Below are 115,343 nucleotides of genomic sequence, written 5' to 3'. Positions count from 1 at the left end.
TTGCTTCATGTTAGCCTCCATCTGCCACTGGACTTTCGTATCTGTCTGACTGGCATAAACAAACGATTTTCTGTGAGTATGAATCTGGCGCCATTTAACTGCTCCACGAAATTCCTTTACGCCAATAGGATATGGTATCTCCTCTGTTTGCAAGCGGATCATCCATCAACCATGATATAATCTGAAAATTCTTCTGTGCCTTATTCTAACATTTCTTGTCTGTCTGTAATAGATATTACTGTTGCTGGTGCCAAAGGCTGTTGCGCATTCATTGAGTTTAAAAAACCCAAGGCGTATACTGAGGCTATATCAATTGTATTTAAACATCAGGAGGTAATGGAGTGGCGATTAACCCTAAAGCCGTCTTTTTGGATATGGACGGGACGATTTTGAATCATACCAACGAAGTAAGCATGGACACGAAAGAAATCATAGATAGACTGCGAAGTGAAGGGATTTTCGTATTTGTAGCGACAGGCAGATCCGCTGAAGAGCTGGCAGAAATGCTTCCGGAAGGCTTTGCTGTAGATGGCATCATCACCTCAAACGGCATGGCCGGTTACATCGGGGAAGAAGTGGTGTTCGAGCATGCACTGCCGCTGGATTTGGTGGAAACGATCATTACCAAGGCGCAGGAACGCCAAATCTATTACGAGCTTTTCCCGCATGGCAAAGCTCGGCTGGTGTTGAAACAGGACCAGGCATTTGTCGAAGCGGCTGTCCGTGACCCCAAGCCCGATTCAGTCCAGATCAACGAATGGATCTCACGCCAAAAAGCGATTGAAGAGGAAATCGAGTGGACAGACGAAATTACTGGAAGTCATTTTTCCAAATTTTATTTCTTCGCAAGAACGAAAGATGAAATCGATGATTGGAAAATTGAACTCAAGCAACTTCAAAAAGAGATGGATTTCACGATGACTCCGTCTTCACCGCATAATGCCGAAGTGATGGTTGCAGACATCAACAAAGCATCAGGTATCAAACAGATGCTGGAGCGGTTCGGTTTAACGGGCTGTGAGACCCTGGCCATCGGAGACAGCGACAACGATGTCAAGATGTTCGAGTATGTCAGCCATGCCGTCGCGATGAAAAATGCGGCGGACCATATCCAGGCCATGGTCGATGAGGTGACGGAATTCACCTGTGATGAAAATGGCGTTTATCATTACCTGAAATCGAAGGTATGGGAACAACTGGAAGCAAGAACCTCAAAAGCGTGAATTGAATAACGGCAAAACAACAGAATCCCCCAAAACGCTCACTGTTAAAGTGTTCGTTTTGGGGGATTTTATTTTTTGTGAATAATTGTTGTCAGCATACCGAATCATTGGATTTAGGTACCGACAGTCCGAATAATGGACGGAGATACAATGCGACAAACGTTCCAGCCAATGCCAGAATGCCCCAGATGTAGCCGTGGAGGCTGAACGACGCAATACCGCCGAAGTAAGCGCCGATGTTACAGCCGAATGCCAAGCGGGCGCCATAGCCCATCAGCAAGCCACCGATGACAGAAGCGAAGAAATTGCCCACTTTCACTTTCGTGAACTTGAACAAGCCGCCAGCCGCTGAAGCAAGGAACGCCCCGATGATGACGCCGAAGTTCAATACCGTTGTGGAATCGGCAAAGATTGAAGACTCAAGCATAGCGGCATTGGCACCTTGCCAATAACCCCAGCTTGCTACGTCAACACCGAACAATGCGGCGATTTTCGAGCCCCAAAGTGCAAACGCCGATGTAATGCCCCAAGGTGTACCGCGGACCATCAACGTCAATGCGTTCAACAACGCCAGGATGATGGCTGCAGCGAACAAAGGCCATGAACCGCGGAAAATTCGTCTCCATCCAGAAGCGGATGGCAGAGGCGCCATTTTTGGAGCGCGTCTTTTTTTCTCGATAGCCAAACTAATCAAAGCAATCAAACCGAAAATGACAATCGACACAAGCCAAGCGCCGCCGTAGCCAAGGCCAGTTGATGTGGCTAACGAAATCGGTTCGAACGCCGGCATTTCCTCTGTCCAGAACGGCAGATGGTAAGCGCCGATCGTTGTTCCGATGATGAAGAACAGCAAGGTCACAAACATCACCGTGCGTCCGCCGCCGATTGCATACAAGGTACCGGAAGCACAGCCGCCGCCGAGTTGCATGCCGATTCCGAAGATGAATGCTCCGACAACCAAGCTGACGCCTACAGGCGAAACATAGCCGGCAACTTCAGTTCCGAAAAATGAATAGCCATATGCCAAAATCGGCGCAAACAAAGTCACCGCAACCGCAAGCATCAGCATATGTGATCGCATGGCTTGGCCGTTGCCGACAGATGCCAGGCGACGGAAAGCAGAAGTAAATCCGAAACGTGCGTGGAATAAGGTATAGCCAAGCAATAGCCCGATGACCAGCAAAATAGGTTGTGCTATGTGTTGAGTAGCCAATAGATAAATCATCAATAGAGCCGCAACCACCAGGCCGCCGACAATCAGTGAAACCTGAGGTTTGTTTAAAGCTGTATCTTTCCGTAAAACCGGATCTTTTGCATCGTTGACCGGTTGAACATGTGTAAGTGAAGTCATGAAACCATCCTTTTCTTAGTGAGTTAGTCGGGAATACTTGGTTATCATATAGCTTGAACTCCGGGGTGTCAACGGAAAATGCTTTGGATTAAGCATTTAAAAAGAATATAAATTATGTGGATAACACGGAATATGTGATGGGAAAACGTATATTCCACTGGGGGTTTTAAAAAATCCAGGAAATCCATGCGCGTTAAAATAAGCAATCAGGAACGAAAACTGATCCTGATGGGTGTATACTGATAAAATAAGTAAAACAAGTGCGTGTTTGGAGGAAAAAGAATGTTCAGCGATATTGCAGTGGAAGAACTGATCCCGTTAAGTGAACAGAAAAAAATGGTGCTTATCGATGTGAGATCGCCATCCGAATATAAGAATTTTTCGATACCTGGAAGCATCAATATCCCTTTTTTCGATGATGCGGAACGGGCAGAAATTGGCACGCTCTATAAGCAAAAGAGTGTAGCTGCGGCAAAAGAGCGCGGCCTTGAAATCATCTCGGCCAAGCTGCCGGAATTTGTGAAGCAATTTAAACAGCTGGAAGGCAATAAGACAGTATTTTGCTGGCGAGGCGGCATGCGCAGCCGAACAACTGCTACGCTTTTGACGTTGATGGATGTCCATGTCAGTCGGTTGGAAGGCGGAATTCGCGAATACCGGAGATGGGTCATCAACCAGCTTGAGCAGCCTGAAGCACCTTTTAAGGCATATGTATTGAACGGCTTGACTGGAACTGGCAAAACAAGAATCCTGAAAGCGTTGGAAAAACAAGGCTATCCCGTCATCGATCTGGAAGGGCTGGCCAATCATAAAGGCTCGATTTTCGGCCATATCGGCGTTGAGCCGAATAACCAAAAAAAATTCGACTCGCTGCTGGTCCAGCAATTCCGGGAACTCGAAAAGTCGCCTTTCGTGCTTTTTGAAGCTGAAAGTTCACGGATCGGCAAAGTTGTCATCCCGAGCTGGGTGATGGATCTGAAAAACAATAGCGTCCAGCTCATCATCGACATGCCGATGGAAGAAAGAATCAAAGAGATCATTGAAGATTACCGACCTGTTCAGTACCAGCAGGAATGTATAGCAGCCTTCCAACGGATCAAAACACGGATGCCGCAGGATGTTTCGAAACAGATCGAAGCGGATTTGGAAACAGGGGAATTTTCCTCTGCGGTACGTCTGCTGCTGGAGTATTATTACGATTCCCGCTACAAGCATACCGGTCTTCAATACCCGGACCAGCAAAAGAAGGTATTGCAGGTGCAAAACCTGGAAGAAGCCATCGAAGCGATCAAACAGCAGATTCCGGATATCGAGAAGTCGTCGGCAAGCTAACTCAGTCTTTATAAGTGAAACAATCCCCTCAACTCTTTGTTGCAGGGGATTTTCTGTAGCCATTAACGATAAAGAAGTAGCTCAGTTGATTCGCTGCATGCAGTTAGCGATAATGGAGAGAGCTTCGAATTCTTCGCAACGGTTTCCGGTATTCAGGCATCTCAGGAAGGAACTGGCCTCATGAACTTTTCACTTAATGAAACAAAAATAAAAAAATTATGCGGACAGACCGCTTATAGAAAAGGGCGGTCCTACATTTTGGGCGGCAAAATCCGGCTCTCGCCGGATCTGAATGACGACCGGCTGATCAAAGGCATCGTCACCGGCCGCAACGAATTTCACGTCAGTGTCAGACAGGAACAGGACGGGGAGATCCTGGCCTCCTGCAGTTGTCCGCCAGTCGGTTTTGTAACGACTTATTGCCATCATATTGCAGGTGTTCTGCTGGCGATTGACGAGATGCAGCAACGCGAAAACCCAACGATGAGAATGCTGGATTTATTCGCGCGGCAAAAAAGCGGAACAAAAGGCAGGCGGCAGTACTTCGATAAGCGGCAAACCCTTCAAGTCGAATTCAGTTTGCTTCCGGTTCTAGTGGAAGGAACAGGCTATGTACTCGGTCTGCGGCTCGCTATCGGAACAGCCGGACTGGAACCTGTAGGGAACATTGGTGATTTCCTTGAAGCGGTGAGGACCGAGGAACCGTACAGTGAATCACCTGGCTTCCATTACTCGCCAGAAGATCACCGCTTACAGGAGGAGACTGAAAAAGTACTCGATTACTTGGCGAAAACACGGCTTACAGGTGCTGGAAGTGCAGAAAAAACGGATCTGGTGGTCTTGGCGGCTTCGGACTGGGAGCGGCTTTTGCCTTTAATGCAGACTGTGCCTTTCGTTAAACTGATGGGCGCTGGACGGATTACCGAAGGCATCCGCATCGAAAAAGAATTGCCGCTGTCTTTCCACTTTGATGAAAACCGCTCCGGTGGCTTTCGGCTGGACGTTGAAGGTTTGGAGGAAGTGCTGATCCTCAAGGCTTACGAACTGGTGATTGCTGACGGCGCCTTGATCCATTTGGTTGGGGAAGATGCCAGGCGTCTGGCGGAATTGAAGGAATTGCTGCCTGGCTCGATTGACCAACTGCTGATTCCGGCAGAGGAAATGGACCATTTCATGGCGACGGTCGTGCCGGGGCTGGAGCGTTTAGGGAAAGTCCATATCGCTGATGCAGTAGCGGAACGGCTGGTGGAAACACCTCTCCACGCCAAGCTGTATCTCGACCGCATCAAGCATCGGTTGCTGGCAGGAGTGGAATTCCACTACGGCCATTTGGTCATCAATCCATGTGAAGAGGCGGACGATGAATTCCGCCATTATCCAGGAATCCGCAGGCAGCGCGAGCAGGAGCAGGAAATTGTGAAAGTAATGAAAGACAGCGCATTTACGCAGACGGACGGCGGTTTCTATATGCAGGATGAGGAATCGGAGTACCATTTCCTCTACCATGTCATTCCTGTGCTTGAAGAATTGATGCAGATTTATGCGACGACAGCCGTCAAGCTTCGGGTTCAGAAAAATTATGGCGGTCCGAAAGTGAAAGTTGAAATCAGTGAGCGCACCGATTGGCTGGAATTCCGCTTTGATCTGCAGGACATTCCGGAAGCGGAGATCAAGAAAATCTTGAAGGCGTTGGAAGAAAAACGGCACTATTACCGAATCCCTAACGGTACGTTAATGTCTTTGGAAACAGCGGAATTCATGGAATTGAGTGATTTTCTGCGCGAACTGGACGTCAATTCTGCTAATTTCGGCAGGGAAGAGATTCGCATCCCTTTAATTCATGGCCTGCATTTGTTGGCTTCTTTGGATGAGGGGCAGCTGCTCGATCCAAGCACCAATTTTGCCCACTTGCTGCAAAACCTGAATCGACCGGATGAGCTGGATACTGATATACCGGAAAGTTTGGATGGCGTACTGCGCGATTACCAGGAAGCCGGTTTCCGCTGGCTTAAACTGTTGGCGAAATATAAATTCGGCGGCATTCTGGCGGATGACATGGGGCTTGGCAAAACTTTGCAAAGCATCGCCTTTATCGTCTCGGTACTGCCGGAAATCCGCAAACAGCAACAGCCTGTCCTCGTGGTCGCCCCTTCGTCGCTCGTCTATAATTGGCTCAACGAACTCAGGAAGTTTGCACCAGAACTCAAAGTTGGGATCATTGATGGCACTAAAACACAAAGGGCTTCTTTGATCCAAAAAACACAGGGGCTGGATGTCGTCATCACATCCTATCCTTCCTTGCGTATGGATCAAGTACTGTACCGCAGCCAAAGCTTCCATACCTTGTTTTTGGATGAAGCACAGGCCTTTAAGAACCCGGTCACCCAAACGGCGAAGGCCGTCAGGGAAATACAGGCGGATCACCGGTTTGCACTTACCGGAACCCCGATTGAAAACTCGCTGGATGAATTATGGTCGATTTTCAATGTGGTGTTTCCGGAGCTGCTGCCGAATCGGAGGCTGTTCAGTGAGATGAGGCGTGACAATATCAAGAAGCGGGTGCGCCCTTTCATCCTGCGCCGCATCAAGACGGAGGTTTTGACGGAGCTTCCGGACAAAGTGGAAACCATCCATTATTCGGAACTGCAGAAAGAGCAGAAGAAATTATATGCGGCTTACTTGGCCGAATTGAAACAGGATGCGCTGAAGCATCTGAACAAAGACAGTTTCCAGAAGAACCGGATCCGGATTTTGGCCGGACTGACACGATTGCGCCAGCTGTGCTGCCATCCTGCATTATTCGTGGAAGGCTACGATGGCGGGTCAGGCAAATTCGATCAATTGATGGAGCTGGTGGAGGAATGCCGGCTATCCGGACGGCGTGTGCTGGTTTTTTCGCAATTCACCCAAATGCTCGGCATCGTCGGCCATCAATTGGCGAAAGAAGGAGTTCCTTATTTTTATTTGGACGGCCAGACTCCGCCCGCAGAACGGGTGGACCTATGCAACCGATTCAATGAAGGACAAGGTGATTTGTTTTTGATTTCCCTGAAAGCCGGCGGTACCGGCCTGAATTTGACAGGGGCCGACACAGTCATCCTTTATGATCTTTGGTGGAATCCCGCTGTCGAACAGCAAGCTGCTGACCGGGCGCACCGCATGGGACAGAAAAAGGAAGTGCAGGTGATCCGGCTGGTCGCCAAAGGCACCATCGAAGAGAAAATCAATGAGCTGCAGATGAAAAAGAAAAACCTGATCGATGAGGTGATCCAATCAGGGGAAGAACCGCTGAAGGCGATGTCGGCAGAGGATATCCGGGAAATCCTGACGATATAGCCCATCCTTCTGGCAAGTGTCTTTTTTATCCGGAGCACCGCATAAAAATCATCGTCGAAAAGGAATTATGGCGCTCGGTTTGGTAAAATGGTTGAAAGAGAGCTGAGGTGTTGATATGGATCCGAAAAGCATGCTGGAAAAAGTGAAAAACCGTACTCCTGACGTATTAGGAAATAAGGATTTCTCAAAATATGCAATTCTTTTACCCCTTATCGAAAAAGATGGAGAAATTCATGTCCTCTTTGAAGTTCGCTCCTATGACTTAAGAAACCAGCCGGGGGAAATCTGTTTTCCCGGGGGAAGAATTGATTTTCAGGACCAGACGGAAGAAGACACGGCCGTCCGGGAAACAATCGAAGAGCTTGGAATAGAAAGAGCCGAAATCTCGGATATCTTTCCACTAGACTATATTGTTTCGCCTTTTGGGATGATTGTGTATTCGTTTGCCGGCATCATTGATCCGGAAGCTGTATTCGAGCCGAACCCGCCCGAAGTCGACAGCATCTTTACGGTGCCGCTGTCGTTCTTCCTGGAAAAAGAGCCGAAAGTATACAGCATCAATTTTGACATTCAACCGGAGGAGAGCTTTCCCTACGATTTGATTGCCGGAGGGGAAAATTATAATTGGCGGACGCGCCAGGTTGATGAATACTTTTATATTTATGGAGACAAGGTCATTTGGGGGCTTACCGCCAAAATCCTTGCGCACTTTATCGAGATCATTCGCTGAATGGTCTTTTTGTTTTGGGAAGGAACGGGTCTTTTATCGCAATTTTTGAATTGTAGCCAGCGAAGCTTTTAAAGGGCGGAAAGAACGTGTATAATTATTCATATTACTGATAATTAAAATTATTTTTACAAAGGAGTCCTGACGATGACTACATATCAGCTTGAAGTTATTGAAAATACCAACAAAAAAGAAAAACCGGTGAAAGACCAGGTGCCATTCGGGACTACGTTTACAGATCATATGTATATCCTGGAGTATGAAACAGAAAAAGGCTGGTATGATCCGAAAATTGTCCCCTACGGGCCGATCAGTTTAGACCCTGCGGCGATGATCTTCCATTACGGGCAAACGGTTTTTGAAGGCATGAAAGCCTATCATACAGAGGATGGCCGCATTTTATTGTTCCGTCCCGAAAAGAACTTTGAGCGTCTGAACCTTTCAAGTGAACGCCTGAGCATCCCTGCAATCGATGAAGAACAGGCTTTGGAGCATTTGACGCAATTGATCAAACTTGAAAAAGACTGGGTTCCGAAAACGCCTGGAACTTCCCTGTATATTCGTCCCTACATCATTTCAACAGACGCCAATCTTGCAGTCGGACCGTCTCAAACCTATAAATACATGGTCATCCTGTCACCGGTTGGCTCATATTTCCCAGGCGGCCTTCACCCGGTTGTCATCCATGTAGAAGATAAATTCACCCGCGCAGTAAAAGGCGGAACCGGTATGGCTAAAACGGCAGGAAATTATTCGTCAGGCTACCAGGCGCAGGCCAATGCCAAGAAAGAAGGCAACGCGGATGTCCTATGGCTGGATGGCGTCGAAAAGAAATACATCGAAGAAGTCGGCAGCATGAACATCTTCTTCAAAATCAACGGTGAAGTGGTTACGCCTGAGTTGAACGGCAGTATCCTAAAAGGTATCACGCGCATGTCCATCATCGAATTGCTCGGCACATGGGGAATCACCGTGACCGAAAAACGTGTTTCCATCGATGAACTGTACGAAGCCTATGAAGCCGGCCAAGTCGAAGAGGTCTTCGGCACTGGGACGGCAGCCGTTATTTCTCCAGTCGGGGAACTGAACTGGAAAGGCAAGAAGATGATCGTCAACAACCACGAAATCGGTGAATTATCACAAAAGCTATACGATACAATCACAGGAATCCAGACAGGCAAGATTGAAGATACACTGGGCTGGACTGTGGAAGTAAAATAATCGGGAAGTTTCTCTTTAGCCATTAGCATTTCTGAAACCCGTCGCTGTCTGGTTATCCGTTGGGATAGCTTGGCAGTGATGGGTTTTTAGCTGTCTTATTTAATTGAGGGTTTAAAAAGTTGGTTAAGAGAGAACATAGTTAAAGAAAGACAGGAGCTTTTATGTTATGTTAGAAAACGGTAATTTTCATGCGTGGAGCGATTCTTCAACAACTTGAGAAAATGATTTATATAGTTTTTTACTGATAGAAAAGAAGGTGTAAGCATTGGAAAGTTTGACTGGCTTAAAACGCGTCCATTTTATTTTGTTGATGGGTGCACTGACTTCGTTGATTCCATTCACAATCGATATGTACTTACCGGCTTTCCCAATTCTTGCGGATGTCTATGAAACCAATGCCACCTCTGTTCAATTGAGCTTGACCGCGTGTCTGCTTGGACTCGCGTTAGGCCAATTGATCACAGGAGCGCTTAGTGATGTGCAGGGAAGGAGAAAGCCACTCCTAATTTCGCTGATTGCTTACATAGTAGCTTCAGTGGCTTGCATATTTGCTCCGAACATCTACATATTTGTTCTATTGCGTTTCGTACAGGGCTTCGCAGCTTCCGGTGGCTTGGTTATTTCCCGGGCAATAGTGCGGGACGTCAGCAATGGGGCGGAATTGACAAGGTTGTTCGCTCTATTGATGGTCGTCAACAACTTGGTGCCGTTGCTGGCACCTTCTGTCGGCAGTGGAGTCCTGCTGTTTGCAGACTGGAGAGGGATTTTCCTGGTACTGACGGTTCTGGGAATTATCCTTTTGCTCGTTTCAGTCCTCCGTCTGAAGGAAAGCTTGCCGCCTGAAAAAAGGGTTCCAAGCAACCTGGGAACGACCTTCAGCAATTTTGCAGGAATTTTAAAGAATCGGCAGTTCACAGGCTATGCGTTGGCACAAGGTTTTCTGATCGGTGGTGTTTTTGCCTATGTGTCGGGTACTCCCTTCATCTATCAGAATGTGTACGGAGTATCGCCGCAAACGTTCAGCTTGCTGTTCGGTATGAATGGCATCGGACTGATTATCGGCAGTTATGCTGTTGGCCGCTTCTCGTATATTTGGTCTGAAAAACGGTTTTTGGAAACCGCGCTCTATACTGCCACGACTGCGGGTGCTGTTTTATTGGCCGTCGTGTTGCTTGATGGCCCTTTATGGGCGGTCGTCATTCCTATCTTCTTTTTCATCACGTCGATTGGCGTAGTGGGGACAGCCGCTTTCACTCTGGCCATGGAAAGCCAAGGCCATGTAGCAGGAAGTGCTTCGGCATTGCTTGGCTTGCTGCCGTTTATTCTTGGAGCAGCGACTGCGCCGTTAGTAGGGATTGCAGGAGAAGATACGGCAGTTCCAATGGGACTGGTCATTTTCATCATGTGCTTGATTGCCTTGTTGGCCTATATATTCTTTGCAAAAAATGCAACCGCATCAACTGCCAAATAATCTGAAGCCCGGAAATTCTTCCGGGCTTTTTATATTGCGTAAAAATACCTGTTTTTCACCGTTTACAAATACTAAACAATTTTCCCGTCAGCGCTTAACAATCAAATCCTATACTGAAATTGTTCATCAAATGACTGGAGGGAAACAAATGATACATAGAAACTTGAAATTGAAAGTACTTCCGATTGCTTTAGCTTCAGCAGTGGCGCTGACGGGGGCAAGTTCGTTTACTTTGTCAGCCGAAGCGAAGGCTCCTGGAAATAATCAGGGAAAAGCACCTGAGCACAGCCAGGGCAAAGGCAAAGGCGGCAATAAAGACGAAGTGAAGAACGTTATTTTCCTGATCGGTGACGGAGTCGGAACATCCTATACATCTGCCTACCGTTATCTGCAGGACGATGCTTCCACCAAGCTGGTCGAAGACATGTCATTCGATTCTTATTTGGTTGGACAGCAATCGACATATCCGGAAGATCCTGCACAAAACATCACGGATTCCGCTTCATCCGCCACAGCGATGGCTGCCGGCATAAAAACCTACAACAATGCGATTGCGGTCGACAACGATGAGAGTGAAGTGAAGACAGTCCTTGAGGCTGCCAAAGAAAAAGGGAAAGCGACAGGATTGGTCGCAACTTCCGAAATTACACACGCCACCCCCGCATCGTTCGGCGCTCATGACATCGCTCGGAAAAACATGAATGCCATTGCAGATGATTACTATGACGAGTTGATCGATGGAGAGCACAAAGTCGATGTACTTCTGGGTGGAGGCATCGATTTGTTTGAACGGACAGATCGTGATCTTACGGAAGAGTTCCAGAAAGACGGCTACAGCTATATTACAGGCCGGGAACAGCTGTTGAGCAACGATGACGAGCAAGTACTCGGCTTGTTTGCGCCGGCGGGCCTTCCGAAAATGATTGACCGTGACGACAGCATCCCTTCATTGGCCGACATGACAGAATCGGCCATCGATCGGTTATCGGAAGAGGAAGACGGATTCTTCCTGATGGTGGAAGGCAGCCAGGTCGATTGGGCAGGACATGATAACGACATTGTCGGTGCGATGAGCGAGATGGAAGATTACGACCAAGCGTTCCAGGCGGCCATCAAGTTTGCTGAAGAAGATGGCAATACCTTGGTCGTCGCAACGGCGGACCATTCAACTGGCGGCTTTTCCATTGGTTCGGATGGAATCTACAACTGGTTTGGAGAGCCGATCAAAGCGGCAAAACGCACACCTGATTTCATGGCTGAAAAAATCATTGGCGGGGCCGGCGTAGAAGAAACGTTAAGCAAGTATATCGACCTTGACCTGACAGCTGAAGAAATCGACGCAGTTAAAAAAGCGGCAGCGGGCGGAAACTTCACAGCGATCGATAATTCGATTGAAAAGATTTTCGATAAGCGTTCACACACGGGGTGGACAACCGGCGGGCACACTGGGGAAGATGTTCCAGTTTATGCATACGGACCTGCAAGTGAAAAGTTTGCCGGACAGCTCGACAATACCGACCATGCAAAAATCATCTTTGACCTATTGAAAGCAAAAGTGGAGATCGATGATAAGTAAACCAGTAAAAACAGCAGTGAAATGAGGAACTGACATGAAAAAGACCGTTTATTTAATAGGCCTCTCCGCGCTATTGCTCGGAGGGTGTTCGGAACAGGCAGATTCAACAATGGCCGTTTCAGCAGCCGGCCAGCAAAACGAAATCCCCGGCTATTACGAAGACTATGTCCTTAGCCCCCAGGTGACGGATGACCGCATGCTGCAGGAAGCCGGCCAACACAAGCGGGATGCCAAAGGGGAAGCAACTGTTGAAGCGGTGAATATGGACAGTGAGACAGCTGAAGTCGGTCCGGTGGAACTGACCTTGGCGGAATCGAAAATTCTACAGCTCAAACCGGATTACAGCCTGATTGATTTTTTTCACTCCTATACGCATGATCAGGAGTTCAAAGTCCTGAAAATGTTTGTGGAGGTCACCAATACATCCGACGAACCGGTTTATTTTGCGCCTGTGGCTTTGATGGAAACGGCCAAAGGAGAAACAAAACTTTGGGAAGATGATATTTACTTGGAAGAGTTGAACGGTGAACTCGCAGCAGGTGAAACCAAGCGAGGCAATATCGGCTTTATTGTTGAAGACGGCAGTTTTGATTCAGCATCGATCACCACAAGTGATGTCTTTGACAGTCAGGACAATAAAATCGCAGAAGCGTTGGAATTCAGTACGCAGTTTGAATGATGGCACAGTTCAATCCAGTAACGAATTTCTGCATCGGCCACTGCTGTTGAAGTGAGGGATAAAGCATTGCAGAAACGGGGCAGGCTCATTGACATGGGTCTGCTTTTTGCTGTATTCACTTATTATCGGAGTTGACGGAATATATTGAAAAAAGAAGGCGGAACTATTTTTTAAAAGAAAATAAGGGTGTATGATAGAACAAAATGGGAGCATCGGTAGAGCTTGTATAAAGGGGAGGTTTGCCATGAAATTGATTGAACTGTATATCGGGGAAGTAACGAAGAGGATTCCGGAAAAAAAACGGACCGAAGTTGCAGAGGTGCTGCGGTCGACAATTGAAAAGATGCTGCCGGATCCTTATACGGAACAGGATGTCAAAAATGCCCTTTCCGAGCTGGGCCATCCGGCTGTTCTGGCCAGCCGCTATGCAGAGCGGCCCATGTATTTGATCGGGCCCCGTTATTATGACCTCTACCTCCAGCTGCTGAAGCTCGTCCTGCCGATTGCCATTACGGTGACCACCATTGTCATCATTATCGTTACAATCGTTTCAGGAGCAGGAGAAGAGCCGGTCTTGACGATCATCGGAAATTTAATTGGAGGAATCATTTCAGGAATCGTCAATGCGGTAATTCAGGCAGTATTCTGGTTGACCCTGGTGCTGGTGATTGTTGAACGCGCGGAACATTCCAAATCACAAAGGCCGCTCGCCTTGAATTTTGAAGAATGGACACCGGATGATCTCAAGGAATTTCCGGAGCGGCCGCTTATCTTAAAAGAAAAAAAGATTCCAAGAAGCCAAATATTCGGCAGCCTGATTTGGACGGCAATCTGGACAACGGTTTATTTCAATGCGGATAAACTGCTTGGGATATACCAGCAGGGGCAGCAGGGAGGTCTGGAATTCACCACGCCGATCTTCAATCAGGATATCCTGATTTCCTATTGGCCATTGATCATACTCGTCGTCGTCCTCGAAATTGCATTGGCAGTCTATCAATGGCGCGCGTTGCAATGGACAAATAAATTGGCACTTTTCAACGCTTTTGTTCAGACAACGTCGGTACTTGTGTTTATCCTGATCTTCACCAATTCCAATCTGATCAACGCAGCGTTCCAGCAATGGCTTACGGACCTTTTCGGCGGTACGGCTGGCCTCAATTGGCTGATTGGCAGTGTTTTAGTGGCTGTCATTATTTTCTCAGCCATAGATGTCATTCAAGGGATCCGAAGAGCAAGAATCCGGACAAAATAAATAAGGGAAAGAGCGTACAGAAGAATCTTTCTGTACGTTTTTTTGTTGGAAAATTAATTGAGTATAATATTTTTATATTTTTTTAATGTTTAATACTATTCAATTCAAACGAAAAATTCTTAGATAGGTCTATAAAATCAGTTAAAAAAGTTTAGTTTGTCTTTTATAGTTATTTTACAGTGAATTTGTTTTTTTCTAAATATTATGTTTATATATTTAAAAAACATGTTATCATGATTTATGCTTATACAACAACATCAGGAGGAACCGCCACATGATTACTTTTTTTGCAGCCTTGGCCTTACTTATTTTAGGTTATGTATTCTATTCGAAATTCATCGAGCGTGTGTTTGGCGTTGATGACAAGACACCGACTCCCGCCTATTCCAAAACAGACACATTGGACTTTGTTCCAATGAGCTGGTGGAAAGGGAATTTGATTCAATTACTGAATATCGCCGGCCTTGGCCCCATATATGGAGCGGTTGCCGGGGCGTTATATGGTCCAGTAGCATTTGTCTGGATCGTTGTCGGCTGTATTTTCGCTGGAGGGGTGCATGATTACTTTTCAGGTGTCATGTCCATGCGCCATGGAGGTGCACAGTTCCCGACATTAGTAGGGAAGTACCTGGGCAAGAATGCTAAAGTCTTCATCAACGGACTCTCACTGGTCTTGATGCTGCTGGTGACTGCAGCTTTTACCGCAGGGCCTGCGCAATTGATTGCACAAATTACGCCGATTAACTTTATGACTGCTTTAGTGATCATTTTCTTCTACTTTATCCTGGCGACAATTTTGCCGATCAATAAAGTGATTGGCCGCATCTATCCGCTGTTGGGAGCAATCCTGCTGTTCATGGCGGTGGCGGTTGCGATTGCGCTGGTTTTCTCCGGAAAACCGATGCCGAACCTTACATTCGCTAACCTGCACCCGGGAGATCTGCCGATATGGCCATTATTGATGGTGACCATTTCATGTGGTGCAATATCAGGATTCCATTGCACGCAAAGCCCGATCATTGCACGTACGATGAAAAAAGAAACAGACGGCCGCAAGATCTTTTACGGAGCTATGATCATCGAAGGCATCATCGCTTTGATCTGGGCAGCTGCCGGCATGACTTTCTTCAATGGTACTGAAGGTTTGGGAGCAGCACTTGCTGCTGGTGGCCCATCAGGCGTAGTCAATGAGATTTCGATTTCCTTGCTGGGTACGATGGGTGGATTGCTCGCTATTTTCGGTGTCATCATCTTGCCGATTACTACTGGGGATACCGCGCTTCGTTCTTCACGAATGATTTTGACGGATATCCTGGCAAAGTTTGTGAATATGGAAGGCAAAGTGAAGATTCTATTGGTGACCATTCCACTGGCCATTCCAACCTTCTACATGGCGACGATCGACTACACATTCCTATGGAGATATGTCGGCTGGACCAACCAGCTGGTGGCCACATTCATGCTATGGACAGCTGCCGTCTACCTGATGAAAAACTTCAAATTCCATTGGGTGGCAGGAGTCCCTGCGATTTTCATGACAGCCGTCGTATCCATGTATATCTTCTATGCACCGGAAGGCTTGAACATGGATTATCAGGTTTCCGCAATTATCGGGGCCTGTATCACTCTGGTTGTGCTGTTATGGTATGTGGCACAAATCATCAAGTACAGAAACTTAAAGCAATTGCAGCCTGATTACCGTCCGCTGTAAAAAATAGCAAACTCCCGCAGGGCTGTGTCCTTGCGGGAGTTTTTTCGGTCACAAGAATATCGTTGAGTGAAAATAGAATATAGTTGCAGTATAGTTGAATCAGATAGAGGTTTATTGAGGAGGAAAATGAATGGTGACATTGATCAAAGGACAAAAAGTGGACCTAACCAAGGCGCATCCTGGCTTAAAGCAATTGAAAATCGGATTGGGCTGGGACGTCAGCCAAACAGCTGCGTCCATCGATTTAGATGCGGTGGCTTTGCTGGTGGATGCTGAAGGGAAAATTGTCGGGAAAGAAAATATCGTTTTTTACAATAATCTGACTGGCGGCGGAAACGCAGTGCAGCTGACGAAGGACGATCGGACCGGTGCCGGTGCTGGAGACGACGAACAGATTACTGTTGATCTGGAGAAAGTCCCTGCAGGAATCAGAAGAATTGTGGTGGCGATCAGCATCTATGAAGGGGCAGCTAAAAAGCAGGACTTCGGACAAGTTTCAAACGCTTACGTACGGATTGAAGATAACCAAAACAAAAAACAAGTATGCCGCTACGATTTGGGCAAAGAGTTCAGCAAGGACCTTACCCTTTTGGCAGGGGAAGTCTATCTGCACAATGGGGAATGGAAGTTTTCCGCAATCGGCCAAAGCGTTTCCGGAGACCTTGGGGAACTGTGCCGGCAATTTCATCTTGAACTGCCCGCAGATGCATTAGCTAAAACCATGCAACCTGTAAAAACAGGAGCTGCAAGTCCGAAACCCGCTTCGATCAACTTGAAAAAGGTGGAACTGAAAAAAGCAGGAGACAAGATCAATCTGAACAAAACCGATTCGCCATTAGGTGAAATCGTCGTGAATTTGAATTGGACGCAAAAAACGGCAGGCGGCTTTTTGTCATCGATCCTCAATGCCAGCAATTCAGTGGATTTGGATCTGGGCTGTCTGTTTGAGTTGGAGGATGGCTCTAAAGGCGTGGTCCAAGCGCTCGGCAACACCTTCGGAAATTTGAAGCAGCTGCCTTATATTGCACTTGACCACGATGACCGCACTGGAACGTCCAAAGGTGGAGAAAATCTTCGGATCAATGGCGATCAGCTCATGAAATTCAAACGGATTTTGGTCTATGCTTTTATCTACGAAGGTGCAGCGAATTGGGCAGAAGTGGATGGAGTTGTCACATTGAAGCAAAAAAACGGCCCGGATGTAGAAGTCCGTCTGGATGAACACCGCAAAGGCAAGCGGATGTGCGCCATCGCCTTGGTTGAAAATGAAAAAAATCAAACCTTGAGCGTCAAAAAAGTGGTGGAGTATTTCTCAGGCCACCGGGAAATGGATAAAGCCTTCAAATGGGGCATGACATGGAGCACGGGTTCCAAATAAACCAAGAAAGAAAGTGTGGAATTAAATTTCCGCACTTTTTTTTATATGTGATCAATCTATTTTTCTCAACAAAAATGAATTTTTTTAATTGATCTCAAAATAAAAAACTTCTATATATACATATTTTTAAAAGAAGAGGAGAAGCATTTGTATAACGATTAATAGAGTTGCTGATGACCACCGTAATCGGCTCTTGTATCCGGAACCCGGTTTCAATGAAGGATAAACTATGTTAAGCTATTACTTCAATCAAAATTCGAATTTTCATTTTAAATTGAAAAATTGGAATTAACTATCTTAATCTCATGAATCCTGAGTACAGATTTTTCGGGAGAACAGTATAAGACACTTTCAATATAATGCATAAATATTCATTTATGGTGTATGTGAAAGTTTGTTAAATCCATTTATGCTGGAAAAAATAATTTATCGGATTGACTTAAAATGCAAAACAGTGCATAATAACTCTATTAAACAGATTCGATGAAAACAGTTGAAGAGAACATAGACACGGAGGCATGGTTCTTCCGCTTTTGAATGAAATGGAAGAATTTTTTTTATTTATCAAAATCGGGTGGTGATTGCACGTGGAGAAGAAGAGAATTGTTGTGAAAATAGGCAGTAGTTCATTGACAGATGAGCGTGGTAAACTGTCGATCGATAAGTTGCGCGAGCATGTGGATGCACTGGCTCGCTTAAAAGAAGACGGGCATGAAGTAATATTGATATCGTCTGGAGCAGTCGCTGCAGGGTGTACAAGCATGGGCTATTTATCACGTCCAGATACAGTAGTCGATAAGCAGTCGGCGGCAGCAGTGGGCCAAAGCCTTTTGTTGCAGGCGTATGCAGATGAATGCAAAAAACACAGCATTGTGGCTGCACAGCTGCTATTGACGAAAGATCTCTATAAAAATGCCAATGACACGATTTCAAAACTATTGGAACGAAACGTTATGCCGATCATCAATGAAAACGATTCGGTGTCAGTGAAAGAGCTGACGTTTGGAGACAATGATATGCTGTCGGCATTGGTAAGCGGGCTCGTCCACGCAGATTTCCTTATGATTTTAACAGACATCAACGGCATTTATCAGGACAATCCAAGAACCAATCCTCAAGCTCATAAATACCTTCATCTTGATACAATCCCTAATGAATTAATAGAAGCCACATCTTCTGTGGGTTCTGATGTCGGAACAGGCGGCATGAAGTCAAAACTCGAAGCAGCACGTACGGCCTTGGCTTTAGGTGTTCAAGTGTTCATCGGTTCTGGAACAGGCAGTGAAAAACTGGTCGATATTTTCCGGGGCAAAGGTGATGGGACCTATATTGGCGTAAAAACAAAAATGGGTGTTTGATTAACGCAAAACCGAAAGGGGTATCATGAATGACCGAACTTCTTCAAGAACAGCAAATCGAGAAAAGTGAACTAGTCCAGAAAGCGAAACAGGCGAAACAGGCTTCCGCAGTATTGGCGAAGTCGACGACCAAGCAAAAAAATAACGCGCTTCGTTTAATTTCAGCTCAACTACTTGAAGAGCAGGCTTATATTCTGGAAGAAAACAAGAAAGACATTGAAGCGGGACGCCAAAATGGAATGAGTGACTCTTTGGTGGACCGTTTGAAACTGGATCAAGTGCGGTTAGCAGATATAGCCGATGCTTTGATTCAATTGACGAAACTCACGGATCCTGTCGGTGAGGTGCTCGAGAAATGGGAGCGGCCCAACGGTTTAACGATGTCGAAAATCCGTGTGCCATTAGGTGTTGTCGGCATGATCTACGAAGCGCGTCCCAATGTCACGGTTGACGCCTCCAGTTTATGCCTGAAAACCGGGAATGCGGTGGTCCTGCGCGGCAGTTCTACAGCAATCCATTCCAATAAAGCCATTGTTTCTGTTATCCACCGTGCGCTTGAAAAAAGTGATTTGCCGGTTGAGTCCGTTCAATTGCTGGAGGATACAAGCAGGGAAGCGGCTTCCCATATGTTCAAGTTGAACCAATACCTGGATGTGCTGATTCCTCGCGGAGGCGCTAAGCTGATTCAAACAGTGGTCCAAAACTCTACGGTCCCAGTATTGGAAACTGGTGCAGGCAATTGCCATATCTATATCGATGAGACAGCAGATGTCAAAATGGCCATCGAAATTGCGCTGAATGCCAAAACACAGCGGCCTTCAGTCTGTAATTCCTGTGAAAGCATTCTGGTCCATAAAAACTGGGCGGAACAGCATTTGCCGGAATTGATGGCAGCATTGCAGGAAAATCAGGTGGAAATCCATGGAGATGAGGTCGCGCAAAAACTCTCTCCTAATGTCATACCTGCAGAAGAAGCGGATTGGGGAACAGAATACCTGGGACTGGAAGTGTCTATGAAAATTGTTGATGATGTAACTGAAGCGGTTCAGCATATCAACACTTACGGAACCAAACATTCGGAAGCCATCATTTCGTCCAATTCCGCAAATGTCGATCAATTCTTTATGGAAATTGATGCAGCCGCGGTTTACCATAACGCCTCTACCCGTTTTACGGACGGTTTTGAATTTGGTTTTGGTGCCGAGATCGGCATCAGTACACAGAAGCTCCACGCGCGCGGACCTATGGGACTGCCTGCTTTAACTTCGACAAAATACATCGTCCGCGGCAATGGCCAAGTAAAATAAGAAATTTATGATAGACAAAAAAGACCGGAAGCTCATCGCTTCCGGTCTTTTTCTTATGCTGTTCGATTGTGCTTCCACATCATATATCCAAGGCAATAGATAGTTCATGAGCGCGACTCCCTCATTCCGGAAGCATTTTAGCTTGCGGACAGTATTGTGCCGAGTTTGGACAGTATTTCACTCAACTTGGACAGTAAGCTCTATTAATGGAATAAAACAATTTTTCTTTTCAAAAAAAATCCAAAAGACTTTTCACAATCTCCTAAAAGTCGCTGTTACCTAGGGGGAATCACATACAAAGCAAAACCGCTGGAGAAAAATCATTGATTTTTCTCCAGCGGTTTTATTTTAGGTTTCGTTTTATACCTGTGCTTTTGTTCGATTGTGTTTCCACATCATATAGCGATAGCGGATGGTGCAGCCGATGCAATACCCCATGAGCGCCACGCCTGCTGCGACAATGACCATGATGGCGAAAGCATAGGCGGCCAGTGGAATGCCCACAGAGAAGAAAAGAAGTGACAGCCCTAAGCAGATCGTTGCTATCCATTGATTGAAAAGCTGCTGATCTTTATCTTCCTGCTGATAGCTCGCCATCGGTTTTTTCAAAAAGCGGCGGCTGAATTGAATCACCGGGTTTTTCTTGGTGATCAGTGTATAAACGCCGACAGCAAACGGCAATAGCAGAATGGCCGGGTGGAGCAGAAGTGCCGTTAATACGGTAATGACGATAAAAGCCTGATTGGTCTGTACAAGGGGTTTCGGAATAGTCACGGGCTCGCCTCCTTCAATTAAGACTTATTATACCTAGTAACTTACTTAGGATAAAGATAATTGCTTGAGAAAAGGAACTTTAAGCACGTGAGGAGGAGCGATGCCCTTTAAAGCAGTTGAGAAATGAATAAAGTAGCCATACCAAAATAAATCAGCAAAGACAGGATATCGTTGATTGTCGTGATTAAAGGACCGGATGCCACAGCCGGATCGATATTGAATCTGTACAGGACAAGAGGAATGATGGTTCCAGCCAAAGTTCCGATGATTAAGGTCATCAACAGCGAGCCGCCGACCACAATGCCCAATACGAAATTACCCTGCCACACATAAGCAATCAGCAAAATAAGCACGGAGCAGATAGCGCCGATGATGATGCCGACCCATAATTCCCTAAAGATCAGGTTGATGGTCTGCTTGGTATTCAACTTTTGTGAAGCCAGTCCACGGACCACTACAGACAGGGATTGCGTTCCCGTATTCCCTGTCATGCCGGCAATCATCGGCATAAAGAAAGTTAAAGCGACAACCGTCTGCAGCGTTTCTTCAAAACGGCTGATGATACCGCCGGAAAATAGCCCGATAAACAATAGAAGGATCAGCCAGGGCAGGCGGCGATAGGCAGCAACCAAAGCTGGCGTATTGAAGTCGATCGACTTTCCTGAAGCTGATAGTTTTTCAATATCTTCATTCGCTTCCTGCATAACGACATCGATAATGTCATCAACAGTGATGACACCAACCAGCTTGTCATCCTTTTCAACAATCGGCAGCGTGACAAAATCATAACGGCTGATCAATTGTGCGGCATCTTCCTGGTCGGTCAAGACATCGGCTTTGACGACGCGATTGTACATGACTTCTTCAATTTTATCGTCAAGGTTTCCGAGGATCAGGTCCTTATAGGAAACGACGCCGACCAGCTTCTTATCCTCATCTACGACATAAAGATAGTTTAGGTATTCCGCCAAATCGGCAAACAGCTTAATCTTATCGACCGCTTCACGGATCGTGTAATGGCGTGGAATCCAAACATATCGGTTATTCATCAAGCGGCCTGCCGTTTCAGGTGGGTAAGTCATCGTGCTTTTAACAAATTGTGAATCGTCCTGATTGATCTGCGATAATAGTTCTTCAATGCGTTCCGGTTCCAAATCGGCCAATAGCAGGGCCAAATCGTCGTTGTCCATGCGATCAAGGACCTGGGACGACTTTTCGAGACCCAATTTATGAAGAATATCGATTTGTTCATTTTTGGAAAGTTCCTGCATCAATTCCGTCAATTGGCGGATCGTCAAATAAAGCAGGAATTTATTGCGGTGCTTGTCCGGCAGGTGCCGGTATTGGATCGCCATATCGTAGGGCTGGAGCTCATCCAGAATGTCCTGGAACTCCATTATTTTTCCCTCTTTCATGGTCTTGATCAGCGCCAGGGTGATTTCATCTTCGAATAATGCTGTAGACATGGGGTTCACTCCTTCTGTACAGGAAATTCAGAAATCCTATTGTTGATTATTGCGCTAAATCGTCATTTTGGAAAGAGTTAAAAAAAGATGGCGCATTTGAATTATTTGACATATAATAATGAAAATCTGGAAAAGGCAAACTTCACTGAAAGGGAAGGACGCAAAGCCATGAGCCTACCCGTTGAAAAACGCAGGGTTGTCAGGTTGCCTCGGCCTCGTTCTGTGAGCCACGGCTATCAGAACGAGAGGATATGGGAAAATGAAAAAACTGATGATAGCAGGTGTATGGCTGTTGTTTATGCTGACGCAACATGGGATTGAAGCACAGGCGACTGAGGTGGAAACCAAAGCGACTTGGTTATGGAATCCTTGGATGATCTACAATGATGAAGCGGGAACACTGGCTTTTCTGGAGAGTAAAGATGTAAACAAAGTCTATGTGCAGATCGATGCCGATATTCCGGCCAGTAGTTATCAGAGCTTTATTGAAAAAGCGCGATCAGCAGGAATGGCTATTTACGCATTGGATGGGGCACCTGACTGGGTGGCACCGAAAGGTTTTGTACAGCAGGATCAGTTGATGTCCTGGTTATCGCTTTATCAGCGGGATTCTGGGCCGGCCCAAAGATTTTCGGGCGTTCACTTGGATGTTGAACCGTATCTTTACAGCGGCTGGAATACAAACCGTGCAGCAACCGTTAAGTCTTATCAAGCTTTGCTGACAAAAGCAAAATCCAGCACAGCTGCGCTGAACTTGCCGATTGAAGTGGATCTGCCTTTCTGGTTCGATGAAATTTCCTATAAAAATACCTACGGCAAAGGTGTGCTCGCTGAATGGGTGATTGCCAACACGCACAGCGTTACCCTCATGGCTTATCGGGATTCAGCAGCCATGATTACAGAACTGGTGAAAAACGAAATTGCTTATGGAGTAAAGTACGGGAAACCCGTAGTGGTGGGAGTTGAAACCGACAAGACTGATGAAGGAGATTCCATCTCTTTCTATGAAGAAGGAGAAACTTTCATGAAAGTCGAGTTGGCCAAAGTATCCGCCCATTATACTGGGGTAAAAGGGTTTGGCGGTATTGCGATCCATCACGTGGACAGTTGGAAGGCGATGGCTCCATAAAGGGATGAAAAGCAGCAAGGTTGGCCGATTCGGCTGAACCAGGCTGCTTTTTCTTATAGTTAAATAGTATGGATGTGTTACAATATCCATAAATTATCAATTATGAATATTATTTAGAAATTTTTATATAAAAACTGCTGAAAGCACTTCAAAAAGGAGATTTGATGAATGATAGAGGTATTTATATCGGTTGTTTTCAGCTTATTGGGGATTCAACTCCTGATTTTGGCTTTGCTGATCGCCTGGAAAATGAAAAACTTGGCTGTTGAACACAGCATAAAAGAAACAATGGAGACGTTAAAGCCTCAATTCCGGCAGTATATAGAAGGTTCGCATGAAACTGAGCCTGGTTTGCCTGCTGCGAAGAAAAACCGGTTCAAATTGATGGAAACCATGCTTGATGAATTTGCATCCGAAGGTTTTCAGGGCGAACAGAAAGCACGTATCCATAGATTGGCAGAAAAGCATTTAACGGAATATTATCGTCATATGCTGAAAAAAGGCCAATGGGCAGAGCGCATCAATGCGTTGTATTTCATCGAAGATTTCCGGCTTTTTTCCTTAAAGGAAGACATTTATCAGCATTTCAAGAAAATCAGCAAAAGGGATGAAGAATTTCGCCAATGCATCCGTGCTTGTGCCACTTTGCAGGAAGTGCGGTTGATGGATGCCGCGATTGAAAGTAAAGACCTGTCGTTCGGGATGATCAAGGAATTGCTCTACCGTCTGGATAAGGATTTACTCGAAATGACGCTGGAGCGGATGCAGTTAAAAGAGGATATCTCAGAAAATATGCTTTACGCCTTCATCAGTTTCAGCGGAGAGCATCAGATTGACATGCTCTTCCCGTTTGTCGAAAAAAAATTACAGGATGAGCGTAAAGAAGTCCGCTTGAAGGCGATGAGCAGCTTGTGCCATTACAAAAAAATGGTGAATCCTGCTATTCTTTCCGACTTCTTCGATTCAGCACACTGGCAAGAGCGGATGTACGCGGCTAAGCTGACAGGAGCCTGCCATTTTGATCAGTACAAACCCAATTTGGTTTACTTGCTGGCGGACAATATATGGTGGGTCCGTTTTGCAGGAGCTGAAAACCTCAAATTCTTTGAAGGCGGCAATAAGGTGCTTGAACAGGTAGCGGCTGATCATGCGGATGCATACGCCAGAGATATTGCCAGACATATGCTGACACGTGAAGGAGGAATCTCCGTATGAGTGGAACTGGCATCACAGTAATCATCGAAATTATTTCCTGGGCAATAATCGCTTATATGCTGGCGGCCGGTGCGACTTATTTGATCTTGTTTCTGGTCGCCAGCCCGAAAATCAGCAAAGAGAAAAAATTGAACCGCCAGGAGCAAATTGAGGAAATGTCGATCAATAAAGACACATATCCTATTTCCATTCTGGTTCCCGCCTATAACGAAGAAGCTGGCGTGGTCAGCACAGTTCGTTCCTTACTGAATTTGAATTATCCCCAATATGAAATCATTGTGGTCAACGATGGGTCAACGGATAGGACCAGTGAAAAAGTACTTGCCCAATTTGGGATGGAACCGATTGAACTGGCGATCCGGACCTACTTTAAAACCGGAGAGATCAAACGTGCTTATCGCTCAACTCTCCATCCCCATTTGTTCTTGATTGAAAAAGAAAATGGCGGAAAAGCGGATGCATTGAATGCTGGAGTCAATTTCTCAAGATACCCCTATTTTGCAGCAATCGACGGCGATTCGATCCTCGAACAGGATGCCTTGCTGAAGACGATGAAACCGATTGTGGATTCGAGCGGGATGGTGACTGCCACAGGAGGGACTGTGAGGATTGCCAATGGCTGCAAGATCAACCGCGGTGTCATCGAACAGGTGGCATTGCCGAAAAAACCATTGGAAGTCATGCAGATTATCGAATACTTCCGCGCATTTCTGATTGGCCGTCTTGGGTTCAGCCGGGTAAATATCCTGCTGATCATTTCAGGGGCATTCGGTGTCTTCGAGAAAAGCCGGGTCATCAAAGTGGGCGGTTATAAAACCGATACCGTCGGTGAAGACATGGAACTGATTGTCCGCTTGCACCGGTCCATCAAAGATGAAAAATCAAAGCAGCGGATCGAATATATCCAGGATCCGGTTTGCTGGACAGAAGCACCGAGCACAGTGGCCTCCTTGCGGGCACAGCGCATTCGCTGGCAAAGAGGTCTGGCAGAAACTTTGTGGACGCATCGCGGGATGATGTTCAATCCGAAATATAGAGGAATCGGTTTATTTTCAATGCCTTATTATGTCTTTATTGAACTATTGAGCGCCGTCTTTGAAGTGATGGGCTACTTCATCATCATCGGCGGGTTTGCCTTCTCCTTCATTGAGACGGACATAGCCGTTATCATGCTGCTGGTGATGGTGCTGTACGGTTCTCTCTTGTCTGCGCTTGCTGTGCTGCTGGAGGAATGGACCTACCATAAGTATCCTACTGTCAGAAGTATCCTCGTCCTTTATGTCTATGCACTGACTGAGACGTTCTGGTATCGGATCCTGATGAATTTCTGGCGTGTGCAAGGTTTGTTCTATGCATTCAAGAAAAAATCAGTATGGGGAGACATGGAGCGCAAAGGTGTGTTCTCGGATGACGAACAAAAAGAAGGAAGCCTGTAAAGGGCTTCCTTCTTTTTCAGACTGTAGACAAAGTTTGACCAAAATGTATGGCGGTGCATAATCTCCAAGCGGTCCGGCCACTTCGCGTTCCGTGGGCTCAGCTTCAGCCTCCTCATCACTGCGTTCCTGCGGGGTCTTCAGCTCTCGCTGTCCCACAGGAGTCTTCGTGGCCAGCCCGCTTGGAAGCGTGTTGCTTCAATCAAAGAGAGAAGCTTGCTAATCAATATCAGGAAATGTAGTCTCTACAAACCTGATAAATCCTTCACTCAAGGATCCGGAGCACCAGGCGGCGACTCCTGCGGGAACAGCGAAGTGCCGAAATCCACTCGGGCGCCAGTCCGAGTTAGTTCGGCGCGAGCCCGTGGAAAGCGTCCGCCTGAAGCGCAGGATCCGGTATAAACAGGATGAAATGTGTATTCATGCTTTAAATGACATCAATATTCTTTTGTCTATAAGCTCCAAAAAGAAGGAAGCCTGTAAAGGGCTTCCTTCTTTTTTAGTTGGTTTACGTCACTCTGTCTCGTCAAAAGTCTCTTGTAAAATATAATACGATTGCTTCAACCGTTCATCAGTTTTCGGCAAGCCCCAAGGTTCCCAGGAGTACCGGGCAGCTTTATCGGCCTCAAAAGTTTCAACTGCTTTTCCATCTGGTCCGGTTAAACTGGCAATGACATCCAATCCATCGATCGTTTCGGAAGAATCGATCCCTTCTTTCCAGAGATCGCCGATAAATTCGTGTTTGGCCGGGTCTTTGGCATTCAGCAACATCCATGGAATTCGGATTTCCATGATTCCCGTCTCTTTATCATAATAATAATCATTCAGGGAATCATAATTTTTATGTTCCGGGTTGGCGATGCCGAATCGAAGGACCCCAGTTTCATAGGCATCGAATGGATAAATTTCACCTGTATCCGGACGAACAAATTCTTTGTTCAAAGCCAATCGGATCGGATGGAAGGTCGATTCGATCTTTTCTTCCGCGGGAATCATTTGAAGGCGTTCATGATAATCATAATAGAAGCTGTCGTAATCGCCGGCTACCTGCAAACTGGCCTGCTCCAGTTCTTTCACTTTCAACTGGAAGTCCGCCAGAAACTCTGTTTTCTTCAAGGCATCAACCGCGATGCCCTGGTCTTCACGGATGCTGAAGTAAAGGGTGAAATCCTGTTTGTCCCACCAGTTTTTATTGGCTGGATCGAATTGGGCTTTAATGTAGACATACCGCTCATCCGAATCCATCTCCAGTGCTCTAAGAGCTCCGCTGTCTTTTTCGTAAAGGGTTTGGCCACCTGACCAGTCATCCTCGCCATCGACTTTCACTTTATGGCGATCAAAGCTCAACAGGCCGAATTGCTGCTCGTTGGTTTGGGCATTCGACCAGAAAGGCCGTTCGTTCGGATTGTCATAATCCATCGTATTCCACGTGCGTTTGAACCACTCATCCTGCCAGGTGAAAACCATACCGCCAAGCATGCCTTCTTCAAGAATATCTTCATATAGACGGCTGACGATTTCACCTTGCTGCTGTTCGGAAATGAATCCCTGGTTCCAGCCGAACGGATTTTCATGGGTCATGCCGCGTGAAGCTGGAACACCGAACTCGGCGATGACAATCGGCATGTCGTGTGAATCGTTTAAATCCTTCAAGTAACCGGCGTAGTTATTAGCTTCGCCACGGTGATCAACATATTCGGTGTAGCGCTCTTCTAAATTCAGGAAATCCGGATAGTACGGATAAACATGGTAGGAAGCAAACATCCCGACTGTATCCGTCACCCCTTTTGTTTTAATGTGGTTTGGATCAACAGTGGCTAAGTCTTCCAAGTAGCTTGGCTCCGCTGGGTGTTCGATATTGTCAGTCGTCACCCAGTTGGTGAAGCTGAGGGGGCGCATGCTTTGGTATTCGTCCAGCTCATATTCCGCAAGGCGATCCAATTGCTGCGCCAGCCAATGCTCCATGGGGGTGGCACCTTCTGTGTATACGTGGGTTCCCTGATAATCACCCAAGTCAGGGTAATCGAGTTTCATCTGATGGACAGCTCCAGGATACCATTCGATGCCGATCATCCAGCCGATGACATAGGAAGAGATATCCGTCTGGTAAGTTCCATGGGCATGGCCAGGCTCCTGTTCGACCACTGCTTCGCCATGGATGACATCAACAATTTTCTCAACTTCATTCTGGAAGCGGTCTGTGATTTCGGGAGTAAAAGCGTCCAATGTCTCCACTAACGGATCTTCATCGATCCATACACCGTGATACAGGTAAAGCGGCTCTTTTGCGCTGGCATTATAAGCAGCGAATGCTTCGTAGAAAGCTGGTGGATGAAGTGTATAAATGCGGATTGCATTGGCATTCATTTCACCGATTGCATGGAACCACCGGTCGTATTCCTCCCGCGTAATCGCGGCTTCTCCAGGGAACGTTCCGGGTTTGGCCATCCCCATATTGACGCCTTTGATGGTGAACGGCTGCCATTCACCATCCTGGTATACCTCAAATGCCTGACCGTTTACACGGGAAGGGTAGGCGATGCCATCCTTCTCGGCTGTAGTTGCTTTGGCTGCTTCGATCTCAGTATTCTCATCTTCGGTCTTTTCACTTTCAGTCTTCTTATCTTCTGTATTCGCCAAAATGGTCTCCATCATTGGTAGGTAAGTCTGCCAGTAAAAACTCTTTTCGGCATCCAATGATTCTGTTGAGATAAATGAACGAAGTGTTGAAAATCCGGCATAGCGGTAAAAACTCGGGGTATCATCAATATCAACAAAATCCCCGGCAAAATAGTAAAGGTCTGCTCCGTTCTTGGATTGATGGAACACGGCTGGAAAGTTTTCAGGAATGCCGGCAGCTTTCAACTTCCCGCTGCCCGTGCTTGCGAGATCCCATTGATAGTCTGCCAGTACCTCTGTACCGGCAGCCGCCTCGTTGATATCAAACCAATAACCGAAAGAAGGACTATCCGCTAAAGTGAATTGATCAACGCCTTTTTCAGTAAAGGCAAGGTGAATCCCGTTGGCGCCGACTTCTCCGGATTCTTCGGAAAGAACCACGATTTCTCCTTTAGCATCGTTGACCAGGACAAAGCCACCACCTTCAAAATTCCATTTCATATCGTTTTTTTCATAATTATCTACAATCCACTGAGGCACTTCGCCTTCAGGTGCCTGAAGGTTTACAAAATGGCGGCCACTCCAGCCGCTCCATTTGAGTCCCAGAAACTCGTTCATATCTTGCGCCACTTCTTTTGGCGTCGGGGAGGCGAAGGTATTGAACTCAACAACTAAATCCGTACCTTGAGATTGAACCTGCTTTTTAATGGTCTGCCATTCATCCATTTGAATTCCGCCCAAAATCATAGATGAACTGCCTGGAGTTTTTTCCGATGATTGCCATGGAAGATCTTCTTCATAAACACCATAGGAATCCGCCAGATAGATAAGGTCGGTTCCAGATAGATTTTCGGGTAAATCCCGGGTTGTATAGCTGTTCTCTTTTTCATCAGGGACAAATCCATAATAATCGCTGTCTGCCTGATACGTCTTATTGTCTTCTGACACGTAGCGGTGGTGATTCAACAGCCAGGTCAGTCCTTTATGTTCCCGGTAACTTTCAGTCGGAACCGTTTTATCAAGTATCGCCACATTTACTATTTTTTCTTCCTTAAAGAACCAGATGATAATAGGCAATAGAAGTATAGCAATGATTGCTGTTATAGACAGCAGAGTCTTCTTCATCAATACCACTCTTTTCTATTTACAAAATATAACTCAAAAGACATTATAGCTTAATAGTCATAAAAAAATAGAAAAAATTTACCTATTTTTTCAAAATAAAAAAGACCCGGATTTTTCGGGTCTTTTACATGATCTTTAGTTTTGAACGCTGCTTTCTTCCTGATAAACCGGTACCCATCCTTCAGTTGTTACAAAGATCCGAACCGCTACAACTTTGCGGTCATCAGCGAGTGTGAAGTAATGGGTGATGTTTTCAGGAACCGAGATCAAATCGCCTGGCGTCAGGTGAACTTCGAAAAAGCGCTCGTCTTTTCCTTGGATGATGAAGACGCCATGGCCGCTGACGATATAACGCACTTCGTCGTCTGTATGGATATGTTTGCGCTGGAAGTTCTTCAAGAGCTCGTCCAGTTTCGGGTTGGAGTCTGACAGGGAAATGATATCCGCCGCCTGGTAGCCGCGGCGCTCTGAGATGTCATCGATTTCTGTTTTGAATGCCTGAAGGATCTCTTCTTTGTCTTCATCGCTCAAGTCGAATTTTTCACGAAGATGCTCCGGCAATTTATTGTTGTCCCAATGTTCATAAACGACTTCCTGCTGCTCGAGAAATGCTGCAACCTCGTTTTGTGCTTCAATTGTTTTGTCTGTTCCTTGAATTTTGATGATAGCCATTAGAATCTTCCTCTCTTATTTTAAATGTAGTTGCAACGCTAATTGGTATTGAAATAAAAACTCGCTGGCCTCAAGCAGCTTCTTCGCTTCAAAGCCGTCTTTTCCCCAAACGGTGATGCCATGGTTGCGGATCAGGACCGCACCTTTGTCGGCGGCAATATAAGGTTCGAAGGCTGCGGCGAGCGTTGGAATATCGGCGTGATTGGGAATGATGGGGATGGTCAGTATGGCATCCTCTTCCCATAATCCGAATGCCTTGATCAATTCCTGTCCCTGGAAATCGATTTTTCCGGCATTGCCGTATAACTCGGAAATGACATTATTGGCGACTGTATGAATGTGAAGACTGCAGCCTGCATTTGTCTTTCCGTAAATCGCACAATGCAGCAAAGTCTCAGCCGAGGGTTTCAGCGCTGTTTCTGCAGCAGGTTGTCCGTTGGCATCGACGAGCAAAAAGTCTTCATCGGTCCGTTTTTTCTTATCTTTGCCGCTGGCGGTGACAAGAAATTCGAGCGGTTCATCTGCCACCTTAATGGCTAGATTGCCGCTGGTTCCCATAAACCAGTCGCGAACTGCCAATTCATCTTTGACATCCGCCAATTCCAGCCATTTTTCCCGCAATGCTGTCATGACTTCACTCCTATATATTCATCGACGATCGCAATGACTTCATAAAAAGTTTCAAATGGTTCGTAAGCGATGCCAGCCTCTTGGCATTTCTCCGCCAATAAATCCCGGGCGATGACGAAATCAGCTTCTTTGGCGGCTTCCCAGTCACTGATGGAATCACCAATGACGATACTTTTCGTGCCGGTATCCAAAAGATCCCGAATGACAGATGGCTTACAGCATCCACAGCCCTGGCTGCTGCACTTTTCATCGCAGCCATGCGGGAATTCCAGTTTGATGGCATCTTTTGAAAAGTCGGCACCGTTGCAATAGATGCCGTCAAAAGGTCCAAAAGGTTCAAGGAGCGGATAGACGAAAAAGTCGATTCCGCCACTGACAATGTATAAAGGCAACTCCTGTTTTTTCGTATAGGCGACAAAGTCGCTAAAACCTTCCCGTATTTCTGCCTGTTCCAGAACATATGAAATAATTTCGTCTTTTGCCGAAACAGGGAGCAGGGAAAACATTTTCGCCACACCCTCACGTATCGAGATGGATTGGTCAAGGATTTGGTCTTTGACTGGTTCCCAGCCGGTTGGATCAAACTGTTTCATAATAGCGATGATGTTATCGTTGGCCGTTACAGTACCGTCAAAATCGCAAAAAATAATCGGTTTGTTCAATCTCTTCACCCCCATAGCTCAAGAGCAGTTTGTAGTTCTTCGTGTTGTACAGCAGCATCCTGTAAGGATTCTCCCTGCAGCACCGCATCTATTGCTTGTCTGAAGGCACGGCCGCCTCCAGCTGCGCCAGCCGGATGTCCATGAATTCCACCACCGGCATTGATGACACTATCAATCTCGTAATCAGCCAACAGTAAAGGCACAAGCCCTGGATGGATTCCGGCAGAAGGCACCGGAAAGCTTCGTTTCAATGGGCTATCCCTGGTCAGTTCCTTGCCGAGTGCAAGAGCAGCTGTTTTCTCCAAAGCAACACTGCCGTAAGGAGAAGGGAAGAGGGAGAAGTCTGCACCGGCATAGCGGATCAGTTTCCCGAGTGCGAGCGGCGCAGCTAGGCCATAAAATGCGGATGAAGTGAAGGCACCACTGAATGCAGGATGCGCCATCAGCGGCAAACCGATCTCATCATCTTCCGCCAATTCCTGCAGCACATCGAGGCCGTATGCGTGGACGTTGAACAGTAAGGCATCCGCTCCCAGCTCCCGTGCTTTTCGTGCCTTTCCTTTCAGGTCGGAAGTTCTGCCCGACAGGTTCACCGCATAATGTGTGCGGTGGCCCGTTTCTTCATAGACATTTTCCAGTACTCTTTTACCCGTTGTGATGCGGCTTTCGAATGGAGTCAGCGGATTGTCGAACAAAATTTCGTCGTCTTTGACAAGGTCTACGCCGCCTAAAGCTTGCTCGCGCAATTGAGCAGACAGAAAATCCAGGTCGCGGCCGATGACGCCTTTGAATATGCTCATCAGAAGCGGCCTTCCGGCTACGCCAAGTGTATTGCGAATTTCTTCTATTCCGAAGCGCGGACCAGGAAAGTGGCTGAGCAGATCATGGCTGAAATCCAAATCCAATAGCTTCACTTCACCATCCAGGGATAGTTTGCCGAAAACCGTGGTCAGGATGGCAGGAAAGTCAGCTGAGAAATTGATGCTCGGGTAGGCAATCTCGAGTTCTGCCTTTATCAGCTCCGGCTTCAATGGATGGCTGTCTTCCGTAAACTCTTCGATGGAAACAACATGTCCCTTATGGTGTTTCAGTTGTGCCTGTTCAAGCAGCGGCAAGTCTGTCCAGGAGCCGATCGTCAGTCCCAAAGCAATGCCTTCCGCTTTTTTTTCGAAGGAACCGGGCTTTCCGTATACTTGATAAGTAGCAGTCAATACGCTCATCTATTCCACACTCCCATGCAATTTAAAAAATAAAAAACCTCTTCAAATAAGAAGAGGTTAAGGGCGTTAACAACTTCTTATTTCTCAGCCATCGGTTCTGGCTGCAAGAATTAGCACCGTGTCCATCATTGGACCGGTTGCCGGGTATCATAGGGCTTGTCCCTCCACCTGCTCTGAATAAGAAAGATATGAAATTGAGTAAAATAATTTTATAATTTAATCCAAAATAACTAAGTCGATTTAATACAGTAAAGTAATTCTGATTATTTCATGTGAGCAGAAGTCTGTCAACTCTGTTATCAAAAAATTGTTTTTATTGGAAAAATGCGTTGACAGTCAATTCTGAATCGTGATAGGATTCTCTTCATAAACTTAATAGTAATACATGTAGTACTCTTATCAAGAGCTGGCAGAGGGATTTTGGCCCGATGACGCCCAGCAACCGACCGTAATACCGTTGTGAGACGGGGCGCTTTGGCGCCAGGATGAACATCCTGTAAGGCACGGTGCTAATTCCATCAGAAATTTATTTTCTGAAAGATAAGAGGCATGGAATCTCTTATTCTGGCCTCTTTCTTTTGAAAGAGGCTTTTTATATTGCAGAAGAAAGGAAGAAAAATCATGACTCTTACTGTTCCCACTACTTATAAAGCATTAACTGAATCGACGGCGATCGCATTGGCAAAGGCTGTCCATCCATTCGATGGCAATGCCCGATTGACTTGCCGGGAAATCGGCGATGGCAACTTGAATTATGTTTTTCAGATTGAAGATCCGCAAACCGGCAAGCGGCTGATCATTAAACAGGCATTGCCATATGCGAAAGTAATCGGTGAAAGCTGGCCGCTGACTTTGAAGCGGGCAACCATTGAAGCCAATGTCCTGAGAAAACACGGAGAGTTCGTTCCTTCATTGGTACCTGCAGTCTATGCTACGGATGAAGAGTTGGCCATTACGGTGATGGAAGACTTGTCCCATCTTGAGATTGCAAGGGAAGGCTTGGTCAACGGAGAAAATTTCCCGAGACTGTCGCAGGATATCGGTGAATATTTGGCGCAGACTTTATTCCATACATCGGATTACGGCTTGCATCCTTTTGAGAAAAAGGGTTTGGCTGCTGAGTTCTCCAACCCGGAGCTCTGCAAGATCACGGAAGATCTCATCTTTACAGATCCCTTTTTCGACGTTGAGACCAATGATTACGAACCGCAGCTCCAATCAGCGGTAGAAGCGATCTGGAGCGATCGTAAGCTGCAGCTGGAAGTGGCGAAATTGAAGAAGAGCTTTTTGACTGAATCGGAAGCGCTTCTGCACGGCGACCTTCACACGGGCAGCATCTTTGCGAGCCAAACGGAAACCAAGGTGATTGATCCGGAATTCGGCTTCTACGGTCCGATTGGATTTGATGTCGGCCTGTTCTTGGCAAACCTCATTTTTCAGGCCATCACACGTGAAGGCGAGGATCGCCAAGTGATTGTGGGCCATATAGAAAAGACATGGGATGTTTTCGATTCCCGGTTCACTGAGCTATGGAAAACGGAGAGCGTCGAATCATTTAAAGAGACAGAAGGCTACTTGGAGTTCGTACTTGAGAAAGTGCTGACAGATGCAACGGGTTTTGCGGGATGTGAATTGATCCGCCGTACGATTGGCTTGGCGCATGTCAAAGACTTGGACAGCATCGAAGATACCGAAAAAAGAATCCATTCTAAGAAACAGGCGCTGCAGACAGGGAGAGCATTGATCCTGAAGCGCCAGCAGACAGCATCGATCGGAGATATACTGCAAATTCTGGAGGAGGCGCACACATGAGCATTCCTTTATCCATCAAATGGGACGGCCAACAGCTGACTATTCTGGATCAGCAGAAATTACCGCATATTATAGAATACTTGACGCTTGAAACGGTGGAAGACGTGTACGAGGCTATTTTTTCATTGAAAGTCCGTGGCGCACCTGCGATCGGCATCACCGCCGCATACGGCTTGGCCATCGGAGCTCAGCGGCACGAGACGGATTCACTGGAAGCTTTCCAGCAATATGTCGAAAAAGACGCCGCATATTTGAACGCTTCAAGACCGACTGCGGTCAATCTCGGTTGGGCGCTCAGCCGTCTGAAAGATAAATTAAGCGAAGCGGAGAACGTGCCGCAAGCGAAGCTTCTGCTGTTGGCGGAAGCTGTGAAAATCCACAGGGAAGATGAAGAATCCTGCCGCAGCATCGGTGAACATGCACTGGTACTGCTGCAGGGGCAAACGAAAGTCATGACCATCTGCAACGCCGGTTCGATCGCCACCGCCAAATATGGCACAGCCTTAGCGCCGTTCCATCTGGGGAGTGAGCGCGGCCGGCAGTTTGAAGTGTTCGCCTGTGAAACCCGTCCGGTTTATCAGGGTGCACGCTTGACGGTGTGGGAGCTACAGCAGTCGGGAGTCGATGTCACGCTGATCACCGACAGCATGGCAGCACACACCATCGGAGCGAAAGGAGTGGAAGCCATTATTGTCGGTGCGGACCGCATCGCTGCAAATGGCGACACGGCCAATAAAATCGGAACGTATAATCTGGCTTTGTTGGCGAATGCATTCGATATTCCATTTTACGTAGCGGCGCCGGCATCGACTTTCGATCTGTCGATTGAAGATGGCACTGCGATTCCGATCGAAGAGCGCGACCCGGAAGAAATCACCCACATGAATGGACAGCCGGTGGCGCCACTCGGCACAAAAGTATTTAATCCGGCATTTGATGTAACACCGGCGCATCTCATTACAGCAATCATCACTGAAAAAGGCATCATTCAATCCGATTATCAAAAAAACATCCCTGATTTGCTTGGTGCATCTGCAGGAAAAGGAGAAAGAATATGAAAAAACAATCCATTTGGCTGCTTGCCGCACTTTTATTTATCAGTATTTTATTGGCTGCCTGCCAACCACAAGGAAATGTCGACGAAGAAACGACTTCTTCAGATACCGAGGCTGAAGCTTCAGATCATCCGCTTGCAGGCAAGGAAATCGCTTTGATCATGCAAATTAACCTGGGGACATTTTCTGCCCAGTATATTGCAGGTGTAGAAGAACAAGTTGAAAAGTTTGGTGGAAAAGCGACAGTTTTCACTTCTGAAGGTGATTTGGCGAAAATGGCGTCTAATCTGGATGCAGCGATCAACCAGGGCGTCGATGGCATCTTAATCGACCATGGAACAAAAGAAGCATTGAACCAAGGTGTTGAAAAAGCACTTGAAGCAGGGATTCCGGTAGTGGCGTTTGATGCAGGAATCGATGTAGAAGGCGTTGTCTCTTTGGAACAGGGTGATCAGCAGATGGCTGAAATGACTTTGGAAAAACTGGCGGAAGATACCAATGGCGAAGCCAATATCGTGAAAATCTGGACAGCCGGATTTGCACCAATGGAAAGACGCCAAGTAGCATATGAAAAATTCCTAACTGACAACCCGGGCATTAAGGAAGTTACATCATTCGGTGCGGCAACCAACAATACAGCGTTGGATACACAGTCACAGATGGAAGCTGTGTTGAAGCAATACCCGAACGAAGGGGAGATTACAGCGGTCTGGGCAGCTTGGGACGAATTTGCAAAAGGTGCAGTCCGTGCCATTGAACAAGCAGGGCGTACAGATATCAAAGTCTACGGCATCGACATGAGTGATGAGGACCTGCAATTGATGCAAAAAGAAAATAGCCCGTGGCTGGCTTCAGCAGCTGTTGATCCAACGGACATCGGACGCATTCAAGTGCGTTACCTGTACCAGCTGTTGAACGGTGAACAACCGGAAGAAAAAGTGATTTTGGAACCGGTTTTCGTGGAGGCGGAAAGCTTGCCGGAAGAAACGGTGACAACCGAAGAATTAAGCGAATATGTAGAAGGCTGGGGCGCAAGTGAGCAAGGGTATACGGATGAGCTGCGCGAACTGGAAGGCCAATAATCTTCACCATCTCAAGCTGTCCTGAAAGATGGGGCAGCTTTTTTATCAGAAAGGGGGCATCTCAATGGCAGGACCTTTACTATCGATGGCCGGCATCGGAAAAAATTTCGGACCGGTAACAGCATTGCAAGGAGCGGAATTCCATTTGGAAAAAGGCGAAGTGCATGCCATTCTCGGCGTCAACGGGGCAGGGAAAAGCACCTTGATCAAAATTCTGTCGGGCGTCTATCAACAGGATGAAGGAACAATCCATCTGGACGGCTCAGCAATTCGGCTGGAGTCGCCGAAAGCAGCGAAAGAACAGGGAATCTACTGCGTTTATCAGGAAGTGGATACGGCCATAGTGCCTGAATTGACTGTAGCAGAAAATATCCTGCTCGACACATTCTCCGGCAAGGGGAATCTATTCGTCTCCAAGCAGAAAATCAATAAGCGGGCCTATTCAGCATTGCTTGAACTTCAAGCGGAAAACATTGACGTTCAGCAAAAAGCGGCAAGACTGACATTGGCGGAAAAGCAGATGGTGCTGATTGCCAGAGCATTGGTGCATTCAGCGAAAATCATCATTTTCGATGAACCGACGGCTCCGTTATCGATTCATGAATCGGAAAAACTGTATGCCGTCATTTCAAAATTAAAAGCGCAGGGGGTTGGATGTGTCTTTATTTCCCATCGCTTGCCGGAAGTGTTTGAAATCAGCGATCGGATCACGGTTATGCGGGAAGGGACGCTTGTCAAAACCTATGATACGGCAGAAGCCGATCAAGATGGTGTGATTGAAGCGATGCTCGGTGCAGCACTCAGCCACGAATTGGAGCCGCGGGCGCATGACATCGGAACCGCTTTGTTGGAAGTCGATCATTTGTCCGATGGGCAAAAGCTCAAAGATTTGTCGCTGACGGTCGCAGCAGGTGAAGTAGTGGGTGTCGTCGGACTGGTGGGGGCAGGCAAAACGGAACTCGCCAAAGCATTGTTCGGCGGAACCCCTTTAACAGCCGGAACAATTAAACTGGCGGGGAGCGCAGCTAAAATCAAACATCCGGCAGATGCCATCAAAGCAGGGATGGCGTTGATTCCGGAAGAGCGGCGAAAAGAAGGTTTGTTTGTCCAGGAATCGCTGGAAGCCAATGCTTCATTCCCCAATCTGAAAAAGTTCTCCAAGCGCCTGTTGATGGATCGGAAAGCAGAAAAACGCTTTGCCGATGAGATTATTGAACGGTTGCGCATCAAGACCAGCAGTACAGAAACACCGCTTGTCCATTTGAGCGGCGGAAATCAGCAGAAAGTGGCGATCGGCAAATGGATTTCCCTCGATTCCGCCCTGTACTTGTTTGATGAACCGACAAAAGGCGTCGATATCGGTGCCAAAGTCGATATCTTTAAATTGATCCGCCAATTGGCCGAAAGCGGCAAAGGATGTTTGTATTTTTCAAGTGAGATTCATGAAGCCATTGGAATTTCCGATCGGATTCTCGTAATGTACAACGGTCAAATCGTGAAGGAGTTATCACGACAAGAAGCGACCCAAGAAAGGATTTTATTGTATGCAAGTGGCGGAAAAGAAGAACTTGGGGAAAGGCAAGAGCTCGGTGAAAGACAACGCAATTCAGTTTTTGTTTAAATATGGCGCCATCGCATTATTGGTCTTCATTATTTTTTATTTCAGCACGATCAGTGATGCGTTTTTCACATATGGTAATTTCACAGATATTTTGCGTTCAATCTCTATTGTGACTTTACTGGCTTTAGGCGTGACGTTCACGCTGGTGGTGGATGGTTTTGATCTGTCTGTAGGTTCGACGATGTCTTTATCGACCGTCGTTTCCGCCTCATTGATGGTGTGGTACGACATGCCATTGTGGCTTGTGCTGATCCTGCCGCTGCTGATCGGGGTTGCAGTCGGAGCGGTCAACAGCTTTCTGATTGTCGTCATCGGCATTCCGGATCTCTTGGCAACTTTGAGCATGATGTATATCGTGGCTGGTTTGCACCGGACCTATACGGAAGGCTATTCGATCTATAACAATATGCCGCTGACTTCAGGAGGCACTGCACCCGGCCAATTGTCGGAAGTGTTCCTGTGGATTGGCCAGGGGCAGATGCTGGGTCTGCCGGTTCCGGTATGGATCATGCTGGTGATGGTCCTGGCTTCTTATGTAGTACTCAACCATACTCGTTGGGGAAGAGTGCTCTACATGACTGGCGGGAACGCCGAAGCGGCTACGCTGTCAGGTGTCAACGTCAAAAAAGTGAAGTTCACTGCCTACGTCATATCCGGTATCTTTGCTTCTATGGCCGGCATCCTGTTTACGGCACGTGTAGGTTCCGGACAGATTGACGCAGGTGCACCATTGATGATGGAGGCGGTTGCGGCTGTCTTTGTCGGCTACTCGGTATTAGGGGCGGGAAAACCGAATGCACTCGGTACATTTTTCGGGGCGGCTGTCATCGGCATCCTCTTGAATGGCTTGACGATTCTCAACCTTCCTTATTACGCTTTCGACATCATCAAGGGAGGCGTGTTGGTCGCTGCACTGGCAGTCACTTATGTATACGCCAAAAAGAAATTCGCTAAAGCCTGATTTCCCAAAACAAAAAGGCTCCTCATACAGGAGTCTTTTTGTTTTGCCTTATTTGTCCGGCGTATAACTGGCGATGAGGACGCCTGCATCGGTTGAGCGGATTTCCTTAAGGTTAAACATTTTCTGGTCGGCATTTTCCTTGAACAGCCGTTTGCCTTCTCCCAAAACGAGTGGGAATGTCATCAAATGCAGTTCATCGATCAAATCATGCTTCAGCAAGGTTTCGATAAGCTCCGCACTGCCATAAACCAACAGCCGCTGTCCGGTTTTTTTCAGCTTCGCTACTTCCTCTCTCACATGGCCGGTGATCAGGCGTGCATTCCATTCTGTGCGTTTCAGGCTGGTGGAAACCACATACTTCGGCAGTTGGTTCATCCGTTCGGCGAATCCCTCGTCGTCTTCCGCCGCCGGCCATGCCGCAGCAAACCCCTCGTACGTCACCCGTCCGAGCAGCAGCGCATCACTGCCGAACAACAGATCCAGTTGGAACTTGGCTATCTCATCATCCCAATAAGGTGCAGTCCACGAAGGTTCCTCCATGACTCCATCAAGTGTCAAATACATCGCGACAACAATTTTTCCCATGACCATTCTCCTTTGCGAATGAAGTTCCGACTGGCAGTCTTTTGTATGGCAAGCAATGTGGATAGAGCGCAGCAGTTAAGTTAGTGCTATGTATAGAATTAATTCGAGCTCAATCCGAAATACCCTTTAAATCGAGGGTGGCAGCGGAAGCATTTTATCGGTTGGCTAGCGAGAGTTAAAAAGATAAAGTTAAAGTTTTTAACGAAAAGTTAACAGTTCTTATGACTTATAAAGTAAACTATAACTACCATAAAAAGGGGAGTGAATGAGTATGGAATGCAATAGCTGCACAGTTGCGGCCATTAAATTTGAAATTAAGCTGGAGGGCGAAACGAACCTTTCCGCTCTTCAGATAGTCATAGATCATTTGGAAAGAAGAGAAATAGAAGTTTCCGTTAAAGGGAATAAGCTGCAGATGGATGAAAAAGGAGCTCGTGAGTTCCTGGATTTTTGCAGGGATCTGCTGGATATGGACCAAGTGACGTTCCGCATCAATCAGGAATCCTGGCAGCCATTAGAAGGGATGTCCCGGGTTTTCGCAACCGAATGGATAGACGAGGTCATCAAAAACGAACGTTTGACCTGCCATTACCAGCCGATTGTGGATGCAGATGAAAAGATCTTTGCCTACGAAATGCTGGCACGTTTTCAAAACGAAGACGGTTCGATGATCTACCCGAATGAAATTTTCCCCGCTGCAAAAACCCGCGGGCGTTTGTATGCTTTGGATCGGGTCTGCAGAATGACTGCTGTCAGATATGCAGCCGTGCTGAAAGGGGAGAATGCATTCATCAATTTCATTCCCACTTCGATTTATTCCCCTGAATTCTGCCTGCGTTCAACAATTGCGTTGTCTGAGCAATTAGGCGTCAATCCAAAATCGCTGGTGTTTGAAGTGGTGGAAACGGAAAAAGTGGACGACTTGGATCATTTGAAGAGAATCCTGGCCTATTATAAAGAAAAAGGATTCGATTACGCATTGGATGATGTGGGTGAGGGATACAGCACGATCGAGATGCTGGCGGATCTGAAGCCTCAATACATGAAACTGGATATGCAATTTGTCCAGGACGTTGCGACGGATACAGCAAAACAGAAAATTGCCGAAAATTTTCTGAAGAAAGCGTTGGAAGTCGGCTCTGTTCCATTGGCGGAAGGCATTGAAACACGCCAGGACTTCGACTGGCTGAAACAACGGGGCTATCAATTATTCCAAGGCTATTATTTTGGAAAGCCGGCAGCGTCGCCTGTGTACGAAAAGAAAATCGAAGCGTAAAACGGCACACTAACAACCGTTGCGATTACTTCCTTTTGTACAAAAGAATCGTCCATACAGGAAGAAAATAAAAGCTGCCGAGAACACTTAAGTTCTCGGCAGCTTTTATTTTTTCAATAGCAGATAAATGAAATACGGGGCTCCGATCAGCGCGGCCATGATGCCTGCTGGAATTCCGGAAGGTTCAAGCAGATTCCGGCCGATGGTATCCGCCAGCAGCAACAGCCAGCCGCCGATCAGGATGGCAAGCGGCAAGAATAACTGATGGCGCGGACCAACGATGGATTTGGCGATATGCGGCGCCATCAGGCCGATGAATGCAATCCCTCCTGTAACCGAGACAGCAGACGCAGCAAGAGCGACAGCGGCGATCAGCAGAACGAGCCGTTCCTTTTCGATGGAAACGCCGATGCCTACAGCGACGGGGTCACTGAGGCCGAGCACGTTCATCCGATTGGCTTTGTACAAGGTGAACGGAATCAGCACCAGCAGCCATGGAAGAATGGCTATAATGAACGGCCAATCGGCACCCCAAATATTGCCGGCCAGCCAATTGGCGATGAAATCGACTTTTTCCGGTTCTGCTGAGGAAATCAAGACGATCATGACTCCGGATAAAGCCATTGAAAAACCGATTCCGACGAGAACCAGACGGATTGGCTGCAAACCGGTGTTGCGTGAGTAGGAAAACGCATAAATTAATGCGGCAGTTGCAAGCGCGCCACCGAATGCCACGATCGGCAGCAAGTAGACGAATGCACCTGCCTCCACTGGAATGAATAAGAAGAAGACCGCAATGGCGACGCCGGCACCGGAGTTGATGCCGATGATTCCAGGATCTGCGAGATCGTTGCGTGTCACGCTTTGCAAAATGGCACCGGATAAGGCCAGTGCCATTCCGGCAAGCAAAGTGATCAAAATACGCGGAAGCCGGATGGAAAACAGGATGAAATCTTCTTTGAATGTCCCTTGGCCAAAAATTGCCGGTACCAGGCGGTCATAGGAGATGGGAGAATACCCCAAGCCCATACTGGCGATCGCCGTCAAGAGGATCAACGCCAGCAATAAGTAATACGAAATCCGTTGTTTTTTGCGTAAGCTCGGATGGATCATGCGAATGCTTTGCCTCCTTTACGGACAATGATCAGGAAGAAGGGCAAGCCGATAATCGCAATGATCGCTGCCACTGGCGTTTCAAACGGTGCATTGATGGTCCGGCCGATCAAGTCGGCGAGCAGCATGAAAATGGCTCCTGCCACTGCAGACATCGGAATGATGAAGCGGTAATCGGTCCCGACAATCGCCCGCACCACATGCGGAATCATCAAGCCGATAAAGGCCATATTGCCCGCAAGCGCAACTGCTGCACCTGCAAGAAGTGTGATGATGACAAAGAGAATCGCCTTGACCTGCGCCGTTCTTTGGCCAAGCCCGATGGCGGCTTCTTCACTTAAGCTAAGGATGGTCAACTGGCGTGACAGCAGCAATGCAACCAGCAAAGCTACGGCGATAAATGGCACAACCACCTGCAGCTGCCCCCAGGAGGTGCCGATCAATCCGCCGGCTGTCCATTGGGAAACATTTTTTGAAATATTGAAATACAGGCCGATTCCTTCAGCAATCGCTGTCAGAAAGGCTGAGATGGCAGCACCGGCAAGGACGATCCGAAAAGGCGAGAATCCGCCTTTTTTTGCAGCGCCGATACCGAACACCAAGGCTGCTCCGGCTGCTGCCCCGATAAAGCAGGCAATCATGATGCAGAAATAATTGGCTGCAGGAATGAAGGCCAATGTAAAAGCAAGAGCGGCATTGGCACCGGCGGTCAAACCAAGAAGACCTGGATCGGCCAGCGGGTTGCGGGTCATACCCTGCATCATTGCGCCGGATACTGCAAGAGCAGCACCTACAAAGATGGCAGCAATTTCACGCGGCAGACGGATTTCCCGAATGACACCGATGCCGTCACTGGAACTGGTTGAAAATAACGCAAGCCCCACTTCCTTCAGGCTGATGTCCGCCGCCCCGAAAATCAGGGAGACGATGAGTGTCAGCACTAATGCAAGCAGGCTCAAGATGAATTTAATTGGAAAGGAAACTTTAGGGCTCATTGATCATCATCTTTTCCTGAGATTAAAAGAGGAATTCTAAAATCAGAATTCCTCTTTTTTAGTATAGACGTTTCTATTTGGCGGATTAAAGAATGCACTTTTTTGACAGCGCTTCGGCCGTTTCGGGCACGGCTCTTACAGGAAGCCTAGCCCTTGGACGCCGGCGCTGACACTGAGATACTTGCTTGATAAAAAGAGATCTCACTCACCTAAAAAGTTTTCGATAAAGAATTCCAATTGGTATTCCAATGAAATTGGATCGTTAAAGTAAAATTCTTTGGCATCAGCTTCAAAGATCTGGCCGTTTTGAGCGGCAGGTGTGTTTTTGTACAGGTCCGTTTCCTGGAATGAATTGTCCTGTGAACTGTCTTTGCTGAAGACGACGTAATCACCCATGTATTCCGGCAATACTTCCTGAGAAAGCATATAGTATCCATCTGCTAAAGCCATCTCTTCCACTTTTGCCGGCATTTTTAACTTCATTTCCTGATAAAGAATTTCAGTTCCGCGTCCCCAGTTGTCTCCGAAGACATAGATTTGCTTATCGAAGTTTTCAATAACGGAAACGGTTGTGTCTTCGCCGATTTCAGCGCGAATTTCTTCCCCGGCTTGCTGTGCCCGTTCTTGGAAGTCGGTAATCCAAGCTTGTGCTTCATCTTCTTTGTTTAATACTTTACCGATTTCCAGATGCTGCTCCAAATAGCCCACGTTGCCGTAGGTGAACGTGACCGTTGGTGCGATTTCACTCAATTTGTCGATATTTTTTGTAGTTGAAGCGCCAATGATTAAGTCAGGTTCCAATTCAATGATTTTCTCCAGGTCTGTTTCTTCTACTTCTTCCACGTCTGCGAGCTCTTCTTCAAAACGCGGGTTGTTTTTTGCCCAGGAAGTTACTCCTACTAAAGGAACGTCCAAAGACATTGCGTCACCTGTGTAAGAAGTGAGCATGACTACGCGCTGTGGATCTGCAGGAACTTCAACGGGTCCGCTTTCCGATTCATATGTAATGGTTTCAGGAGCTTTGTCAGATTCTGCAGCATCCGCTTCCTCAGTAGTTGAATCGGAGTTGCAGGCGCCAAGGATCAGCAGCAAAGTAAGTAAAAGTATAGGCAAGAATAATTTTTTCATGTCGGTTAGACTCCTTTGATTAAGTTGTAGGTGGTGCACATGGGTTTTTGGGTTCTTGGATCCAGGCCGATTTCTGCATCGATCCGGAAAACTTCCCTTAATACAGGTTGTGTAATGACTTCGTGGCAATTGCCCGCTTTGACGATCCTGCCGTCTTTCATCGCGATGATGTGATCAGCAAAACGTGCTGCCTGGTTCAGGTCGTGCAGCACCATGATGATGGTCCGTTCCTGGTCCCGGTTGAGTTGTTGCAATAGCTCCAGGATTTCCAGCTGATGGGCCATGTCGAGATAGGTGGTCGGCTCATCGAGGAAAATCATTTCGGTTTCCTGTGCCAAAGCCATCGCAATCCAAACGCGTTGGCGCTGGCCGCCGGACAATGCGTCGACCGGGTGGTATTTGAAGAATTGCGTCCCGGTGACATCGAGTGCCCAATTGATGATTTCGTAATCCCGTTTGGATAATCGGCCGAAGCCTTTCTGGTAAGGGAAGCGGCCGTAGGAGACCAGTTCGCCGACCGTCAATCCAGCGGCACTATCCGGAGTTTGTGGCAGGATGGCCATTTTCTTTGCCAGGGACTTCGTATTTTCCTGTGCAATATTGCTGCCATCCAATACCACGGATCCGGATTGATGCGAAATTACCCGAGTAATCGCTTTTAACAGCGTTGATTTGCCGCAGCCATTGGAACCGATGATTGTCGTAATTTTTTTATCTGGAATTTGGACGGTCAAATCTTTGACAATCAACCGGTCTCCATAGCCGATATTCAGCTCCTCGGTGAATAGGCGCACCATCCAAAAAACCTCCTTTTCTAAATTTATTCTCTTTTTCGTTGATAATGATTCTCATTTTCAGTACAATTAATACTATAAGACTAATTTTTTACATTGTCAATACGAAATCCAAAAGGACAGGAGTGAAGATAGATGGAGGAAAAAGAGCTTTTTGATGTAACGATTATAGGTGGGGGTCCTGCTGGATTATATTCGGCCTTCTATAGCGGCTTAAGGGAAATGAAAACAAAAATCATCGAATTCCAACCGCAGCTGGGCGGCAAAATCCATGTATACCCAGAGAAAATGATTTGGGACGTGGGGGGACAGCCGCCGATTCAAGGAGCCAAACTCATCGACCAATTGGTTGCACAAGGTCTGACATTCCATCCGGAAGTCGTATTGAACGAAAAAGTGGAGTCCATAGCGAAAACCGAAGAAGGATTATTTGAATTGATCGGTTCTTCAGGGGAAGTGCATGTATCGAAAACCGTCATCGTGGCAGTAGGCGGGGGAATCCTCAACCCGCAAAAACTGCAGATTGAAGGAGCAGAGCGCTTTGAAGTATCCAACCTGAACTACACCGTCAAATCACTGGAACGTTTCAAAGGCAAAACGGTGCTGATTTCAGGCGGCGGAAACTCGGCAATCGATTGGGCAAACGAACTGGAGCCGATTGCCAAGCAAGTATATGTGACCTACCGCAAGTCGGAACTTGCGGGACATGAAGCGCAGGTGACCCAGCTGATGAACGGATCAGCCATCTGTTGCCTTCATACCAATATCACCCGGCTCATTGCTTCGGATGACCGGGATGCCATCGAATTCGTTGAGCTGACGCATCAGGAAACAAACGACAAGCAAGTACTCCCAATCGACGAAATGATCATCAACCATGGCTACGAGCGCGACATCAGTCTGCTCGGCAATAGCCCCCTGAATATCGAAATCGCTGACGACTATTACATCGCCGGCACCTCAAGCAGCGAATCTTCAGTGGCCGGGCTCTTTGCGGCTGGGGACATTCTCCAGCATAAAGGCAAATTGAATTTGATTGCCGGGACATTCCAAGACGCAGCCAACGCTGTCAATAAAGCCAAGCATTTCATCCAGCCGGACGCCCATAAAATCGCGATGGTGTCTTCCCACAATGAAGTATTTAAAAAGCGCAATAAGGAATTGGTCAAGCAATTATTGGTGTAAGAAAGATCCCTTCCAAATAGTTTGATGCAGCTGGGACTGAGGTATAGAAAGCTGTGAAGAAAATTTGGAGGAGGAATTGATGATGGAATTGAAAGATTATGGAGCAGAATCGTTTGTTGTGAATATCGAAGAAGCGACTAAGCAAAATGATACATTCCGCACCGCTTTATGGACGGGGAAAAATCTTCAGGTGACTGTTATGAGTATTGAAGCGGGTGATGACATCGGCCTGGAAGTCCATAAAGGCGATCAATTCCTGCGGATCGAAGCTGGAAAAGGGTTTGTCCAGATGGGCGACAGTGAGGATAATCTGACATTTGAAGAGGATGCCGAAGACGACTATGCCATCATGATTCCAGCAGGGAAATGGCATAACGTGACGAATACCGGCGATAATCCGTTAAAAATCTATTCGATTTATGCGCCGCCTGAACATCCACATGGGACAGTCCATAAAACTAAAGAGATTGCTGAAAAAGAAGAAGATGAGTAAAAAGTCGGAATAAAAGGTAACCAGGTCCGTTATTGAATGCGAACAGTATAAATAGAATGCAGAACGGCCATCAAATCGTCTATTGATTTGATGGCCATTTTGTTTATAGAAGAGGATACTCCATAGTGAAAAATCCCAGTTCATTTGAACTGGGATTTTTTCTGTTGATTATAAAATAGAAGGGCATACTCAAATCTGTGCAGAAAAGAGAAGCTCTTCTATTTATAAGCCAAAGCCGCAGCTTCCGCGCGTTCTTTCTTGCCATGCAGCATGTAATATAAGAACGCCGTCGCCATCACGGCAAAGCCTAGGATGCCGTAAAGCGAGCTATAGCCGATCAGCGGAACCACAAAGCCGAGCAGGTACGGACCGAATCCGAGCCCTGCATCCATCGAGATGAAAAACGTTGAAGTCGCCAGGCCCATGCGGTGGGGTGGAGTCAGCTTGATGGCGACAGCCTGTGTAGTCGACTGCATATTGCCGAAGCCGAATCCGATCAAGGCAGCGGCCACCAATAGACCAGTACTGCTGCTGGTGATGCTTAACACGAATAAGCCGGCTGCAAAGACAGCGAAAGCTGGATACATGATGAAGTTGGCGCCCTTCAGGTCCATCAGCCGCCCTGTAAATGGCCGTGAAATGAGGATGGCAATCGCATAGACCAGGAAGAAGTAACTGGCTGCTGTCACTAAATCCTCTTCCATGGCGTAAAAATTGATGAAGGACAGAACGCTTGAATAGCAAAGCGCAATCGCCAGACAAACCAGTGCAATCGGAACCGCTTTCGGCTCGACATAATCGGAAAGCTTAAACCCTTTCGTTTCGTCAGTCACAGGTGGAGCGGCAACCGGTGGTACATAAATGAACAAAGACACGATAAGGCTGACAACGCCGAGTGCCAGACATACAGTGAAAATCATCTCATAACTGCTGTACTGGCTCATCATCAATCCGATGAAAGGACCGAAAGCCGTGGCTAAAGTGGCGCTGAGGCTGAAATAGCCGATGCCTTCACCTTTGCGTCTCATCGGGATGATCTGGGCAACGATGGTTCCAGCTGCTGTGCTGGCCATCCCCAATGTCATCCCATGAAGAAAACGGTTGAGCATCAGGAATGGAAGTCCGAAATTCAGGAAATAGAAAAACGTCGTCAACGTGAATAGGATAAGGCCGATGACCAAGGTCCTTTTGCGACCCATTTTGTCGATGGTGCGGCCGATTACCAGACGGCCTGCCAAAGCACCCAAGATAAAAATTCCGGTAACCAGACCGGCTTCGCTTGTAGAAGCATCGTATTCCTCAACGGCGTAGACGGCGATGGTGACCATCAATAGGTAGAAAATAAGGATCAAGAAAAAGTTCACTAAAGCAGTAACGATAAAATCCTTGGTCCATAAAGCGGGTTTTGAAGTATTCATATAGAAGTTCTCCTTGTTCTGCAATGTAATTCATAAGCCTGAGAGGCAGGGGGCATAAAAGAAACAGACAGCCAATTCAGGCTATCTGTCTGCAGTCATCAATTTGAAGTTTTTGCTTCAATAAGAGCAGCGATTTTGGTGATTACCAGTTCACTGCCGAGCATCGGCGATTCTTTTTTCGGTTCTTCGCTGTCTGCATTCGTTTCGGGGCGCTTATGGGCTTCTTTGAAGGTATCGCTGGTTTTCCAGGCTTCGAAGCTCTCCAGGTTTTCCCAGTACATATTGACGTTCAATTCATCGTGCTCTTCCAGGTTCTGAGTAATGGTCACTTCAACTTTGACGAAGCCTTCCATTTCCTGCAAAGCACCTGGACGTGCAAAGTTAGGAGCCATTTTTTCAGCAAATCCTTTTTTCATTTTAATGCGGTTGGTTACGATGTACATCAAGAATCTCTCCTTTTTGTTTGGTATTTTTGTCGTTCATTGATATTAACTTTACCACATTCTTCAAATCGATGTGTGTACTGCGGGTACCATCCAAGATGTTCTGTCCAATCTGCTTCGTGTCGATTATAATTGTAAGAATATTGAGAGCGAGGTTAGTTAAATGATGCAGAAATTCAGCTGGGTAGGCAGCGAGATAACTTACATCGATCAGCCCGTTGTCCAGCGGCTCCATCATGCAGTGGTCGGCAGATTTGGTGGAAACTCAGCTTCCGGCCAAACCAAGAATGAAGATGGCTGTCTGGTTTGGATCGATGAGAAGGAAGAATGGGAATTCGCGATGGTTCTGGATTCGCATAATTCAGCCCAAAGCGCTGAATTGGTCATCAGGCAAATTGAAAAACACAAAACGTCAATCGCTCTTCTACTATCAGGTAAGGTCAGTGTTGAGTTGTTCGATCAACTGGAAAGAAACCTGCTGCAGCTGTTTCAGGAAGACGGCTTTAAAGAAGCCTGCCGGCATGTGCAGGGCGAAACAGCTTGCCTGATTGCGGTAAGAAAAGGTAAATACCTGTACTGGTTTTCCATCGGCGATTGCCTGTTGTACCTCTTCCATCCTGAGCTGGCCGCTTTTGGACAATATCAACTCAATCAACGCCAATTTTATGAATGGGTCGGACAGGTGAACACCTTCGAGCAAGAAATTCCGTGCTTCAGCAGCGGCATACGGGAATTGCGCCAAGGAGAAAATCAGCTCCTGCTGACAACGGACGGTCTGGTGGAATGCCCTAATGCAGTATTCGCTGAACCGGAGAGCATCTGGCAGCAATGCAGGGATGCCGATACAGCAGATGGAGTAGCCGCTTTATTGTCAATCATCCAAAAAAACCACGTCCGCGACAGCGCGACTGTGGTTTCCTGGACAGTGGATATAGGAGAGCCGGCAAGTTACGCCAGCAATCAGTAGCTTTCACTTTTCTGCAGATGGACGGTGCAATTATACAGCGAGCAATCCCACCGGCTTTCAGCGTTTTTCAAAATCGTGATGGATGTATTATCCATGGAAGTTTCGTGGAACTTATCCGGCATGAGTTTTTTCAGTGTAAGGCCGATCAATGCCCCGTGGCTGACAATGAGTACACGCTGGCCGCTGAAATCTTCCAGAATATCTTCGATGCAAGCCAGTCCACGGTCGGCTGCCTCGTCGAGGTTTTCCATCGCCAAATCGAGTTTGCGCCAATCGGCTCCCCATTTCTCAAGTCGGTCTTCTTCTGTAGTACCTTCAATTTTGCCGCCGCTTCTTTCGCGCAGCCGCGTGTCAAAATGGCTGACTGGCAAATGGAGCTTCCGGCCAATGATTTCCGCTGTTTCTTTAGCGCGGGACAAATCGCTGGAGATGATCAGATCCCAGTCTTCTTCTGTGGAAAGCCGATTTGCAAGCGCTTCTGCCTGCTGTCTGCCTGTTTCGTTCAACGGGACATCCGAGGATCCTTGGGCGATGCCCTGTATGTTCCAATCCGTTATGCCGTGACGTACCAAACCAATCGTTGTCAATAGAGCCATCTCCTTTGGTGTGCTAGTTAAAAGGATAACTGAAATCAGACTTTTATAAAAGGGAGGACCATTCCGGATGAACCCACAGGAAATCTACCGTCAATTGCCGGTAATCGAAACAGAGCGTCTGCTCCTGAGAAAAATGATGATGAAAGATGCCGAGGACCTTTTTGAGTATGCCTCGCAGCCGGAAGTTTCCAGTTACTTGCCGTGGCAGGTCCACCAATCGATAGGGGATTCGAAAGCATTCCTGAACTTTATTTTAGAAGGCTACAATCAGCATTCCAAGTTGACTTGGGCGATTGAATTGAAGAGCAGCGGCAAGATGATTGGAACCATCGACTTCGTCAGCTGGAGTCCGAAGCGCCATAAAGCAGAAATCGCTTACGTGCTGTCACCTCACTACTGGGGGCACGGGCTGATGGCCGAAGCAGCGGCGGCCTTGCTTTCGTTCGGCTTCCGGGACATGGAGTTGAACAAAGTGGAAGCCCCGATTATGTTGGAAAATAAGCAATCTCAGCGGCTGGCAGAAAAACTGGGCATGATACGCGAAGGCGTCGCTCGGCAGCATATGATCATTAAAGGTGAATTTGTAGATCTGGCGATGTATGCGGTGCTGAAGAGCGAGTTCATCCTGACGGAATAAAACGAAAAGGCTGCCGAAAGGGCAGCCTTTTTTAGTGTTATGCAGTTTTGTGTTTCTTCTCATTTTTATCGATCACGGTGCTCCCGACCAGGTCACCGGTCACATTCAATGCGGTACAGCCCATGCCGACCAGTGCATCGATGGCCGTCAGCAAGGCGACAGCTTCCATCGGCAAGCCCAACTGGACAAATACTGTAGCGATCATGACAATTCCGGCACCAGGTACGCCAGCGGTCCCGATGGATGCTAAAGTTCCGACCAGAACCACCATCAGCATTTCGGACAGGCTCAAAGGATCACCGACAAGATTCGCTGCGAAAACAGCGGAAACAGCAATACGGATGGCAGCTCCGTCCATATTGATGGTTGCACCGAGCGGCAGGCTGAAGCCATACAGACTTTTGGATAAGCCAAGGTTTTTAGCGGCAGTTAAGGTCAGTGGCAGTGTCCCTGAACTGCTTTGAGTAACAAAAGCAGTCAGCATAGGGGTACGCGCCTGTTTGAAAAACTGTCCTGGCTTAACTTTGAACAACAGCAGAACCAGCGCATAGAGAAGGATCTGGACAATCAATGCGGCATATAGCACCAGTACCATTTCTCCGAGCGACAAAAGTGTAGCGAAACCCTGGCTGCCGACAGTTTCGGCCATGATGGCGAAAATTCCGATCGGCACATATTGGAGAATGGCTTTCAGCACCAGCAAGGTCACTTCGTTCAGTGCATTGACGGTTTTATACAAATGATCGCCCAAACTTTCATATTCACTGGATTGGCGCATATAGGACAGTGCGATACCAAAAGCGAAAGCAGTGAAAATGATGCCGAGCAGATTAAGTTCGGTAAAAGCCGTGAAGATATTGGAAGGGACAATATTCAGCAAGACACTGATGATTCCCGGATTGTCCGGAACATCAAAGGTTTCATTGCCCTGAAGCTGCATGCCGGTTCCAGGTTGAAAGAGGCTTGCTACCGTCAAGCCCACCATGATGGCAAATGCGGAGCTAAGAGCATAGAAGATGAATACTTTACCGCCCATGCGCCCCAAGTCGCCAATGGAGGACTGGTTGATGCCGACCATCATAGTGAAAAGGATCAAGGGAATGATGAGAAAGGTCAACAGGTTCAGCAGCAAATCGCCAAGTGGAGCCAGAACAGCGGCCTGCTCTCCGAAAATCAGCCCGACGGCGATGCCGAGTATAAGTGCAATCGTGATTTTAAATATCAATGAAGCATCAAGATATCGTTTCCAAGCAGTTTTCATCATGTCTCTCCTTTTGTAGAAAAGTAAATCTTATAAGTTTTATCGGAATTAACTTTCTTAACTTATACCAGAGTGTGGAGGACTGTCAAAATGTCTGCTTGTGCCAGAAAGAAAAGAGGAAATCAGATAGTGAATTTTGTTGCCGACAGCTTCAAAAGACAGAAAAGAACCCCCAAACAGCATTGAATGGAGGCTTTTCGAGGTTATTCAAATCGTTTCTTTGATGAACTGGAAATGGCCTTTACCGTTTGCCTTGACCTGGTACATGGCTTTGTCCGCTTTTTTCATTAAATCGACAGTGGTGGTCGCATCCGATGGATAAACAGCAATACCTATGCTCGGCAAGCTAATGATTTCAAAGCCATTGATGAGATGAGTTTGTTTCAGAGACTGAAGAATCTTCTCTGCGGTCTGTTCGATAGCTTCTAAATCACTTACGTCACGGATGATCAACGTGAATTCATCTCCGCCTTGCCTCGATACGATATCATTCTCAAGAACACAGCTTTTAAGCCTATTTGCAACAGAAATCAGCAGTTCATCCCCGTTATCATGTCCTAGGGTGTCATTGATCTGCTTGAAATGATCCAGATCAATAAACATGACGGCGAATATCTCGTTTAGGGCTTCAGCTTCGGTTACAGCTTTTTTTAACGACTCCCCGAAATATAATCGGTTGGCTAAACCGGTTAGGGGATCGTGATATGCCAGGAATTGAATTTTTTCCTCATTCTTTTTGTTCTCTGTAATATCTTTGCCGATTCCAAAGATACCAACAATATTATTGCGCACCTTAATTGGAATATTGGTGATGCTCAAATGATGGAATTTGCCTAGACGGCTGCGTATCGGCAATTCATAGCTTTGAGGTTGTCCTTCTAATGAACTTGCCAAAATTTCAGAAGCTCTTTGCTGCTTTTCCTCATCGATAAAAACAGTACTTGAGAGACCGATCAATTCGCTTTTTTCGTAGCCGAAAAGAGCAACGGTGGCAGGATTGGCACTTTCGAAACGTCCTGTCACATCAAGAGAATAGACAGCATCGGGATGATAGTCAAACAAAGATTTGTAGCGCTGCTCACTGATATCCAGTTCTTCTGTTTTACAATGATATTGGCGAAGAAGTTGCTGGTTTTCCGAAATGATTAAAACCTGTCTCAAGATGACGAGCAAAATTGAGATTCCTGACCCGACGGTGACCACATCTATGCCGGTAGACCTGGATCCCATGAAGACAAATAAAATCAGTACATTTATATATGGGAGTGACAGACGGAAAGCATCCAATTGTTGTGGCGCCGCTTGCTCGGTTAAGGAAGAGCGTGGTTGCTGTACGGTTTCTGTCCGCAGGAATCCAGCGAATCCAATAAACAGAATAGCCAATATAAACAGCGGATCGATTATGCTTCCCGACTCGTATTGCTCAAAAGAAACCAAGTAGAGATAAGCAGAATCTGCGGTTATTTGAAAAAAGAGCCCGATCGATAAAAAGAGCAGGTTTTTAGTAAAAGTGGATTTCTGTGTGCCAAGGTAGATGCTGACGATTCCAAGAAGAAGAGCTAAATCACCGACAGGATAGGCGAGAGAGACAAGCAAAGAGTAAATGGAGAGGTCTCCAGCTTCAATAATTGGGCTAATCAAAAAATGCCAGCTGAAAGTTGAGGCGACAGTCATGACAATTAGAACATCTAAAAGGTATTTAGTAAATTGATGTTTTTTAACTTCTTTTATCAACTTATAAGAAAAGGCTCCCAGGTAAAAAACAATTTGCAGCATATAAAAGAAGTCGGGTGGTCCTGGGAAAGGAACTTCAATGCCTAATATGTTTTCATATACTATCCATAGAAACTCAGCTATGAAATAACTGAATGTCCCGGTGGTCAAAAGCAGCCAGAACATTTTTTCCTCTTTACGGCTTTTTCTGAATGCCCTGAATAGCCATACGAAGGCGATGAAACAGCCTAATGCCGAAAGAATATTGCCCCCCAAAGTTAAGAGGGTTTCATGATCTTTCCAATTGCGCACCCAGAAAAAGTAAAAGGATGTGTAAAATAAAATAAAGAAAATGCCTAAAAGTCCTTTAAATTGAGTAGTCATATATCATTGCTCCCTGCCTCTTGAAAAATTGACATGAGTTAAGCTCCAAAACAGGAAGTCAACGGGATAGTTCAAGAATAAACGTTTATTATCATATTACTGTATATACACTAAAAAGATAACACTATTTTGAATTTATTGAGAGAAATTTGCAGATAATTAGAATTAATTTCCAATTAACTGGGTAATGGAAGTGGCATTCTTGAATCGATAAAAAAAGAAGCCTTTTATTATAAAAAAGGGCTTCTTTTTGCAATTAAAAATCGAAATTATCCGGATCCGGACCGACTCTCTGGTTTTCATTCAACGCGGAAATCCGTTCCATATCGTCCTCTGTCAGTTCGAAATCGAAAATCTGGGAGTTTTGGATGATCCGTGCTTCCTTGATGGATTTGGGAATCGTCACGACCCCATTCTGCAAATCCCAGCGAAGGATGACCTGGGCGACCGTTTTTTCGGTCTTGGCGGCGATTTCCACAAGCAACGGGTGATCGAGCAGCTTGCCCTGCATCAAAGGTGACCAGGCTTCCAGCTGGATATCATGCTCTTTACAGAAGCTACGCAATTCTTCCTGAGTCAGATGCGGATGGAATTCAACCTGATTGATCATTGGCGTAATTTCTGCATCCTTCAACAATTCTTCGAGATGATGGACATGGAAATTGCTGACGCCGATCGCTTTGACCCGACCATCTTTATACAAAGTCTCCAGAGCACGCCAGGCTTCTTTGTATTTCCCTTCAACCGGCCAATGGATCAAATACAGATCCAAATAATCCAAACCGAGATTCTTCAAACTGGTTTCATAAGCGGCCATCGTCGATTCATAACCGAGATCGGAATTCCATACTTTCGAAGTGATGAAAAGCTCTTCTCTGGAGATCCCTGCTTCTTTCATGCCCTCTCGAATTCCTTGACCGACGCCTTCTTCATTGCCGTAGGCGGCAGCTGTGTCGATGCTGCGGTAGCCATTGGCAATCGCAGTTCTGACCGCATCGATGACTTCCGCCCCTTCGCTGACTTTGAAGACGCCGAGACCAAACCAAGGCATTTTGACGCCGTTGTGCAACGTAGTGGTATCTTGTAAGTTTTTCATGCTCATCATCCTCCATGAGGTTAATTGGATAACTTCCTGATAGCCATGAAATACCCCATGAGCGAGAGCTGAAACCATTCAGGGGGGCGGGGACGGTTCGTGAAAAAAGCCGGCATTGAACCAATAAGTCGTCTACAACCGTTTATACGACATCGCTTCGCGCATGTCCTGAAGGGCTTTTTTGCCTTCATTGCCGCGGATGATCATCAGGTTGGTGTAAAGCGCATCGATCAAACTCAATTGGGCGATGCGGGATGACAAGGCCTCGGAGCGGAAATCGGTTTCTTCTGAAATCGTGTACAGTGCAATATCCGACTCTTTGGATAAAGGTGATTTGGCGAAGTTGGTGACACAGATGATGGTTACGCCTTTTTCCTTCAAGACCCGCAGGACATCCAGAACGTCTGTGGTCGAACCGGAATGGGAAATGACAATCGCCACATCGTCCGATTGAAGCTGCGACGCAGCCATGAGCTGCATATGGGAATCCAGGTTCATGGAGACGTGGAGGCCTAAACGGACAAATTTATGGTAACCGTCCATAGCGACCATGGCGGAACCGCCGTTGCCATAGAAGTCGATCTTCCGCGCTTTCAGCAATTTTTCTGTTGCCTGTTCCATCGCTTTCGTGTCGACGATCTGCAGCGTGTCTTCCAATGTCTTGATATTGGAGCGGAATACTTTTTCGGTGACAGCACTGATGCTGTCGCCTTCTTCAATTTTTTCGTGGATATCTTTTAAAGGAGCCACGACTTCTGCAGCAAGCGAAATCTTAAAGGCCTGAAATCCTTTGAAGCCGATGCGTTGGCAAAAGCGGAAAATGGTCGATTCAGCGAGCCCGAGTTCATCTGCAATCTGGTTGATGGTCAAATGAATGATATTTTTGGGGTCGTTGAGTACATAATCGGCGATTTTTTTTTCTTTTTCACTGAAGTGGCGGTAACTACCGCGTATGGCAGCCAGCGCAAATTGCTGTTCTTTCATGATCCGCGCCTCGTTTCTATAGAAGTATTTTCGTTAATTATACAATAACATGTTGCGTGCGGAAAAATATTTGATACAATGAATTCATTAAGGAAAAATATTCTTTTATTTTAAAGGAGGATTCCACAATGGAAATCGGAATTATTGGTTTAGGGAAAATGGGATTGAACCTGGCATTAAATTTGAGCGATCACAGTCATCAAGTTGTCGGCTATGACAGCCATGCGGCAATCGAAGAAAGCGGTTTCAAACAAGTTTCTTCTATTGAAGAAATGGTGAAAGAGCTGAAAGCGCCGCGAACACTTTGGTTGATGGTGCCAGCCGGTGAAATTACGGAATCGGTCATCGAGCAATTGATTCCTTTGCTTGAAGAAGGAGATTCGATTATCGATGGCGGGAACTCGAACTACAAAGATACCGTGCGGCGCGCGGAAATCTTGAAAAACCACGGCATCTACTTTTTTGATTGCGGGACGAGCGGCGGAACGGAAGGGGCACGTCATGGCATTTGTGCGATGATCGGCGGCGATGCAGAAAAATTCAAGACCATTGAACCGTTGTTGCAGGATATTTCTGTACAAGACGGCTATCTGTACACAGGAGAAGCGGGAAGCGGACATTTCCTGAAAATGATCCACAACGGAATTGAATACGGCATGATGCAATCCATCGCGGAAGGCTTCGACATCCTGAACAAAAGCCCATTTGATTTTGATTACGAAAAAGTGGCTGGCGTCTGGAATAACGGCTCCATCATCAGCTCATACTTGATGGAAGTGACAAAAAGCGCCTTTTCAAAAGATGCCAAATTGGAAAGCATCAAAGGCGTCATGAATTCTTCAGGCGAAGGCAAATGGACCGTGGAAACGGCGCTTGACTTGAATGTTCCGGCACCGGTGATTACTTTGTCGCTGATGATGCGCTACCGCTCATTAGAAGACGATACCTTTGCAGGAAAAGTCGTGGCAGCCCAGCGCAACGAGTTCGGCGGACACGCCGTAGAGAAAAAATAAGAGGGACTTTACCGGTTTAATTACTATAGAAGGTAATCGTCTACATTATTCTGTGTGGACATGCGCTGGCGCAATCAGGGGATGGGCGTCAGCGGGGCTCAACGCGGAGCATAAAAGCGAATTTCAGCTTCAGTGCATGGCGCTGAAGTTACATATTGAGGGGGAGAAGATTTGTCAGGTTCAACATTGATCATGGTCGCACTTGCAGGTATATTCTTATTGTTGTTTTTGGTTATTCGGACTAAATTGCATGCTTTTGTTGCGCTATTGCTGGTCAGTTTGCTGGTGGGTATCGCCGCAGGCATGCCGCTGAATGAAGTGATCACGTCCATCCAAAACGGGATGGGCGGCACACTCGGCTTTGTCGCTGTAGTGGTCGGCCTTGGTGCCATGTTCGGAAAAATGCTGGAAGTATCGGGTGGTGCGGAACGTTTAGCCGCTACGATGATCAGCAAATTCGGTGAAGACAAAGCACAATGGGCGCTAGGCGTCACCGGCTTTATTGTAGCCATTCCTGTGTTCTTTGATGTCGGTTTCATCATTTTGGTGCCGATTGTTTATGGTTTGGCAAGAAAAACAGGCAAATCGCTTCTGCATTACGGGATTCCGCTGCTGGCGGGACTTGCCGTTACCCATAGTTTCATCCCGCCGACTCCAGGACCGATTGCGGTTGCTGAGTTGGTCGGAGCGGAACTGGGATGGGTTATCCTATTCGGGGTGCTTGCAGGGATTCCGGCGATGATTTTGGCTGGACCTGTGTTCGGGCGCTTTATCGGCAAAAAGATCCATGTTGCAATCCCGGATTATATGGAGCTTGAACAAAAGGAATACGATAAGGATCTGCCGAGTTTCGGCATGATCACATCGTTGATCTTGATTCCTTTAGTTTTGATCCTGTTGAATACGTTGTCAGGTGTATTGTTGGATGAAGGCAATACAGTGCGCGAAATCCTGACATTCCTTGGCCATCCATTCGTGGCATTGACCATCGCGACATTGCTGACTTTCTATCTATTGGGTACAAAACGCGGTTATTCGCGCCAGGAAGTACAGGATATTGCGACCAAAGCGCTTGAACCTGCCGGAATCATCATCCTGGTAACAGGTGCGGGTGGTGTCTTCAAACAAGTGCTGATCGACTCTGGAGTCGGCGATGTATTGGGAGAGATGATGGGCGATTCAGCTTTGCCGCCAATCGTTCTGGCTTTCCTGATTGCGACGGCCGTACGTGTTGCGCAGGGTTCTGCCACCGTTGCGATGGTGACGGCAGCCGGCTTGATCACACCGCTTCTTGAAATGGTCGGCATGACCGGACCGGCTTTAGGCTTGATCGTCATCGCCATCGCTTCAGGTGCGACTGTCCTTTCCCACGTCAACGACTCAGGCTTCTGGCTGGTTAACCGTTACTTCGGCATGGACGTCAAGGATACATTGAAATCCTGGACGGTCATGGAAACCATTATCGGTCTCACCGGATTCGTGGTAGTGTTGATCATAAGCTTTTTTATCTAAATTAAACCTGAAGAGAAAAAGGACGTGTTTCCTTTTTCTTTTTCTTGTATATAGAGGAGGGCTCCTATGCCTGAACAGTCATATTATCTTGGAGTGGATATCGGTACCACGTCCACTAAAGCCGTTTTGTTCGATAAATCCGGGAAAGTGATAGAAGCCGATACGGTTTTCTATGCGCTGGAGACGCCGAACCCGTTGATAGCGGAACAGGATCCGGAGGAAATTTTCCGTGCCGTCTTGACCTCTGTGCGAAAAACAATCCACAAAAGCGGCATTGATGCACAGCAACTGAAACTGGTATCTTTCAGTTCAGCCATGCACAGCCTGATTGCGGTGGATGCGGCGGGAAATCTGCTGACGCAAAGCATCACTTGGGCCGACACCAGAAGTTCCAAGCACGCAAAATATATAAAAGAACAGCTCAATGGCCATGAAATCTACCTGCGTACAGGAACGCCGATCCACGCGATGTCGCCTCTCTCAAAATTGGTCTGGCTGAAAGACGACAAGCCGGAAGTCTGCGAACAGGCGGCGAAATTCATCGGTATCAAGGAGTTTGTGTTTCACGAATTGTTCGGAGAGTACGTGGTCGACCATTCAATCGCTTCTGCGACGGGACTCTTCAATCTGCAGGAACTGGATTGGGATGAAGAGGCGCTTGCAGTGGCCGGCGTCACACCTGATCAACTGTCGCGCCCAGTGCCGACAACGCACGCGCTGACGGGAATTGTTCCGGAACATGCCTTGTTTATGGGAATCCCTGAAGACATTCCTTTCATCATCGGTGCAAGTGACGGCGTCTTGGCGAACCTCGGCGTTGATGCGATCGAACCTGGCGTTCTTGCCGTGACGATCGGTACGAGCGGCGCGATCCGTACGGTCACTGCTGAACCGAAAACAGATCCGAAAGGGCGCACCTTCTGCTACGCGTTGACTGAAAACCATTGGGTGGTCGGTGGACCAGTCAACAATGGGGGCATCGTCCTGCGCTGGCTGCGGGATGAGTTCGCTTCATCTGAAGTCGAAACCGCAAAACGCCTCGGCATCGATTCCTATGACGTACTGACGAAAATCGCCGAAGGAGTCAATCCTGGCGCGGACGGCCTGCTGTTCCATCCGTATTTGACGGGGGAACGGGCGCCGCTATGGGACGCCAATGCCCGCGGATCGTTTTTCGGCCTCAGCATCCATCACAAGAAGCAGCACATGATCCGCTCGGTGCTGGAAGGCATCGTCTTTAATCTGTATACGGTGTTGCTTGCAGTCGAGGAATTGACCGGTGAACCCGTGCGCATCCAAGCTTCGGGCGGCTTTGCCCGTTCGGAAATGTGGCGCCAGCTGTTGGCGGACGTTTTCGACAAGCCGGTGATCATTCCGGAAAGCTTTGAAAGCTCGTGCCTCGGTGCCGTCGTTCTCGGCATGTACGCAACAGGGGAAATCGAGGATTTCAGCATCGTCTCCGAAATGATCGGCCAGACTCATACGCATGAACCGGACGAAGCGGCAGCGGGTGTCTATAGGGAACTGCTGCCGATCTATATCCGCCTATCCCGCCTGCTGACAGAAGAATACGAAAGCATTTCAGACTTCCAACGGAAGCATTTGGAATAATACGCGACACCCGGGACCAGAAAGTTGGTTTCGGGTGTTTTTTTGGATTCATTACCTGGAAATATTTTCTTTATTTATTCGAATAAAATCGGTTATTTGCTTTGCGCTGGATTTATGGGCGTTCAGCAACGTTTGCAGTCGTTCAGAAAAAAATACAGTCGTTCATCAGCATTTGCGATCGTTCAAAAAGATTTGCAACCGCTCAGAAGAAAATACAGTCGTTCAATAGTATAGAAAATGAAAGTAAAGCAAACAATCAGAAAACAGATAAAAATATCTATAATTTTCCAAACGCTCATGATACGATAAAGACAACTTCAATCAGTGGAGAGAACTTTTCCCACTGTGGAAAAGCAATACCTGAATCATTCAACATCAAGGGGGATGTAAGGATGGAATTCGATGCGATTGTAGTGGGAGCTGGCCTTTCAGGGCTGGTGGCGGCAGCGGAAATCGCTGACGCAGGCAAAAAAGTGTTGCTGCTGGACCAGGAGCCGGAAGCTTCTTTTGGCGGACAGGCGTGGTGGTCATTCGGCGGGCTGTTTTTGATCGATTCGCCTGAACAACGGCGTATGGGCATCAATGATTCACAGGAATTGGCCTGGCAGGACTGGCTCGGGGCAGCCGGTTTCGACCGTGAGCAAGACGAAGATTACTGGGGCAGGAAGTGGGCAGAAGCCTATGTGGATTTCGCGGCGAATGAAAAACGGACCTGGCTTGCCGGCATGGGCGTCAAATTTTTTCCAGTCGTTGGCTGGGCAGAACGCGGCGGTTATCTGGCAGAAGGACATGGCAATTCGGTGCCGCGCTTTCATATTGTCTGGGGAACAGGACCGGGCATCGTTGCGCCGTTCGAGCGGCGGGTGCGTGAACATATCAAGAATGGCCTTGTTGATTATCGGCCAAGACATCAGGTAGATGAGCTGCTCACCGAAGATGGAGTGGTGACAGGTGTTGTAGGTTCACTGCTGGAGCCGAGCGACGCCAAGCGGGGAGAAGCCAGTTCGCGGCAAGTAGTCGCCAATTTCCGTTGCGAAGCAAAGGCCGTCGTCGTGACGAGCGGCGGCATCGGCGGCAACCACGAATTGATCAAGCAGAATTGGCCGAGCCGATTGGGGACAGCGCCGGAGACGATGCTGTCGGGTGTGCCGGCACATGTCGACGGCAGGATGCTTGCCATTACGGAAAAAGCAGGCGGACGCATCATCAACCGGGACCGGATGTGGCATTATACCGAAGGCATCAAGAATTGGAATCCGGTCTGGAGCAAACACGGCATCCGGATTCTGCCTGGGCCTTCTTCCATGTGGTTCGATGCTGTCGGAGAACGTTTCCCAGCTCCGAATTTTCCGGGTTTCGATACACTCGGAACACTCGAGACCATCCAGAAGACCGGCTATAGCTATTCCTGGTTCATCTTGACACAGAAAATCATCGAGAAGGAATTTGCGTTGTCAGGTTCTGAACAGAATCCGGATTTGACCGGCAAAAGCATTCCGCAGGTATTATCCCGTGTCCGAGCTGGAGCGACGGCACCGGTGCAAGCCTTTATGGATAAAGGCGAAGATTTTATCGTGGCAGACACTTTAGAGGAACTGGTCGAAGGAATGAACAGCCTGACCGGGGAAAATCTATTGGATTTTGAACGGATCAAAGAACAGATCGATGCGCGGGATCGTCAACTCGACAATCCCTTTTCAAAGGACCTGCAGATTACAGCGATGCGGGGCGCCCGGAATTACCGGGGAGACCGATTGATTCGAGTGGCTGCCCTCCATAAATTACTGGACCGGAAAAAAGGGCCGCTCATTGCGGTTCGCCTGAATATCGTCAGCCGTAAAACCTTAGGCGGTCTGCAGACGGATTTATCCGCCCGTGTACTGAATGAATCCGGCGATCCGGTGCCGGGCCTATATGCCGCTGGAGAAGTGGCAGGATTCGGCGGTGGCGGCGTCCACGGTTACCGGTCACTTGAAGGGACGTTTCTTGGCGGCTGCCTGTTTTCCGGAAGAACAGCGGGAAGGACCGTCGTAAGCGAAGGGGGTTCTGAGAGTGCTTTTTGATGGAATAGGTTGGCGGTTTGTACTGTTTTTACTCGGAACGGTTTCCAGTATTTTTCTGATGAATAGGTTCCTGAGAAAAATCCTTGGCGTGGAGAAAAGGAAGTTTTTTTCAACTGAACATGTCAATGACCTTCACAAAAAATGGGACAGGATAGTGAATATAGGCGCGGGTATTATTGTGTTTATCCTGTCGATGTCGCTTATTGGATACGGCCCCGTCATCAGTCTATACGTGGTGGGTATTACAGCTGTTATAGGGGCATTACAGGTGTTGATCCGGGCAGGATTTGAGAAAAAATACGCGGAAAACCCGAACGACTATTTATATACGATCCTGGAATCGTTGACGGGCACTATCATTCTCATCACGTTCGGCGTGAGTTTATTTCCGGACTTTGTTTCGGTTGTTTTTACGATTTAAAATAAAGGAGGAAACCAGATGGGAGATTTCATTGGCGCGATTTTTATATTGATTCCAATCTTTATTGCAGCCATAGCATTGAGATGGGTCCGGATTCTCCGCCTTAATTCGGAAAAGCAGATTCAGCAAAATGAAGAAATCATCAGTTTGCTGAAAGAAAGCGCGAGGGGCAGCAGATGAAGAATACGCAGGAAGGTTTGATGATCCGCTCGTACCAGGAAAGTGATTTCCCAGCCATCCATGAATTGAACAAAGAGGAACACTGGAGCAACCTTGTGGCAAAAGGACAGGATACCCAACAAGCTTGGACCAACTCCACTGTGGCAGTCGTTGCTGAAGCGGACGGACAGCTCATCGGTTGTTTGCGCGGACTGACAGACGGGTTCATTTCCCTCTATGTCTGCGAAGTGCTTGTAAGCAAAAATCACCGGAAATCAGGAGTGGGCAAAAAGCTGATGCATCATGTTCACAGTTTGTATCCGAAAACCCGCATAGAATTATTGGCCAGCAGCACCTCACGCAGTTTCTATGAAGCACAGGGCTACCGGCCATTTTACGGCTTCCGCAAAACCATTGAGGAATAACTCAAAAGGAGGCCAGCTGTTTCACGTGGAACGTTTCAACTCAAAGGAGAGATGCCGAAATGAAGGGTGAGCAGGTGAATATCCGGTTTTTGCACACTGGAGATGCAGTGGGAAAGCTCCAGTTGGAAGTGGATAACCGTGAGTTTTTTGAAGCGTATGCCATGACCCGCTATCCGGATTTTTATACATTGCCGTTGCAAAAGGAACTGATTGAAATTTATGCGGAACAGAAAGAAAATGATCAGGCTTATAGCTTTGGAATCTTTGAGAATAGAACAGGGTTATTGATTGGAACGATCAGCCTTGTTCAAGTAATGAGAGGGCCGTTGCAAAGCGCCGTGCTGGGATATGCCTTGGATAAGAAGCACAACAACAAAGGCTATACGACAGAAGCGGTCAAGCTGGTGGTGGCATATGCTTTTCGAAAGCTTGCCCTGCATCGTATCGAAGCGGGGGTTATGCCGGGAAATGATGCCTCTATCCGGGTCCTGGAAAAGGCGGGCTTCCACAAAGAAGGAATCGCTGTACAAAATGTCCAGATCAATGGGAAATGGCGCGATCATCAAGTGCTGGCCATCATCAATCCGCGTGATCTCTGAAAATCCTAAAAAGGGGTGATTCCTTGCGCCTTCAATCTGACAGGCTGGAATTTAGAACGTACACAGATGAAGATTTCCACTTTTTATATTCGTTGCTGTCCGACCCTGAAATGATCCGCTATATCGGAAAAGGACAGACTAGAGATAAAAATGGAGCTCTCGAATTTCTTTACTGGATCTATCGTTCCTATAAAGAAAATCCTCAAGGCGGACTTTTGCTGCTGATCCGGAAAGAAGATGGCAGACGCATAGGACATGCTGGGCTGGTCGCTCAAAACATTGAGGGTGCTGATGAACTGGAAATCGGCTATTGGGTGGCAAGAGATTATTGGGGACAGGGATATGCCAAGGAAGCTGCAGAGGCGTTGCGTGATTACGGTCTGCAGAAAATGGGAAGAAACCGGCTCATTTCGCTGATTCAGCCGGATAACCAGGCTTCGAGGAAAGTGGCGGAATATATTGGAATGACTGTGGAAAAAGAAATCGTGCTATCCGGGAAAAACGTCTGGGTTTACGCAATGGAAAAGGAGGACAACCATGGAATTCCCTATACTGGAGACGAAAAGACTGCTTTTAGATAAGGTTGAAGAGCAGGATGCGAACCGATTTTTTGATATCTTATCGCGCAACGAAGTGACAAACTATTATGGAATGGATAGCTTGGTCCGCCAGGAAGAGGCTGTGGAAATGATTCGGTCATTTCACAACAGCTTTACATTGAAACGTGGGATGCGGTGGGCAATACGCTTCAAGGAGACCAATGAGTTTATTGGGACCATTGGGTTGAACAATTTGAACCTTTATTCGAAAAAGGCGGAAATCGGCTATGAATTGCATCCGGATTATTGGAATCGTCAGTTGATGCAGGAAGCAATCCGTGTTGTTTTAAGGCATGCTTTTGCAGAACTCGGTCTGTACCGGATTGGAGCTGTAACCTATCCGGAAAACATTTCATCAAACCGGCTTTTGGAAAAGCTTGGCTTTACAAAGGAAGGGCGATTGCGCGGCTACCTGCATCAGCGGAACCAATCCCACGACGCTTTTGTTTTCTCTTTATTGAGGCCGGAATGGCTGGACGAAGAAAAACCTGAATAGCGCATAATGGAGGTGGGAAAAGCTTGATAGTCGAGGCGCTTTTACTTTGTTTGTTTTATATTTTTGTAAACTTTTTTGTAGGGCGGTATGTGAAGAAGCGCTGGGATATAGCAAAGCGCAAGGAATGGCTGTATTGGCCCTTGAACCGGAAACACGCGTTGATCGAAGCGTTCCTGATGATCGCTTTTCTTGTGGGGGCAGTGACTTTAGGAAATCAGCTGTTAGGGAACATCAATTGGGTCTATTACCTCTTTTTCTTTTTCTTCATCAGCTCACTCATCCGGGCTTTAATGGAATGGAAATACGCTAAAAGCGATAATATTTGGATCAGCCAATTATCGGAAGCCGCCATTACTGCGTTCCTGCTGCTTAGTTTTTTTGTTTTCCCCCATTAAAGGAATGTTCATTCTATCGAGAAAGTTTTATAGGTGGATAAGTCTGCCGCTCTTTTTTTCTCCTGGTGGTTTTAGCACGACCGTTCCAGCGGAGGGTTAAATGCGCTCGTTTAGGGGAATAGCATCAGCAACAAATGATGTGTCACCTAAAGGAGAAGCGGCTATGAAGAAGGATAAAACCATTGAAGCGGAAGTGAGCGGCTACATTTCGGGTTTATTGCGAACGCATTTTGGAAAAGGGCCAAGGTCTGTATTTGTTGCAATCCGTCGGCCATTTGTCATTATCCATTTGCGTGAATTCCTGGCGCCGACAGAAAAAGTATTGATGAGCCAACATGAAGTTAAACGCGTACAGGAAATCAGGGACTTGCTGATGGTTGATCTGGATAGTCGAATCAAGATGGACTTGCTGAAGTCAGTTGAACTTGATATCAAAGACATCTACGCAGACTGGAATCTGGAGAACAAGACCGGCATACTGATTCTTGTGCTCGATGGAGAAGGTACCGAAGATGATAGTGAATGGCCGAAGGATATAGATAATAAAGCATTTTATCAGGAAATCATTGATATCAGCAAAGAAGCCCAGAAAGAACCTGAGAAAATTGAAGTTTATTGGTTGAATCCACGAACTGTATTGATTCAAAGAACAGGAATTATGATCGAAATCGAAAAGGAATTGATCAAAAACAATTTCACGGAACAGCTGAAACTGGCAAAGCGCCCTTTGGAGTCGAATCTCATCTACAATTCTTCTCTTGAACAAATCTTAAACCGGAACATAACCGACGTATTCACCGATTGGAACTTTACAGAAGATATAGGGTACATGGTGCTTCTGATGGATCCGGAACGCGAAAACGGCCACTGACGAACAAAGGGACAGTGCCCTCATCAGGAACTGTCCCTTTGTTTAATTTCCTTGGATTTCAATCATCTGTTCCATGAGCGGCATCATTTTATCACCCTCGGACACATGTTCATCGATCCAGCTGTATTCCCGTTTGAGCAGCTCCTTGATCCGCGAAGCTGCCTGCGCATGATCCGACGGCGTCATGAGGTTGGAGATTTTCTCGATTTCCGAAAAGACGGCTGCCGGCAACGAGCGGCTCACTGTTTTTAAACCAAGCTGGTCCCGCTCTGGTGCATAGCGGTACAAGAGAACCTTGGCTAAATGCTCCACAACATGCGACAGCATCTTCACTGCCCAAACGCCGTTCTCTCTGGCAGCCGCTTTGCGGTACTGAAATAAAAACCACGCAACATCGATGACGTGATCTGTATATTCAACTCGACTCAGCTCCAGATTTTGCGATTCTGTAAATTGCGCCAGCAAATTTTCGGGATCATAGACCACTTTAAAGAAATCCTTTGGCGTAAACGATTCCACAGTCACCGTAAACAGATCGATATGCAGCAGATCATCGAAAACCGCTATGAGCTGAGGGGCAATGATGAAGATATCGTCCTGAAACAGCACCGGCCGATATGCCTGCAAATGAGTAAGGCGCTCAGCCAGAAACAATTCTTCCTGTTCTTTTTCAACCAGGCAATACAGGTCGATATCCGAATGTTCATCGTGTTCATCTCTGCCCATGGAACCTTTCAAGAAAATGGCTCGGACATAAGAGCTCTGCGTTAGGCTGGCTGTTATTTTTTCTACCGCAACTTCTTGTATAAGCATGATAATCCCCCGTAGCTGAGTTTGTTTTTATTACTATAGCATAGAAGGATAAACCTTCCAATTTGAAGGATAAAGAGAAACTTCAATCAGTGGGGGGCACCCCACTGACTGTTAAAGCGGGATAAATAGAAATAAGAATATAGGAAAGGGTGAACAAAATGCGCCAGATTATCGCTATGGGCGGTGGAGGTTTCTCGATGGAGCCCGACAATCCGTTATTGGATCAATACATATTGCAGCAAGCCGATAAACCCCAGCCGAAAATCTGCTTTATTCCGACAGCGAGTGGAGATGCGGACGGCTATATCGAGAAGTTCTATGATTTCTTCAATCAGCAGCCGTGCATTCCGAGCCATCTGTCTTTGTTTAAACCGCCGACGCGGGATTTGGAACGGTTTGTGCTGGAACAGGACATCATTTATGTAGGCGGCGGGAATACCAAAAACCTCTTGGTGCTTTGGAAAGAATGGGGATTGGATGGAATTCTGAAAAAGGCATGGGAACAGGAGATTGTGTTGGCGGGCCTCAGTGCCGGTTCGATCTGCTGGTACGAGGAAGGTGTCACCGATTCCTATGGCGACAAACTCGAACCGCTCCAGGCGCTGGGTTTTCTTAAAGGCAGCCATTGTCCGCATTACGACGGTGAAGCCGAAAGAAGGCCTGTTTACCGCCAGTTTATCGAACAAGGCACTTTGCCAGAGGGAATTGCGGCAGATGATGGAGCGGCTATCCACTATTTTGGCCAGGACATCAAACGGATCGTCAGTTCAAGACCGGCAGCGAAGGCTTACCGGGTGAGCAAGGATGGAGAAGAAGAATTGGCAGTTGAGTATTTGGGGGCTAAACGATAAAGGAGAATTGAGATGCTGGATATCTTTTCGATGACGATAAAAAGGTTTCAACAACAGCGGAGGATTCAGGTCTATTTGCCTCGCAGCTACCAGCTTGGTGAGAAAAAATATCCTGTGCTGTATATGCATGACGGCCAGAACGTTTTTCGGAATGATGAGGCAATTGGTGGAGTTTCCCTGGAACTTGAAAGCTATTTGGATGCAACAGGCCTGGACGTCATTGTAGTAGCAATTGACCAAAACAGCGAGGAGCGAAAAAATGAGTATTGCCCGTGGGAGAATGGCGCATACAGCCAAAAATTTTTAGGTGCAGAAAGTTCTTCTTTTGGAGGCAAGGGCAAACAATACGTTGAATTTATCGTCGAAGAACTCAAACCATCTATTGATGAAAAATACAGAACGATAGAAAATCAGACAGCAATGGCTGGAATATCAATGGGCGGCTTACTCACATTATATGCTGCTTGCCTTTATCCGACAGTTTTTAAAAACCTTTATATTTTCTCAGGAGCGTTTTATGCAAACCAGGAAAAAATGGAGGATTTGTTGGAGGCAACAGATCTGTCGGCCATCCGCACCCTATATATGGATTGCGGTACCGATGAAGCAGGAATCGGAACTTTTATAAGTAAAGAGTTCTTGGCTTCCAATCATGCAATTTATGAGGTCGTCAAAAGAAATTTTCCTGCAGCGGATTTTAAGGTATTGGAAGGAGAAGAACATAATTATCGTTCTTTCCAAAAAAGAGTACAACAGCTTTTTTCTTTCTTAGTAAATGAGGTGAGCCTATGAATATCAACCTGGAAAAAGCAACAGCTTCGGATGCACCTGCTATCCTAGCCATGCAAAAAGCGGCTTTTTTGCCCCTTCTGGAGAAATACCAGGATCATGACACCAATCCGGCGAATGAAACGCTGGAGCGGGTACTTGGCAGAATCAACAGTCTCGGTTCGCACTTCTATAAGATTTTGGCGGAGGAAAAAATGGTGGGGGCGATACGCATCAGGTGGTATGAAGACGGAAGGTTTTGGGTCAGTCCTTTATTCGTCGATCCTTCTTATCAAGGGCGCGGTATAGCTGGAGAAGCGATGAAACTGGCGGAACTTCAGCATCAAGAAGCTGTGACCTGGGAGCTCGCCACGATTCTGGAAGAGGAAGGGAATTGCCGCTTCTATGAAAAACTGGGCTATAGAGAGACTGGTGTCATCGAACAGCTGAACAGCATAGCCACGTTAGGTTATTTCAAAAAACAGTGAAGGATGTAGATGAAATGAAGCTGACGGCAGAGCTTTCGAGGTTCAAAGTCAAAGAAGGAAAAACGGAAACGGTTGAACAATGGATGGAATTTTTAAATGAGCATATGGACAAAGTCCTGCTGACTCTCGACGATGAAAAAATGTTTGTTGAAACGATTTTTAAAGAAGAGCTTGAAAGCGCCACCTACTTATACTGGTATTCGGTACAGGGGGAAGGCGGAACTGAACTGGAGAGCTCCAATCATGAAGTGGACAAAAAGCATCTGGAGTTCTGGAACGAATGTATTGATTTTGCCTATGGTTCAGTCGATTTAGAGCCGCAGGTTGTTATGATTCAGGACAAAGTAAAGGCGTCCATGAAGTGAATCTGTTTGGGTGGAATGGAAAGTAGCTTAGTGCATAAACCATGTTCGAACACACAGGCTTCTGCTATAGTGGCAATAAGGGCGGTATCATTGTTGAACTGCACCCGTATAAAGAACCTCAACAATTGCATAGTTCTGCCTTGATCTTAAATCGACAGGGACGGAGAAAACCACTGATAAACTTACCGCCCGTCTGTCCAATTTTGGAACCGATGGGCTTTATTTCGGTTTTCCTCCCAAAAGGAGAGAAAAAAATGAAGAACACAGCCTCACTCATCAAAATGAAAGCTCAAAATGAAAAGATCGCGATGCTCACAGCCTATGATTATCCTTCCGCAAAGCTGGCAGAACAAGCTGGCGTGGATGTGATTCTGGTAGGTGACTCTCTGGGGATGGTCGTCCTGGGATACGATTCTACTGTAAAAGTGACTGTCGACGACATGATTCATCATGGCAAAGCAGCACGCCGCGGAGCACCCGACACTTTTTTGGTGGTCGATATGCCGTTTGCTTCGTTTCACGGAAGCGCAGAACGCACCCTGGATAACGCGGTCCGCATTTTTCAGGAAACGGGAGCGGAAGCGCTGAAGCTGGAAGGTGCGGACGAAGTTGTCGACGTCGTGAAACTGCTGACGCGCACAGGAATCCCAGTTGTCGGTCATCTGGGTCTGCTTCCCCAAACAGCTGGGGTTCTCGGCGGCTATAAAGTCCAAGGGAAAACAGCAGACGCCGCACAAAAACTAATCGAAGATGCAAAAGCTTGCGAGGCGGCAGGAGCCTGCATGCTGGTCCTCGAATGCATCCCCTATCAATTGGCGCAAAAAGTCACGGCGGCGCTGACAATACCAGTGATCGGCATCGGTGCTGGCAGTGAAGCAGATGGACAGGTCCTTGTTTATCATGACGTCTTGAAATATGGATTCCATCATTTAGCGAAATTCGTACGTTCTTATGCAGAAACGGGAGAGATCATGAAACAAGGCCTGACTCAATATGTCGATGAAGTGAAAACAGGTGCTTTCCCGGCTGAAGAACATCGTTTCACCATGAAAGAAGAAGAGCTTCAGCAGTTGTATGGAGGAAAAGAATAGAGAGAAGTAAAGCCCGGCATGTTGGAAGCTGAGCTCAGTTTAATAGACAGTTTAACAAAAATATTCTGCAGTGTATGCTGCGATAAGGTGGCTTCGGTATACTTCCGGAGTCTTTTTTTAATTTATATTCCTCGGCAACTAGCCTCGCTGGGAAAGAAGAATTTTGGAACGTATCTGATTGTGCAAGAAATTTTATACTTTGGTTATTAGCTGAGGATAAACACAATAGCTGGTTTTAAAAGAAATGTTACACAGAAAAAAGCATTAGCCCCCAAAAGTGGACCAATGCTTGATTTACTGAATATTATAGCTCTTTCCCATTTGTAGCAATAAGGTTTTGGTACCAGAAGAACGACTTTTTCTTCTTACGCTCAAGAGTACCGCTTCCATCATCGTGTTTATCTACATAGATGAAGCCGTAGCGCTTGGACATTTCACCAGTCGAAGCACTTACCAGGTCGATGCAGCCCCAAGGAGTGTAACCCATCAGTTCAACGCCGTCCTCGATCGCTTCACCCATCGCTTGAATATGCTCGCGAAGGTATTTGATGCGGTAATCGTCATGGATGCTTCCGTCTTCTTCCACTTCATCGTACGCGCCAAGCCCGTTTTCTACGATGAACAATGGCACGCGGTAGCGGTCGTATAATTGATTTAATGCAATCTGCAAGCCGGTAGGGTCAATTTCCCAGCCCCAGTCACTTGCACTTAAAAATGGGTTTTTCACACCTGCCATGATGTTTCCTGCTGATTGTTCTTCTGTGGTTTTTTCTTTCTTTTCCGTACGTGACATATAGTAGCTGAGAGAAATAAAGTCAACTGGGTGTTGTTTGATGATCTCTAAGTCGTTTTCCTGCATGTCGATATTGATGTCATTTTCTTTGAAATAACGTTTTGTAAATGCAGGATATTCACCACGCACCTGAACATCTCCACAAATATAATTAAAAATTTGTTCTTCCTTCATTGCATGCAAAACGTTTGCCGGATTGCTGTCGTATGCGTAAACCGGAGCATACAGCAACATGCAGCCGATTTGAGCGTCAGGACTGATTTCGTGGCAAGCTTTCACTGCTAAGCTGCTCGCTACAAATTGGTGGTGCAGCCCTTGGAAGCTTTCCTGCAAACGAACCTCTTCAGTAGCAGGAGAAAAGCCGAGACCGAAGATCGGCATATGTGTTGCGCCGTTGATTTCATTGAACGTCAACCAGTATTTCACTTTATCTTTGTAGCGGTTGAATAAGGTTATGGCATAGCGCTCGAAGAAAGCGATGACTTCACGGCTTTTCCAACCGCCATACTCTTTGATCAAGTATAAAGGCATTTCATAGTGGGAAATCGTTACAAGAGGTTCCATCCCATGCTTTAAGCACTCATCGAATACACGGTCATAGAATGCAAGACCTTCTTCGTTCGGCTCAAGCTCGTCGCCGTTCGGAAAAATGCGTGACCAGGCAATAGACAGACGAAAGGTCTTAAAACCCATCTCTGCAAAAAGGGCGATGTCTTCAGCGTAACGGTGGTAAAAACCAATGGCATCATGGTTTGGATAGGTATACGTTTCCTTATCGATTTCAAAATCGAAACCAGGTGCAGTGATTAGTTTGAAACGAACTTTTCCACCCGGCATAACATCTGCAAGATTCATTCCCTTACCGCCTTCAAGATGAGCACCTTCTAATTGATTGGCAGCTGTCGCGCCGCCCCATAAAAAGTTTTCGGGGAATTGATATGTCTTCGTCATTTGAAAAACCTCCATGTATGTATGTTAATTGCGTTTTCACGCGGGTAATAAAAAAACCCAAATCACGTAAGGAGACATACTCGTCCCTTAATCTGCGTGATTTAGGTTTTGCCTGCATAAGCAGTAACAATCCTAGAATATTTAATTGAACTAACCTTAACATTGCTTTTTTGATTAGGCAAACAATTTACAGAAAATTTTTTCTTGTCTCTTTAGTTTATGAATAGAGAGAAGAAGCCCATTCGAAACTAATAAATCAGTGAGTAAAGCAAATTCAAAGTAAAGTTTCGCATGAATTGTTTGAGTCCGAGCAAGCACCTCGCCTCTATTGGCTGGGGGTGGTGATTCCAGAAGTTTTATACATCAACTGAAACTCTTGTAGTTTTCGTAAAATTTAATAATTTTAAATGAAAGCGTTGACATATAATTTTGGTGCTGATATATTTAACCCATCAACTACATATCAATCCCTTAGGGTTGTTACTGGTGAAGCAGGCAAAACCTAAATCATAGAACGGTACAGAGATCTGTCTCTGACGTTGTATGATTTAGGTTTTTTTGTTTCCAAAATTAAATTGGTTGAATATCATGGGGGTGGAGAAGATGAAGTATGAGAAGTTGGCAAAAGAGATCATCGAGAATGTTGGTGGACGTGAGAACATCAATAGTGTAGTGCATTGTATTACACGCCTTCGCTTCAAATTGAAAGATGAAAGCAAGGCGAACAAAGAAGTATTAAAGAACATGGATGGTGTTGTAACAGTCATGCAGAGCGGTGGCCAGTATCAGGTAGTGATCGGCAATCATGTGCAAGACGTATACAAAGCGGTAGTTGAAGTAGGCGGCTTTGGAGCTAACGATGCGCCTGCAGAAGATTCAAGCGATACAAGTCTATTCAACCGATTTATCGACGTGATTTCCAGTATTTTCTCGCCTATTCTTGGCGTCCTTGCTGCAACCGGGATGATCAAAGGATTGAATGCACTGTTTGTAGCGCTCGGCTGGCTCGACACAACATCCGGTACATATCAGATCTTAAACGCTGTCGGTGACTCACTCTTTTACTTCTTCCCTATATTCCTTGGATATACAGCGATGAAGAAATTCGGCGGCAGTCCTTTTATCGGGATGGCCATTGGTGCGGCTCTTGTTTATCCGACCCTATCCGGTCTATCAGCAGGCGAACCGCTTTATACCCTGTTTAGTGGAACTCTGTTTGAATCACCTGTACATATCACCTTTTTAGGTATTCCGGTGATCTTAATGAGTTATGCATCATCCGTTATTCCAATTATTATTGCTTCAGCAATTGGCGCTAAAGTAGAAAAAATGTTTACTAAAATCACGCCTGACGTCGTAAAAACATTCATTGTTCCGTTTGCAACCTTACTGGTAGTAGTGCCGGTTACATTCATGCTGATCGGGCCGATTGCCACTTGGGCAGGACAACTGCTTGGACAATCAACCTTGTTCATCTTCAACTTAAGCCCGATTATCGCCGGCTTGTTTATCGGAGGGCTTTGGCAAGTGTTCGTTATCTTCGGTTTGCATTGGGGCCTAGTACCGATTGCAATCAACAACTTGACGGTTTATGGATCAGATCCAGTTCTGGCCTTGGCATTTGCCGCTTCATTTGCGCAAATTGGTGCTGTCCTTGCAGTTTGGATAAGAATCAAGAATCAAAAAATGAAATCACTTAGCGCTCCAGCGTTCATTTCCGGTATTTTCGGTGTTACAGAGCCGGCAATTTACGGAATTACGCTCCCATTGAAAAAGCCTTTCATCATAAGCTGTATAGGTGGTGCTGTTGGTGGTGCAGTTTTTGCATTTGCCAATTCAGCGGTTTATATGATCGGCGGACTTGGAATTTTTGGAATCCCGTCGATGATTCCTCCTACCGGAGAATTAGGATTTGGCTTTTGGGCAGTTGTGCCGGCAATTGGAATCGCCTTTATCCTTAGTTTCATCCTTACGTACTTCTTCGGTTTGAGCAAAGCAGATACTACAGCTGGAACTCCAACGGAAACAGTTGTTGTTCAAAAAGAAGAAGCATTGCTTGTAGGCAATCAAATCGTGGCAAGCCCTATGGAAGGACTTATTAAGCCGCTTTCGGAAATCAGAGATGCCGCATTTTCATCGGGTGCTCTCGGCAAAGGGATAGCAATCGAGCCGACAGAAGGAAAGTTGTTTGCACCGGTATCCGGCATTGTCACCGCATTGTTCCCAACGAAACATGCAATCGGCATTACAGCAGACAGTGGTGCGGAAATATTGATTCACATCGGCATGAATACGGTTCAGCTTAACGGCCAGCATTTTACGGCTCTTGTAGAACAAGGTGCTCAGGTAGAAAAAGGCCAGCTGCTGATTGAATTTGATATTGAAGCAATTAAGAAAGCTGGATTTGAAGTTACGACGCCTGTAGTCATCACAGATACTGGAAAATATGCTCAGGTCAACACAACGACAGACAAACAAGTCAAATGGGGCGAGCCGCTCATTTCACTGGACATTTAACTTCACAAAAATAAGTAGGAAGAAAAACGGAATTCCGTTTTTCTTCCATACATAAAAAAGGAGATAAATTCATGACATCAACTACATTTCCAAAAGGGTTTTTATGGGGCGGTGCAACAGCTGCAAATCAACTAGAAGGCGCATACAATGCAGGGGGAAAAGGGCTGTCGATTTTCGATATGGTTTCATTTGTGCCGATAGAAGAACGCAGCAACGACATTGAAATGGACGTAAAAAGCGAAGAAGAATTGAACGCTCTGCTGGCAGAAAACGAGAAAACCAATTTCCCGAAGCGCCGTGGCATTGATTTTTATAACCGTTACAAGGAAGATATTGCTCTATTTGCAGAGATGGGTTTTAAAACGTTTCGTCTGTCGATATCCTGGCCGCGTATTTTTCCAAATGGTGACGAGCAAACACCAAATGAAGAAGGATTGGCTTTCTACGATCGAGTGTTTGATGAGTTGCAGAAACACGGTATTGAGCCATTAGTGACCTTATCGCATTATGAAATGCCGCTTCACTTGGTGCAAAAATACAACGGCTGGACTGACCGTCGCTTAGTGGACTTTTTCGTTCATTATGCAGAAACGGTATTCAACCGTTACAAAGATAAAGTGAAATATTGGCTGACATTCAATGAAATCAATATCTCTATGTTTTCACCGTACATCGGCAGCGGAATTTTGGTTGACCGTCTTGAACATAAGGAACAAGCGGTATATCAAGCGCTGCATCATCAATTTGTAGCGAGTAGCTTAGCGGTAAAGGCATGCCACGAAATTATTCCTGGTTCCCAGATCGGCTGTATGCTGGCTCGCATGGAATCCTATCCGGAAACATGCAGCCCGGATGATGTGCTGGCAGCACTGGATGAAGATCAGAAAAACTTGTTTTTTACAGATGTTCAAGTACGCGGCTATTACCCAAGTTTCATGAACCGATACTTTAGAGAAAATAATATTCAGATTGAAATGCTTCCAGGCGATAAAGAAATCTTGCTTCAGCACACTGTCGACTTTCTGTCATTCAGCTATTATATGTCAATGGTGGCAAGCGGAAATCCGGATAAAGCAAAAGAGAAAGGAAACTTTTCTCTTGGCATCAAAAATCCATATTTGGCAGCTTCGGACTGGGGTTGGCAGATTGATCCGAAAGGCTTGCGCATAACGTTAAACAAAATGTATGACCGCTATCAAGTACCGTTGTTCATTGTTGAAAACGGTTTAGGGGCATATGATGTAGTGGAAGAAGATGGCTCGATCAACGATGATTACCGCATCGATTACCTTCAAGCCCATATCGAACAAATGGGGGAAGCGATTAAAGACGGCGTTGAACTGATGGGTTATACAAGCTGGGGCTGCATCGATTTGATTTCTGCCAGTACATCCGAAATGTCCAAGCGCTATGGATTTATTTACGTGGACCAAGACGATTATGGCAACGGTACGCTGGAAAGAAAAAAGAAAAAGTCATTTGACTGGTACAAAAATGTAATCGCCACTAACGGCGAAGAATTGCATCAGAAAAGTTTAGATGAAGTAAAGTAACGGGAAAGTGCCTTACTCAGTAGAGTAGGGCACTTTAAACTCGTTATAAAAAGGTTCCAATCAGAGCAGAAATAAAATAATGCTCTATACTGGATGCTAGTACTACGTGTGAATTCAGAATAAGGGGTGGAGAATAATGAAACTGATTGCGATAGATTTGGATGGCACGTTGCTGTCTCCAAAAATGGAAATTACTGAAGAAAATCTTGGAGCAATAAGAGAAGCGCAGAACCAAGGGAATATGGTGATGATCTGCTCCGGCCGCGCTCCGGAAGATATTCAACAAATCCTTAAAAAATACGATTTGTCGATTCCATTGGCCGGAAGCAATGGATCCGTCGTGCAAGCCCAAGGCCGTGTTCTGCAAAGTGTATCTATGAACAGAGAAGATATCATCAAGACTGCAGAGAAGCTGGATGAGGATCAGTTTCCATATCGAATCTACACCAATTACGGTATTTATATACCTGAAGACTGGTCAGAACGAGTAGAACTTGCGATGAAACAGGAACAGATCAAAGTCGAAGGCCTTTCAGATGAAATTTATCAAAAAATTACGGAACAGCCGCAAAAATCCAGTCTCATTAATTTCTTCGAGCATTATAGCGAGTTGTTTAACAGAAGAGATTTAACCATCCAAAAATTCTTTGTACTGACTTTAAACAGCAGCAGTAAAACAGCGTTATCCGGCTATTTGGAGGGCATCTCTACTATCGGCATCACTTCTTCGAGCCCTTTGAATATCGAAGTGATGGATCAGCATGGAAATAAAGGGAGCGCTCTGAAAAGAGTAGCTGAGCACTACAACATTCCCTTAGACGATACAGTGGCTATTGGAGATAACTTTAACGATATTCCGATGCTTGAAGTGGCTGGACTTTCAGTTGCGATGGGAAATGCAGAGCCTCAAGTGAAAGAGGTTTGTGATGTTGTTACACATTCAAACAATGAAAATGGTGTAGCATATGCCATAAATAATTATGTATTGACTACTATCCAAGCCAAATAGTAAAGCCAGTAGAGATATACGATTAAAGGAAAAGAAAAGATGCCTGATTGGGGCATCTTTTCTTTTTTACGTATAAGAGTTTCTTTTAACGAAGAGTTTTTACTTACTAAATGATCTATCTTTTTACGACGCGTTCAATATGAATCGTTAAGTAAAGCATTTCTTCGTTGGTCAAGTCATGGCCATATTCTTTCTTAATATACTCCTTGATTCTATTCGTGCATTTTGCTGCGTCTGGGTGCTTTTGTTTGACCATAGTATACAAATCATCATCTGTTCCTTCATAATGTGTACCTTTAAAAATACGTTGGGCGAAAAATTTCAAATGGGTGATAAAGCGCATATAATTTAAGGAATCCTCTTCAAATTCTACTTTGAAATGGTATTTGACTATTGTAATGATTTGATGGATGAACTTTGTAATATCCAGCGTAGTCGATACATTTTCATTCATCTCTGCATTAATTAAATGAATCGCGATAAAGCCTGCCTCGTCTTCAGATAACGACACATTGAACTTATCATTTATATGTTCCACAGCTTTCATGCCAACTAAAAACTCTTCCTTATAGAGTTGTTTAACTTCCCATAACAAAGCATTCTTTATTTCAATGCCGTCCCGAAACCGCTCCATCGCAAAATTGATATGATCCGTTAAGGAAACATAGATATTTTCATTTAATTTCTTGCCCAGCTTATTTTTTGCGTAGGTAATGATTTCTTCAACCGCCACCATATGATCAACAGGCACTTCCCGAAGAAGCATCTTAAAATTATCGGACGTTTCTTTGTTTTTCAACGCAAACACTTTTTGGATTTTTTGCTGATCGACCTCTTGGCCAGGCTTTTTCTGATAAGCCAGTCCGGTGCCCATTATCACCAGTTCCGAACCATCTGGCTCCAGCACACTAATTACATTATTATTAATAACCTTAGCAATTTTCATGGCTTCTCCTCAGTTCTTTCGTTATCCAATATAAATAACCTAAGTCATACTAAAAATAGATAAAATCACAGTGATTTTAACCTTTTAGCGACTTAGGTTTTGCCTGCGTCATCAGTAACAATCCTAATATTCAAACTATTCATCTAGTTAGTCTAGTATATCTTTGTCTTTCTGCATTGTCAACGCTTTCAAAAGGCACGTTTCTGTAAAAAAGGTGAAAATTTTAAAAGCTTATAGTTCTACTTTAAAATAAAAATTTTTCCGAAATAACACAATCGCTGCTTTTAATTGGTATAATAAGAACAAACGTTCTTATTTGAAAGGAGTGAAGAATATGGAGGAGAGAAACAGTACCAGCAAAAGATATGTAAGAAGGCAAACGCGATGGGAGGGACTGTTCGTATCGGAGCATGCTTGGGATTCCACAGCTGACTTTATTAATGATCCGCAGCCAATGCTCAGTGCTGATGAGCAAGGGGCCATCCTTGATATGCTGGTAGTGGCTTGTGAGCGTAAGTGCACTGTGTTTATCCAATCATGGCAAGAACGCCATTTCCACTACTGCCGTTGCACGATCCGAAAACTGGATCAGGAGAAATGGGCAGTCACCTATGAAGACTCGTTCGGTGAACGGCAACTTGCAATCGGTATGATCACTTCAATACATATGCTTGATTAAGCAAAGTTTTACAGGAAAGTTGACTGGATTTAGCATGTAAAAAAACCCGGCATCTCCAAAGAGATGCCGGGTTTTACTATTAGCGTACGTAAGGAGCAGGGTTGACGGCATTCGAGCGTGCACCGTTCCAAGGTCCTACATGAATTTCAAAGTGAAGATGCGTGCCTGTTGAACGGCCGGTGTTGCCCATGCCGCCTACTTGCTGACCTTGTCCGACTGACTGTCCAACCGATACATTGATCGAGTTCATATGGGCATATGCGGTAGCGTGAGTCTGGCCGTTGATGGAATGCGTAAGGATAACGACATTTCCATATCCGCCCATGCTGCCGGCGTACGAAACAATTCCGCTCGCTGCGGCAACAATCGGTGTACCCGGTGAATTTGCGATATCCATTCCAAGGTGTGATTCTGCTCCGGCTCCGATGTCACGGCCGCCGAACCCAGAAGTGAAGCGTCCAGTTGATGGCAAGATGAATGTTGAGCTGCCGGCATTGGAAGAAACAGAAGCTTGTGTAACGGTTGCTGCCGGTGCTGCTGAAGCTGCAGATGCGGCTGCTTGGCGCTGAGCTTCCGCTTTACGTGCAGCTGCTTCTTTAGCCAGACGTTCTTGTTCTGCTTTTCTGGCGATTTCTGCCAGGCGTGCTTGTTCTGCACCAATTTTCTTGGCGAGATCTGAACTGATATTCATCGCTTTATTATGTTCCGCTTCAAGAGCTGATTTTTCTTTAGCCAATCGTCCCTGTTCGGCTTTTAGATCTTTTTCAAGTTGTGCCTGTTTATTCTTTTGAGCATCCAATGAATTCTTCAAGTCGACCAATTCCGCTTTTTTAGCTTCCTGTTCCGCCAACTTCGTTTCTACTTCTGCTTTTTGTTCAGCCAGCAGTTTTTTATCTGCAGCTTGTTCACGCATAATTTCACGGTCTGCTTCGATCAAGATGTTAACTGCTGAAAAACGGTCAATGAAATCAACAAAGCTGTTTGCTCCAAGAAGTACATCTATGTAATCTACTGAGCCGCCACTTAATTGGATGGCACGAGCTCGTTCTTTCAGAAGCTCTTCACGCTCCGCAATTTTTCTTTCCAATTCTTCAATGGACTTTCTCAACTCGTCAATTTCGACTTTCGTTTGGTCGATTTCGGCTTGAGCCACATCAATTTTGGTTTGTGTTTCGATGATTTGGTTATCCAATTCGCGGATTTTTGCGATGATTTTTTCGAGTGTGGTTTGATTTTGGGAGATTTCACTTGTTTTTTGCTGAATCCCTGAGTTCAATTCACTTTGTTTCTGTTGAATCTCTTGTTGCTTCTTTTCTAAATCACTTAGTTTATCTGCATTTGCAGTCGGCAAGAACATCGTTAAAGCCAGTACTGCTGATAATGCGATCATCATAATTTTTGATAATGAATTCAAACTCTCGCGCCCCTTTCATTTTCCGTGGCTATCTATAAGTTATACTGATAAATTTATTACATAATCGATAATTTCCTTGGCATTTAAGTGGCCATAGGAAAAATCCAGCAGACCCATTGTACCACCGCATAAACCTGTTTATTATTACAGTTTCTTATCAATTAGAATGCGAACATGACAAAATGTCAGAATATAAGCTTGAATCTGCTATTCTATAGCATCAATGTGACGTTTTAGTGAAATATCGTTATCCTGAAAATGAGGACTTGATATTTATCTGACTATTTACATGCCTTCTTGTTGCTGTGATAAAAGGCGAGGATAGGTTAGGACGAGTGAAGAGGTAAAAAGACAAAAAAAAAGCCTTCCCAGGAATTTAGTTTGGGAAGGACTTTCGATTATTCTTCTGCTAATACGTCAGCTTGTTCTCTGCGAACGACCAGTACATCACATTTGGCAGAACGGACAATCCGTTCAGAAACGCTGCCCATGATAAACCGTTCAGCGGCATTCAATCCAGTAGCGCCGCAAACGATGACATCGATGTTCAATTTAGGTGCCAGTTCTTTAGGAATGGCGACTTTAGGGACTCCGTATTCAATAATGACATTTACATCCTTTACGCCGGCAGCCAATGCTTCTTCTTTATATTTGGCCAGCAGCTCCTGGGATGTTTTTTTGGTGCGGTCTGCAATTGTCCGATCGTAAGCCTCGATGGAACCGAATGAACGGTTATCGATAATGTGGGCCAGATGCAAGGTGGCATTGTTCCGGGCTGCAGCTGCAGCGCCTTTCTTAAATGCCAATTCTGCTTCTTTGGAACCGTCTACTGCTACTAAAATATTGGAATATTTTAAAGTCATTCAGCATTCCTCCTCGTCTCTATACTAGGAACTTCGCTGTCGTGATCTGGAGTTCCTTCTTATCTGTCACATTCTTTTGAAAAAAGGTGTCGAAGTCATGAACTTTTGCACGGATAAAAGGAAATTCATGTTAAAATAAATGAAATCGAAGCGTACGGAAGACATGTTGAAAGGTGGCTATAAAGTGAAGGCCGGAACAGTAAACACGGATGGACTGACAGGGATGGAAGAATTGCTGTCAATACGCCATCAAACCAAAGAATTGAAGAAGGATAGTTACTTATTCCATGAGGGAGATGCCATCGGCGGGGTCTTCATCATTCGCTCCGGGAAAATACGGATTGAGAAAGTGACACCGAACGGTCGGGAGCTTACGCTGAAAATCTGCGGTCCGGGACAGCTGGTCGGAGAAGTGACGATTTTTTCTGAAGCACCTAAATATATGCTGGATGCCCGTGCGATTGAAGACACGGTATGCCTACATATTTCGATTAATGATCTGGAAGAAGCCTTGCTGTCGAATGCGCGGCTGTCCATCGCCTTTATGAAATGGATGGGAATCGATCAGCAGAAAACTCAGACGAAATTCCGGGATTTGCTGTTGCACGGTAAAAAAGGAGCGCTGTATTCGACATTGATCAGACTTTCCAACAGTTATGGGGTTAAAACAGAAAAAGGGACGCTGATCGACCTGGTCCTGACTAACCAGGACCTGGCAAATTTCTGTGGAATGACCAGGGAAGTGGTCAACCGCATGCTGAATGATTTGAAAAAGAATGGCATAGTGAGTTTACCAGAAGGAAAAATTCTTATTCACGATATGAGCCATTTAAAGACAGAAACAAATTGTGAAAACTGTCCCATTTATTTATGTAAAATTGATTAATAGGAGAGCTTGCCCATGCGGCGAGCTCTTTTTTTGTCTAAAATTTGTCAATCTATTAAAAATGAGGTTCAAGTGTGAGAAATGTCACAGTGCCAGGCAGGACGATAGCATAGGCTGAAAGTAAGAACAAAAAGCATTAGAGGTGAGAAGAAATGAGTCAGGAAAACCGGGAGCCGGAGGCCAATCTAAAAGGAACTTTAGTAAGTGTTTTCATAGTGGGATTGATCATCATCGTGATGTGGATCGCCGTTTATTTATTGTACGTAGCCCGTTAAGGCAGGACGAAAGGAGTAGGTTTAAATGCATCTTCATAAATATGAAAAAATTTGGCTGGTGTTCGGTATTGCATCGCTGATTGTATTTTTAAGCGTCGTCGGAGTGAGCGCCTTTTCTCAAGATCACACCCCAGCTGGAGGGATGGAAACAATAGATCCCAAAAAAGTGAATGAAACAGCGCCATTTGATAACCCGGGTGTAACCCAATTGGATGAAGACACGTATCAGGCTACGATCGTAGCTATGGCCTTTGGATACCAGGTACCGGACTTAAGAGTGCCGGTCGGCAAGGAAATTATTTTTAAAGTGACCAGCACCGACGTGGTCCACAGTCTTACAATCGATGATACAAAAGTCAATATGATGGTCGTTCCAGGCCGGATTACCACAAAATCCTACACGTTTGAAGAACCGGGCACATATTTAATTCTTTGCAATGAATACTGTGGAACGGGTCACCATATGATGTATACAGAGATAGAGGTGTACGAAGAATGATTGCTGTGCAAGATCGAAAAATCGCTTTATGGAATATCGGCGTAGCTTATGCTGCATTTCTAATAGGTACATTATGCGGACTGCTTCAGGTTTTTATCCGCAATGACGCTCTTCAATTACCGGCTTGGCTGGACTATTATCAAATTTTAACGGCGCACGGCGTCTTACTCGCACTTGTATTTACGACATTTTTCATTTTTGGATTCTTTATTACCGGTATGAGCAAAAGCCTCGGAAGCTTCGGGCCGAAAGTCCGCTTGTTTTCCTGGATCGGTTTTTGGGTGACGTTGCTTGGAACGGTCATGGCAACAGCAATGATCGTGGCCGGTGAAGCTTCCGTCATGTATACCTTTTATGCACCACTTCAGGCAAGCGGCTTTTACTATGTAGGGCTTGCTCTTGTTATCGTCGGAACCTGGATCAGCAGTTTCGCACTGGTGGGACATTACAGAGTATGGCGGAAAAACAATAAAGGGCAGTTGAGCCCGTTATTCGCTTTCATGACCATCACCACCATCATCATGTGGATCATCGCTTGCCTTGGTGTCGTGGCGACAGTATTGTTCCAATACATTCCTTGGGCGTTCGGCTGGACCGATACCATTGATGTGGAACTCAGCCGTACCTTGTTCTGGTTCTTTGGGCATCCGCTCGTGTATTTCTGGCTATTGCCTGCATACATGGCCTGGTATGTCATCGTACCGAAGATCCTGGGCGTAAAAGTATTCAGTGATTCTTTGGCACGTTTGTCTTTCGTACTCTTTATCCTGTTCTCCATTCCTGTCGGATTCCACCATCAGCTGACAGAACCGGGAATTTCGAACTTCTGGAAATTCCTTCAGGTGGTGTTGACGTTCATGGTCATCGTGCCTTCATTGATGACTGCGTTCTCGATGTTCGCGACATTTGAAATCGCCGGACGTAAAAATGGCGGAAAAGGCCTTTTCGGATGGTTTACGAAATTGCCATGGAAAGATATCCGCTTTACATCGATTTTCATCGCGATGGCATTCTTTATCCCTGGTGGAGCTGGCGGCATCATCAATGCAAGCTTCCAGCTGAACGAAGTTGTGCATAATACCTTATGGATTGTTGGACATTTCCACATTACGGTTGGAACTCCAGTGGCCATGACATTCATGGGATTGACGTTCTGGTTGATTCCTTATCTGACAGGCAGAAAATTCACCAAGTCCATGAAAGTGCTTGGACTCGTCCAAATCATCACTTGGTCAATCGGTATGCTCTTGATGTCAACGGCACAGCATCTTCTGGGCCTTCTCGGAGCGCCGAGAAGAACTGCGTATTCCGGTTATAACGATCACCCAGCTGCCATGGAATGGTTTGATGGCATCTTGACGAATCACGTCACGATGGCCATCGGCGGAAGTATATTATTCGTATCGGCGATGATCCTTATCTATATCGTTATTATGACGATGTTCCTGTCGCCTAAAGCGGTCGAGCCGAAGGATGTGGTTGACTTCCCGATGGCGGAAAGTGACATGACCCGTACGCCGAAATGGCTTGAAAATTGGTGGATTTGGATTGGTCTCGCTGTTGCACTCATTGTCATCGCTTATGCAATTCCGTTAAGCCATATGATTCAACATGCACCGCCAGGCTCAGAAGGATTCAAAACTTGGTAGGAGTTGAGGAACAATGTTCACGATGGTACTTTCATTAATGGTTGTTTTTATCGCATTCACGGCAATGCTGGTTGAAATCTCTTCTACAGAAGAGTAATTGGGAAGCAGCAGCACCAGTTTTCAAGGAAACGTAGATAAAATCATAGAAAAGAGTCCATTGCCGGGTCGGCAATGGGCTTTTTTTTCGGATTCTGGCAGGTGTGTGGTGTGTTTATGGTCGTTCGTGCGGATTTATGGGCGCTCAGGCCGATTTGCAATCGTTCAGCAGGATTTACAGCCGTTCAATCAAATTTACAATCGTTCAGCCGAAATCCCCGCAAAAACTCCCATGAGCTTGGACGGAAGTCAGAGCAGCAGGATGCATTTCCGGCTGCCGATGTTTGGATGAGCTTGTTTGGCAAGGGATAGCAATTGTATTGTTTCGGAATGTTCTATATATTGGAAGGAAATGGACAGGAAGTTGAGGCCTCTTTTATGACGATTATGGAATGGATTTTTACGGCAATAAGCTTATTGTGGATCGGCGAATTCGTGATTTTCCGCAATCGCGGCGTCGGCCAGGGCGATTCTTTGGAAAAACGGACTTTTTTCACTATTTTCACGGTCTTGATTGCCACAATCATTGTGGCGATGATGCTGCAGGAGTTGCAGCCATTCACAGCCTTGGCGTTGGGCGGCCAGCTGGTGGGGATCATTTTGCTGGCATCAGGAGTGTTTCTGCGCTTCTGGGGAATTATACACTTGAAGTCGCAATTCACACGTTACGTCACAGTTCGCGAAGGGGATGAAATCGTCAGCACTGGCCCGTACCGGAAGCTGCGGCATCCGCTTTATACCGGACTTCTGCTGATTACACTTGGCATGGCGCTGTTTTTCAGCAGCCTGGTTGCTGCAATTATTGGAGGAGTGGCCATGGTCTGGGCCCTGCTTCAGCGGATCGATTATGAGGAGCAGTTGCTGGTTGAAAAGTTCGGACCGGATTACGAGCAATGGATGAAAAAGCGTGCGCGCTTGATTCCATTCATTTATTAGTATAGAAGGAACTTAATCGATCTTTACAAAAAGACTTTATTCGCCAGGACGGTGAATAAAGTCTTTTTTAGATATGAGCATCTTTATTTACATCGTACACGATATAATATAATGTAGATCGTGCAAGATATAATCGGATGGAGGAAAACATACATGAAAACACTATTTGAAACGACAATGATCAATACAGGCGGAAGAGACGGAGCGGTTTATTCACCGGACAATATTTTCTATTTGGACGTTGCAAAACCACAGGCCCTTGGAGGTTCAGCAACAACAGCAACGAACCCGGAACAGCTTTTTGCAGCAGGTTACAGCGCATGCTTCAACAGCGCATTGGAATTGGTGCTGGAAGCTGGTAAAGTGGAAATAGAAAAGAGCGAAGTGACAGCGACTGTTGCATTGATCGGAGACAAAGACAATGGCGGCGTTAAGCTGTCAGTGAAACTGGTAGTCGATATCACAGGCATCGATGAAGAGAAGAAACACGAATACGTAGAAAAAGCGCATCAGTATTGCCCGTATTCAAAAGCGATCAAAGGATCCGTGGATGTGGAAATCAGCGTTCTATAATAACGAGTATAGGTGAGATGTAAATGGAAAAACCGACGAAACTTGAACAGCAATTATGTTTTGAAGTCTATAAAGCTTCCAGTAATTTTTCAAAAATGTATGCGAAAGCGCTGGAGCCGTTCGGGCTGACGTTTCCGCAGTATTTGGTGCTTCTTGTCCTATGGGAAGAAGATGGACTGCTGACGAAAAACATCGGTGAACGGCTCGGCCTTGGCACGGGAACCTTGAATCCCATCATCAATCGCATGATCGAACAGGGGAGGCTGATCAAGCAGCAATCCGAAACCGACAAACGAGCGTTTACGATTTCCTTGACGGAAAAAGCCCGAAGCGAACAAACGGCGGTTGAACAGGCCGTCTTCGATAAGCTTACGAGCTGCAACTTCATGGGCGTCAACGCCATCACCTTGATGAAAAACCTGAAAGAGCTGAATGCGACTTTTAAAACCATGGATCTGTAAACTATGCTTTGAATCACCACAAAAGGAGTGATGCCGGATGAATATTTACGATATTGCCGTACCAAAGCCGAACGGTGAAGAATACCAATTAAGCGAATACAAAGGCAAAGCCATGTTGATTGTCAACACGGCGACCAAATGCGGGCTGAGAGATCAGTTCGACAGCCTGGAAAAAATGTATGAAGAATATAAAGACCAGGGACTGGTAGTGTTAGGTTTTCCGTCAAATCAATTCGGACAGGAAAAAGACAGCGGAGAAGAAGCGCAGGAAGCGTGCCGCATGACTTATGGGGTCACTTTCCCGATGCACGACCTCGTGAAGGTCAATGGCAAGGATGCGCATCCGCTTTTCAACTACCTGACTGATAACACAAAAGGGTTTCTGTCGAGTGGGATCAAATGGAACTTCACGAAATTCCTGATCGACCAAAACGGCAACATCGTTTCGCGTTTCTCGCCAAAAGACAAACCCGAATCCTTTGAAAAAGATATTCAAAAAGTGCTTGGCCAGTAATAGCAAAACCTTTCTATTCCACTCTGAGCCCTGATGTGATAAGCTGTACATCATCGTAAGTAATGGAGTGATTAAAATGAGCAAAGCAAAAGCAAAAACGAAAAGCGGTACGGGCCAGGGAACTGGCAAAAAAGGCTGGACCCGCTGGAAAGCCGGCGCCAACAAGGCCAAGAGTTTTAAGCCGTACACCAGTAAGACCAATAAAAAAGCCGACGAACCTAAAACAGATAAGGAACGAGCCTCTGAAGCTGAATGGGTCGATGCATAGATAGAGAAGTAATGGGTTGTCCAAATTGGGCAACTTTTTTTATTTGCCCAGTAGTCCAGTTGCATCAAAAAAACCCTTTACTCCGCGAGTAAGGGGTTTTCTGGAGGTCCATAAATCTCTTCAATAACGGGTTCTTTTGCAGGCACTTCCTTCATCGGTGGATTCGCCAGCAAAGCCGAAATGATGCCGAAAACCGGAAAAATCATCAGCGTCCAGAGGATTTCAATGTAGCCGCCGAACAGATCGAAGGCGATGCCGAGCGGCAACGGGCCAAGTGCAGATCCCGTGACGACCATCGCCATCGAGATGCCGCTGATGCTGCCAATGTGTTTCCGGCCAAAGTAATTGGGCCAGACGACAGCCATGACGATCCGCTCGATTCCCATGCTGACGCCCCAGACCAGGCCGAAAATGACGGCGGCTGCCAAAAAGTCAGCTTTCTGCAGGAGAAACAACGATAGGAGCTCCCCTGCAAAAACGATCGTCAACATGTATTGAACTTTTACTTTTTCCAATAGGATGCCAGTGATGAATGTGACCGGCAAACCGATCAATGCCGTTAAGCTCAAAATGCCTGCGGCGGTTTCAAGGGATAGGGATTTTTCAGCGAAGATGGAAACCAGGTGGAAGGTCAAGCCGGTATTGACGATTCCGGGAATGGCGGCGCATAGCAGCAATAACCAGAATGCTCGGGTTTTTGAAGCTTCCTTCACCGACCAGCTGACTTCTTCAATGGCCATTTTTTCAGGTTCTTTCCTTAGTTTATCGCCGTTGTCCGGCAATAAACCCATTTCTTCAGGAGAATTTTGAATGAGGAAAAGAGCAAGCGGTGTAAAGCAAACAATGATGATGACCCCTAAAATAAGCCACGAACTGCGCCAGCCGAATGACTCGATCAGCCAAACATTCAGCAGGGGGAAAGCAGCGGAACTGACCAATCCGCCGATTGCGGCAATGCTGATGGCGCGCCCTCTCTTTTTGACAAACCACTGGGGGATGAGTGAGCTTGAGATGAGCGCCATGGAACCTTGTCCAAGCAGCCGGATAAAAAAGAAGCCGATGAACAGCATGACGAGACTTGTTACGAAACTGTTGAAGAAGCAGGCCACCGCAAGGGCGATGGAAACAGCAACCGCCATTTTTCGTGAACCGTTGCGGTCAATCAGCCGACCGACAAAAAACAGCAGGAAGCCAGCGGTTAAGGTGGCAGCTGAGTAGATGCCGGAAACCGTCGAGCGGCTCCAGCCGAAGTCTTCTATATAATAATCGATGAAAATCGAGTTGGAATAAGTTTGTCCGGGGCCAGAGAAAAATTGGGACAAGGCTGCAATCGCGATAATGACCCAGCCGTAATGAAAAGCATTTCCTGTTAATTGTTTCATGGTGTATCTCCATTTGCCATAACTTTACGTTACTGTATTTCCAAAAACGGTGTCAAAAAGATATTCCGAAATCACAATTTCTTATCATAGCATAATTTTTCTGTTTTACAAGTTTTGAAATAGAAGTGTAAATAAAGGAATGATTCAGATATTTGAAACATCTGCAGACCCTGAAAGTTTTTCTGAAAAAGTGTAAAATAGAGGATAAGGCAGTTTCTTAGCCAGAAGGAGTGAGAAAAAATGCCAAGTTTATCGCCAGTACCACAACTGAGCATTACTGAAAAAGAAGAAATCTATCAGCAAATAGCGGAGTATTCGAACGAAACGACCATCATCCATTCAAATCAGAAAGTCCTATATATAAATCAGCCGGGATCGGATTTTTTCAAAGCCAGCAAAGAGACGCTCATCGGTGCGAATGTGGTGGATGTTTTTACTGAAGACTATAAAGAGCTCATCACTGAACGCATCCGCACGGGCATGGAAGACCGCGCGATCGGAGAATTGATGGAGACCACCGTTAGACGTTTTGATGGGACCCTAGCAGATGTAGAGTTGTATTGTTATCCCGTTCAGTATGGAGAAACGGTTGCCATTCAATCGATCATCCATGACATCAGCGCGCAAAAACAAACGGAGCGGGACTTATTGCAATTGAAAAACGAAATATCGACCCCCATCGTTCCGATCATTGATGGCCTGGCCGTGTTGCCGCTTGTGGGTTCTGTCGATGGTGACCGAAGCAATCGGCTGCTTGATATCATCCCGCAAAAAATTCAAGGGGAGAACCTGCAATGCCTCATCATCGATGTATCCGGCATCTACAATATCGATAATGTCGTAGCGGAGTTTCTCTACAAGGTCGATCACATCATGCGCTTGCTCGGCATTCAACTGATTTTCACCGGAATTCGGCCAGAATTGGCTTTGAAAGCGATTGAAGCACGTGTAGATTTCAGCCAATTGACAACTATGGGTACAGTTAAGCAGGCGTTGAAGCGGCATTTGACGATCAAATAAAACCTTCACCCAACCAGAAGGTTGAAAAATTTCTTGTCAAAGCAATGAAAGTGATTTATAGTTTAGAAATACAATATTTAGTGATTTGATGAAAATAAAAACTATATATAGTAGAACCAATAACGAAGGTGCCTGAAAAGGCTTAATAGGGAAGCCGGTTAAATTCCGGAGCTGTTCCCGCAACTGTAAGTGCTGACGAGCTATCGCAATCCACTGTCCAATGGGCGGGAAGGAGATAGCAGAGGATGACGCACAAGCCAGGAGACCTGCCTTCGTTATCGTTTATGATCTTCTCCGGGAGCTGAGAGGGATAACAAAGGTATTTATGTGTGGAACAGCCCTTTTCTGCTGTTTTCATCTGATATTCTGCGTTTTCAACCCCATCCTCCCTGAGAGGATGGGGTTTTTTCTTTTTACTCAGAGATGGAGGATTGAATGCAGATGACGGAACCGTTAGCAGCAGGCGTAGCAAGAACCATTCAAACAAGGCTGGTGCTGCCCCCGGACACCAACCATATGGGCACCATTTTCGGAGGCACGGTATTGGCTTATATTGATGAGATTGCCGCTATCACAGCGATGAGACACAGTGGCAAAGCAGTTGTGACAGCGTCGATTGACACCGTAAATTTCCTGTCTTCTGCGAAAGTGGGAGATATCCTCATTTTGGAAGGTGTGGTCATTTCAACAGGCAGAACATCGATGGAAGTATACGTCAAAGCCGAATGCCAGCATATTGAAACCAGTGAAAAAAGTTTAACGACTACGGCAATCCTGACGATGGTGGCAGTCGACAGCGAAGGCAAACCGACACCTGTAACTGGTGTGATTCCGGAAACGGCTGCCGAAGAAAAGCTATTCAAAAGCGCCCAGGAACGCAAGCAGCGGCGCATGAAAGTGAACGAATACGCAAAGGAGTTGTGCTGATATGAATACGAAAATCGAAGCAACAGAAATGAATGCAGTGGAAAGAGCCCTTCAACGGGCAACGGATGTATATGGACTGGATACGCGTGAACTGCTGGAACGGGCAGCAAAGTTGGCTGGACAGGCAAAAGGAGAACAGTCGTTGCTTTATGCTTTGAACCGCATCACCATGGATGAACCGGATTGGACATACGTGGCGGCAGAATTGTATGCAGTCGACTTGTACGGAAAAGCTGCAGACAGCCGCAGATTTTCCGCTTCAAAGAAATACGGCGATTTCTATGGGCTGATTGACGAGCTTACACAGATCGGTATTTATTCCGAAGAGCTCCTTGCGGCGTATTCGAAAGAAGAAATCACTGAATTGGGACAGGAAATTGCACCGGAGCGGGATTTGCTGTTCAACTACATCGGCTTGTTTCTGCTGGCTGACCGCTATTTGGCGAAAGATTATGAAGGACGCTTGTTCGAACTTCCACAGGAACGTTTTTTGGTCATTGCGATGACCTTGATGCAAAACGAATCGAAAGACCAACGGTTGGAACTGGTCAAAGAAGCCTACTGGGCAATGAGCCATCTGTATATGACAGTAGCGACCCCGACTTTATCGAATGCCGGAAAGAGCTTCGGCCAATTGTCTTCGTGCTTTATCGATACCGTCGATGATTCATTGGATGGCATCTATTTGAACAACTGGGACATCGCACGCCTCAGCAAAGATGGCGGCGGTATCGGCATCTATTACGGAAAAGTGCGGGCTTTGGGCTCGGACATCAAAAAGTTCAAAGGCAATTCGTCAGGCGTCGTGCCGTGGATCCGACTGGTCAATGATACGGCCGTCAGTGTCGATCAGCTGGGCCAGCGCCAAGGCGCAGTGGCGATTTACTTGGACGTTTTCCACAAGGATATCATGAACGGATTTTTGGATCTGAAGACCAATAACGGTGACGAACGCCGCAAAGCGCACGATATTTTCACCGGTGTGTCGATTCCGGATCTGTTTATGGAACGGCTGCAGGAAAAGGACGAAACGGGCCGCAGCATTGGGGAATGGCATACCTTCTGTCCGCATCAGATCAAGCAAGTGATGGGCTGGAAAGACGAAAACGGCAACGCGTTGGGTCTCGAAGACTTTTACGATGAAACCGATGAAAAATACTTCAGCGAGAAATACCAGGAAGCTGTGGAACATCCGCTATTGCCGCGCAAAACTTACCGCGCGATGGAGATTATGGCGCGCATCATGGTGTCGCAGCTGGAAACCGGCACACCGTATATGTTCTACCGGGACGAAGTGAACCGCCAAAATCCGAACAAGCATACAAGAGGCAGAGGGCTTACATCGATCTACTGCAGTAATTTGTGTACAGAAATAACACAAAATATGTCTGCAACAACCATCATGAAAGAATATACCGATGAAGACGGCAACCTTGTCATGGTTCGCAAGCCGGGGGATTTTGTTGTCTGTAACTTGTCATCCGTCAACTTGCCGAGAGCGGTCAAAGCGGACGTGTTAGAGCGGGTGATACGGGTTCAGGTGCGCATGCTGGATAACGTCATCGACTTGAATACGATTTCTGTCGGGCAGGCTGATGCCACGAATAAAAAATACCGCGCCATTGAGTATCCAGTGGCTTAAAGGGGTAACTCTTTAAGAAAACCCTGTTAAACGGGGAAACTCTCAAACGAGACAATCCCGTGCTAAATTATCTCAATTGAATCTAAAGGAAAGGAGGACAAAGTAATGAAGGGAATTTATTCGATTTTAAATAACGAAACGGGTAAGTATTATATCGGGGAAACTGTAAATTTAAATAGGCGGAAAATTGGTCACTTCTCAGAACTAAGAAAAAATAGACACAAAAACGATCATCTTCAAAAAAGTTTTAATAAGTACGGAGAAGAAGCTTTTGTTTTCACTGTAATAGAAGAAAATGAAAAGTTCACCCAAGAAGAACTTTATGCTCTTGAGGCATATTATGTCGTAAAATATAACAGTTTTGCTCACGGATATAACTTAACTTTAGGTGGTACAGGAACAAAAGGTCGGCTATTTTCTGAAGCAGAGCGAAGACTCAAATCAGAAAAAATGACAGGGAGTGGAAATCATTTTTATGGGAGAAGCCACTCTGAGGAAGTTAAAAAGCTACTCTCAGAAAAAGCTTCTTTGAAAACAGGAGAAAAAAATCCTTTTTTCGGAAGAACTCATATAAGTGACTGGAAAGAAATAAGAAGGCAGCTGTATAAAGAAAAAAGTATGAGCGGATGGGTTTCAAGTAATAAAGGAGTTCCTAAGCCTAAGTTGGCTGTGGAAAGCATGAAAAAAAATATGCCTCATAGAAAAGAAATCTTAGTTGATGGAATTTGTTATCTAAGCATATCTGAGTGTGCAAAATTAACCGAGATTAAGCGTACTACTATCCGAGCTAGACTAAAAAACGATAATTTCCCAAATTATTTATATAAAACAGTTGAGATATAAAAGCCTAACGACTATCGAAACCACTCCTTAGAGGAGACAAGGGAGTAGAGTACACTATAAGTTTATGATAGTGGAAAAGCAGGGGTTCCTTAAAAAAGGAACGTGATATAGTCTAATCTGCATGGTGACATGCAGCAGTTCATAAGAGAACGGATAAAGGCTTACGACCTTTATTGAATAGAAATGAGGATTAGGAACTTTTGGTTGGCACCATCTCCTGGCGCTTGAAGGCATCCATTGGGAAACGGAAAAAGCCGTTGAATTTGCGGATACGCTGTACGAAGAAATCGCTTATCAAACGATCCGCGCTTCAATGAAGCTGGCCGAAGAAAAAGGAGCCTTCAGTAAGTTTTCAGGATCTGAGTGGCAGACAGGCGAGTATTTTGAGCGCCGGAATTACAAAGGTGAACGCTGGAACCAGTTGCAGCAGGAAGTTGCAGCAACCGGTGTCCGCAACGGCTGGATGATGGCCGTGGCACCGAACTCGTCGACTGCAAAAATCGGCGGTTCGACAGATGGCATCGATCCCCTATATGCCGTCGAATACGCGGAAGAGAAAAAGAATTTCAAGTTCAAAGTGACAGCGCCAGATTTGGATCACAACACTTATGATTATTACCGCCGTGCACGCCACATACTGGACCAGAAATGGAGCATCCGCCAGAACGCAGCACGCCAGCGGCATATCGATCAATCCATCAGCTTTAACTTTTACGTGCCGCATACCATTAAAGCGAAGGAATTGCTGGAGCTTCATCTGGAAGCGTGGCAGCAACATCTGAAGACGACCTATTATGTCCGCAGCACATCACAGGCGGAAATCGAAGAATGCGAAGCATGCCAAAGCTAAAGGAGGATCTTCATGACCATACATGAACCGTTGACAAAGATTAAATTACTGAATCCGGAACATCCGAACAAATCGACTGGCGTCTTGAACGGCCAGTCTTCGGGCTTATTGAACTGGAACGATATCGCTTATCCGCAAATGTACGATCTGTACCAGGCGCTTTTAGCTAATTTTTGGAAAGCGCAGGAGATTAATATGCAGGACGACATCAAGCAATGGGACAGCTTGACTGATGTGGAAAAAGACGTCTTTTTGCGCATCAATACGCAGCTGGCTTCACTCGACAGTTTGCAGACGCCGACAATGAGCCAGGCGATGGATTATGTCACGGACTCCAGCTTCAAGGCCATTTTCGCGGTCATTTCCCAACAGGAAGCGGTCCATACCGAGTCGTATTCCTATATCTTAAGTTCGCTGGTCTCGGTCAGTGAGCAGAATGCGCGCTTCGACCAGGCGAAAAGCGATCCGGTTGTCCAAAAGCGCAACGAGTTGATTTTGGATGCCTACGAGGAATTCCGGCAAAATCCGACGCCGCAAAGCCTGTTCAAGCTGAGCGTCAATTCCATCAACCTGGAAGGCATCTATTTTTATGCCGGCTTTGCCTTTTTCTATCATCTGGCGCGCCAGCAGAAGATGCTGAAGACCAGCACGATGATCAGTTATATTCAGCGTGACGAGATGCAGCATGCTTATTTTATTGCCCAGTTTATCCGGATTATGCTGACGGAAAACCCAGAACTGAATTCAGACGAAAATATCCAGTACATCTACACGACCATCGACCGGGCCGTAGCACTTGAGAAGGAATGGGCACATTACATTCTGGAGGATATCGAGGGACTGGATCTAGTGGAGTTTGATGGTTATGTGGAGTATTTGGCCAACAAACGGCTGCGCCAGCTGGGATTGGACAATCTTTACGAAGAGCGCAGCAATCCGATGCCATGGATTCAAGTTTTTGGAGACGATATGATGAACGATACCAAATCCGACTTTTTCGAACAGAAATCACGGACCTATACCAAAGTGTCGCAGTCGAATGGCTTTGACGAACTATAGCCCGAAGCTTGCGATTGTCTATGCCTCTGTTACCGGAAATACGGAGCAATTGGCAGAGATGCTGCAGGAGACTGCACAGAACCAAAGCCTTGATGCAAAGCTGTACCGGGTAGAGGAGTTTCCTTTGTTCGAACTGCCCAGTTATGATGGAGTATTGATCGGCACTTATACATGGGGAAGCGGCGAAATTCCGGAAGAAATGCATGCTTTGTACCAGGCGATCGAGTGCTTGGACAAAAAAGAGCTGCAAACAGCGGTTTTCGGAACCGGCGACAGTTTTTTCGCGGAGTTCTGCGGCGCGGTCGACCGCTTCCGCGACATGCTTTTCGTAAAGACCCAGCTGGTGGCGACCTTGAAAGTGGAATTGATGCCGCAGCCAAGTGATGCTTCCCGCTGTAAGAAATTGATGGAGCTTTTCAAAGGAACGTACCATACAGATTTTTAAAGAGAAGCCCATCTATGTGGAAAAAAGGCTGACTTCAGTGAAATGATTCCATTTGTCGGAAAAGTGTTTTATTTCAGAAAAAGGGTATATATAAATTAAAAGAATTTAAACCATCAAAAGCAGTAGTGAACGGGATCAAATGGTAGAAACTCCTGACTCTTATTCGGCGTAATTTCCGGTTTTATTAATATAAAAATAGCATAGAGAACAAATTTAATGGTTTTTTGTAGAAGAATTTGGGTCAAAGGTTTTACTTTTGTTTCAAGTGATGATAAGTTAGGGAAGAGCGGAAAACACTTGGATTTCCGTTAAATCCAATCCACTTTAAGCTGCAAGCTTACGGAATATAAATAGCCGGAATAAGTTGGCTGGGTGTAACAGACGATAGTGCTGTAGACAACGCCGAAAAGAGTCTTTCGATTCTTTTCGGCGTTTTCGTATAGAATTTTACTGTTTTTTACAATTATTAATATCATCTGGAAAAAAAGAAAGGATGAGAGGGATGGAACAACTAGAGCAATTGGCCGAACAGGTTGGCCTGCTGATGAATTCCGAAGTAGAACTGCAGGGCAAAGAATGCTTGATCAAAAGAAAAAGAACCATCAATATTTCTTCACACAGTAAAAACTTCACCTGTACATTGGATCATGATATTTCTTTCAAGAATCTAAAAGACAACGGAAAAGCTTTCAACCAAGCAGAAATATTTTTATTGCCAGGGGAGTTAGCGTCCTTTATCAATGCGCTCCACAGGCATCCGATTCCATTGCCGACAACTTACCAGCATCGAATGGATAGCAATCCGGATATCATCTGCGTCTATTTGTCTTCAGAAGAAGCTCCTGAGGATTTCGCTGCCAGGCTGTCTGCCGCTTTCGATGCCATCGAACAAAATACGCTTGTTTGAGCAACTGCTTAAGGAAGGAGATTCCAATGCTTAGCAGATATAAACGACCGCACGAAAAAATCGCTATGGGTCTGTTGTCATTCATGCCCAAGGAACGGAATGTAAAACAACTGAAAAAAACCATGGAATTGTATAACGAACGCCCCGACTGGCAGCTTTTCCTTTGGAAAGCAGACGATGATTATGTGGGCGCCATCGGTATTCATATAGAAGACGACGACAGCTTCACCGTTCAGCACATATCCGTGATCCCTTCGTTTCGGGGGGAAGGAATCGGTCATCGGATGGTGGAACGTGTCGAAAGGCAAATGGCAGGCAGAAAAGCGAAGGCGGCTGAGGAAACCAAGCCGTTTGTGATGAGATGCAGGGTTTGAAGGGCAGATTAGGTGAAAAATGAATGGATGCAAAGCATAAGTAAAGGCAGGAGCCCGATTTTTTCCGGTGCTCCTGCCTTTTTCTGTTATGCGTTCAGGTTTTCAATAATCGTTGCAATTCCCATGCCGCCAGCGATACAGAGTGTCACCAATCCGTATTTTTTGCCGGTGCGTTCAAGTTCATGCGTTAATTTCGTCAAAAGGATGGCGCCTGTTGCACCGATGGGATGGCCCATCGCAATCGCGCCGCCGTTTGGATTGACCTTGCTGCGGTCCAGTCCCAACTCATTGATGCAGGCGACGGATTGGGAAGCGAAGGCTTCGTTCAATTCGACGATATCAATGTCTTCCACTTTTAAGCCCGCTTGTTTCAATGCCTTGAAACTTGCTTGAACGGGTCCCATTCCCATCAGTTCAGGGGAACAGCCGACAGAGGCTTGGGCAAGGATACGGGCTTTTGGCTGATAGCCGCGCTTGGCAGCTTCATCTTCCGACATGACGAGTAGAGCTGCCGCTCCGTCATTCCGTCCGCTGGCATTGCCTGCAGTGACCGTGCCGCCTTCTTTGAAGACCGGCTTCAAGAGCGATAATTTCTCAAGCGTCGTTTCGCGCGGATGTTCATCCGTTTTAAACTCGCTGACGCCTTTCCGGGTTTTGACCGGGTAAGGGGCAATCTGGGTTTCAAAATAACCTTTTGAAATCGCATTGGCGGCTTTTTCCTGGCTTTCCAAAGCGAATTCATCCTGCTGCTGGCGTGAGATGCCGTATTTATCCGCGACGTTTTCAGCTGTAATGCCCATGTTCAGTTCGCCATAAGTTTCACGTGGCTGCGATCCCGGCTGGCTTGCCGTATTGGGATCTTTTAACAGGGTATCCCCGGATTTCGTTCCGAAACGGACATTGTTGACGTAATAAGGGGCTGTGCTCATCGACTCGGCTCCACCAGCGATGATGATATCGCTGAGGCCTGTCTGAATTTGCTGAGCCGCTGAATTCAATGCCTGTACACCGGAACCGCATTGGCGATGGATGGTATAGCCGGGCACTTCAGCCGGGATGCCTGCGCGCAGCATAGCAACCCTGGCCAAATTGGAGACGTCGGCGCTTTGTTTAGCCTGTCCTAAAATGACTTCTTCCACAGCGGAAGGTTCCAATTGAGTTCGGCGCAGCAATTCTTCAATGACATGGGAGCCGAGAAAGTCGACCGTTTCGTTTCCGATGCCGCCGCCCAGTTTGCCGATGGCGGTACGGACTGAATCTACTATCACTGTATTTCTCAAATCGTCATCTCCGTTTCTGACTGGAACTTGCGTGCGTAATGTTTCACTTTTTCCTTGTCGATCTCCATGCCGAAGCCGGGACCGTCCGGCACAATGACTTCAAAGTTCTCAAAGCGGATGTTGTTGGTTGTGAGAGTGTCTTTAAATAATAATGGGCCGAATATCTCGGTGCCGAATTTCATTTCAGGAAGAGTGGCATATAACTGGGCGCACATGGCGGTCCCTAGACTCGATTCGATCATGGTACCGCCGTATAGACCGAGTCCTGAAGCTTCTGCAATGCCGGCCACTTTTTTCGTCTGTGTCAATCCGCCATGCTTGCAGGGCTTCAACGCGATGGAATTTCCGGCGCGGTATTTGGCTATCCGAAAAACATCCTGGATGCTGGTTGCCGCTTCATCCGCCATGATCGGCACGGTGAATTTAGCGGTTAAACGTGACATGCCTTCGAAATCCCAGGCCTGCAGCGGCTGTTCGACCATTGAAACACCGGCATCCTGAAGGGAAGCGATGCAGTAATTTGATGTATCCTCATCCCAAGCCTGATTGACATCGACCGTCAACCGCGCCTGATCGCCGAGTGCTTGTTTGATTTTCCGGACATGCTCCACGTTTTGGTAGGGATCGCCCTTGCCGATTTTCAGCTTGAAGATGTTATGTCGTTTCTTCTCGAGCATTTCCTGTGCTTCTTCGATATCGGTTTCCGTATTGCCGCTTGCCAGTGTCCAGGCAATCGGCAATGACTTATGGATTTGTCCCCCGAACAACTCAAAGGCAGCGATGTTTTTGCTTTTGGCTGCCAGGTCCACAATGGCACCTTCGACCAGAGCTTTGGCGAAGTAATTGCCGCGTACGAGCTTTGATACATCGTTCATGATCTTATCGAAATGGATAGGGTCCTGGCCAATAACCAAAGGCGTGACATAAGCATCGATATTGGCTTTGATCGCTTCCGGCGTGGATTCGCCATAGGAAGCACCGCCGATAGTGGCGACTTCCGCCCAGCCTTCGCGTCCGTCTTCGTCTGTAGCGCAACCGAGCAAGATCGTCTGCGAGACGATGGTATGCATCGCCAGTTGATGCGGCCGGATGGTCGGTAAATCGACTATATAAACGTCAAGTGAACGTATTTTCATGCGTATAAACCCTCTTTCTTCTATTCTGTAAAGGCTGCTTCGGTTTTTTCGCGAACTTCTTCGATGGTTGCGCCAGGCATCAGGTCCACCAGCTCTAGTTGGCCGGCGTTCACTTTGAATACCGCCAGTTCTGTAAAGATCATATCGACTTGGCGTGTGGAAGTGATCGGATAGGTGCATTCCTTCAATAGCTTGGAACTGCCGTCTTTCGAAGTGTGGCTCATCGTCACAAATACTTTTTTCGCTCCGACCAGCAAGTCCATCGCGCCGCCGACACCCATGATATTTTTGCCGGGTACGGCCCAATTGGCGATAACGCCGGTTTCATCCACTTGAAGGGCGCCAAGAATGGCTACATCCACATGGCCGCCGCGGATCATGGCAAACGAGTCCGAGCTGTTGAAGAAGGAAGCGCCAACCGCTTCGCCGACCGGCAATTTACCGGCATTGACCAAGTTGGGATCAATCGCTTCATCCGCTACATCGGTTACCCCGAGCAATCCGTTTTCTGTGTGGAGGTAAATATTGTCCTCTGTCATGTATTCCGCGACCAAAGTCGGGATTCCTATGCCCAAATTGACGATGCACGGACCTGCGAGTTCCAGTGCGACGCGTTTAGCAATCCCGTGCTGCATTTCTGATTTGCTCAATTGAACCGTCATACTGCCACCACTCCTTCTTTCGTCAACACTTGCTGTGCTTTGACGATCGTATCGATATAGATGAAGGGCGTAACTACTTCTTCGGGATCTAATTCGCCCGCTTCAACGATTTCATCCACTTCGACAATGACGGTTTTCGCAGCAGTAGCCATCAACGGGTTGAAGTTGCGTGCCGTTTTGTAATAAACCAGGTTTCCGAGCGTATCCGCTTTGTGGGCGCGGATCAAAGCTACGTCTGCACGGATGGCTTTTTCAAGAATATAGTGGATGCCATCGATTTCACGTTCTTCTTTGCCGATCGCCAAATCGGTACCGACACCTGTAGTTGTATAATAACCGCCAAGGCCTGCGCCGCCTGCGCGAAGTGATTCAGCGAGCGTGCCTTGCGGAAGCAATTCCAGTTCGATTTCACCATTCTGGTATTTGTCACCGACATCACGGTTGCTGGTGAAATAAGAGCCGATGCCTTTTTTGATTTTATTTTGATTGAGCAGAATTCCGAGTCCTTTGCCGGATTCGCCGAGGTTGTTGCTGACGATGGTCAAGTCGGTGACATCGCGTTCAGTCAACCCTTCGATCAAGGTAAGGGGGGCGCCGATCAGGCCGAACCCGCCGACTAGTACAGTGTCTCCAGATTTGATGCATTCCAAAGCTTGTGTGATATCTTGCTGTATTTTTGACATCTGAAATCCTCCATTCGGTGATTAGTCGGTTGTTTTCAATGAGTCGCTCAATTCGAACCAGGCAGGGATGCCGGCAGTCAGGATGCAGATATAGCCGATATCCGCCAGGTCCGCTTCCGATGCGCCAGCTGACCGCGCCTTATCCATCCAAGGGGCCGCACCTTTGCCGTTCAATTCCACGATGAAATTGCCGGCCATGTTCAACTGCTTCAAACGTGAGGATAACAGTCCATCCCCCAAAATCTTGGTTTGAATCTCTTCAGGGTTTCCGGAGCGGATAACTGCTAAGGTTTCTTTAAGATAAGACGTATCTTCGCCGTCCAGCCAGTCAATGATGGTAGTAAGGGAATCCGCAGCATGTTCGGGAGCCGGGTCCTGCCGTACTGCTGTTTTTCCCTGCAATTCGAGTGCATAGGAAATCGCTTCAAGGGACAACGCCAAGGCTTTATCGCCTTTGTATAAGTAGGCAGTCAGGAAAAACTCCGCCAGTTCCGGTACGGTATAGCCAAAGTCGATGGCGCCTTTTGTATGGAACAGCATGCTCCGGGAGTACAGGCGAGCCGCGTTCATACTGGCGATCAAAGCATCTTTTTCCTTGCGGGACAAGGAACCATCCTGCATGATTTCTCCGCGTATTCCAGTATAGGTGTCCAATACAGCCGGGCTGTAATCGTGCATTTTCTGGACCCATCCAGGCACCTCATCGTACACTTCTTTGAAATAATCTAACGCTTTGCTCATATTCTCACTCCTGGATTTTCATTTATTTTAAGCTGTCGGGGTATTCGTGCTGATTGATGCCAAAAACGACCGGTAGGATAAAGTAGACGAATACGACGATGAGAAGGAAAGCGAGAACCGTCAGTCCGGAACCTCTTCTCAGCATATCGACCATCGTGATTTTTCCGGTTGCAAAGATGATGGCGTTGGAAGGCGTACCGATCGGCAGCATGAACGCAAATCCGGCGCCCATTGCAACAGCGGTCATCAATGGCAGGGGATGGACATCGATCGCTAAAGCGAGCGCGGCAGTGATCGGCACCAAAATGGTTACCGTTGCAGTGTTTGGCGTCACTTGTGTCATGGCGATGCCGAGTAAAGTGGTCACCGCAAGAATCAGCAGGTAGGAAGTGCCTTCAAGCAGCAGCAATTGGCTGCCGATCCATGAAGCCAGGTCTGTACCATTAAAGCCCGATGCCAGTGCCAGCCCGCCGCCGACCAACAGCAGAACGCCCCACGGCATGTTCTTCAGCGAATCGCCATTTAAAATCCGGTCTCCCGAATCGCCTGAAGCAGGGATCAAGTGGAGAAGGATAGCGGCGACCATAGCAATCATCGTATCGCTCAATCCTGGAATGATGTCGCTCCAGATAAAGGTTCTCGTCATCCACATGAAGGCGGTCAGAGTGAAGATCGTCAAGACGATTTTTTCTTCGTAACTCATGACGCCAAGCTCTTTTTTGCGGTCAACCACAAACTGTTTACCGTTTCGGATATTTTTAACTTTCATCGGGTAAGCGATTTTTGTAATATAGAAAATCGAGACGATCATCAGCAATGTCACTAACGGAAAGGCGAAAATGAAGAACTGGGCAAAGGAAATTTCAAAGCCGAGCAGCTCACTGGCCAGTCCCGCAAGCACCAAGTTCGTCGGTGTCCCGATCAAGGTGGCGCTGCCGCCGATCGTTCCGCCAAAACCGATGGCAAAGATGATGGACTTGGTGAACTTCGTTTCTTCTTCTTTTGTATAGACGTCATCTTCCTTCATCAAAGTGACGACTTTTGCGATAATCGCCAAACCGATCGGAATCATCAGCATGACCGTAGCCATATTGGAAACCCACATCGACAGGAAACCTGTAGCCAGCATAAAGCCGAGTACCAGGCCTGACGTGCTGGCGCCTACGGCACTGATGATGGACAAGGCGATTCGTTCGTGAAGGTTCCAGCGTTCCAGCGCCAAAGCGAGGGCGAATCCACCGATGAACAGGAAGATCAAATTATCGCCGTAGCTCGAAGCGACAACGCCGGCCTCTACTGTCTGCAGCAAAGGCAAAAGAACCAGCGGCATCAACGAAGTGATTCCAAGCGGCATCGCTTCAAGGATCCACCAGACGGCCATCCATGCAGTTACGGCCAACACTGACCGGCCTTCTGTGCTGAGTCCGGGAAGCGGCAGTAAGAACAATATCAGCAGAAATAAAGCGGGACCTAAAAACAGTCCGATTTTTTGGGACAGGTTATAGGATTTCTTGCGAAAGGTTTTTTCGTTTTCCTGGGACGAGGATTCTTTTTCGGTAAACTCCGCAGTTGCTACCCCAGCACCGCCGGAATTCCGCAGCTCTGCCATCGTCAGCAGATCTTTCGTTTGCTTATGTGATTTCCACATGCTTGTCTTTAAGGTCTTCAATGTGTATTTCATAGATGATTTCCCCCCATACACCCCTTTGCAGGATGTTGTTCTACAATTTTTTCAGGAAGCTGTCGGCTGCCTGCAGAATCTCTTCGCGTTGTTCAAAAACCATGGTGTAATGGTTGGCGCCTGAAACGATGGTCTCGATTTTCTTGGTGTGTTTTTGTGTTTCATCATAATCTGACAGGTAAAACAGAGGCGGCATGGAGCCGATATTCCCTTCGGCGTAAACCAGCAGGACAGGACACTCGATCTGCGGGCAGATTTCCACCGGATCAAAGGAATAAAAACTATCGAAGTCTGTCACGATGCGCGATTCAGTGACTTTGTTTTCCCAATGGCCATTTACAGGGCCGACTTCATATTCCGCTGTTTCCTGTAATACTTCGTTCCACTCGATTCCGAGAGTTGCGTAAATCTTTTGGATTTCTTCTGTGTAATGCTGCTTAGAAGTGAATTCACGGCTGATTCTTCCAAGGGAAGGTTGGACAATCCCTCTTTGGTGTTCGGATGCCTTGGCAGCGCCATCGAGCAAAATTAATGCCTTGACCGATTTCAGACGGCTGGCGACAATCGCAGAAATGAAAGCACCCATCGAATAGCCGAGCAAGATCGGGTTGACGACCTTCAATTCTTCAATCAAGCCTAAAATATCATCGGCGTGCTTGAAGATGGAGGTGTCGGGATCCGCTGCTGTACTGTTGCCGCGGCCGCGGAGGTCTACCGCGATAAAGCGATAATCGCCTTTAAACTGTTCAGCATAATAATGCATATTCTTATGTGTCCCAGTTAATCCGTGTATCGCAATGATCGTCCCTTTCTCTCCTGGATAATCGGCTACTTGAATTTCGTTTCCATTGACCTCTACTTTGTAAAGTTCCACTTAAATCCACTCCAGTTCATATTTGTCAGTTCCTGTATTAAAAAGAATCAGCTGCCAAGAAAATCCCGGCAGCTTTTACTTGGCTTATTCAGTTCTCATAACAAAATTCAATGAAGCTTCTTTGTGATCGCCCTTATCTTCAAGCTTTGTTAAAAGAGAAGAACGGACGCCGCCGGCAACATCTGTCTCCAGCCATTCATCGCCTTCGAAAAATACTTGCGTAATCAAGGTCTCATGTCCTTCATGCTCGAACTTGATGTGGATATGGGCTGGACGGTAAGCGTGGTAGCCGGCTGCAAAAGTGAATTCACCAGTCGGGCCGCTTGTTGGAATTTGGTAAGGGATCGGCACGATGGAATGCACTTCAAAATCACCGTTTTCATCTGTATGGAACTGACCGCGCAAATTGAAGGCCGGCGCAGTTGAGTCATAGTTTGAATACAAGCCATCTGCATCATCCTGCCACCATTCCACTTTCGTTTTTGCCAACGGTCCGTTGACAGAGCTGACATTTCCACGGAACGTCAATTTGTCGCCGGGCTCGTCTTCTCTCTGTGGCATCACAAACGGTGATTCCTCAAGAACAGGCGATCCTTCTTCATAATAAGGTCCAAGCAGGGAAGGCTCAGTTCCCGGAGAATCTTTGTATTTCGATTCCAATACATGGGTTTCCACAAAAACATCAAGGAACAAAGGAATCTCTCCGCTGCGTCCTAAGCGATCTGCCCATTTGACGAAGTTCGTATATTCTTCATGATTGAATTGCTGCTCATCCAGGAAGTTCTTCAAATGCTTAACAAACCCTTCATAAGCTCCCAATACGCGTTCGTTTACTACTGTTTTTTCTGTCATCTCAAATTCCTCCTAATAATGGGATGGTATTTTAAGTGTGAAAGCGTAAATGTAAACGCCTTCACAATCGGTAAAAAATATAATGCTTGCAGATTGGAATTAAATATTGTACGATATACGTACAATGTATCGTTATGCGTACAATGTCATCTTAGCACAGGGGGTAGTGGTCTTGTCAATAAAAGAATCAGACAATTTTAAAAATAGTGGGGATTACATCCAATCACTGGACCGGGGATTGCAGGTCATCCAAGCTTTTTCCCAGCAGGATCGATCTCTTACAGTCAGTGCTGTAGCAAAGAAAACAGGCTTAAGCCGGCCGACAGCCCGAAGAATCCTTTTAACCTTGGAACATCTGGGATTTGCGGAATCCGAAAATAGTGCGTATTCGCTTACGGCGCGGACTTTATCGCTTGGCTATGCTTATCTGTCATCGAATAACACATGGAGTTTGGCTCATCCTTTTATGAGAGAGTTTGTAGCGAAAACGGAAGAATCGTGTTCGATCTCTATTTTGGACGGTACTGACGTTCTTTATGTGGCACGGGTTTCGACCAAGCGCATCATGTCCATCAACCTGGACGTCGGTTCACGTCTACCGGCGTATGCCACTTCAATGGGGCATGTCCTGCTTGCCTATTTGCCTGAGGAAGAACTGGAGAGGTATATGGACGCCATTGATTTCGAACAATTTACAAGCAAGACCATCACGGACAAAGAGCAATTGCGCCAAACCCTCGCTGAAGTGCGTGAGCGCGGCTGGGGTGGGGTGGATCAGCAATTTGAAGAAGGGCTGCGTTCCATCGCCGTACCGCTGCGCAACAAATCGGGTAAAGTCATTGCTGCCATCAATTGTTCTGCCCATGCCGGAAGAACCTCGAAGGAGTTGCTGAGGGAAGAATTCTTGCCGATTCTGAAGGACAGTGCTGAAAAAATAAGCCAGGCGATTGCAGCCACGGATACTTCGCCTTATGTGTAACGGATAGTAAGATGCAAAATCGCCGAAAGGCGGTTTTTTTATTGGCTAATAATTTGAAGCCAGAGAGCCGCTTCTGCCTCTGGGAAATTTCCATCTGAGCCATTCTACAGCGTATAATAAAAGCATCTATAAAAGTTGAACTAATGATTTTCGCCTGCTGATTTTCCGCAAATTAGCTCCTAAAAACTCGGTGCTCCTGCATCGCTGTGAAATCCCGTAGGGGTCTCCGCTGATTTGCTTCATATCTTTTATAAATACAGTGGAATCACAGAGGCTCGCTTTGAATTCACTCCATCTTTTAGCGCCGGCGCGTCCCGGGGCTAGGCGAAGCAAGAAGACTGGCGTTCTTTGCCTGGCTTCTTGCGGGAGCTATGCCCAAAGCGTCCGAAGCGTTGTGTAAAAGGTAGTTTCTTTAGCTCAACTCATATGACAGATAAAAATAAAGTGAAATTAAAGAGGTGTCCATCATGATCATCGTCATCGATAACCAGGATTCATTCACCTACAATCTGGTTCATTATTTTGAGCAATTGGATCCAGCCGTGCTGGTTTTTCAGAATGGGGAATTGACGGCAAAACAAATAGAGGCATTTCTGCCGGAGCTGATTGTGCTGTCACCCGGTCCGGGGCGTCCGGCGGCAGATGGGGTGAGCAAGGAAGTACTGGAGAAGCTGAGCGGGCAGATTCCCATACTGGGTGTTTGCCTTGGGCATCAAACCATCATTCAGCATTTCGGGGGACAAATCGTTAAGGGAAACCGACCTATGCATGGAAAAGTCTCCATGCTGACGCATAAAGGAGAAGGGCTGTTCAAAGGGATTTCCAATCCGACTGCTGTGACTCGATATCATTCTTTGGTCGCGGAAGAACCACTGCCTGAATGCCTATCGGTGACCGCCCGTTCAGAAGATGGGGCGGTTATGGCAGTTCGCCACCGGTATTTGCCGATCGAAGGCATACAGTTCCATCCGGAATCGATTTTGACCTTGGAAGGTTTCAATATGCTGAAGAATAGTTATGAACTGGCAAAGCAATGGAAAGAAAATAATAAGGGAGGTGCTGGACATGCAAAACCCTTACCTACTGTATGAGTTTCGAAATGAGGACGAGGAAGTTGAGCCGCTCTTGTTCAGTGAACCTTTAGAGGTCTTTGAAACAAGCGCTCTTTCGGAAGTGGCGGAAATTCTGGAGAAGGTGGAAAAGGCGGTTGGTGATGGATTCTACGCAGCGGGCTATGTCTCCTATGAAGCAGCTCCGGCTTTTCACCCGGAAATGAACGTGCAAACCGGAGGCGAAATGCCGCTTGTCTGGTTCGGAATCTTCAATGAGTCGAAAAAAAACTTTTCGATTGAGAAAGAACAGCAGCCTTACAGTGTGTCGGAGTGGAAAATGGTGAGCTCCGTGGAGCGGTACAAAACTGGGATTCAACAGATTAAGCAGGCAATCGAAGAAGGCGAAACCTACCAGGTGAATTATACGGAACGGCTTGTTGCGGAATTTACGGGCAGCGGCTTGGCGTTCTACCGCCAACTGGCCAGAAATCAGCAAGCTGACTATGGTGCGTACCTGAACCTTGGAAGATTCCGTGTACTGTCAGCATCTCCAGAGCTGTTCTTTAAAGTCCAGGACGGAACGCTGACAGCCAAACCCATGAAAGGTACAGCACCAAGAGGACGTACAACGCAGGAAGACCGGGAACTGGTCACGGCATTGCGGGCTTCTGAAAAAGAACGGGCTGAAAACCTGATGATCGTTGACTTGCTTCGAAATGATATGAGCCGCATAGCCAAAAAGGGCACAGTCAAAGCGGATCCGCTGTTTACAGTGGAAACCTACCCGACCGTCCATCAGCTGACCTCGACGATAGAAGCCCAACTGGATAATACAACAACTATCCTGGACTGGTTTCAAGCTTTGTTTCCATGCGGATCAATTACAGGTGCACCGAAAATTAGTACGATGAACTACATAGCCGAACTGGAACAGACGCCGAGAGAAGTGTATTGCGGTGCTATCGGTTTCATCACGCCGACCAAAGACGCTGTCTTCAATGTGCCCATCCGTACAGTCGTCATCGACCAGGAAAAAGAGACCGCTCGCTATGGTGTGGGAGGCGGCATCACTTGGGATTCGACTTCGGAAGGGGAATACCGGGAACTGCAGACAAAAGCAGAAGTGTTGACAGCGAAACGGCCGGTATTCAGCCTGCTGGAATCCTTGAAACTGAAGGACGGAAACTACCCGTTGCTGCGGTATCATTTGGCACGTCTCAAAGATTCAGCGGATTATTTTCATTTCCCGGGAAATATTCCGGAAATCGAAAGTGAGTTAAATCAGTTAGCAGAAACCTACCCGGTAGGCACCTACAAGGTTCGCATGCTCCTGGATGACAAAGGACAGACGAAACTGGAGGCACAGAAAACTGCAACGATCGATAAACCGATAAAATGCTCGCTTGCCTCTTCGGCAGTGGACAGCAGAAATCCGTTCCTGTTCCATAAAACGACGCACCGTGAAGTATACGACAAGGCCAGCGCCAAACTGCCGGATGACATATTTTCAGTTTTGTTATGGAATGAAAAACAGCAGCTGACGGAATTCACCATCGGCAATGTGGTGCTTGAAAAGAATGGGCGGTTTTTCACGCCTCCGGTTTCCTGCGGATTGTTGGCAGGCACGTTTAGGCAGCAGTTGCTGGATCAAAAGCTGATTGAAGAAAAAGTCATCCTTAAGGAAGAGCTTCAGGAATATGAGGGAATTTGGCTGATCAACGGGGTGCGCGGCTGGTTGGCTGTGGAACTGATGAGGAACGTAAAACCAAGTTAAACAACCCACTGGATGGTGAATCGAAAGCGATGGAAAGGGTGGCTTATTATTTCACTCGACAAAGAAACACAAATTCTGGATGAGTTAATGGAAAAAATTGCATCAAAGAAATTTTCAGCCGGTGAAAAGTTGCCTTCAGAAAACAAGTTAGCCGATCGCTATGGAGTGCCGCGCATGACTGTGCGTGCGGCATTGACTAAGCTGGAAGAACGGGGCTACATCTATTCGAAGCAAGGTAAGGGAAGATTTTTAAAAGAAGAGTCCACCCAAATTCAGTTGCATTTAACCGGCAAAATCAGCTTTACTGAAAAGATGGAGCAGGCCGGTTATGATTTAGAAACGCGGCTCATCAGTTGCGAAAAAATTCGCTATGATGAAAAAATCTATAAATCATTAGCATGTGGATCAGGGGACAGCGTTTATAAGGTTTCCCGAAGCCGATTTATCGGCGGGCAACCGATGGCCATCCACAAATCCTTTGTAAGCGAAAAGATGTTTCCTGAAATCAAAACAGAAGGACCCGATATCCGCTCAATGTTCGCTTATTACCGAAAGCACGGCCATACTGAGTTTGCCAACAACAAAACCTTGCTAAGTATCTCTTTTCCGACATCAACAGAACAACAGCTTTTGCAATGTAAAAGCATGGTGCCTCTCATTATGGTGGAAAGTGACTGCATCGATGCAGCGACAGGAGATGTGCTGGAACATACTAAAATCTTATACCGCAGCGATAAATTCAAATATGATATCACGATGGATTAAAAAAACAGGCAAAGGAGAAACGATCCTTTGCCTGTTTTTTTTATGCTTAAGAAAGTGTAGCTTTGAGTTTTTCTTTTATTGTTTAGGCTGTAAGTGCGCTTGCGCTTTTCTTGTCACGATTGTGAAGCACCTTTACACAAGCTTTACGAGAGCTTAAAACACAGCCACTTGGCGACAAGTTACGATGAACTTACAGACAAGGAGGCAGCGACTATGAAAAGACGCAGAAGAACAGAAATCCTTATTCAAGGTGATGGACATTTGGCAAAGAATTTGGCAGCCAGCATCGCGGAAAAATACGAATGCCGTGAAATCAGTGCGCCGGAGCAAGGAATGATTATGGTCAAAATGAGGGAGACAGCAAAAAATTCCTTGTTTTATATAGGAGAAGTCCTGATAACAGAAGCGAAAGTGGAGATTTCAGGAAAAATCGGAACGGGCTTGCTGGTAGGCATGGATGAACAACGAGCCAGCGATTTGGCGATCATTGACGCCGCTTATAAGGCGCAATTGCCTGAAACAGCTGAATGGGAATCTTTGCTTTTAGACGAAGAACAGCAGATCCATGTAGCCAAAGCGCAGCAGCAAGCAGGCCTTTTCGAAACAAAAGTAAATTTTGAAACAATGGAAGTCTGAGAAAACAAATTACATGATCTGACCAGGAGGGATTATATGGCGATTGACCAAATTCATGACTTGCAGCAAGTTTATCGGAAACTATTACATAGTATGTCACGGCCAGGAACCATCTCATCGATTGAGCAGGAGACAGAAAATATGGATGTGGATTTCGGCTGTGCCGATGCCTTGATGTTAAGTGCGATGGTGCTGCTGGATGCGGAAGTCACTTTTCATGTCCTGTCTAAAAAACGGAGAGATCTGATCGAGAAGATTTCGGAATACACTTCAGCCCGCTGTGTTCCGTTGCAGGAAGCGGATTTCATCATCGTACTGCAGGAAGACGGAGAATCGGAAATTTTAGAAGCTATGGCACAATGCAAAATAGGCAACTTGATCGATCCACAGCAATCCTCGACTTGGATTATTGAAACTCCAGCTTTATCGAACAAAGGCGGATTGCTGCTGACTGGACCAGGAATCGAAACGGAAGCTCATTTGGCGATGAGGCAATCATCCGAATTCTGGCAAGCCAGAGACAGCCGCATCAAAGAGTATCCGATGGGCATTGATATGATCTTTGCGGATGGCTCTTCTCAAGTCGCTTGTCTGCCAAGAACGGTTACGGCCATTTTAATGGAGGTGGAGTAAATGGGCTATGTTCCTGTAAAGGGTGGAACTCAGGCTATCGAGGCTTCGATTAAACGTCTGACTTATGAACGGTTAAAAGGTGAAGAAATTTTAGAGGTCAATACGATCCTGGCGACGATGGGCAGCATGGTGGATCAGGTGATGTCTGAAAGCAGCCTGTATTCACCGGAACTCGCGGCTTTGGCCATCAAACAGGGAGAAGGCAGCATGGAAGAAGCTGTATTCCTGATGCGCGCGCACCGCTCGACTTTGCCGCGCCATTATTACAGCGAGACTGTCGAAGCGGAAACCATGCTGGTCGAACGGAGGATATCGGCAAGTTTCAAGGATATTCCAGGCGGCCAGTTATTGGGTGCCACCTATGATTACACACACCGGCTGCTGGATTTCAGGTTGTTGGAAGAAAGCATGGAAACGAATCGCAAGTGGCTGCAGGATTATAAAAATAACTTGTTAGCCCTTCAAGGCTCAACAGAAGTGGTTTATTTTCCGAAAGTCGTCGATTATCTTCGGCAGGAAGGCTTGTTTGAGACATACGAACCGGATAATACACTCCCGGCCGATGTCACCAAGAAAAGCCTTCAGTTTCCGACGACAAGAAGCGCCCGTCTGCAGGTCCTGACACGGGGACAAACAGGCACCGTAACATCATTCGGCTACGCATCGCTGCGGGGATATGGACAAGTTCATCCCACTGTAGGTGAAGTTCGTGTCGGTAAAATACCGATTTACACAGCACATCCAAACGAAGTGGATTCGGATCCAGATAATCAGTTCTATATCGGTAAAATTCGCATAACGGAAGTGGAATCGTTTGTGCCGGTAACTGTAAAAAATGACAACAATGAAGATGAACTGGAGTTTGAAATCGGCTATGGCGTCTGCTACGGGCAAAATGAAACAAAAGCGATTGCCATGAGCATACTGGATCAATGCCTGGAACATCCGAATGCGGATTTTCCGACTCATGATGAAGAATTTGTGTTATTGCATCTCGATTCAGTAGAATCCACCGGTTTTATTTCCCACTTGAAACTCCCACATTACGTCACGTTCCAGTCGAAGCTCGATAGTATCCGCCAAGTAAAGAAAGGGGTGCAGGAAGTTGAGAGCTAAACCGCATTTTGCATTTTTTGATGAAGGATCCAAAAAAGAGATTCGGCGGGCTACATTGAAAGCTGTTGCTATTCCGGGCTATCAAGTACCTTTCGCGTCGCGGGAAATGCCGATTGCACGCGGCTGGGGAACAGGCGGTTTGCAGTTGACGCTGTCCTTGATCGGCAAAACGGATGTGCTGAAAGTCATCGACCAAGGAGCCGATGAATCGGTCAATGCAGTCAGCATTAAAAAGTTGGTTCAGGAAACGACAGGAGTCCAAATAACCGATCAAACCGAAGAAGCCGACCTTATCCAGTCGCGCCACCGCATCCCTGAAACACCTATGACGAAAGATCAGATCCTGGTTCTTCAAGTGCCGATGCCTGAGCCTTTGCGTCCTGTCGAAGCGCGCGAGTACATGACCAAACGCATGCATTCTGAAGACGATTACAGCGGCGCCTGGCTGATGCTGTTCGAGCAGATCGTCAAATACGGGAAAACGGCAACTGCTGCGGATCACCCGGTTTATGTCAACGGGCGCTATGTGATGGCGCCAAGCCCGATTCCGCGCTTTGATAATCCCAGAATGCATCAATCCGAAGCGTTGATTTTACTCGGTGCGGGACGCGAGAAGAAGATCTATGCTGTACCACCCTTTACGAATGTTGAATCATTGGCATTTGAAGATTACCCATTTGCTGTTGAATCATTTAAAGGCAAGGAATGCCAGTTATGCGGATCAGCACACGTCTTTCTTGATGAATTGATTGATCAGAAAACAGGAGAGCCCGTCTATCAATGCAACGACACCAGTTATTGCATGGAACAGCTGAATAGCAGGGAGAAAGCCGAGGTGGAGAGCAGTTATGCATGAAGAACCGATTCTAAAAGTACGTAACTTGCGAAAGCAATTTGGTCCCGGTTGTTCTCAATGCAACAATTTAGATTCTAATCGTTTGGAAAAAAACTACTGCACGGTATGCGGCACAGTCTATGCAGTTCGTGACGTGTCACTGGATGTATATCCTGGTGAAATTCTAGGGATCGTCGGAGAAAGCGGCAGCGGCAAATCCACATTGATGCAATGCCTATACTTTGACACTGACGTTGCGTCAGGGGAGGCGTATATCAATACACCCGCTTTGGCAGGCTTCAATGTCTTTGATTTGTCTTCACAGCAAAAACGTTCCATCCGCAACCACGATTATGGGATGGTTTATCAAAATCCGGTGCATGGATTGAAAATGAATTTTTCCTCTGTGGGAAATATTGCAGAAAAGCTCATTGCGGCGGGCAATCGGAATGTTGGGAATATGGAAACAACAAGCAAAAGGCTGCTGGACAATGTCCATATCCCGCTTCATCGCATGAAAGAAGAACCGCGCAACTTTTCAGGGGGTATGCAGCAACGCGTCCAGATTGCTAAAGCATTATCGAATAATCCACCCATTCTGTTTTTAGATGAAGTGACAACCGGACTCGATTTGTCGGTTCAGGCAAATGTTCTGGATCTGATCAAAAGAATCCAGCGTGAACTTGGAATCAGCATGATCGTGGTATCGCACGATTTAGCGGTTATCCGCATGCTCGCTGACCGGACCATTGTCATGCTGAATGGGGAAATCATCGAACAGGGCTTGACGGATCAAGTATTAGAAGACCCACAACATGCGTACACGCAACAACTCGTGTACTCATTACTCTAGGAGGATCGATGCTTTGTATATTATCCATAATGGCAAAATCGTAACCGAGCAATCAATAGCCGAAGGATTGGCAGTCGTAGTGGAAGGGGAAATTATCAAGTCGATTATTCCGGAAGAACAGGTAGCGGATTATCCCGATGCCAGGCTGATCGATGCCAACAGGGGCTATATCTCTCCAGGCTTTATCGACATCCATTCCGATTACATCGAAACGATTGCTTCTCCGCGTCCGACCAGCATGATGGATTTCGACATCAGCCTGCGTGAAGCGGAAAAAATTCTTATCAGCCACGGCATCACAACGATGTTCCACTCCCTGTCGTTCTATAAAGAAGATGTTTTCTCCCACAAACCAATGCGCAATCCGAACAATATCCAACGCATGGTGGATGCCATCGAAAAGACGCATAACCGGCTGCATTTGATTCGCCATCGTCTGCATGCCCGTTTCGAAATCGATAATATCGATGAAGTGGATCAGTTGGTGAAAAATATTGAAGACGGCAAAGTGCACCTGCTGTCATTCATGGACCATACACCGGGGCAAGGCCAGTACCGCAACCTGGAAGTCTACCGGGAAACGTTGAAAGGCTACCGCGAAATTTCAGATGAAGACGTCAATGTGCTCATTGCAGAGCGCCAAAGCACCGAATGCCTGGCTGCTGAAAAAATTAAGGAAGTGGCGGATATCGCGCTCACCCGCGGAATCGCCGTCGCTTCCCATGATGACGATGACGTGAAGAAACTGGATTTGGTGAAAAGCTTCGGCACCACCATCAGCGAGTTTCCGATTACGCTCGAAGTCGCCATCAAAGCCAAGGAACTGGGCATCCACACAATCGCCGGAGCCCCAAATGTGATGCTGGGAGGTTCCCATTCAGGAAATCTGTCAGCCGCAGAAGCCATCAGCCATGGGTGCATGGATATCCTGTGCAGCGACTATTATCCACCTGCTTTGCTTCATGCCGTATTTGATCTGCATGAGAAATATGGCAACGATCTGCATGCGATGTTCATGATGGTCACGTTGAATCCGGCAAAAGCGGTGAAGATGGACCATGAGCTGGGTTCGATCAAACCCGGGAAAAGAGCCGACATACTGGTGATTGAACGCATGGATGACGGCTATCCGATGCTGACAGCAACCATGGTCAACGGCGCGTTGATTACGACGACGAATTACCGGTTGAAATAAAGAAAAGCGGAAGCGCCCGTGTAGCTCTGCCGGGCATAAGACGATCTGGCGAAGTGGCGTTCTTTGCCACACAGCCAGAGTGGCTTATGACCCAAAGAGCTGGGCGCTGGAGTCTGGACAAAGAAAAGCGGAAGCGCCCGTGTAGCTCTGCCGGGCATAAGACGATCTGGCGAAGTGGTGTTCTTTGCCACACAGCACGAAAAGTAGAAGTGCCTATTCAGCTCTGACAGGTGTAAGATGAGCTGGCGAAGCGGTA

The 115,343-nt window shown here is 46.5% G+C and carries 108 protein-coding genes, 2 pseudogenes and 4 riboswitches (1 of these 114 running past the window's edge); of the genes and pseudogenes, 75 read left to right on the top strand and 35 right to left on the bottom strand.

Going from position 1 to position 115,343, the window contains the following annotated elements; translation table 11 throughout:
* Window positions 1–9 carry the start of a PRD domain-containing protein gene (locus Q0785_RS15015; RefSeq protein ID WP_298831474.1) on the bottom strand. It extends 834 nt beyond the left edge of the window, so the window shows 9 of its 843 coding nt (coding positions 1–9); its start codon is at window positions 7–9; its stop codon lies beyond the left edge, outside the window.
* A gap of 332 nt (window positions 10–341) precedes the next feature.
* Here Q0785_RS15015 and Q0785_RS15010 point away from each other — a divergent pair, with 332 nt between their 5' ends.
* A complete protein-coding gene (locus Q0785_RS15010) occupies window positions 342–1,223 on the top strand; it encodes an HAD family hydrolase (RefSeq protein ID WP_298831472.1) in 882 nt (293 codons plus the stop codon).
* A 91-nt stretch (window positions 1,224–1,314) separates the two neighbouring features.
* Here Q0785_RS15010 and Q0785_RS15005 read toward each other — a convergent pair whose 3' ends face one another.
* Window positions 1,315–2,574, bottom strand: coding sequence for a YeeE/YedE family protein (locus Q0785_RS15005; protein ID WP_223636131.1), 1,260 nt, complete (start codon window positions 2,572–2,574; stop codon window positions 1,315–1,317).
* Window positions 2,575–2,856: 282 nt separating this feature from the next.
* Between Q0785_RS15005 and mnmH the strand changes: the two genes are divergently transcribed.
* The 12 genes from mnmH (at window position 2,857) to Q0785_RS14945 (ending at window position 19,925) form a co-directional block, all read left to right on the top strand.
* Complete coding sequence (gene mnmH / locus Q0785_RS15000) at window positions 2,857–3,906, top strand: tRNA 2-selenouridine(34) synthase MnmH (protein WP_298831467.1); 1,050 nt, start codon at window positions 2,857–2,859, stop codon at window positions 3,904–3,906.
* Between the two features lie 180 nt (window positions 3,907–4,086).
* A complete protein-coding gene (locus Q0785_RS14995) occupies window positions 4,087–7,242 on the top strand; it encodes a DEAD/DEAH box helicase (RefSeq protein WP_298831464.1) in 3,156 nt (1,051 codons plus the stop codon).
* A 115-nt stretch (window positions 7,243–7,357) separates the two neighbouring features.
* Window positions 7,358–7,972, top strand: a complete 615-nt coding sequence (locus Q0785_RS14990; protein ID WP_298831461.1) for a CoA pyrophosphatase — start codon at window positions 7,358–7,360, stop codon at window positions 7,970–7,972.
* 144 nt (window positions 7,973–8,116) lie between these two features.
* Complete coding sequence (locus Q0785_RS14985; protein ID WP_298831458.1) at window positions 8,117–9,190, top strand: branched-chain amino acid aminotransferase; 1,074 nt, start codon at window positions 8,117–8,119, stop codon at window positions 9,188–9,190.
* 265 nt (window positions 9,191–9,455) lie between these two features.
* Window positions 9,456–10,661 carry a multidrug effflux MFS transporter gene (locus tag Q0785_RS14980; RefSeq protein WP_298831457.1) on the top strand — a complete coding sequence of 402 codons (1,206 nt, stop codon included), beginning with the start codon at window positions 9,456–9,458 and terminating at the stop codon, window positions 10,659–10,661.
* A 148-nt stretch (window positions 10,662–10,809) separates the two neighbouring features.
* Window positions 10,810–12,237, top strand: a complete 1,428-nt coding sequence (locus tag Q0785_RS14975) for an alkaline phosphatase (RefSeq protein ID WP_298831454.1) — start codon at window positions 10,810–10,812, stop codon at window positions 12,235–12,237.
* Window positions 12,238–12,271: 34 nt separating this feature from the next.
* Window positions 12,272–12,916 (top strand): hypothetical protein, encoded by a 645-nt coding sequence (locus Q0785_RS14970; protein ID WP_298831451.1) that lies wholly within the window; start codon window positions 12,272–12,274, stop codon window positions 12,914–12,916.
* Between the two features lie 244 nt (window positions 12,917–13,160).
* Entirely contained in the window at window positions 13,161–14,171 is a 1,011-nt protein-coding gene (locus tag Q0785_RS14965; RefSeq protein ID WP_298831445.1) for a hypothetical protein, read from the top strand.
* A 274-nt stretch (window positions 14,172–14,445) separates the two neighbouring features.
* On the top strand, window positions 14,446–15,882 hold the full coding sequence (locus Q0785_RS14960) for a carbon starvation CstA family protein (protein ID WP_298831442.1): 1,437 nt from the start codon (window positions 14,446–14,448) through the stop codon (window positions 15,880–15,882).
* A 130-nt stretch (window positions 15,883–16,012) separates the two neighbouring features.
* A complete protein-coding gene (locus tag Q0785_RS14955; RefSeq protein WP_298831439.1) occupies window positions 16,013–17,260 on the top strand; it encodes a TerD family protein in 1,248 nt (415 codons plus the stop codon).
* A gap of 587 nt (window positions 17,261–17,847) precedes the next feature.
* Window positions 17,848–18,618 (top strand): glutamate 5-kinase, encoded by a 771-nt coding sequence (proB, locus tag Q0785_RS14950; protein WP_298831435.1) that lies wholly within the window; start codon window positions 17,848–17,850, stop codon window positions 18,616–18,618.
* Between the two features lie 29 nt (window positions 18,619–18,647).
* On the top strand, window positions 18,648–19,925 hold the full coding sequence (locus Q0785_RS14945) for a glutamate-5-semialdehyde dehydrogenase (protein WP_298831432.1): 1,278 nt from the start codon (window positions 18,648–18,650) through the stop codon (window positions 19,923–19,925).
* A gap of 360 nt (window positions 19,926–20,285) precedes the next feature.
* Here the strand turns inward: Q0785_RS14945 and Q0785_RS14940 are convergent, their stop codons facing one another.
* On the bottom strand, window positions 20,286–20,699 hold the full coding sequence (locus Q0785_RS14940; RefSeq protein WP_298831429.1) for a DUF4395 domain-containing protein: 414 nt from the start codon (window positions 20,697–20,699) through the stop codon (window positions 20,286–20,288).
* Window positions 20,700–20,806: 107 nt separating this feature from the next.
* Window positions 20,807–22,165 (bottom strand): magnesium transporter, encoded by a 1,359-nt coding sequence (gene mgtE / locus Q0785_RS14935; RefSeq protein ID WP_298831427.1) that lies wholly within the window; start codon window positions 22,163–22,165, stop codon window positions 20,807–20,809.
* Window positions 22,166–22,289: 124 nt separating this feature from the next.
* Window positions 22,290–22,377, top strand: a riboswitch (cyclic di-GMP riboswitch).
* 47 nt (window positions 22,378–22,424) lie between these two features.
* Between mgtE and Q0785_RS14930 the strand changes: the two genes are divergently transcribed.
* The 3 genes from Q0785_RS14930 (at window position 22,425) to Q0785_RS14920 (ending at window position 25,945) form a co-directional block, all read left to right on the top strand.
* Window positions 22,425–23,294: an amidase gene (locus Q0785_RS14930; protein ID WP_298831426.1), complete on the top strand. Its 870-nt coding sequence runs from the start codon at window positions 22,425–22,427 to the stop codon at window positions 23,292–23,294.
* Between the two features lie 168 nt (window positions 23,295–23,462).
* Window positions 23,463–24,509, top strand: coding sequence for a hypothetical protein (locus Q0785_RS14925; protein ID WP_298831423.1), 1,047 nt, complete (start codon window positions 23,463–23,465; stop codon window positions 24,507–24,509).
* Window positions 24,506–25,945 (top strand): glycosyltransferase, encoded by a 1,440-nt coding sequence (locus Q0785_RS14920; protein WP_298831420.1) that lies wholly within the window; start codon window positions 24,506–24,508, stop codon window positions 25,943–25,945. The genes Q0785_RS14925 and Q0785_RS14920 overlap by 4 nt, the downstream gene beginning before the upstream one ends.
* A 510-nt stretch (window positions 25,946–26,455) precedes the next feature.
* Here the strand turns inward: Q0785_RS14920 and Q0785_RS14915 are convergent.
* The 5 genes from Q0785_RS14915 to mtnW all read right to left on the bottom strand — a co-directional run bounded on the left by Q0785_RS14915 (window position 26,456) and on the right by mtnW (window position 32,870).
* Window positions 26,456–29,686: a hypothetical protein gene (locus Q0785_RS14915; RefSeq protein WP_298831417.1), complete on the bottom strand. Its 3,231-nt coding sequence runs from the start codon at window positions 29,684–29,686 to the stop codon at window positions 26,456–26,458.
* Window positions 29,687–29,821: 135 nt separating this feature from the next.
* A complete protein-coding gene (locus Q0785_RS14910) occupies window positions 29,822–30,358 on the bottom strand; it encodes a cupin domain-containing protein (RefSeq protein ID WP_298831414.1) in 537 nt (178 codons plus the stop codon).
* A 15-nt stretch (window positions 30,359–30,373) separates the two neighbouring features.
* Window positions 30,374–30,988: a methylthioribulose 1-phosphate dehydratase gene (locus Q0785_RS14905; protein ID WP_298831411.1), complete on the bottom strand. Its 615-nt coding sequence runs from the start codon at window positions 30,986–30,988 to the stop codon at window positions 30,374–30,376.
* Complete coding sequence (locus Q0785_RS14900) at window positions 30,985–31,650, bottom strand: 2-hydroxy-3-keto-5-methylthiopentenyl-1-phosphate phosphatase (protein WP_298831408.1); 666 nt, start codon at window positions 31,648–31,650, stop codon at window positions 30,985–30,987. Before Q0785_RS14900 ends, Q0785_RS14905 begins: the two co-directional genes overlap by 4 nt.
* Before the next feature lie 5 nt (window positions 31,651–31,655).
* Window positions 31,656–32,870 (bottom strand): 2,3-diketo-5-methylthiopentyl-1-phosphate enolase, encoded by a 1,215-nt coding sequence (gene mtnW / locus Q0785_RS14895; RefSeq protein WP_298831406.1) that lies wholly within the window; start codon window positions 32,868–32,870, stop codon window positions 31,656–31,658.
* A 74-nt stretch (window positions 32,871–32,944) separates the two neighbouring features.
* A riboswitch (SAM riboswitch) is annotated at window positions 32,945–33,054 on the bottom strand.
* Between the two features lie 209 nt (window positions 33,055–33,263).
* A riboswitch (SAM riboswitch) is annotated at window positions 33,264–33,417 on the top strand.
* A 74-nt stretch (window positions 33,418–33,491) separates the two neighbouring features.
* Between mtnW and mtnK the strand changes: the two genes are divergently transcribed.
* The 5 genes from mtnK (at window position 33,492) to Q0785_RS14870 (ending at window position 39,401) form a co-directional block, all read left to right on the top strand.
* A complete protein-coding gene (gene mtnK / locus Q0785_RS14890; RefSeq protein ID WP_298831404.1) occupies window positions 33,492–34,682 on the top strand; it encodes an S-methyl-5-thioribose kinase in 1,191 nt (396 codons plus the stop codon).
* Complete coding sequence (mtnA, locus tag Q0785_RS14885) at window positions 34,679–35,740, top strand: S-methyl-5-thioribose-1-phosphate isomerase (protein WP_298831402.1); 1,062 nt, start codon at window positions 34,679–34,681, stop codon at window positions 35,738–35,740. Before mtnK ends, mtnA begins: the two co-directional genes overlap by 4 nt.
* Entirely contained in the window at window positions 35,737–36,819 is a 1,083-nt protein-coding gene (locus Q0785_RS14880; protein WP_298831400.1) for a sugar ABC transporter substrate-binding protein, read from the top strand. Before mtnA ends, Q0785_RS14880 begins: the two co-directional genes overlap by 4 nt.
* 64 nt (window positions 36,820–36,883) lie before the next feature.
* On the top strand, window positions 36,884–38,440 hold the full coding sequence (locus Q0785_RS14875) for a sugar ABC transporter ATP-binding protein (RefSeq protein WP_298831398.1): 1,557 nt from the start codon (window positions 36,884–36,886) through the stop codon (window positions 38,438–38,440).
* The gene (locus Q0785_RS14870; RefSeq protein ID WP_298831396.1) at window positions 38,364–39,401 is read left to right on the top strand and encodes an ABC transporter permease; all 1,038 of its coding nucleotides are present in this window, start codon (window positions 38,364–38,366) and stop codon (window positions 39,399–39,401) included. Before Q0785_RS14875 ends, Q0785_RS14870 begins: the two co-directional genes overlap by 77 nt.
* 48 nt (window positions 39,402–39,449) lie before the next feature.
* Here the strand turns inward: Q0785_RS14870 and Q0785_RS14865 are convergent, their stop codons facing one another.
* Window positions 39,450–39,986: a dihydrofolate reductase family protein gene (locus Q0785_RS14865; RefSeq protein ID WP_298831393.1), complete on the bottom strand. Its 537-nt coding sequence runs from the start codon at window positions 39,984–39,986 to the stop codon at window positions 39,450–39,452.
* Between the two features lie 271 nt (window positions 39,987–40,257).
* Here Q0785_RS14865 and Q0785_RS14860 point away from each other — a divergent pair, with 271 nt between their 5' ends.
* Window positions 40,258–41,262, top strand: coding sequence for an EAL domain-containing protein (locus Q0785_RS14860; RefSeq protein ID WP_298831390.1), 1,005 nt, complete (start codon window positions 40,258–40,260; stop codon window positions 41,260–41,262).
* 105 nt (window positions 41,263–41,367) lie between these two features.
* Here the strand turns inward: Q0785_RS14860 and Q0785_RS14855 are convergent, their stop codons facing one another.
* The 4 genes from Q0785_RS14855 to Q0785_RS14840 all read right to left on the bottom strand — a co-directional run bounded on the left by Q0785_RS14855 (window position 41,368) and on the right by Q0785_RS14840 (window position 45,295).
* Window positions 41,368–42,375 (bottom strand): iron ABC transporter permease, encoded by a 1,008-nt coding sequence (locus Q0785_RS14855; RefSeq protein ID WP_298831387.1) that lies wholly within the window; start codon window positions 42,373–42,375, stop codon window positions 41,368–41,370.
* Window positions 42,372–43,370: an iron ABC transporter permease gene (locus Q0785_RS14850; RefSeq protein WP_298831384.1), complete on the bottom strand. Its 999-nt coding sequence runs from the start codon at window positions 43,368–43,370 to the stop codon at window positions 42,372–42,374. The genes Q0785_RS14855 and Q0785_RS14850 overlap by 4 nt, the downstream gene beginning before the upstream one ends.
* Before the next feature lie 201 nt (window positions 43,371–43,571).
* Window positions 43,572–44,498 (bottom strand): iron-hydroxamate ABC transporter substrate-binding protein, encoded by a 927-nt coding sequence (locus tag Q0785_RS14845; protein WP_298831381.1) that lies wholly within the window; start codon window positions 44,496–44,498, stop codon window positions 43,572–43,574.
* 5 nt (window positions 44,499–44,503) lie between these two features.
* On the bottom strand, window positions 44,504–45,295 hold the full coding sequence (locus Q0785_RS14840) for an ABC transporter ATP-binding protein (RefSeq protein WP_298831379.1): 792 nt from the start codon (window positions 45,293–45,295) through the stop codon (window positions 44,504–44,506).
* A 132-nt stretch (window positions 45,296–45,427) separates the two neighbouring features.
* On the opposite strand from Q0785_RS14840, the gene Q0785_RS14835 reads away from it, so the two are divergent.
* Together Q0785_RS14835 and Q0785_RS14830 are read left to right on the top strand one after the other, a co-directional pair.
* Window positions 45,428–46,477 carry an NAD(P)/FAD-dependent oxidoreductase gene (locus Q0785_RS14835; protein WP_298831377.1) on the top strand — a complete coding sequence of 350 codons (1,050 nt, stop codon included), beginning with the start codon at window positions 45,428–45,430 and terminating at the stop codon, window positions 46,475–46,477.
* Window positions 46,478–46,559: 82 nt separating this feature from the next.
* Window positions 46,560–46,970, top strand: a complete 411-nt coding sequence (locus tag Q0785_RS14830) for a cupin domain-containing protein (RefSeq protein WP_298831374.1) — start codon at window positions 46,560–46,562, stop codon at window positions 46,968–46,970.
* Window positions 46,971–47,188: 218 nt separating this feature from the next.
* On the opposite strand, the gene Q0785_RS14825 is transcribed toward Q0785_RS14830, so the two are convergent.
* Window positions 47,189–48,388, bottom strand: a complete 1,200-nt coding sequence (locus Q0785_RS14825) for an MFS transporter (RefSeq protein ID WP_298831371.1) — start codon at window positions 48,386–48,388, stop codon at window positions 47,189–47,191.
* 98 nt (window positions 48,389–48,486) lie between these two features.
* Window positions 48,487–48,831, bottom strand: coding sequence for a heme oxygenase (locus Q0785_RS14820; protein WP_298831368.1), 345 nt, complete (start codon window positions 48,829–48,831; stop codon window positions 48,487–48,489).
* Between the two features lie 163 nt (window positions 48,832–48,994).
* Between Q0785_RS14820 and Q0785_RS14815 the strand changes: the two genes are divergently transcribed.
* Window positions 48,995–49,798 (top strand): protein phosphatase 2C domain-containing protein, encoded by an 804-nt coding sequence (locus tag Q0785_RS14815; protein WP_366522843.1) that lies wholly within the window; start codon window positions 48,995–48,997, stop codon window positions 49,796–49,798.
* Here the strand turns inward: Q0785_RS14815 and Q0785_RS14810 are convergent.
* A complete protein-coding gene (locus tag Q0785_RS14810) occupies window positions 49,792–50,385 on the bottom strand; it encodes a histidine phosphatase family protein (RefSeq protein ID WP_298831365.1) in 594 nt (197 codons plus the stop codon). The genes Q0785_RS14815 and Q0785_RS14810 overlap by 7 nt on opposite strands.
* 76 nt (window positions 50,386–50,461) lie before the next feature.
* Between Q0785_RS14810 and Q0785_RS14805 the strand changes: the two genes are divergently transcribed.
* Entirely contained in the window at window positions 50,462–51,031 is a 570-nt protein-coding gene (locus tag Q0785_RS14805; protein WP_298831362.1) for a GNAT family protein, read from the top strand.
* Window positions 51,032–51,068: 37 nt separating this feature from the next.
* On the opposite strand, the gene Q0785_RS14800 is transcribed toward Q0785_RS14805, so the two are convergent.
* The 4 genes from Q0785_RS14800 to Q0785_RS14785 all read right to left on the bottom strand — a co-directional run bounded on the left by Q0785_RS14800 (window position 51,069) and on the right by Q0785_RS14785 (window position 56,469).
* Window positions 51,069–52,292: a dicarboxylate/amino acid:cation symporter gene (locus tag Q0785_RS14800; protein WP_298831359.1), complete on the bottom strand. Its 1,224-nt coding sequence runs from the start codon at window positions 52,290–52,292 to the stop codon at window positions 51,069–51,071.
* Between the two features lie 207 nt (window positions 52,293–52,499).
* Window positions 52,500–54,191: a sensor domain-containing diguanylate cyclase gene (locus tag Q0785_RS14795; RefSeq protein WP_298831358.1), complete on the bottom strand. Its 1,692-nt coding sequence runs from the start codon at window positions 54,189–54,191 to the stop codon at window positions 52,500–52,502.
* A 454-nt stretch (window positions 54,192–54,645) separates the two neighbouring features.
* Window positions 54,646–55,491, bottom strand: a complete 846-nt coding sequence (locus Q0785_RS14790) for an aldo/keto reductase (RefSeq protein ID WP_298831752.1) — start codon at window positions 55,489–55,491, stop codon at window positions 54,646–54,648.
* A gap of 126 nt (window positions 55,492–55,617) precedes the next feature.
* Complete coding sequence (locus Q0785_RS14785) at window positions 55,618–56,469, bottom strand: MurR/RpiR family transcriptional regulator (protein ID WP_298831355.1); 852 nt, start codon at window positions 56,467–56,469, stop codon at window positions 55,618–55,620.
* Window positions 56,470–56,597: 128 nt separating this feature from the next.
* On the opposite strand from Q0785_RS14785, the gene gnd reads away from it, so the two are divergent.
* From gnd to Q0785_RS14725, 12 genes are all read left to right on the top strand, one after another.
* A complete protein-coding gene (gene gnd, locus Q0785_RS14780; RefSeq protein ID WP_298831352.1) occupies window positions 56,598–57,482 on the top strand; it encodes a phosphogluconate dehydrogenase (NAD(+)-dependent, decarboxylating) in 885 nt (294 codons plus the stop codon).
* Between the two features lie 171 nt (window positions 57,483–57,653).
* On the top strand, window positions 57,654–58,994 hold the full coding sequence (locus tag Q0785_RS14775) for a gluconate:H+ symporter (protein WP_298831350.1): 1,341 nt from the start codon (window positions 57,654–57,656) through the stop codon (window positions 58,992–58,994).
* 66 nt (window positions 58,995–59,060) lie between these two features.
* A complete protein-coding gene (gene gntK, locus Q0785_RS14770) occupies window positions 59,061–60,605 on the top strand; it encodes a gluconokinase (RefSeq protein ID WP_298831347.1) in 1,545 nt (514 codons plus the stop codon).
* A gap of 392 nt (window positions 60,606–60,997) precedes the next feature.
* On the top strand, window positions 60,998–62,668 hold the full coding sequence (locus Q0785_RS14765) for an FAD-binding dehydrogenase (protein ID WP_298831344.1): 1,671 nt from the start codon (window positions 60,998–61,000) through the stop codon (window positions 62,666–62,668).
* Window positions 62,658–63,089, top strand: a complete 432-nt coding sequence (locus tag Q0785_RS14760; RefSeq protein ID WP_298831341.1) for a DUF4181 domain-containing protein — start codon at window positions 62,658–62,660, stop codon at window positions 63,087–63,089. Before Q0785_RS14765 ends, Q0785_RS14760 begins: the two co-directional genes overlap by 11 nt.
* 18 nt (window positions 63,090–63,107) lie before the next feature.
* On the top strand, window positions 63,108–63,269 hold the full coding sequence (locus Q0785_RS14755; RefSeq protein ID WP_298831338.1) for a hypothetical protein: 162 nt from the start codon (window positions 63,108–63,110) through the stop codon (window positions 63,267–63,269).
* Window positions 63,266–63,673, top strand: a complete 408-nt coding sequence (locus Q0785_RS14750) for a GNAT family N-acetyltransferase (RefSeq protein WP_298831335.1) — start codon at window positions 63,266–63,268, stop codon at window positions 63,671–63,673. Before Q0785_RS14755 ends, Q0785_RS14750 begins: the two co-directional genes overlap by 4 nt.
* A gap of 59 nt (window positions 63,674–63,732) precedes the next feature.
* Complete coding sequence (locus Q0785_RS14745; RefSeq protein WP_298831331.1) at window positions 63,733–64,272, top strand: GNAT family protein; 540 nt, start codon at window positions 63,733–63,735, stop codon at window positions 64,270–64,272.
* A gap of 23 nt (window positions 64,273–64,295) precedes the next feature.
* On the top strand, window positions 64,296–64,853 hold the full coding sequence (locus tag Q0785_RS14740; protein WP_298831326.1) for a GNAT family N-acetyltransferase: 558 nt from the start codon (window positions 64,296–64,298) through the stop codon (window positions 64,851–64,853).
* A complete protein-coding gene (locus Q0785_RS14735) occupies window positions 64,810–65,367 on the top strand; it encodes a GNAT family protein (RefSeq protein WP_298831323.1) in 558 nt (185 codons plus the stop codon). The genes Q0785_RS14740 and Q0785_RS14735 overlap by 44 nt, the downstream gene beginning before the upstream one ends.
* A 23-nt stretch (window positions 65,368–65,390) precedes the next feature.
* Window positions 65,391–65,762 carry a DUF4181 domain-containing protein gene (locus Q0785_RS14730; RefSeq protein WP_366522842.1) on the top strand — a complete coding sequence of 124 codons (372 nt, stop codon included), beginning with the start codon at window positions 65,391–65,393 and terminating at the stop codon, window positions 65,760–65,762.
* 163 nt (window positions 65,763–65,925) lie between these two features.
* Window positions 65,926–66,633, top strand: a complete 708-nt coding sequence (locus Q0785_RS14725) for a Na-translocating system protein MpsC family protein (protein WP_298831321.1) — start codon at window positions 65,926–65,928, stop codon at window positions 66,631–66,633.
* Between the two features lie 42 nt (window positions 66,634–66,675).
* Here Q0785_RS14725 and Q0785_RS14720 read toward each other — a convergent pair whose 3' ends face one another.
* Window positions 66,676–67,446: a nucleotidyltransferase domain-containing protein gene (locus Q0785_RS14720; RefSeq protein WP_298831319.1), complete on the bottom strand. Its 771-nt coding sequence runs from the start codon at window positions 67,444–67,446 to the stop codon at window positions 66,676–66,678.
* Window positions 67,447–67,604: 158 nt separating this feature from the next.
* Between Q0785_RS14720 and Q0785_RS14715 the strand changes: the two genes are divergently transcribed.
* From Q0785_RS14715 to panB, 5 genes are all read left to right on the top strand, one after another.
* Complete coding sequence (locus tag Q0785_RS14715; RefSeq protein ID WP_298831316.1) at window positions 67,605–68,297, top strand: peptidase E; 693 nt, start codon at window positions 67,605–67,607, stop codon at window positions 68,295–68,297.
* Window positions 68,298–68,309: 12 nt separating this feature from the next.
* Window positions 68,310–69,089, top strand: a complete 780-nt coding sequence (locus Q0785_RS14710; RefSeq protein WP_298831313.1) for an alpha/beta hydrolase-fold protein — start codon at window positions 68,310–68,312, stop codon at window positions 69,087–69,089.
* Window positions 69,086–69,553, top strand: coding sequence for a GNAT family N-acetyltransferase (locus Q0785_RS14705; RefSeq protein ID WP_298831311.1), 468 nt, complete (start codon window positions 69,086–69,088; stop codon window positions 69,551–69,553). The genes Q0785_RS14710 and Q0785_RS14705 overlap by 4 nt, the downstream gene beginning before the upstream one ends.
* Before the next feature lie 20 nt (window positions 69,554–69,573).
* Window positions 69,574–69,918: a DUF6176 family protein gene (locus tag Q0785_RS14700; RefSeq protein ID WP_298831747.1), complete on the top strand. Its 345-nt coding sequence runs from the start codon at window positions 69,574–69,576 to the stop codon at window positions 69,916–69,918.
* 254 nt (window positions 69,919–70,172) lie between these two features.
* The gene (gene panB, locus Q0785_RS14695; protein WP_298831308.1) at window positions 70,173–71,009 is read left to right on the top strand and encodes a 3-methyl-2-oxobutanoate hydroxymethyltransferase; all 837 of its coding nucleotides are present in this window, start codon (window positions 70,173–70,175) and stop codon (window positions 71,007–71,009) included.
* 304 nt (window positions 71,010–71,313) lie between these two features.
* Here the strand turns inward: panB and Q0785_RS14690 are convergent, their stop codons facing one another.
* Complete coding sequence (locus Q0785_RS14690) at window positions 71,314–72,753, bottom strand: glycoside hydrolase family 1 protein (RefSeq protein WP_298831305.1); 1,440 nt, start codon at window positions 72,751–72,753, stop codon at window positions 71,314–71,316.
* A 603-nt stretch (window positions 72,754–73,356) separates the two neighbouring features.
* Between Q0785_RS14690 and Q0785_RS14685 the strand changes: the two genes are divergently transcribed.
* From Q0785_RS14685 to Q0785_RS14675, 3 genes are all read left to right on the top strand, one after another.
* On the top strand, window positions 73,357–75,270 hold the full coding sequence (locus Q0785_RS14685; RefSeq protein ID WP_298831302.1) for a beta-glucoside-specific PTS transporter subunit IIABC: 1,914 nt from the start codon (window positions 73,357–73,359) through the stop codon (window positions 75,268–75,270).
* Between the two features lie 71 nt (window positions 75,271–75,341).
* Window positions 75,342–76,823 carry a 6-phospho-beta-glucosidase gene (gene ascB, locus Q0785_RS14680; protein WP_298831299.1) on the top strand — a complete coding sequence of 494 codons (1,482 nt, stop codon included), beginning with the start codon at window positions 75,342–75,344 and terminating at the stop codon, window positions 76,821–76,823.
* A gap of 136 nt (window positions 76,824–76,959) precedes the next feature.
* Window positions 76,960–77,832, top strand: a complete 873-nt coding sequence (locus Q0785_RS14675) for a Cof-type HAD-IIB family hydrolase (RefSeq protein ID WP_298831296.1) — start codon at window positions 76,960–76,962, stop codon at window positions 77,830–77,832.
* 115 nt (window positions 77,833–77,947) lie between these two features.
* On the opposite strand, the gene licT is transcribed toward Q0785_RS14675, so the two are convergent.
* Entirely contained in the window at window positions 77,948–78,778 is an 831-nt protein-coding gene (gene licT, locus Q0785_RS14670) for a BglG family transcription antiterminator LicT (protein WP_298831295.1), read from the bottom strand.
* Between the two features lie 334 nt (window positions 78,779–79,112).
* Between licT and Q0785_RS14665 the strand changes: the two genes are divergently transcribed.
* Complete coding sequence (locus Q0785_RS14665; RefSeq protein WP_298831292.1) at window positions 79,113–79,457, top strand: hypothetical protein; 345 nt, start codon at window positions 79,113–79,115, stop codon at window positions 79,455–79,457.
* A 79-nt stretch (window positions 79,458–79,536) separates the two neighbouring features.
* Here Q0785_RS14665 and Q0785_RS14660 read toward each other — a convergent pair whose 3' ends face one another.
* Together Q0785_RS14660 and Q0785_RS14655 are read right to left on the bottom strand one after the other, a co-directional pair.
* The gene (locus Q0785_RS14660; protein WP_298831290.1) at window positions 79,537–80,871 is read right to left on the bottom strand and encodes a M23 family metallopeptidase; all 1,335 of its coding nucleotides are present in this window, start codon (window positions 80,869–80,871) and stop codon (window positions 79,537–79,539) included.
* A gap of 398 nt (window positions 80,872–81,269) precedes the next feature.
* Window positions 81,270–81,734, bottom strand: a complete 465-nt coding sequence (locus Q0785_RS14655; protein ID WP_223636299.1) for a universal stress protein — start codon at window positions 81,732–81,734, stop codon at window positions 81,270–81,272.
* Between the two features lie 223 nt (window positions 81,735–81,957).
* Between Q0785_RS14655 and Q0785_RS14650 the strand changes: the two genes are divergently transcribed.
* The 9 genes from Q0785_RS14650 to Q0785_RS14610 all read left to right on the top strand — a co-directional run bounded on the left by Q0785_RS14650 (window position 81,958) and on the right by Q0785_RS14610 (window position 87,891).
* Entirely contained in the window at window positions 81,958–82,620 is a 663-nt protein-coding gene (locus tag Q0785_RS14650) for a Crp/Fnr family transcriptional regulator (RefSeq protein ID WP_298831744.1), read from the top strand.
* 152 nt (window positions 82,621–82,772) lie between these two features.
* Complete coding sequence (locus Q0785_RS14645; RefSeq protein WP_298831283.1) at window positions 82,773–82,895, top strand: cytochrome C oxidase subunit II; 123 nt, start codon at window positions 82,773–82,775, stop codon at window positions 82,893–82,895.
* A 25-nt stretch (window positions 82,896–82,920) separates the two neighbouring features.
* Complete coding sequence (locus Q0785_RS14640; protein ID WP_298831280.1) at window positions 82,921–83,394, top strand: cytochrome c oxidase subunit II; 474 nt, start codon at window positions 82,921–82,923, stop codon at window positions 83,392–83,394.
* Complete coding sequence (locus Q0785_RS14635) at window positions 83,391–85,043, top strand: b(o/a)3-type cytochrome-c oxidase subunit 1 (RefSeq protein WP_298831278.1); 1,653 nt, start codon at window positions 83,391–83,393, stop codon at window positions 85,041–85,043. Before Q0785_RS14640 ends, Q0785_RS14635 begins: the two co-directional genes overlap by 4 nt.
* A gap of 474 nt (window positions 85,044–85,517) precedes the next feature.
* Window positions 85,518–86,075, top strand: coding sequence for an isoprenylcysteine carboxylmethyltransferase family protein (locus Q0785_RS14630; RefSeq protein ID WP_298831275.1), 558 nt, complete (start codon window positions 85,518–85,520; stop codon window positions 86,073–86,075).
* Window positions 86,076–86,228: 153 nt separating this feature from the next.
* The gene (locus tag Q0785_RS14625; protein WP_298831272.1) at window positions 86,229–86,648 is read left to right on the top strand and encodes an organic hydroperoxide resistance protein; all 420 of its coding nucleotides are present in this window, start codon (window positions 86,229–86,231) and stop codon (window positions 86,646–86,648) included.
* 23 nt (window positions 86,649–86,671) lie between these two features.
* Entirely contained in the window at window positions 86,672–87,109 is a 438-nt protein-coding gene (locus Q0785_RS14620; RefSeq protein ID WP_298831270.1) for a MarR family transcriptional regulator, read from the top strand.
* 37 nt (window positions 87,110–87,146) lie between these two features.
* The gene (locus Q0785_RS14615; protein WP_298831267.1) at window positions 87,147–87,623 is read left to right on the top strand and encodes a glutathione peroxidase; all 477 of its coding nucleotides are present in this window, start codon (window positions 87,147–87,149) and stop codon (window positions 87,621–87,623) included.
* A 76-nt stretch (window positions 87,624–87,699) separates the two neighbouring features.
* The gene (locus Q0785_RS14610; protein WP_223636320.1) at window positions 87,700–87,891 is read left to right on the top strand and encodes a DUF3934 family protein; all 192 of its coding nucleotides are present in this window, start codon (window positions 87,700–87,702) and stop codon (window positions 87,889–87,891) included.
* Window positions 87,892–87,968: 77 nt separating this feature from the next.
* On the opposite strand, the gene Q0785_RS14605 is transcribed toward Q0785_RS14610, so the two are convergent.
* Window positions 87,969–89,273 (bottom strand): MFS transporter, encoded by a 1,305-nt coding sequence (locus tag Q0785_RS14605; RefSeq protein ID WP_298831257.1) that lies wholly within the window; start codon window positions 89,271–89,273, stop codon window positions 87,969–87,971.
* Window positions 89,274–89,513: 240 nt separating this feature from the next.
* Here Q0785_RS14605 and Q0785_RS14600 point away from each other — a divergent pair, with 240 nt between their 5' ends.
* From Q0785_RS14600 to Q0785_RS14560, 9 genes and pseudogenes are all read left to right on the top strand, one after another.
* On the top strand, window positions 89,514–90,293 hold the full coding sequence (locus Q0785_RS14600) for a PAS domain S-box protein (protein ID WP_298831254.1): 780 nt from the start codon (window positions 89,514–89,516) through the stop codon (window positions 90,291–90,293).
* 109 nt (window positions 90,294–90,402) lie between these two features.
* A riboswitch (cobalamin riboswitch) is annotated at window positions 90,403–90,582 on the top strand.
* A 152-nt stretch (window positions 90,583–90,734) separates the two neighbouring features.
* Window positions 90,735–91,220 (top strand): acyl-CoA thioesterase, encoded by a 486-nt coding sequence (locus Q0785_RS14595; RefSeq protein WP_298831251.1) that lies wholly within the window; start codon window positions 90,735–90,737, stop codon window positions 91,218–91,220.
* 1 nt (window position 91,221) lies between these two features.
* Window positions 91,222–92,844, top strand: a pseudogene (locus Q0785_RS14590) (ribonucleotide reductase N-terminal alpha domain-containing protein); the annotation flags it as partial.
* Window positions 92,845–92,967: 123 nt separating this feature from the next.
* Window positions 92,968–93,705 (top strand): NUMOD3 domain-containing DNA-binding protein, encoded by a 738-nt coding sequence (locus Q0785_RS14585; protein ID WP_298831248.1) that lies wholly within the window; start codon window positions 92,968–92,970, stop codon window positions 93,703–93,705.
* Between the two features lie 187 nt (window positions 93,706–93,892).
* Window positions 93,893–94,555, top strand: a pseudogene (locus tag Q0785_RS14580) (ribonucleoside-diphosphate reductase subunit alpha); the annotation flags it as partial.
* Between the two features lie 12 nt (window positions 94,556–94,567).
* Window positions 94,568–95,614, top strand: a complete 1,047-nt coding sequence (locus tag Q0785_RS14575; RefSeq protein ID WP_298831245.1) for a ribonucleotide-diphosphate reductase subunit beta — start codon at window positions 94,568–94,570, stop codon at window positions 95,612–95,614.
* A complete protein-coding gene (locus tag Q0785_RS14570; protein WP_298831242.1) occupies window positions 95,595–96,059 on the top strand; it encodes a flavodoxin domain-containing protein in 465 nt (154 codons plus the stop codon). The genes Q0785_RS14575 and Q0785_RS14570 overlap by 20 nt, the downstream gene beginning before the upstream one ends.
* Before the next feature lie 502 nt (window positions 96,060–96,561).
* Complete coding sequence (locus Q0785_RS14565) at window positions 96,562–96,966, top strand: DUF1259 domain-containing protein (RefSeq protein WP_298831239.1); 405 nt, start codon at window positions 96,562–96,564, stop codon at window positions 96,964–96,966.
* Window positions 96,967–96,992: 26 nt separating this feature from the next.
* Complete coding sequence (locus tag Q0785_RS14560; protein ID WP_298831236.1) at window positions 96,993–97,340, top strand: GNAT family N-acetyltransferase; 348 nt, start codon at window positions 96,993–96,995, stop codon at window positions 97,338–97,340.
* Window positions 97,341–97,426: 86 nt separating this feature from the next.
* Here the strand turns inward: Q0785_RS14560 and Q0785_RS14555 are convergent, their stop codons facing one another.
* The 8 genes from Q0785_RS14555 to Q0785_RS14520 form a co-directional block, all read right to left on the bottom strand.
* A complete protein-coding gene (locus Q0785_RS14555) occupies window positions 97,427–98,620 on the bottom strand; it encodes a thiolase family protein (protein ID WP_298831233.1) in 1,194 nt (397 codons plus the stop codon).
* Window positions 98,617–99,756: a muconate cycloisomerase family protein gene (locus Q0785_RS14550; protein WP_298831230.1), complete on the bottom strand. Its 1,140-nt coding sequence runs from the start codon at window positions 99,754–99,756 to the stop codon at window positions 98,617–98,619. The genes Q0785_RS14555 and Q0785_RS14550 overlap by 4 nt, the downstream gene beginning before the upstream one ends.
* A gap of 20 nt (window positions 99,757–99,776) precedes the next feature.
* Window positions 99,777–100,418: a 3-oxoacid CoA-transferase subunit B gene (locus Q0785_RS14545; RefSeq protein ID WP_298831227.1), complete on the bottom strand. Its 642-nt coding sequence runs from the start codon at window positions 100,416–100,418 to the stop codon at window positions 99,777–99,779.
* Window positions 100,415–101,101, bottom strand: a complete 687-nt coding sequence (locus Q0785_RS14540) for a CoA transferase subunit A (protein ID WP_298831224.1) — start codon at window positions 101,099–101,101, stop codon at window positions 100,415–100,417. Before Q0785_RS14540 ends, Q0785_RS14545 begins: the two co-directional genes overlap by 4 nt.
* A 21-nt stretch (window positions 101,102–101,122) precedes the next feature.
* Window positions 101,123–101,842 (bottom strand): carboxymuconolactone decarboxylase family protein, encoded by a 720-nt coding sequence (locus tag Q0785_RS14535; RefSeq protein ID WP_298831222.1) that lies wholly within the window; start codon window positions 101,840–101,842, stop codon window positions 101,123–101,125.
* Window positions 101,843–101,864: 22 nt separating this feature from the next.
* On the bottom strand, window positions 101,865–103,523 hold the full coding sequence (locus tag Q0785_RS14530) for a DASS family sodium-coupled anion symporter (RefSeq protein WP_298831219.1): 1,659 nt from the start codon (window positions 103,521–103,523) through the stop codon (window positions 101,865–101,867).
* A 40-nt stretch (window positions 103,524–103,563) separates the two neighbouring features.
* Window positions 103,564–104,397 carry an alpha/beta hydrolase gene (locus tag Q0785_RS14525; protein WP_298831216.1) on the bottom strand — a complete coding sequence of 278 codons (834 nt, stop codon included), beginning with the start codon at window positions 104,395–104,397 and terminating at the stop codon, window positions 103,564–103,566.
* An 84-nt stretch (window positions 104,398–104,481) separates the two neighbouring features.
* Window positions 104,482–105,249: a dioxygenase gene (locus Q0785_RS14520; RefSeq protein WP_298831213.1), complete on the bottom strand. Its 768-nt coding sequence runs from the start codon at window positions 105,247–105,249 to the stop codon at window positions 104,482–104,484.
* 172 nt (window positions 105,250–105,421) lie between these two features.
* Between Q0785_RS14520 and Q0785_RS14515 the strand changes: the two genes are divergently transcribed.
* From Q0785_RS14515 to phnM, 10 genes are all read left to right on the top strand, one after another.
* Entirely contained in the window at window positions 105,422–106,228 is an 807-nt protein-coding gene (locus tag Q0785_RS14515) for an IclR family transcriptional regulator C-terminal domain-containing protein (RefSeq protein WP_298831211.1), read from the top strand.
* 467 nt (window positions 106,229–106,695) lie between these two features.
* Window positions 106,696–107,319, top strand: a complete 624-nt coding sequence (locus Q0785_RS14510) for an aminodeoxychorismate/anthranilate synthase component II (RefSeq protein ID WP_298831208.1) — start codon at window positions 106,696–106,698, stop codon at window positions 107,317–107,319.
* The gene (gene pabB, locus Q0785_RS14505) at window positions 107,294–109,054 is read left to right on the top strand and encodes an aminodeoxychorismate synthase component I (RefSeq protein WP_298831206.1); all 1,761 of its coding nucleotides are present in this window, start codon (window positions 107,294–107,296) and stop codon (window positions 109,052–109,054) included. Before Q0785_RS14510 ends, pabB begins: the two co-directional genes overlap by 26 nt.
* Window positions 109,055–109,102: 48 nt before the next feature.
* The gene (locus Q0785_RS14500; RefSeq protein WP_298831742.1) at window positions 109,103–109,819 is read left to right on the top strand and encodes a GntR family transcriptional regulator; all 717 of its coding nucleotides are present in this window, start codon (window positions 109,103–109,105) and stop codon (window positions 109,817–109,819) included.
* A 213-nt stretch (window positions 109,820–110,032) separates the two neighbouring features.
* Entirely contained in the window at window positions 110,033–110,455 is a 423-nt protein-coding gene (gene phnG, locus Q0785_RS14495; RefSeq protein WP_298831203.1) for a phosphonate C-P lyase system protein PhnG, read from the top strand.
* A 36-nt stretch (window positions 110,456–110,491) separates the two neighbouring features.
* Window positions 110,492–111,088 (top strand): phosphonate C-P lyase system protein PhnH, encoded by a 597-nt coding sequence (gene phnH / locus Q0785_RS14490; protein ID WP_298831200.1) that lies wholly within the window; start codon window positions 110,492–110,494, stop codon window positions 111,086–111,088.
* Complete coding sequence (locus Q0785_RS14485) at window positions 111,089–112,204, top strand: carbon-phosphorus lyase complex subunit PhnI (protein ID WP_298831196.1); 1,116 nt, start codon at window positions 111,089–111,091, stop codon at window positions 112,202–112,204.
* Window positions 112,194–113,060 (top strand): alpha-D-ribose 1-methylphosphonate 5-phosphate C-P-lyase PhnJ, encoded by an 867-nt coding sequence (locus tag Q0785_RS14480; RefSeq protein ID WP_298831193.1) that lies wholly within the window; start codon window positions 112,194–112,196, stop codon window positions 113,058–113,060. The genes Q0785_RS14485 and Q0785_RS14480 overlap by 11 nt, the downstream gene beginning before the upstream one ends.
* The gene (locus Q0785_RS14475; RefSeq protein ID WP_298831190.1) at window positions 113,053–113,892 is read left to right on the top strand and encodes an ATP-binding cassette domain-containing protein; all 840 of its coding nucleotides are present in this window, start codon (window positions 113,053–113,055) and stop codon (window positions 113,890–113,892) included. The genes Q0785_RS14480 and Q0785_RS14475 overlap by 8 nt, the downstream gene beginning before the upstream one ends.
* A gap of 13 nt (window positions 113,893–113,905) precedes the next feature.
* A complete protein-coding gene (gene phnM / locus Q0785_RS14470; protein WP_298831185.1) occupies window positions 113,906–115,087 on the top strand; it encodes a phosphonate metabolism protein PhnM in 1,182 nt (393 codons plus the stop codon).
* The last annotated feature ends 256 nt before the right edge of the window (window positions 115,088–115,343 follow it).

Origin of the sequence: uncultured Planococcus sp. (assembly GCF_947501725.1) — a bacterium.
Classification (GTDB): Bacteria; Bacillota; Bacilli; order Bacillales_A; family Planococcaceae; genus Planococcus; species Planococcus donghaensis_C.
Note: the sequence above shows the minus strand (reverse complement) of the source record. Positions and strands in the feature narration are given on the sequence as shown.

Coding starts and splice junctions, on each gene's coding strand:
- Q0785_RS15005 (WP_223636131.1), bottom strand. CDS start 2,574: ATGACTTCACTTACACATGTTCAACCGGTCAACGATGCAAAAGATCCG.
- mnmH (WP_298831467.1), top strand. CDS start 2,857: ATGTTCAGCGATATTGCAGTGGAAGAACTGATCCCGTTAAGTGAACAG.
- Q0785_RS14995 (WP_298831464.1), top strand. CDS start 4,087: ATGAACTTTTCACTTAATGAAACAAAAATAAAAAAATTATGCGGACAG.
- Q0785_RS14990 (WP_298831461.1), top strand. CDS start 7,358: ATGGATCCGAAAAGCATGCTGGAAAAAGTGAAAAACCGTACTCCTGAC.
- Q0785_RS14985 (WP_298831458.1), top strand. CDS start 8,117: ATGACTACATATCAGCTTGAAGTTATTGAAAATACCAACAAAAAAGAA.
- Q0785_RS14975 (WP_298831454.1), top strand. CDS start 10,810: ATGATACATAGAAACTTGAAATTGAAAGTACTTCCGATTGCTTTAGCT.
- Q0785_RS14970 (WP_298831451.1), top strand. CDS start 12,272: ATGAAAAAGACCGTTTATTTAATAGGCCTCTCCGCGCTATTGCTCGGA.
- Q0785_RS14965 (WP_298831445.1), top strand. CDS start 13,161: ATGAAATTGATTGAACTGTATATCGGGGAAGTAACGAAGAGGATTCCG.
- Q0785_RS14960 (WP_298831442.1), top strand. CDS start 14,446: ATGATTACTTTTTTTGCAGCCTTGGCCTTACTTATTTTAGGTTATGTA.
- Q0785_RS14955 (WP_298831439.1), top strand. CDS start 16,013: ATGGTGACATTGATCAAAGGACAAAAAGTGGACCTAACCAAGGCGCAT.
- Q0785_RS14945 (WP_298831432.1), top strand. CDS start 18,648: ATGACCGAACTTCTTCAAGAACAGCAAATCGAGAAAAGTGAACTAGTC.
- mgtE (WP_298831427.1), bottom strand. CDS start 22,165: ATGTCTACAGCATTATTCGAAGATGAAATCACCCTGGCGCTGATCAAG.
- Q0785_RS14930 (WP_298831426.1), top strand. CDS start 22,425: ATGAAAAAACTGATGATAGCAGGTGTATGGCTGTTGTTTATGCTGACG.
- Q0785_RS14925 (WP_298831423.1), top strand. CDS start 23,463: ATGATAGAGGTATTTATATCGGTTGTTTTCAGCTTATTGGGGATTCAA.
- Q0785_RS14920 (WP_298831420.1), top strand. CDS start 24,506: ATGAGTGGAACTGGCATCACAGTAATCATCGAAATTATTTCCTGGGCA.
- Q0785_RS14915 (WP_298831417.1), bottom strand. CDS start 29,686: ATGAAGAAGACTCTGCTGTCTATAACAGCAATCATTGCTATACTTCTA.
- Q0785_RS14910 (WP_298831414.1), bottom strand. CDS start 30,358: ATGGCTATCATCAAAATTCAAGGAACAGACAAAACAATTGAAGCACAA.
- Q0785_RS14905 (WP_298831411.1), bottom strand. CDS start 30,988: ATGACAGCATTGCGGGAAAAATGGCTGGAATTGGCGGATGTCAAAGAT.
- mtnW (WP_298831406.1), bottom strand. CDS start 32,870: ATGAGCGTATTGACTGCTACTTATCAAGTATACGGAAAGCCCGGTTCC.
- mtnK (WP_298831404.1), top strand. CDS start 33,492: ATGACTCTTACTGTTCCCACTACTTATAAAGCATTAACTGAATCGACG.
- mtnA (WP_298831402.1), top strand. CDS start 34,679: ATGAGCATTCCTTTATCCATCAAATGGGACGGCCAACAGCTGACTATT.
- Q0785_RS14880 (WP_298831400.1), top strand. CDS start 35,737: ATGAAAAAACAATCCATTTGGCTGCTTGCCGCACTTTTATTTATCAGT.
- Q0785_RS14875 (WP_298831398.1), top strand. CDS start 36,884: ATGGCAGGACCTTTACTATCGATGGCCGGCATCGGAAAAAATTTCGGA.
- Q0785_RS14870 (WP_298831396.1), top strand. CDS start 38,364: ATGCAAGTGGCGGAAAAGAAGAACTTGGGGAAAGGCAAGAGCTCGGTG.
- Q0785_RS14865 (WP_298831393.1), bottom strand. CDS start 39,986: ATGGGAAAAATTGTTGTCGCGATGTATTTGACACTTGATGGAGTCATG.
- Q0785_RS14860 (WP_298831390.1), top strand. CDS start 40,258: ATGGAATGCAATAGCTGCACAGTTGCGGCCATTAAATTTGAAATTAAG.
- Q0785_RS14855 (WP_298831387.1), bottom strand. CDS start 42,375: ATGATCCATCCGAGCTTACGCAAAAAACAACGGATTTCGTATTACTTA.
- Q0785_RS14850 (WP_298831384.1), bottom strand. CDS start 43,370: ATGAGCCCTAAAGTTTCCTTTCCAATTAAATTCATCTTGAGCCTGCTT.
- Q0785_RS14845 (WP_298831381.1), bottom strand. CDS start 44,498: ATGAAAAAATTATTCTTGCCTATACTTTTACTTACTTTGCTGCTGATC.
- Q0785_RS14840 (WP_298831379.1), bottom strand. CDS start 45,295: ATGGTGCGCCTATTCACCGAGGAGCTGAATATCGGCTATGGAGACCGG.
- Q0785_RS14835 (WP_298831377.1), top strand. CDS start 45,428: ATGGAGGAAAAAGAGCTTTTTGATGTAACGATTATAGGTGGGGGTCCT.
- Q0785_RS14830 (WP_298831374.1), top strand. CDS start 46,560: ATGGAATTGAAAGATTATGGAGCAGAATCGTTTGTTGTGAATATCGAA.
- Q0785_RS14825 (WP_298831371.1), bottom strand. CDS start 48,388: ATGAATACTTCAAAACCCGCTTTATGGACCAAGGATTTTATCGTTACT.
- Q0785_RS14820 (WP_298831368.1), bottom strand. CDS start 48,831: ATGTACATCGTAACCAACCGCATTAAAATGAAAAAAGGATTTGCTGAA.
- Q0785_RS14815 (WP_366522843.1), top strand. CDS start 48,995: ATGATGCAGAAATTCAGCTGGGTAGGCAGCGAGATAACTTACATCGAT.
- Q0785_RS14805 (WP_298831362.1), top strand. CDS start 50,462: ATGAACCCACAGGAAATCTACCGTCAATTGCCGGTAATCGAAACAGAG.
- Q0785_RS14800 (WP_298831359.1), bottom strand. CDS start 52,292: ATGAAAACTGCTTGGAAACGATATCTTGATGCTTCATTGATATTTAAA.
- Q0785_RS14795 (WP_298831358.1), bottom strand. CDS start 54,191: ATGTTCTGGCTGCTTTTGACCACCGGGACATTCAGTTATTTCATAGCT.
- Q0785_RS14790 (WP_298831752.1), bottom strand. CDS start 55,491: ATGAGCATGAAAAACTTACAAGATACCACTACGTTGCACAACGGCGTC.
- Q0785_RS14785 (WP_298831355.1), bottom strand. CDS start 56,469: ATGAAAGAACAGCAATTTGCGCTGGCTGCCATACGCGGTAGTTACCGC.
- gnd (WP_298831352.1), top strand. CDS start 56,598: ATGGAAATCGGAATTATTGGTTTAGGGAAAATGGGATTGAACCTGGCA.
- gntK (WP_298831347.1), top strand. CDS start 59,061: ATGCCTGAACAGTCATATTATCTTGGAGTGGATATCGGTACCACGTCC.
- Q0785_RS14765 (WP_298831344.1), top strand. CDS start 60,998: ATGGAATTCGATGCGATTGTAGTGGGAGCTGGCCTTTCAGGGCTGGTG.
- Q0785_RS14755 (WP_298831338.1), top strand. CDS start 63,108: ATGGGAGATTTCATTGGCGCGATTTTTATATTGATTCCAATCTTTATT.
- Q0785_RS14750 (WP_298831335.1), top strand. CDS start 63,266: ATGAAGAATACGCAGGAAGGTTTGATGATCCGCTCGTACCAGGAAAGT.
- Q0785_RS14745 (WP_298831331.1), top strand. CDS start 63,733: ATGAAGGGTGAGCAGGTGAATATCCGGTTTTTGCACACTGGAGATGCA.
- Q0785_RS14735 (WP_298831323.1), top strand. CDS start 64,810: ATGGAATTCCCTATACTGGAGACGAAAAGACTGCTTTTAGATAAGGTT.
- Q0785_RS14725 (WP_298831321.1), top strand. CDS start 65,926: ATGAAGAAGGATAAAACCATTGAAGCGGAAGTGAGCGGCTACATTTCG.
- Q0785_RS14720 (WP_298831319.1), bottom strand. CDS start 67,446: ATGCTTATACAAGAAGTTGCGGTAGAAAAAATAACAGCCAGCCTAACG.
- Q0785_RS14715 (WP_298831316.1), top strand. CDS start 67,605: ATGCGCCAGATTATCGCTATGGGCGGTGGAGGTTTCTCGATGGAGCCC.
- Q0785_RS14710 (WP_298831313.1), top strand. CDS start 68,310: ATGCTGGATATCTTTTCGATGACGATAAAAAGGTTTCAACAACAGCGG.
- Q0785_RS14705 (WP_298831311.1), top strand. CDS start 69,086: ATGAATATCAACCTGGAAAAAGCAACAGCTTCGGATGCACCTGCTATC.
- panB (WP_298831308.1), top strand. CDS start 70,173: ATGAAGAACACAGCCTCACTCATCAAAATGAAAGCTCAAAATGAAAAG.
- Q0785_RS14690 (WP_298831305.1), bottom strand. CDS start 72,753: ATGACGAAGACATATCAATTCCCCGAAAACTTTTTATGGGGCGGCGCG.
- Q0785_RS14685 (WP_298831302.1), top strand. CDS start 73,357: ATGAAGTATGAGAAGTTGGCAAAAGAGATCATCGAGAATGTTGGTGGA.
- ascB (WP_298831299.1), top strand. CDS start 75,342: ATGACATCAACTACATTTCCAAAAGGGTTTTTATGGGGCGGTGCAACA.
- Q0785_RS14675 (WP_298831296.1), top strand. CDS start 76,960: ATGAAACTGATTGCGATAGATTTGGATGGCACGTTGCTGTCTCCAAAA.
- licT (WP_298831295.1), bottom strand. CDS start 78,778: ATGAAAATTGCTAAGGTTATTAATAATAATGTAATTAGTGTGCTGGAG.
- Q0785_RS14665 (WP_298831292.1), top strand. CDS start 79,113: ATGGAGGAGAGAAACAGTACCAGCAAAAGATATGTAAGAAGGCAAACG.
- Q0785_RS14655 (WP_223636299.1), bottom strand. CDS start 81,734: ATGACTTTAAAATATTCCAATATTTTAGTAGCAGTAGACGGTTCCAAA.
- Q0785_RS14650 (WP_298831744.1), top strand. CDS start 81,958: ATGGAAGAATTGCTGTCAATACGCCATCAAACCAAAGAATTGAAGAAG.
- Q0785_RS14645 (WP_298831283.1), top strand. CDS start 82,773: ATGAGTCAGGAAAACCGGGAGCCGGAGGCCAATCTAAAAGGAACTTTA.
- Q0785_RS14640 (WP_298831280.1), top strand. CDS start 82,921: ATGCATCTTCATAAATATGAAAAAATTTGGCTGGTGTTCGGTATTGCA.
- Q0785_RS14635 (WP_298831278.1), top strand. CDS start 83,391: ATGATTGCTGTGCAAGATCGAAAAATCGCTTTATGGAATATCGGCGTA.
- Q0785_RS14630 (WP_298831275.1), top strand. CDS start 85,518: ATGACGATTATGGAATGGATTTTTACGGCAATAAGCTTATTGTGGATC.
- Q0785_RS14625 (WP_298831272.1), top strand. CDS start 86,229: ATGAAAACACTATTTGAAACGACAATGATCAATACAGGCGGAAGAGAC.
- Q0785_RS14620 (WP_298831270.1), top strand. CDS start 86,672: ATGGAAAAACCGACGAAACTTGAACAGCAATTATGTTTTGAAGTCTAT.
- Q0785_RS14615 (WP_298831267.1), top strand. CDS start 87,147: ATGAATATTTACGATATTGCCGTACCAAAGCCGAACGGTGAAGAATAC.
- Q0785_RS14610 (WP_223636320.1), top strand. CDS start 87,700: ATGAGCAAAGCAAAAGCAAAAACGAAAAGCGGTACGGGCCAGGGAACT.
- Q0785_RS14605 (WP_298831257.1), bottom strand. CDS start 89,273: ATGAAACAATTAACAGGAAATGCTTTTCATTACGGCTGGGTCATTATC.
- Q0785_RS14600 (WP_298831254.1), top strand. CDS start 89,514: ATGCCAAGTTTATCGCCAGTACCACAACTGAGCATTACTGAAAAAGAA.
- Q0785_RS14595 (WP_298831251.1), top strand. CDS start 90,735: ATGACGGAACCGTTAGCAGCAGGCGTAGCAAGAACCATTCAAACAAGG.
- Q0785_RS14585 (WP_298831248.1), top strand. CDS start 92,968: ATGAAGGGAATTTATTCGATTTTAAATAACGAAACGGGTAAGTATTAT.
- Q0785_RS14575 (WP_298831245.1), top strand. CDS start 94,568: ATGACCATACATGAACCGTTGACAAAGATTAAATTACTGAATCCGGAA.
- Q0785_RS14570 (WP_298831242.1), top strand. CDS start 95,595: ATGGCTTTGACGAACTATAGCCCGAAGCTTGCGATTGTCTATGCCTCT.
- Q0785_RS14565 (WP_298831239.1), top strand. CDS start 96,562: ATGGAACAACTAGAGCAATTGGCCGAACAGGTTGGCCTGCTGATGAAT.
- Q0785_RS14560 (WP_298831236.1), top strand. CDS start 96,993: ATGCTTAGCAGATATAAACGACCGCACGAAAAAATCGCTATGGGTCTG.
- Q0785_RS14550 (WP_298831230.1), bottom strand. CDS start 99,756: ATGAAAATACGTTCACTTGACGTTTATATAGTCGATTTACCGACCATC.
- Q0785_RS14545 (WP_298831227.1), bottom strand. CDS start 100,418: ATGACGGTTCAATTGAGCAAATCAGAAATGCAGCACGGGATTGCTAAA.
- Q0785_RS14540 (WP_298831224.1), bottom strand. CDS start 101,101: ATGTCAAAAATACAGCAAGATATCACACAAGCTTTGGAATGCATCAAA.
- Q0785_RS14535 (WP_298831222.1), bottom strand. CDS start 101,842: ATGAGCAAAGCGTTAGATTATTTCAAAGAAGTGTACGATGAGGTGCCT.
- Q0785_RS14530 (WP_298831219.1), bottom strand. CDS start 103,523: ATGAAATACACATTGAAGACCTTAAAGACAAGCATGTGGAAATCACAT.
- Q0785_RS14520 (WP_298831213.1), bottom strand. CDS start 105,249: ATGACAGAAAAAACAGTAGTAAACGAACGCGTATTGGGAGCTTATGAA.
- Q0785_RS14510 (WP_298831208.1), top strand. CDS start 106,696: ATGATCATCGTCATCGATAACCAGGATTCATTCACCTACAATCTGGTT.
- pabB (WP_298831206.1), top strand. CDS start 107,294: ATGCAAAACCCTTACCTACTGTATGAGTTTCGAAATGAGGACGAGGAA.
- phnG (WP_298831203.1), top strand. CDS start 110,033: ATGAAAAGACGCAGAAGAACAGAAATCCTTATTCAAGGTGATGGACAT.
- phnH (WP_298831200.1), top strand. CDS start 110,492: ATGGCGATTGACCAAATTCATGACTTGCAGCAAGTTTATCGGAAACTA.
- Q0785_RS14485 (WP_298831196.1), top strand. CDS start 111,089: ATGGGCTATGTTCCTGTAAAGGGTGGAACTCAGGCTATCGAGGCTTCG.
- Q0785_RS14475 (WP_298831190.1), top strand. CDS start 113,053: ATGCATGAAGAACCGATTCTAAAAGTACGTAACTTGCGAAAGCAATTT.